62 protein-coding genes and 1 pseudogene (2 of these 63 running past the window's edge) are annotated in these 115343 nt (G+C 71.2%); 23 read left to right on the top strand and 40 right to left on the bottom strand.

Features of this window, described 5'->3' with window-relative positions:
- Window positions 1–148: the 5' portion of a tRNA adenosine(34) deaminase TadA gene (gene tadA / locus AC07ZS_RS01930; RefSeq protein ID WP_494796945.1), read on the bottom strand. The gene continues 1244 nt to the left of window position 1, outside the view; only the first 148 of its 1392 coding nucleotides appear in the window; its start codon is at window positions 146–148; the stop codon falls past the left edge of the window.
- Between the two features lie 116 nt (window positions 149–264).
- Here tadA and nhaA point away from each other — a divergent pair, with 116 nt between their 5' ends.
- The 3 genes from nhaA to opgC (AC07ZS_RS01915) are packed head-to-tail and all read left to right on the top strand — an operon-like array spanning window position 265 to window position 3838.
- Window positions 265–1512, top strand: coding sequence for a Na+/H+ antiporter NhaA (gene nhaA, locus AC07ZS_RS01925; RefSeq protein ID WP_494796944.1), 1248 nt, complete (start codon window positions 265–267; stop codon window positions 1510–1512).
- A 25-nt stretch (window positions 1513–1537) separates the two neighbouring features.
- Window positions 1538–2680: an OpgC domain-containing protein gene (opgC, locus tag AC07ZS_RS01920; RefSeq protein ID WP_494796943.1), complete on the top strand. Its 1143-nt coding sequence runs from the start codon at window positions 1538–1540 to the stop codon at window positions 2678–2680.
- A 51-nt stretch (window positions 2681–2731) separates the two neighbouring features.
- A complete protein-coding gene (opgC, locus tag AC07ZS_RS01915) occupies window positions 2732–3838 on the top strand; it encodes an OpgC domain-containing protein (protein ID WP_494796942.1) in 1107 nt (368 codons plus the stop codon).
- Here opgC (AC07ZS_RS01915) and AC07ZS_RS01910 read toward each other — a convergent pair.
- The 6 genes from AC07ZS_RS01910 to AC07ZS_RS01885 all read right to left on the bottom strand — a co-directional run bounded on the left by AC07ZS_RS01910 (window position 3813) and on the right by AC07ZS_RS01885 (window position 10407).
- Window positions 3813–4556 carry an SGNH/GDSL hydrolase family protein gene (locus AC07ZS_RS01910; protein ID WP_494796941.1) on the bottom strand — a complete coding sequence of 248 codons (744 nt, stop codon included), beginning with the start codon at window positions 4554–4556 and terminating at the stop codon, window positions 3813–3815. The two genes, opgC (AC07ZS_RS01915) and AC07ZS_RS01910, sit on opposite strands and share 26 nt — an antisense overlap.
- Before the next feature lie 157 nt (window positions 4557–4713).
- Entirely contained in the window at window positions 4714–5604 is an 891-nt protein-coding gene (locus AC07ZS_RS01905) for a universal stress protein (protein ID WP_494796940.1), read from the bottom strand.
- Between the two features lie 49 nt (window positions 5605–5653).
- Entirely contained in the window at window positions 5654–6823 is a 1170-nt protein-coding gene (locus AC07ZS_RS01900; RefSeq protein ID WP_494796939.1) for an ABC transporter permease, read from the bottom strand.
- Window positions 6820–8007, bottom strand: coding sequence for an ABC transporter permease (locus tag AC07ZS_RS01895; protein WP_494796938.1), 1188 nt, complete (start codon window positions 8005–8007; stop codon window positions 6820–6822). The genes AC07ZS_RS01900 and AC07ZS_RS01895 overlap by 4 nt, the downstream gene beginning before the upstream one ends.
- A gap of 8 nt (window positions 8008–8015) precedes the next feature.
- Window positions 8016–8993: an HlyD family secretion protein gene (locus AC07ZS_RS01890; protein ID WP_494796937.1), complete on the bottom strand. Its 978-nt coding sequence runs from the start codon at window positions 8991–8993 to the stop codon at window positions 8016–8018.
- Between the two features lie 10 nt (window positions 8994–9003).
- Window positions 9004–10407 (bottom strand): TolC family protein, encoded by a 1404-nt coding sequence (locus AC07ZS_RS01885; RefSeq protein ID WP_494796936.1) that lies wholly within the window; start codon window positions 10405–10407, stop codon window positions 9004–9006.
- 206 nt (window positions 10408–10613) lie between these two features.
- Here AC07ZS_RS01885 and AC07ZS_RS01880 point away from each other — a divergent pair.
- Window positions 10614–11528, top strand: a pseudogene (locus AC07ZS_RS01880) (bifunctional enoyl-CoA hydratase/phosphate acetyltransferase); the annotation flags it as partial.
- Complete coding sequence (locus AC07ZS_RS01875; protein WP_494796935.1) at window positions 11525–12748, top strand: acetate/propionate family kinase; 1224 nt, start codon at window positions 11525–11527, stop codon at window positions 12746–12748. The pseudogene AC07ZS_RS01880 and the gene AC07ZS_RS01875, both read left to right, overlap by 4 nt.
- Here the strand turns inward: AC07ZS_RS01875 and AC07ZS_RS01870 are convergent.
- The gene (locus tag AC07ZS_RS01870) at window positions 12711–13874 is read right to left on the bottom strand and encodes an HPP family protein (RefSeq protein WP_494796934.1); all 1164 of its coding nucleotides are present in this window, start codon (window positions 13872–13874) and stop codon (window positions 12711–12713) included. The two genes, AC07ZS_RS01875 and AC07ZS_RS01870, sit on opposite strands and share 38 nt — an antisense overlap.
- Before the next feature lie 146 nt (window positions 13875–14020).
- Between AC07ZS_RS01870 and AC07ZS_RS01865 the strand changes: the two genes are divergently transcribed.
- Together AC07ZS_RS01865 and AC07ZS_RS01860 are read left to right on the top strand one after the other, a co-directional pair.
- Window positions 14021–14443, top strand: a complete 423-nt coding sequence (locus tag AC07ZS_RS01865) for a group III truncated hemoglobin (protein WP_494796933.1) — start codon at window positions 14021–14023, stop codon at window positions 14441–14443.
- Window positions 14434–14880, top strand: coding sequence for an RrF2 family transcriptional regulator (locus AC07ZS_RS01860; RefSeq protein ID WP_494796932.1), 447 nt, complete (start codon window positions 14434–14436; stop codon window positions 14878–14880). Before AC07ZS_RS01865 ends, AC07ZS_RS01860 begins: the two co-directional genes overlap by 10 nt.
- 4 nt (window positions 14881–14884) lie before the next feature.
- Here the strand turns inward: AC07ZS_RS01860 and AC07ZS_RS01855 are convergent, their stop codons facing one another.
- Genes AC07ZS_RS01855 through AC07ZS_RS01840 form a run of 4 tightly spaced genes read right to left on the bottom strand, consistent with a single transcriptional unit; the run spans window position 14885 to window position 18292 of the window.
- Complete coding sequence (locus AC07ZS_RS01855; protein WP_494796931.1) at window positions 14885–15511, bottom strand: flavin reductase family protein; 627 nt, start codon at window positions 15509–15511, stop codon at window positions 14885–14887.
- A 20-nt stretch (window positions 15512–15531) separates the two neighbouring features.
- Window positions 15532–16524 (bottom strand): NAD(P)-dependent oxidoreductase, encoded by a 993-nt coding sequence (locus AC07ZS_RS01850; protein WP_494796930.1) that lies wholly within the window; start codon window positions 16522–16524, stop codon window positions 15532–15534.
- A gap of 26 nt (window positions 16525–16550) precedes the next feature.
- Window positions 16551–17423: an amidohydrolase family protein gene (locus AC07ZS_RS01845; protein ID WP_494796929.1), complete on the bottom strand. Its 873-nt coding sequence runs from the start codon at window positions 17421–17423 to the stop codon at window positions 16551–16553.
- Window positions 17420–18292 carry a hypothetical protein gene (locus AC07ZS_RS01840; protein ID WP_494796928.1) on the bottom strand — a complete coding sequence of 291 codons (873 nt, stop codon included), beginning with the start codon at window positions 18290–18292 and terminating at the stop codon, window positions 17420–17422. The genes AC07ZS_RS01845 and AC07ZS_RS01840 overlap by 4 nt, the downstream gene beginning before the upstream one ends.
- A 178-nt stretch (window positions 18293–18470) precedes the next feature.
- On the opposite strand from AC07ZS_RS01840, the gene AC07ZS_RS01835 reads away from it, so the two are divergent.
- The 4 genes from AC07ZS_RS01835 (at window position 18471) to AC07ZS_RS01820 (ending at window position 22196) form a co-directional block, all read left to right on the top strand.
- The gene (locus AC07ZS_RS01835) at window positions 18471–19457 is read left to right on the top strand and encodes a Bug family tripartite tricarboxylate transporter substrate binding protein (RefSeq protein WP_494796927.1); all 987 of its coding nucleotides are present in this window, start codon (window positions 18471–18473) and stop codon (window positions 19455–19457) included.
- 6 nt (window positions 19458–19463) lie between these two features.
- Window positions 19464–20432 carry a D-2-hydroxyacid dehydrogenase gene (locus AC07ZS_RS01830; protein ID WP_494796926.1) on the top strand — a complete coding sequence of 323 codons (969 nt, stop codon included), beginning with the start codon at window positions 19464–19466 and terminating at the stop codon, window positions 20430–20432.
- A gap of 80 nt (window positions 20433–20512) precedes the next feature.
- Window positions 20513–21331, top strand: a complete 819-nt coding sequence (locus AC07ZS_RS01825; RefSeq protein ID WP_494796925.1) for an IclR family transcriptional regulator domain-containing protein — start codon at window positions 20513–20515, stop codon at window positions 21329–21331.
- Between the two features lie 100 nt (window positions 21332–21431).
- On the top strand, window positions 21432–22196 hold the full coding sequence (locus AC07ZS_RS01820; RefSeq protein ID WP_494796924.1) for an HpcH/HpaI aldolase family protein: 765 nt from the start codon (window positions 21432–21434) through the stop codon (window positions 22194–22196).
- A gap of 4 nt (window positions 22197–22200) precedes the next feature.
- Here the strand turns inward: AC07ZS_RS01820 and AC07ZS_RS01815 are convergent, their stop codons facing one another.
- Entirely contained in the window at window positions 22201–22818 is a 618-nt protein-coding gene (locus tag AC07ZS_RS01815) for an FMN-binding negative transcriptional regulator (RefSeq protein ID WP_494796923.1), read from the bottom strand.
- A gap of 74 nt (window positions 22819–22892) precedes the next feature.
- On the opposite strand from AC07ZS_RS01815, the gene AC07ZS_RS01810 reads away from it, so the two are divergent.
- Together AC07ZS_RS01810 and AC07ZS_RS01805 are read left to right on the top strand one after the other, a co-directional pair.
- A complete protein-coding gene (locus tag AC07ZS_RS01810) occupies window positions 22893–23480 on the top strand; it encodes a hypothetical protein (RefSeq protein WP_494796922.1) in 588 nt (195 codons plus the stop codon).
- A 43-nt stretch (window positions 23481–23523) separates the two neighbouring features.
- Complete coding sequence (locus AC07ZS_RS01805; RefSeq protein WP_494796921.1) at window positions 23524–24393, top strand: RibD family protein; 870 nt, start codon at window positions 23524–23526, stop codon at window positions 24391–24393.
- Between the two features lie 15 nt (window positions 24394–24408).
- On the opposite strand, the gene AC07ZS_RS01800 is transcribed toward AC07ZS_RS01805, so the two are convergent.
- Window positions 24409–25191: an IclR family transcriptional regulator domain-containing protein gene (locus AC07ZS_RS01800; RefSeq protein ID WP_494796920.1), complete on the bottom strand. Its 783-nt coding sequence runs from the start codon at window positions 25189–25191 to the stop codon at window positions 24409–24411.
- Window positions 25192–25328: 137 nt separating this feature from the next.
- Here AC07ZS_RS01800 and pobA point away from each other — a divergent pair, with 137 nt between their 5' ends.
- Window positions 25329–26519, top strand: a complete 1191-nt coding sequence (gene pobA / locus AC07ZS_RS01795; protein WP_494796919.1) for a 4-hydroxybenzoate 3-monooxygenase — start codon at window positions 25329–25331, stop codon at window positions 26517–26519.
- Window positions 26520–26566: 47 nt separating this feature from the next.
- Window positions 26567–27478, top strand: a complete 912-nt coding sequence (locus AC07ZS_RS01790; protein ID WP_494796918.1) for a CoA transferase — start codon at window positions 26567–26569, stop codon at window positions 27476–27478.
- A gap of 1 nt (window position 27479) precedes the next feature.
- Here AC07ZS_RS01790 and AC07ZS_RS01785 read toward each other — a convergent pair whose 3' ends face one another.
- Genes AC07ZS_RS01785 through AC07ZS_RS01775 form a run of 3 tightly spaced genes read right to left on the bottom strand, consistent with a single transcriptional unit; the run spans window position 27480 to window position 32242 of the window.
- Window positions 27480–28874, bottom strand: coding sequence for a TIGR03013 family XrtA/PEP-CTERM system glycosyltransferase (locus AC07ZS_RS01785; RefSeq protein WP_494796917.1), 1395 nt, complete (start codon window positions 28872–28874; stop codon window positions 27480–27482).
- Window positions 28871–30916 carry an O-antigen ligase family protein gene (locus tag AC07ZS_RS01780; RefSeq protein ID WP_494796916.1) on the bottom strand — a complete coding sequence of 682 codons (2046 nt, stop codon included), beginning with the start codon at window positions 30914–30916 and terminating at the stop codon, window positions 28871–28873. Before AC07ZS_RS01780 ends, AC07ZS_RS01785 begins: the two co-directional genes overlap by 4 nt.
- A gap of 3 nt (window positions 30917–30919) precedes the next feature.
- Window positions 30920–32242, bottom strand: a complete 1323-nt coding sequence (locus AC07ZS_RS01775; protein WP_494796915.1) for a UDP-glucose dehydrogenase family protein — start codon at window positions 32240–32242, stop codon at window positions 30920–30922.
- A gap of 144 nt (window positions 32243–32386) precedes the next feature.
- On the opposite strand from AC07ZS_RS01775, the gene AC07ZS_RS01770 reads away from it, so the two are divergent.
- On the top strand, window positions 32387–33829 hold the full coding sequence (locus tag AC07ZS_RS01770; protein WP_494796914.1) for a right-handed parallel beta-helix repeat-containing protein: 1443 nt from the start codon (window positions 32387–32389) through the stop codon (window positions 33827–33829).
- Window positions 33830–34228: 399 nt separating this feature from the next.
- Window positions 34229–36472, top strand: coding sequence for an RIFT barrel domain-containing protein (locus AC07ZS_RS01765; protein WP_494796913.1), 2244 nt, complete (start codon window positions 34229–34231; stop codon window positions 36470–36472).
- A gap of 661 nt (window positions 36473–37133) precedes the next feature.
- Here the strand turns inward: AC07ZS_RS01765 and AC07ZS_RS01760 are convergent.
- Both AC07ZS_RS01760 and AC07ZS_RS01755 read right to left on the bottom strand, forming a co-directional pair.
- On the bottom strand, window positions 37134–37298 hold the full coding sequence (locus AC07ZS_RS01760) for a hypothetical protein (RefSeq protein WP_494796912.1): 165 nt from the start codon (window positions 37296–37298) through the stop codon (window positions 37134–37136).
- 105 nt (window positions 37299–37403) lie between these two features.
- Window positions 37404–37721 (bottom strand): hypothetical protein, encoded by a 318-nt coding sequence (locus tag AC07ZS_RS01755; protein ID WP_494796911.1) that lies wholly within the window; start codon window positions 37719–37721, stop codon window positions 37404–37406.
- On the opposite strand from AC07ZS_RS01755, the gene AC07ZS_RS01750 reads away from it, so the two are divergent.
- Window positions 37684–39645: an RIFT barrel domain-containing protein gene (locus AC07ZS_RS01750; protein WP_494796910.1), complete on the top strand. Its 1962-nt coding sequence runs from the start codon at window positions 37684–37686 to the stop codon at window positions 39643–39645. The two genes, AC07ZS_RS01755 and AC07ZS_RS01750, sit on opposite strands and share 38 nt — an antisense overlap.
- A gap of 93 nt (window positions 39646–39738) precedes the next feature.
- Here AC07ZS_RS01750 and AC07ZS_RS01745 read toward each other — a convergent pair whose 3' ends face one another.
- The 3 genes from AC07ZS_RS01745 to AC07ZS_RS01735 all read right to left on the bottom strand — a co-directional run bounded on the left by AC07ZS_RS01745 (window position 39739) and on the right by AC07ZS_RS01735 (window position 42678).
- Window positions 39739–40761 (bottom strand): polysaccharide deacetylase family protein, encoded by a 1023-nt coding sequence (locus AC07ZS_RS01745; RefSeq protein ID WP_494796909.1) that lies wholly within the window; start codon window positions 40759–40761, stop codon window positions 39739–39741.
- 73 nt (window positions 40762–40834) lie between these two features.
- A complete protein-coding gene (locus AC07ZS_RS01740) occupies window positions 40835–41983 on the bottom strand; it encodes an acyltransferase family protein (RefSeq protein WP_494796908.1) in 1149 nt (382 codons plus the stop codon).
- The gene (locus AC07ZS_RS01735; protein WP_494796907.1) at window positions 41980–42678 is read right to left on the bottom strand and encodes an SGNH/GDSL hydrolase family protein; all 699 of its coding nucleotides are present in this window, start codon (window positions 42676–42678) and stop codon (window positions 41980–41982) included. Before AC07ZS_RS01735 ends, AC07ZS_RS01740 begins: the two co-directional genes overlap by 4 nt.
- A gap of 253 nt (window positions 42679–42931) precedes the next feature.
- Here AC07ZS_RS01735 and AC07ZS_RS01730 point away from each other — a divergent pair, with 253 nt between their 5' ends.
- Genes AC07ZS_RS01730 through AC07ZS_RS01720 form a run of 3 tightly spaced genes read left to right on the top strand, consistent with a single transcriptional unit; the run spans window position 42932 to window position 57308 of the window.
- Window positions 42932–55609, top strand: coding sequence for an amino acid adenylation domain-containing protein (locus tag AC07ZS_RS01730; protein ID WP_494796906.1), 12678 nt, complete (start codon window positions 42932–42934; stop codon window positions 55607–55609).
- Between the two features lie 25 nt (window positions 55610–55634).
- Window positions 55635–56444, top strand: coding sequence for a serine aminopeptidase domain-containing protein (locus AC07ZS_RS01725; protein ID WP_494796905.1), 810 nt, complete (start codon window positions 55635–55637; stop codon window positions 56442–56444).
- 3 nt (window positions 56445–56447) lie between these two features.
- On the top strand, window positions 56448–57308 hold the full coding sequence (locus AC07ZS_RS01720) for a serine aminopeptidase domain-containing protein (protein ID WP_494796904.1): 861 nt from the start codon (window positions 56448–56450) through the stop codon (window positions 57306–57308).
- A 21-nt stretch (window positions 57309–57329) separates the two neighbouring features.
- Here AC07ZS_RS01720 and AC07ZS_RS01715 read toward each other — a convergent pair whose 3' ends face one another.
- Genes AC07ZS_RS01715 through AC07ZS_RS01650 form a run of 14 tightly spaced genes read right to left on the bottom strand, consistent with a single transcriptional unit; the run spans window position 57330 to window position 108992 of the window.
- On the bottom strand, window positions 57330–58214 hold the full coding sequence (locus AC07ZS_RS01715; RefSeq protein ID WP_494796903.1) for an alpha/beta fold hydrolase: 885 nt from the start codon (window positions 58212–58214) through the stop codon (window positions 57330–57332).
- Complete coding sequence (locus AC07ZS_RS01710; RefSeq protein ID WP_494796902.1) at window positions 58214–58948, bottom strand: alpha/beta fold hydrolase; 735 nt, start codon at window positions 58946–58948, stop codon at window positions 58214–58216. Before AC07ZS_RS01710 ends, AC07ZS_RS01715 begins: the two co-directional genes overlap by 1 nt.
- Window positions 58945–62247, bottom strand: coding sequence for a non-ribosomal peptide synthetase (locus AC07ZS_RS01705; protein ID WP_494796901.1), 3303 nt, complete (start codon window positions 62245–62247; stop codon window positions 58945–58947). Before AC07ZS_RS01705 ends, AC07ZS_RS01710 begins: the two co-directional genes overlap by 4 nt.
- Window positions 62244–66866, bottom strand: a complete 4623-nt coding sequence (locus AC07ZS_RS01700; protein WP_494796900.1) for a type I polyketide synthase — start codon at window positions 66864–66866, stop codon at window positions 62244–62246. Before AC07ZS_RS01700 ends, AC07ZS_RS01705 begins: the two co-directional genes overlap by 4 nt.
- A 4-nt stretch (window positions 66867–66870) precedes the next feature.
- Window positions 66871–70275: a non-ribosomal peptide synthetase gene (locus tag AC07ZS_RS01695; protein ID WP_494796899.1), complete on the bottom strand. Its 3405-nt coding sequence runs from the start codon at window positions 70273–70275 to the stop codon at window positions 66871–66873.
- Window positions 70272–76790: a type I polyketide synthase gene (locus AC07ZS_RS01690; RefSeq protein WP_494796898.1), complete on the bottom strand. Its 6519-nt coding sequence runs from the start codon at window positions 76788–76790 to the stop codon at window positions 70272–70274. Before AC07ZS_RS01690 ends, AC07ZS_RS01695 begins: the two co-directional genes overlap by 4 nt.
- Before the next feature lie 24 nt (window positions 76791–76814).
- Window positions 76815–77708, bottom strand: a complete 894-nt coding sequence (locus tag AC07ZS_RS01685; protein ID WP_494796897.1) for a DMT family transporter — start codon at window positions 77706–77708, stop codon at window positions 76815–76817.
- A 13-nt stretch (window positions 77709–77721) separates the two neighbouring features.
- Window positions 77722–78624 carry a DMT family transporter gene (locus tag AC07ZS_RS01680; protein WP_494796896.1) on the bottom strand — a complete coding sequence of 301 codons (903 nt, stop codon included), beginning with the start codon at window positions 78622–78624 and terminating at the stop codon, window positions 77722–77724.
- The gene (locus tag AC07ZS_RS01675; RefSeq protein WP_494796895.1) at window positions 78621–85238 is read right to left on the bottom strand and encodes an SDR family NAD(P)-dependent oxidoreductase; all 6618 of its coding nucleotides are present in this window, start codon (window positions 85236–85238) and stop codon (window positions 78621–78623) included. Before AC07ZS_RS01675 ends, AC07ZS_RS01680 begins: the two co-directional genes overlap by 4 nt.
- Before the next feature lie 7 nt (window positions 85239–85245).
- Window positions 85246–92958 carry an SDR family NAD(P)-dependent oxidoreductase gene (locus tag AC07ZS_RS01670; protein ID WP_494796894.1) on the bottom strand — a complete coding sequence of 2571 codons (7713 nt, stop codon included), beginning with the start codon at window positions 92956–92958 and terminating at the stop codon, window positions 85246–85248.
- Window positions 92955–97331, bottom strand: coding sequence for a type I polyketide synthase (locus AC07ZS_RS01665; RefSeq protein WP_494796893.1), 4377 nt, complete (start codon window positions 97329–97331; stop codon window positions 92955–92957). Before AC07ZS_RS01665 ends, AC07ZS_RS01670 begins: the two co-directional genes overlap by 4 nt.
- Window positions 97328–103726, bottom strand: a complete 6399-nt coding sequence (locus tag AC07ZS_RS01660; RefSeq protein WP_494796892.1) for a type I polyketide synthase — start codon at window positions 103724–103726, stop codon at window positions 97328–97330. Before AC07ZS_RS01660 ends, AC07ZS_RS01665 begins: the two co-directional genes overlap by 4 nt.
- Window positions 103726–108216: a type I polyketide synthase gene (locus AC07ZS_RS01655; RefSeq protein ID WP_494796891.1), complete on the bottom strand. Its 4491-nt coding sequence runs from the start codon at window positions 108214–108216 to the stop codon at window positions 103726–103728. The genes AC07ZS_RS01660 and AC07ZS_RS01655 overlap by 1 nt, the downstream gene beginning before the upstream one ends.
- A complete protein-coding gene (locus AC07ZS_RS01650) occupies window positions 108213–108992 on the bottom strand; it encodes a thioesterase II family protein (protein WP_494796890.1) in 780 nt (259 codons plus the stop codon). Before AC07ZS_RS01650 ends, AC07ZS_RS01655 begins: the two co-directional genes overlap by 4 nt.
- A gap of 361 nt (window positions 108993–109353) precedes the next feature.
- On the opposite strand from AC07ZS_RS01650, the gene AC07ZS_RS01645 reads away from it, so the two are divergent.
- On the top strand, window positions 109354–110055 hold the full coding sequence (locus AC07ZS_RS01645; RefSeq protein WP_494796889.1) for a 4'-phosphopantetheinyl transferase family protein: 702 nt from the start codon (window positions 109354–109356) through the stop codon (window positions 110053–110055).
- Window positions 110056–110062: 7 nt separating this feature from the next.
- Here AC07ZS_RS01645 and AC07ZS_RS01640 read toward each other — a convergent pair whose 3' ends face one another.
- Window positions 110063–111181, bottom strand: coding sequence for an acyltransferase family protein (locus AC07ZS_RS01640; protein ID WP_494796888.1), 1119 nt, complete (start codon window positions 111179–111181; stop codon window positions 110063–110065).
- Between the two features lie 41 nt (window positions 111182–111222).
- On the bottom strand, window positions 111223–112086 hold the full coding sequence (locus tag AC07ZS_RS01635; RefSeq protein WP_494796887.1) for a cupin-like domain-containing protein: 864 nt from the start codon (window positions 112084–112086) through the stop codon (window positions 111223–111225).
- Window positions 112087–112392: 306 nt separating this feature from the next.
- Here AC07ZS_RS01635 and AC07ZS_RS01630 point away from each other — a divergent pair, with 306 nt between their 5' ends.
- Window positions 112393–113850, top strand: coding sequence for an oligosaccharide flippase family protein (locus tag AC07ZS_RS01630; protein WP_494796886.1), 1458 nt, complete (start codon window positions 112393–112395; stop codon window positions 113848–113850).
- Here AC07ZS_RS01630 and AC07ZS_RS01625 read toward each other — a convergent pair.
- Complete coding sequence (locus AC07ZS_RS01625) at window positions 113828–115174, bottom strand: putative O-glycosylation ligase, exosortase A system-associated (protein ID WP_494796885.1); 1347 nt, start codon at window positions 115172–115174, stop codon at window positions 113828–113830. The two genes, AC07ZS_RS01630 and AC07ZS_RS01625, sit on opposite strands and share 23 nt — an antisense overlap.
- Before the next feature lie 11 nt (window positions 115175–115185).
- On the bottom strand, window positions 115186–115343 hold the 3' portion of the coding sequence (locus AC07ZS_RS01620) for a hypothetical protein (protein ID WP_494796884.1). The gene runs 4 nt beyond the window's last position; 158 of the gene's 162 nt are visible here — the last part of the coding sequence; the start codon falls outside the window, past its right edge — the gene reads right to left on this strand; it ends in the stop codon at window positions 115186–115188.

Raw genomic sequence — 115343 nt, 5'->3', positions numbered from 1 at the left:
TCGGGGCATTGCGGCCGGTAGCGATCACCTGGCCGTCCTTCACGACCACCGCCCCCACCGGCACCTCGCCGGCTTGGCCCGCGGCCTGGGCTTCGGCCAGCGCCAGGCGCATGAAGCGGGCGTCGTCGGGAGCGGGCGTGTCGGGCATGCGGCGAGTGTAGGTCAGCGCCGGTGCCCATCCGGTAAAATACGGGCTGGGTGTTCGCGCTGCGTGTTGCAGCGAAACAGGTTCATGCGCTGGTCGGGCCGCCACGCGGAATCGCCATGACCAAAATCCGACACCCCGCCGGGCAGACCCTGCCGCGCGCGCAAATCCTGACCGACCGCGCTTTCGCCTCCATCGGGCGTTTCCTCCACATCGAAGCCGTCAGCGGCGTCGTGCTGATGCTGGCTGCGGCCATCGCCCTCATCTGGGCCAACTCGCCCGCCTCCGCCAGCTACCACGCGCTCTGGCACGCCCCGCTGACCATCGGCCTGGGCCCCTATGTGTCCAGCGAATCGCTGCACTTCTGGATCAACGACGCCCTGATGGCGGTGTTCTTCCTGGTCGTGGGCATGGAGATCCGGCGCGAGATCCACGACGGCGCGCTGGCCAGCCTCAAGCTCGCGGCCCTGCCCCTGGCGGCGGCCGTGGGCGGTGTGCTGGTGCCGGCGCTGATCTATGTCGCGCTCAGCACCGATCCCGCCACGCTGCGGGGCTGGGCGGTTCCCACCGCCACCGACATCGCCTTTGCCGTCGGCGTGCTGGCCCTGCTCGGCCGTTCGGTGCCGGGTAATGTGCGGATCCTGCTGCTGGCCCTGGCCATCATCGACGACATCGTCGCGGTGCTCATCATCGCGCTCTTCTACTCGGGCGGCCTGGAACTCAGCGGCCTGCTGGTGGCCGGCCTGGGCGTGCTGATGGTGCTGGGCCTGCAGCACATCGGCATCGGCTCGGCCTGGGCCTACGTGGTTCCCGGTGCCGTGCTCTGGCTGGGCCTGCTGCAGACCGGCGCCCACCCCACCCTGGCCGGGGTCGTGCTCGGTCTGATGACGCCCGTGCTGCCGGTGCGCATGCGCGGGCAGGCCCCGGTGATCCGGGTGCAGATGGCGCTGCACCCCTGGGTCGCCTACGGTGTCATGCCGCTGTTCGCGCTGGCCAACGCCGGCGTGACGCTGGACGGCGTGGACCTCGGCGTGGGCCACGCGCAAGCCGTCACCCTGGGCGTGGTGCTGGCCCTGGTGCTGGGCAAGCCGCTGGGCGTGCTGGGGGCGAGCTGGCTGGCCGTGCGCCTGGGCCTGTGCCGCCTGCCCGACGGCGTGCGCTGGTCCGGCGTCGCCCTGGTCGGCCTGCTGGCCGGCATCGGCTTCACCATGTCCATTTTCATCGCCACCCTCGCGTTTGACGACGCCCACCTGCTCGGGGCCGCCAAGCTCGGCGTGCTGCTGGCCTCGCTGCTGGCCGCCGGCCTCGGCCTGTGCTGGGGGTTTCTGCAGGCCTGGCGGGCCCGCCGGTGCGTCCCTCTGGCATGATCGCGGGTTCTACTGGTTTTCCCTGATGCCACACGCCCCGCAACGCCGCTGGGAGCTCGACGCCCTGCGGGGCCTGATGCTCGTCCTGATGACGCTGACCCACATGCCGACGATGTACTCGTTGCCATCGGGCCAGCCGTTCGGCTTTGTCTCGGCGGCGGAGGGATTTGTCTTCCTCTCGGCCTTCATGGCCGGCCGCGTGTACGGCCGCCGCGCCCGGCGCGACGGGCTGCCCGCCATGCAGACCGCCTTCCACGAGCGGGCGCTCAAGCTCTACCTCTGCCAGCTGGGCCTGCTGCTGCTGGCGTTCACCGCCATCGCCTGGCTCGGCGTGTTCAACCGGCAGGGCGGGATCACCGGCCTGCTGGAGTTCTTCTTCATCGACCCGCAGGCCGCCGTCGTCGGTGCCGCCTTGCTGCTGCACAACCCGCCCCTGCTGGACATCCTGCCGCTCTACATCTTCATGATGCTGCTCAGTCCCTGGCTGCTGCGCCGGGGCCTGCAGCAGGGCTGGCGCGGTGTGCTGGCCGTCAGCGGCCTGCTGTGGCTGGGCGAGCAGTGGGGCCTGGGGCGCGGCGTGTACGACCTGGTCGTGGCACTCACCGGCCTGCCCATCCCGTACAAGGACATGGGCGCCTTCCACTGGCTGGCCTGGCAGGCCCTGTGGGTCGCGGGCCTGTGGCTGGGTGCGCGCGAGCAGCCGTGGCCGCGCCCGCCGCTCTGGCTGCTGGCACCGGCGGCCATGTACGCCGTGGCGATGCTGGCGTGGCGGCACATCGCCGGGCAGGACCCGCTGCCCTGGCTGCCCGCCGTGGGCGTGATGCTTGACAAATGGTCGCTCGGCCCCCTGCGGGTGCTGAACTTTGCCAGCGTGCTCCTGCTGCTCATGGCGACCGGCCCCTGGCTGGTGCGCGTGCTGCCGCGCCTGCATGCGCTGGAGTTGCTGGGGCGGCACTCGCTGTCGGTCTTCTGCGCCCACATCGTGATCGCGTTGTTCACCCTCGCCTTCTTCGGTTCGACCCAGGTGGTGCGCCCCTGGACGACGGACGTCGCCTTGCTGCTGGCCGCGTTCGCAGGCCTGTTCGCGGTGGCCATGCTGGTGGAAGCGCGCGAACGCCGTGACCGGCGCTCCGGGCTGGTCTGGCGCACCCGTTCCCAGACGCAGTGACGCCCCTCCCTCTGTGGGGGAACTTTGCGGGGCGGCGCGGGCCCCATCACCATGAGCCAGAACGATCGCCAGTGGGAACTGGACGCCATGCGCGGCCTGATGCTCGTGCTGATGACCCTGACCCACCTGCCCACGAAGCTCGCGGACCCGCTGGGCCAGCCGCTGGGCTATGTGTCGGCGGCCGAAGGCTTCGTGCTCCTGTCGGCCTACATGGCCGGTCGGGTCTATTCCGCCAAGGCCGACCGGCAGGGCACGGAGGCGATGAAAAGCGCCTTCTTCAACCGCGCGCTCAAGCTCTATGCCTGCCAGCTGGCCCTGGTGCTGTTCGCCTTCACCGCCATCGCCGGCCTGGGCCTGGCGCTGCGCGAGGGGGCGGTGACCGACCTGCTGTCCTTTTTCCTCGAGCGGCCCGTGGTGGCCACGCTGAGCGCCGGCCTGCTGCTGTACAGCCCGGCATTGCTCGACATCCTGCCGATCTACATCGTCTTCATGCTGGTCAGCCCGCTGCTGCTGTTGCACGGCAGGGAACACGGCTGGCGCGGCGTGATCGCCCTGAGCCTGGCGCTGTGGTTCGGCGCCCAGTTCGGCCTGGGCCCGGCGCTCTACCAGTTGGCCTTCGGCTGGTTCGACATGCCGGTGCGCTACCGCGACATGGGCGCCTTCGAGATCTTCGCCTGGCAGTTCCTGTGGACCCTGGGCCTGTGGATGGGCACCGAGCACAGCCGCCCGGACCCTGCCCCCACGCACTTTCCGCGTTGGATGGTGCGCACCGCCCTGGCCCTGGCCGCCTGCGCCTTCCTCTGGCGCCACGCCGTGGGACAGACGCCGATGCCCGACGGCTCGGCGGTCAACCTGATGTTCGACAAGTGGCACCTCGGTCCGCTGCGCCTGATCAACCTGCTGGCGCTGCTGGTGCTGGCGATGCACTTCGGCCCGTGGCTGGAGCGGCACCTGCCGCGCTGGCGGCCGCTGGAAACGCTGGGCCAGGCGGCCCTGCCGGTGTTCTGCGCCCACCTGGTGATGGCCCTGCTGGCGCTGGCGATGTTCGGCGCCGCGAACGCCGCCAGGCCCTGGTCGGTGGACCTGCTGATCCTGTTCGTGGGCTTCTACACCCTCTGGGTCGTGGCCCGGCTCAGCTCTTCAGGTGCTGCGCGATGATGCGCTGCCACAGCGCATAGCCTTCCGCGTTGAGGTGCAGGCGGTCGCCCAGGAACAGCTCCGGGCGCGGCTGGCCGTCGGCGCCCAGCATGGCGGAAAACACGTCGATGAAATCCAGCTGCGGCTCGGTCACGCTGTAGGCCTTGATCAGCTCGTTGGTCTCGCGCACCGAAGCCAGGATGCCTGTGCGCGAAGGGCTGGGCTTGATCGAGACGAAGGCGATGCGGCTCTCGGGCAACTCGGCCTTGACCGCATGCACGAAGGCCGTGAAACGCTCCAGCACCTCGCGCGGCGTGGCGCCTTCGGACAGGTCGTTCTCGCCCGCATACACCACGACCATGCGGGGCTTGTAGGGCAGCACCAGCCGGTTCACCAGCTTCACGCAATCGAGCAGCTGGGAACCGCCGAAGCCGCGCTTGATGACCACCGGCTGGTCGGCAAAGCTGGTCTCCAGGTCGTTCCACAGGCGGATCGACGAACTGCCCACGAAGACCACCCCGCCCGGCTGCGGCGCCTGCTTCAGGTCGGCAGCGGCAAAGGCCTCGAAGCTGGACGTCCAGCGCGGGTCGATCGCCGCGAGCTGCTGGGTCGCCGGAGCCAGGGAAGGTGCAGGGGTTTCGGCCTGCGCAAGGGCCAGGGATCCGATGCCCAGCAAACCGGCCAAGGCCAGTTGCTGCGGCAGCGCGAAGCGCAATGAACGGTGGGGCTTTTGGTGCAAGGCGATCAGGGCGTGGTGGAGGCGCAGAATGGACAGCACCGCGCGCGGAAAGTTCAGACACCGCCAGTGTAAATATCGGTATCGACCCGGTCCACCCGGACAAACCGAACTGTTGTCCCGACGCCCCACACCGGCCCGTTCGTCGGGGCCGCTGGACTCAGGCGGCCTCCGGTGGCACCACCAGCACGTCGTTCTCGGCCATTTCCAGCACGCGCTGGGCCACGCTGCCCAGCAACAGCCCGAGCACGCCGCGCCGCTGCTGGGTGCCCAGCACCACCAGGTCCGCCGGGTGGGCCTGCCCGTGGGCGTGCAGCAGCAGCCCGGTGTCGCCATGCTCCAGCCAGGTGCGCAGGCGCCGGCCCACGCCTTCGGGCAATTTGCACGACTGGATGAAGGTTTCGGCCTCGCGCTCGGCCTGGGCCAGGCCGTCGGCGCGCACCCGGGTGGTGTCCACGCCGCCGATCGCGGGGTACGGGTTGTCGAAGGCGTGGAAGAGCGTGAGCTCGGCCTGGGGAAACAGCGCGGCGGCGGTGCGCAGGGTGTGCCGGGAGGCGGCGGAAAAATCGCTGGCGACGACCACGTGGCGGTAGGTCGCGCGCGGCCGGTTGCGCACCACGAGCAGGGGCACCGGCGCGCGGCGGGCCAGGGCATCGACCATGGAGCCCAGCACCACGCGGCTGAGCGCCTCGTTGCGCGCCACGCCGGTCACGATGAGGTCGCTGCCCTCGGCGACGGCCACGGTGAGCACGGTGTCGGCGACCGGGCCCTGCTCCACCCGGGGCACCAGCGGCAGATCGTCCTCGCCTTCGAGGTCGGCGCGCAGGCGCTGCTCCACCATCGCCCGGCGCGCGGCCCCGCCGGCCAGGCCCGAGGCCCGCGAGAGCACCGAGGTGGGCGCTTCGGCTGGCTCGGGCTCGACCACGGTGAGTGCCACCAGGCGCGCGTCCCACTCGCGGGCCAGGCGCACGGCGCGGTCCAGGGCGCGGTCGCTGCGGCTGCTCAGGTCGGTGGCCAGCAGGATGTGGCGCGGGGTGGCGGGTGTGCTCACTCGAAAGCTCCTTTCAAGGTGACCGGCGCCGCCATGCGGGCCGTCGGGTTCAGACCTTGGAAGATACCAAACGGCCCTCGGCGCGCCAGCGCCACAGGCCGACCACGGCCGAGAACACGAACACCGCCCCCAGCGCGGCGGCTTCGGTCGCCACCTGGGCCAGGCTCGCACCGAGCTGGTTCAGCGCGATGAAGCCCTGCACGCCGGCGGTCGAGGGCACGAGCCAGCGCAGCGCCTGCAGCGCCGGCGGCAGGGCCTCCACCGGCCACGACAGGCCGCTGAGGAACATGAAGGGCAAGGCCGTGCACAGCAGCAGCTGCACGCTGCGCTCCCGCGTGCGAAAGAGGCTGCCCAGCAGCATGCCCAGCGCCGCCACACAGAGCGCGAACAGGGCCGCGAACAGCAACAGGCCGCCGAAATTGCCTGCGCGGGGGTAGTCCTGCCACCAGAGCACGAAGCCGAAGAAGTACAGGCTGTTGGCAAAAGCCACGGTGGCGAAGGCCAGCAGCATGCCGAAGTAGGCGGCGCTGCTGCGTCGGACCGGAAAAGCACCGCGCTCGCGCCAGGTGCCGAACAGCAGCGTGATCGCCAGCAGCAGCGTCTGCTGGATGATGAGCACCGCCACCCCCGGCACGATGTAGGCGCCATAGCCTTCGCGCACGTTGAAGAGGGCCACGGCGTTGACGTTGACCGGTTGCCGCTGGGCCATGGCCTGGGCGGGCGAGGGCGTGCCGGCGGCCAGCCGCTTGAGTTCGATGCCGGCCGAGACCGTGCCCACGGCCTCGGCCAGGCCGTTGAGCGCCACCTTGTTCATCATCATGTAGACACCGTTGCCGCTGATGTCGACCTCCGCCCGGCGCCCGCTCAGGACCTTGCTTTCCAACCCCTGCGGGATCATCAGCACGCCGGCGATCTCGTTCTTCCAGAGCAGGTCCTGGGCCTCGCGAAGGTCGGGCGTGACCCGCTGGGTGTCCACGGCGGGGTGCGCCGCGACGTAGCGGGTGATCTGCCGCGAGATCGCGCTGAGGTCCTGATCGACCACCGCGACCGGCACCTGCTGCACGCTCTCCCGCGAATAGGGCAAGGGGTAGAAGAACGAGTAGACGATGCCGCCCACGAACAGCAGCATGATGGCGCCGACATCGCCGAGCATGGCGCGCCAGGTCGCCACGAAACTGCCGATCAGGCCGGCGGGCCCCGGCGATGGCTGGGCGCTCATGTGCGCCCCCAGGCCGAGGCCTGGCCCGCCCGTTGTTTCAGGATCAGCAGGCCCGCGCCGCCGCTCACCACCGCAAAACCGAGCAGGACCAGGGCATCGCCCACGCCGTAGGTCCAGGGCGCGCCGGCGAGCCAGTGTTTGCCCTGCAGCTGCAGGTAGTGGGTCAAGGGCAGCGCTTCGGCCCAGGCGCGCGCGAGCGCGGGCATGGCGCTCAAGGGGTAGCCCTGGCCCGAGAAGGCGAAGGCTGGTGCGGTGACGAAGGCCGCCGCCGACAAGGCGTTGCGCAGCGTGAGGGTGACCGCGATCATGAGCAGGCCCAGGCCGAGGTAGGCGGCGATCAGCAGCCACAGGCCGGCGACGATCATCAGGCCGCTGCCTTCGATCGCCCAGCCGCGCACGAAGCCGAAGAACACCACGAACAACACCGCCTGCACGGCGAAGGCCGCCGCGGGGATCACCAGCTTGCCGGCCACCGCCGTGTGCCAGCGGCCTCCCGCGCTCGCCAGCCACTGCGGCACGCTGCCCGCGCGCAGCTCACGGCCGACCGCGGTGATGGCCGCGAGCGCCACGAAGATCTGCAGCATCGACGGGATCAGCGCGAGCACCAGGAAGGACTCGTAGTTCGCGTTCTCGTTGTACAGCGTGCCCAGCCGCAGGCGGATGGGCTCGAACTGTTCCGCCGCCTGCGCCGCTGAGGCGCCGCGCTTGCCGCGCGCCGTCATCTCGATGCCGGCACTCAGCGTGGAGACCGCGGTGCGCACGTCGCGGGTCAGGCCGCCCGCGTGCACCGAGAACTGCCCGTTGTAGAACCAGGACACGGTGGCCGAACGCCCGGCCCCGATGTCGTGCTGGAACGAGGCCGGCACGACCAGCAGCCCATAGGCGCGGCGCTCGCGCAGCCAGGCCGTGGCCTCGGCTTCGTTGCCGACCGCTGCGGCGACGCGGACCCCCGGCGACTCGTCTACCATGCGCAGCAGCGAACGCGACAGGCTCGACTGGTCCCGGTCGATCACGACGATCGGCAGGTCGCGCGCGATGCCGGCGGCGAACATCCACCAGATGAGCAGGCACACGCCCAGCGGAATCCAGGTGAGCATGCCCAGGTCCCAGGCATCGTGCCGCAAGCGTTGCCACTCGCGCCGGACCACGGGGCCCAGGCCGGTCGCGTTGGTGGCGGTCTCCACGGGCGGGCTCAGGGGGCGGGAAAGACCACGCTCATGCCCGGTCGCAGTTGCGCCACCGGAGCGACCGGGCGCAGCCGGATCTCGAAGGTGCGCAGGTCGGTTCCGCCCGGGCGCGCGGCGCGCCACGTCGCGAAGTCGGGCAGCACGCCCACCGACGACACCACCAGCTCGATGCTGCGCCGAAGCGCCGGCACTTCGGCGGTGTGCTGGCTGCCCACCGCATAGTCCGCCATGGCGTCCTCGCGCACCTGCAGCACCGCCCACACGTCCTGGAGGTTGACCAGGGTGATCACCGGGAAGCCCTGCGGGGCGATCTCGCCGGGCTGGATCTGGATCTTGCTCACGTCACCGGCCGCGGGCGCCGTGATGCGCGTCTCGGCCAGCGCCACCTCGGCCTCCGACAGCACGCCGCCGACCTGCTGGGCCTGGTACTGGGCGGCCGCCTTGTCTTCCGGGCGTGCGCCCTTGCGCGCCATCTCGTACTGCGCCCGCGCCGCATCGGCCTGCTGCTGGGCCGCCCGCCACTGGGCCAGGGCCTCGTCGCGCTTCTGTCCGGCCAGGATGCCCTCGGCGAACATGGTCTGCACCCGGTCGTAGGTGGTCTTGGCCAGCTGCGCACCGGTCTTGGCGCGCTCCCAGTTCAGGCGCGCGGCCTCGACCTCTTCCGGCCGCGCACCGGCGTTGGCCTTGGCGGCCACGGCCGAAGCCGCCGCTTCGGCGGCGCGCGCCTGGGCGATCTTGGCGGCCACCTCAGGGCTGTCGAGCTCGAACAGCAGGTCGCCGGCTTTCACGGTCTGGCCCAGGTGCACGTGCACCGTGCCGACCCGGCCGGGCACCTTGGACGACACATTGATCTCCTGCGCCTCGATCTGGCCCTGCAGCGGCAGCGGCTGCGGCGTGAAGGCCTTCCACAGGCCCCAGGCAAGGAAGGCGACGACGGCCACCCCCAGAAAAGCGAGAAGAACGCGCTGGACGTTGGAAGACATGGGCATGGGCTTACTCGACGGGGGGAGCGATCTGGATGTCGGCGTTCTGCGCGAACTCGGCCAGGCGGTGCGGCTGGCCGCTGGCCTCCAGCAACCGGGCCAGGGCCATCACGTAGTCGTAGGCGGCCTGCACGCGCTCGGTCTCCACCTTGAGCAGGTTCAGGCGCGCATCGGTCAGGTCCAGCGAGGTGCTCTGGCTTTGCTGGAACGAGACGGTCTGCAGGCGCAGGTTCTCGCGGGCCAGGCGGATGGTCGAGTCCATCGACAGGAACTGCGCGCGGGCGTTCTGCAAGGCCCGCCACTGGCTCTCGATCAGGGTCGGCACATCGCGCTGCGCCTGTTCCTCCAGAGCGCTCACGCGCTGCTGGTCGAGGATGGCTGCCTCCTTCATCTTGCCCCGGTCGATGCGGTCGAGCAGCGGCACCGACACCAGAATGCCCACCGCCCAGTTGGGCTGGACCAGCTTGTCGCTGCTGCGGTTGAAGTTGTAGTTGCCGATCGCCAGCACCGTCGGCAGCTGGCCGCCGGTCTGCAGCTTCAAGGCCTGGTCGGCCTGGGTCCGCTTGCTCGCGATCTTGTCCCACGCCGGGTTGTGGGCAAGCCCCGCGTCGATGAAGGACTGCAGCGTGCCCACGGACGCCGAGTTGACGAACAGCGGTGTGCTCAGCGGCGCGGGCAAGGCCGCGCCCAGCAGGCGCGTCAACGCCACCTGCGCGATCTCGGAATCGCTCTGCGCCTTGGCCAGATCGCGCCGCGCGCCGTCGAGCGCCACGTCGGCCTTGAGCCGCTCGGCGGTCGCGATCAGGCCGGTCGCTTCCAGGCGCTGCGCGGCGCGCTGGTGGTCGGCAATGCCCTTGGCCGCCGCGCTGCGCAACTGCACCGCGTGCGTGGCCAGCTGCAGCGAGAAATACCGCTGGGCCACGGTGGTCGACAGCTTGTCTTCCACGTCTCGGGCCTCGGCCCGGGCCTCGTCGGCCTTGCCCGCTTCCAGCCCATGGATGGCTTCGAGCCGCCCTCCGGTGTAGATCGGCCAGTTGGCGCTCAGGCCCAGGGAATGCAGGTTGAAGGTGCGGTTGACCGACACCGCGTTGGGGATGGGCGGGATGGAGAGGCCGCCCGGCACGACCGAACCCAACGAGCCCGCGGCATTGGCCAGCGGCGAGGTGTCGAGGTTGAAGGTGGTGGCGACCCGGCCGGTGAAGCCCGAGAGCGACAGGGCCGGACCGCCCAGGTGGGCCAGCGCCTCGGCCTTGAGGTCTTTGGCCTGCACGTCCATGCGCGCGTTGCGCACCTGGCCGGAGGCCTCTTGCGCCTGTTGCAGGGCTTGGGCGTAGTCCAGGCCCTGCGCCGCGACTGGTGCGCTCAGCGCCAGCAACGCGGCCAGGGCAACAAGGCTTGAAAGAGGTGGGGTCATCGGGACATTTCGCAGCGATGAAGCCGCGAAACGAACATACCACAGCCACCCCGCCGGGGACCTCCATTCCCTCGCGGGACATTAGGGAGGCGCCTCCACGCCATGCGCACATGCCATCATCGCCATGGCCCCGCCTCCCGCACCAGGACCCGCCCGACATGAAGCTCCCCGACAACCCGCCGGCCACCGGCGTGCAACTCTCCCCCGAAGGCCTGCCCCGCCTGCTGGCACAGGCCGGCGAGCTGGGCGCCATCCGCGTCGCGGTGGTGCACCCCTGCGACGAACTCAGCCTGCGGGGCGCGCTCGATGCGCGAGACGCCGGCCTGATCGATCCCGTGCTGGTCGCGCCACGCGCGCGGCTGGCGGAGCTGGCCGCGCAAGCCGGCCTGGACCTCTCGGGCCTGAGCATCGAGGACGTGCCGCACAGCCACGCGGCCGCGGCGCGCGCCGCTGAGCTGGCCGCCAGCGGCGAGGTCGAGGCGCTCATGAAAGGCAGCCTGCACACCGACGAACTGCTCGGCGCCGTGCTGAGCGCGTCGGCCGGCCTGCGCACCAAGCGCCGCCTGAGCCACTGCTACCTGATGCAGACGCCCGCCTACCCCCGGCCCTTCATCATCACCGACGCGGCCATCCACATCGCCCCCACGCTGGAGGAAAAGGCCGACATCGTGCGCAATGCCATCGAGCTCGCCCACACCATCGGCGTGGCGCAGCCGCGCGTGGCCATCCTGGCCGCGGTCGAGACCGTCAACCCGCGCATGCCCGCCACACTGGACGCCGCCGCGCTCTGCAAGATGGCCGACCGCCGCCAGATCACCGGCGCCCTGCTCGACGGCCCGCTGGCCTTCGACAACGCCATCTCGCCCGAGGCCGCGCAGGTCAAGGGCATCGACTCGCCCGTGGCCGGCCGCGCCGACGTGCTGGTCGTGCCCGATCTGGAGAGCGGCAACATGCTGGCCAAGCAGCTTGAATTCATGGGCCACGCGGCCAGCGCCGGCATCGCCATCGGCGCGCGCGTGCCCATCGTGCTCACCAGCCGCGCCGATTCGCGCGCCACGCGCCTGGCCTCGTGCGCCATCGCCGTGCTGCTGGCGCACCGCTACCGGGTCAGCCGTCCATGAGCGGCATGGTGCTTGTGCTCAACGCGGGTTCGTCCAGCATCAAGTTCGCCCTCTTCGACGCCAGCGGCCCCACCCTGCCGCGCGAGCCGGCCTGGAAAGGCCAGGTGCGCGGCATCGCCGGGCCCCAGCCCACCACGGCCGACACCGACACCCCTGAGACCGCGCTGGCCTTGGACCCCGCGCAGCCCTACCACGAGGCGCTGGCCCACATCCTGCGCCGTGTGCGCGCCCACCTGGGCGAAACGCCGCTGCGCGCGGTGGCGCACCGCGTGGTGCACGGCGGCAGCCAGTATTTCGACCCGGTGTGCGTGGACGCGGCGGTGCTGGCCGATCTGCAGCGCTACATCCCGCTGGCGCCGCTGCACCAGCCCTTCGCGCTCGACGCGATCCAGGTGCTGCTGGCCAGCGACCCGCAGCTGCCGCAGGTGGCCTGCTTCGACACCGCCTTCCACCACACCCTGCCCCAGGTCGAGCAGATGCTGCCCCTGCCCTACGCGGCCTGGGAACGTGGGCTGCGGCGCTACGGCTTTCACGGCCTGTCCTACGAGTACCTCTCGGTGGCGCTGCCCGAACGGCACGGTGAGCTGGCCCGCGGCCGGGTCATCGCCGCGCACCTGGGCAGCGGCGCGAGTCTGTGCGGGCTGCAGGGCCTGCGCAGCGTGGCCACCACCATGGGCTTCTCGGCGCTGGACGGCCTGATGATGGGCACGCGCACCGGCTCGCTCGACCCCGGTGCGGTGATCTACCTGATGGAGATCGAGAAGCTCAGCCTGGAAGACGTGGGCCGCGTGCTGTACCACGAGTCGGGCCTGCTCGGGGTGTCGGGCGTGTCGTCCGAACCGCGCCGGCTGTTCGCCGAGGAAGGCCGCGACGACCTCACCGGTGAGCGCGTGCGCGCCGCGCTGGCGCTCTATGTGCGGCGCATCGTGCGCGAGATCGGCGCGCTGGTGGCCGTGCTCGGCGGCCTCGATCTGCTGGTGTTCACCGCCGGCGTGGGCGAGCACAGCGCCGAGATGCGCCGCCGCATCTGCCGCGACCTGGGCTTCCTGGGCCTGGCCCTGGATGACACGGCCAACGAAGCCAATGCCGCGCTCATTTCTGCACCCGGCAGCGCGGTGGCGGTGGCTGTCGAGCCGACCAACGAGGAATGGATCGCCGCGCGGCACGCCGCCGCGCTGGTGCTCAGTCCGCCGGGCGCGCCACCCGGTGCAGCGCCCTGACCAGGTCCGACTCGGTGATGATGCCGGCCAGCCGGCGTTCCGTGTCGATGATGGGAATGTGGTGGTGCCCGCCTTCCGAGAACAGCGGCACCAGCTCGCTCACGTGCCGGTTGATGCTGGCCACGCGCACCTCTCGCGTCATCAGCTGGCCCACCACCTCCGGCTTGTCCGAATGCACCGTGCCGCTGCGCCGCATCAGCGCGCGGAAGCGGTCGCCGATGCCCTCGTGCCGGTCCAGCTCGGCGTGCCGCATGAAGTCCGAGACCGTGACGATGCCGACGATGCGCCGCGCCCGATCCACCACCGGCAGCGCCTTGATGCGGTGCTGGCGCATCAGGCCCCAGGCCTCGCGCAACGGGGTGCCGAAGGACACCGCGATGGGTTCGGGCGTCATGATGTCGCCGCAGCGCAGGCTGCCGAAGTTGCGCTGGTAGGCCGCCGACTCCGCGTGGTGCAGCAGTTCCTCCAGGTCGTCGCGGCTCACGTCCAGCACCTGGTTGTAGTGCGCCAGCGCCGCGTCCAGGTCGGCCGCGCTGAAGCGGGCCGGGGCGGCGGTCGGCTCGTGCGGGGCCCGCACCTGGGCGTGCGGGTAGCGCCGCCCGCTCAGGCTGTTGTAGACCACGCCCGCCACCACCAGCAGCAAAGAGTTCACGAACATCGGGAAGGCCGCGAAATGGAAACCCACGGCGCCCAATGAAGTCAGCAGCGCGGTCGCGCCTCCCGGCGGGTGCAGGCAGCGCAGTGCGAACATGAGCCCGATCGCCGCCGCCACGGCCAGCGCCGCCGCCCACGCCGGGTCGGGCACCAGCATGGCGCAGGCCGCGCCCACCAGCGCCGAGAGCGTGTTGCCACCCACCACCGACCAGGGCTGCGCCATCGGGCTCGCGGGCAACGCGAACACCAGCACGGCGCTGGCGCCCAGCGGCGCCACCAGCCAGGGCCCCATGGCATTCGCCCCCGCCCACCAGCGGCTCAGCAGGGCCGTGAACAGGATGCCCAGGCCCGCCCCGGCCACACTGCGCCAGCGCTCATGGGCGTCGACGCGCACCGGTGCCGGCCAGAACGCGGCAAGGAAACGGGTGGCGCGCTCGACGCGCGCGACGGAAGGCTGGCCATCGGGGTTCAATCGGGTCTCCGGATGTCTTGAGATGGATCAAGGAGTCGCCGTTTGGCGCCCCTGGCGCGCGTGGGGGCGACCGATCTCCCATAAGATTGATTCTAGATGGATCTTTTTGCGCACCGAGGGTGCGGGGTCCGTGCACGGGAAACATCATGAGCGTCATGGCGGTCTGCACCGAGGAAGAAGTTTCGAGCATGGTCCATGCGTTCTACGCGCGGGTGCGGCGCGACGAGGTGCTCGGTCCCATCTTCAACGCCCACATCCACGACTGGGACCGCCACCTGGCGCACCTGGTGGACTTCTGGTCCTCCATCCTGCGCCGCACCGGCCGCTTCACCGGCATGCCCATGCCACGCCACGCGGCCCTGCCCGGCCTCACCCCTGAGCTGTTCCAGCGCTGGCTGGCCTTGTTCCGCGAGACCACCGCCACCTTGCCCAACCGCGCCATGGGCGAGCAGGCCTTCGCCATGGCGCAGCGCATCGCGCAAAGCCTCTGGTACGGCTACCAGGTGAGCAACCGGCCCGACGAGGTGCCCGCCGACCTGGTGCTCGACGGAGGCCCGCCGTGCGCCTGACCACCATGACCGACTACGCCCTTCGGCTGCTCATGTACCTCGCGCAGCAGCCGGACCGCTTGTGCACCATCGCCGAGGCAGCGCAGGCCCATGGCATCTCCGAGACGCACCTTATGAAGGTCACGCACCACCTCGGCCTGCTGGGCTGGATCGAGACGGTGCGCGGCAAAGGCGGCGGCATGCGGCTGGCCCGCGCGCCGCACGAAATCGGCCTGGGCGAGGTGGTGCGCGACATGGAGCCCGATTTCCACCTCGTCGAATGTTTCTCCAGCGGCAACACCTGCGTGCGCACGGGCGATTGCGCCTTGACCGGCGTGTTGCAGAGCGCCCTGCAGGACTTCCTGGCGCGGCTCGACGGCGTCACGCTGGCCGACATCGTGCCCGCGCGGCCCCTGCCGGCCACGCGCGTCGCCGTGCACCGCGTGGCGGTGCGCTGAGGCCTCAGGCCCGGGGCGGGTTGGGCCGGCCGAGCTCGACGATGGGCCCGGTGGAGGCGTACTGGTTGCCGCCCAGGCGCGTGAGCGGTCGGGTGCGCACCACGTCGAAGCGCCCGCTGGGTTCGATGAACTGGTCGTCCAGGTGCAGCGCCACCACGCGACCCAAGACCACGTTGCTGAACGTGTCCCCAGGGCCGACGGGCTCGATGTCGATGATCTGCAGCAGCTGGCACTCCATGCAGGCGGGCGACGCCGCCACGCGCGGCGGCCGCACCTTGCGGCTGGCGGCCTTCTCGAGGCCGGCGATCTCGAACTCGTCGGTGCCGTAGGGCGCGTTGAACGAGGACAGGTTCATCTGCTCGCGCAGGTCCCAGGTCACGAGGTTGGTGACGAACTCACCGGTGGCGCGCACGTTGGCGATGGTGTCCTTCTCATCCCGGTCGTCGGGCGCGTTGCACGAGAACATGACCACCGGCGGCGCGGTGGACACGAGGTTGAAGTGAGAAAACGGCGCGAGGTTGACGCGGCCGTCCGCGCTCACCGTGCTGATCCAGCCGATGGGCCGGGGCGCGACGATGGCGTTGAAGAGGGAGCGCTTGAAGTCGGTTGCGGTGTCGAGGTCGATGTACATGGCAGGAGGTCCGGAAAGCATCAGCGAAGGGGGTTGACGACGGCGGCGCCCGGCTCTGCGCGCACCACCTTGGCGAGGTTCTCGGCGGCCTGCTGGCGGCGGCCGAAGAAGCCCTCCCAGGTCCAGGAGGCCACGTGCGGCGTGCTCAGCACGCGCGGGTGGGCCAGCAGCGGGTCGTCGCGCGCCGGGGGCTCGGGGTCGAACACGTCGAAGGCCGCACCGGCCAGGATGCCGGCGTCCAGCGCGGCGATGAGCGCGGGCGCATCCACCAGCGTGGCGCGCGCCGTGTTGATCAGCACGGCGCCGCGTTTCAGGCGCGCCAGCGCCGCCGCATCGAGCAGCGGCCGGTCGCCCGGCAAGGCCGGGCAATGCAGCGACACGGCGTCGCTCTGCGTCAGCAGTTCGTCCATGTCCACCGCGCGCACGCCATCCGGCAGCTCGCGGGCCAGGGGGTCGTGCACCAGCACGCGCACGTTCCAGCCCGCCACCCGCTGCGCCAGCGAGCGGCCGATGCGGCCGAAGCCCACGATGCCCAGGGTGCTGCCGTCCAGCCCGCCGGAGAACACCCGGGGAGTGCGCCAGCCGCCGCCCTGCAGGTACTCGCGGGTCCACACGTGCAGTTGCTTGCGCAGGGCCAGCAGCAGGGTCAGCGCGTGCTCGGCCACGGCCACGGAGTCGTTGCCGCCGGGCGTGTTGCAGACCGCGATGCCCAGGTCGCTCGCGGCGGCCACGTCCACCGTGTCCACGCCGACGCCGATCTTGCTGATGACCTGCAGGCCGGGCAAGGCGGCCATCACCTCGCGCGTGACGCGGATGCCGCCGGAGATCAGCACGCCCTGGCAGCCTTGAGCATCGGCGATGAAGTCGGCCTCCAGGTGGCGCCGGTAGTCGGGGTCGCGGTTGGGCTTGCCCAGGCGCACGTCGAAGCCCTGCTCGCGCAGCCAGGGAATGCTGGGGTCGTCGGGCATCACGCGTTCCCAGATCAGGACGGGTTCGTTTCGTTGGGCGGTCATCGGGGGCATCTTCTCGGGAATGGGGTTCAGGCGTCGGGGAAACCGAACACGCGGGCGGGGTTGTGGACCAGGATCTGCTCGCGCAGGGCCGCGTCGGGCACGGCGCGCACGAGCAGCTCGACCAGGTCGGCGTCGTCGGGCATGGTGGTGGTGGCCGCGTCGTACAGCGGGTGCGGCCAGTCGGTGGCCCACAGCATGCGCCAGGGGTTGAGGGCGACCACGCGGCGGATCAGCTCGGCCGCGCCGTCGTAGGGCGGCGCGAATCGGTGGTCCACGCGCGAGACCTTCACCCACCAGTTGCCGCGCGTGACGGTCTCACGCAGGAAGCGCAAGCCCTCGCCGTCGAGGTCGCCCGGGTTCAGGTAGGCCAGGTGGTCCACCACCACCTCGGCGCGGATGTCCAGCAGCAGCCGCGCCTGGGCCGCGAGTTCGTCGGCGGTGGCGTGCAGCGAGATGCACCAGCCCAGCGCCTCGGCCCGGCGCACCTGGCGGCGAAAGGCGGCGGCGTCGAAGGCCGCGCCGAAGCGCGAGAGGATGTTGAAGCGCGCGCTGCGCACACCGGCCGCGTGCAGTGCCTCGCAGGCCGCGTCCGACACGCTGTCGTCCAGCAGGGCCACGCCCCGGTAGCGCACCGGGTCCGAGCGCAAGGCGGTCAGCAGCACGGTGTGGTCGCTGCCGTACACCGAAGGCTGCACCAGCACCGCGCGCTGCACGCCCAGGCGTTCGTGCAGGGTGCGCAGCTCGCCGAGCCAGGCCACCGGCGGCTCGTAGCGCCGGCCGGGCAGCAGCAGGTCCGCACGGGCCGGGTCGAAAACGTGGATCGCGCAGTCGCAGGAACGCGGCGGCAGCACCACCGCCGGCCGGCGGGTGTCGCGCCGCCAGTCGTGGTGCGCGTTCACGCGCCGGCCGCGCTGGCGCTGTAGTCGCCGGCGTTGTGCACCCAGCCACGCGCGATGAAGTCCTCGCGCGACGGGCTGAACACGTCGAGCAGCAGGTGGTGGCCGTCGCCCACGCCTTCGGTGGTGTGCACCAGCTCCACCGGCACCACCGCCAGCGAGGGCGACGGCGCGGGCAGGTGCTCGTCGTCGCGCCAGAGGTTGGCGTCCTTGCCCCAGTTCACGCGCAGGTGGTGAATGAAATTCCCTGCCAGTGCGAGCGAGCCCTGTTCCAGGTCGCTGTGGCTGTGCGGGCTCAGTGCCGAGCGGTCGCGCACGCCGTGGTACTCCACCCAGTTGATGCTCAGCGTGTCGGTCTGCAGCATCTTCAGGCGCGGGTTGTCGGCCGGCGCCGGCACCTTCGCCATCTCGAACACCTGCACCAGTGGTGCGCCGGGCTTTCGGCGAAAGGGCCGGCCGGTGGGCTTGATGCGCGCGTCCGGTTCGGCGTAGGCGCTCTGATTGAGGACCGTGGCGGGCTCGATGTCGGGGCGGTCGGAGGCGATCACCGCACAGGTACCGGGGGCGGCCAGCCGGATGCTGGAGCGCCCTGCGGCCAGCACGCACACGCTGCCTGCGTGGTGCACCGGCACGCTGGGCCCCTGCCCCGCCGGCACGATGACCGCGCCCACGTTGGGAAAGACCAGCAGCATCTCGGCGGTGCTCTCGACCTCGAAGGCTTCGGTGCCGGCCTCCACCCATTCGACGATGAAGTTCTGCGCGCGCATGCGGCGGTGGCGGTTGCCCGCGATGGTCAGCGCGGGATGCTCGGCAAAGGCCGCGAAGCTGCGCGGGCGGACGCCGGAAGAAAGGGAAGCGGGTGTGGATGACATGGCGGAAGGAAAGGGATCGGGAATGCGGCGATCATCACCCGCCCCGCCCCCGCGAGGCAATGCGAACGCGGTCGTTTTCTGCCTGCCGGAAAGCGGGCCCGGTTTCGTTGACACCCCAGGAGCCGCTCGGGAATCATCGATCCATTCCCCCTTCATTCCATCGAGACCCGGAGACACCATGAAACACCTTCACCGTTCCCTGCTCGGCGCGCTGGCCGGCGCCGCCCTCGCGCTGGGCACAGCCACCGCGCACGCGCAGGCCGACGACTTCCCCAACAAGCCCATCCGCCTCGTGGTGCCCTTCGCCGCGGGCGGCACCATGGACCTGTTCGGCCGCCTCGTGGGCGGTGAGATGGCCAAGGCCCTGGGCCAGACGGTGGTGGTGGAAAACATGCCCGGCGCCGGCGGCTCCATCGCCACCGGCAACGTGGCGCGCTCCGCGCCGGACGGCCACTCGATCTGCTTCTGCGCCACCGGCAGCACGGTGATCCTGCCGCTGATGGACGCCAAGCTGCCCTACAAGGTCGCGACCGACCTGCCGCCCGTGGGCCATGTGCTTCGCATCGAGCAGACCATCCTCGTCAACGCCGAGAAAGGCGCACCCAACCTGGCCGCGCTGATCAGCAAGGCCAAGGCCAAGCCGGGTGGCATGTTCTACGGCACGCCGGGCAACGGCACTTCCAACCACCTGGCCGGCGAGCTGTTCAAGATCGCGGCCGGCCTGGACATCGGCACCGTGCACTACAAGGGCGAGTCCGCCGCCGTGCTGGACCTGCTCACCGGCCAGATCGATTTCATGGTGGCCTCGGTCTCCTTCGCCGACCCGCAGGTCAAGTCGGGCAAGCTGCGCATCCTCGCGCTCACCGGCCCCAAGCGCGTTTCCGCCTACCCCGACGTGCCCACCATCGCGGAGTCCGGCTACCCCGGCTACGAAGCCACCACGCAGGTCGGCCTGCACGTCGCCAAGGGCACGCCTCAGGCGCGCATCGACAAGCTCAACGCCGCGATGAACACCGCGCTCAAGAGCAAGGAACTGCTGGACCGCATGGCCGCCAGCGGCGTCTCGCCTGTGGGCGGCACGCCCGACGGCTACGCCACCTTCCTGCGCCAGGAGAACGACAAGTGGGGCAAGGTGATCAAGCAGGCCGGCATCAAGCTGGAGTGAGCCGACATGCCGACCACCCTGTTGATGCTCCCGCCGCAGATCCCCGCCACCCGTGACTGGGCGCAGCGGCTGGGTGCGGCCTTGCCCGAGCTGAAGATCGTCGTCGCCGAAACCGACGACGAGGCCCTGGTGGCCATCCCTCAGGCCGACGCGGCCGTGGGCACGCTCACGCCCGCGCTGCTGGCGGCCGCGCCGCGCCTGCGCTGGCTGCACTCGCCGCTGGCCGCGCCGCCGACCGGCTACTTCTTCCCCGAGCTGGTCAGCCACAGCCTGACCGTGACCAATGTGCGCGGCATCTTCAACGACCACATCAGCGCGCACATCCTGTCTTTCGTGCTGGCCTTCTCGCGTGCGCTGCACCGCTTCATCCCGCAGCAGCAGCGCGGCGAGTGGTTGCAGCCGCCGCGCTACGAGGGCACGGTCTACCTGCCCGAAGCCACCGCGCTCATCGTGGGCGTGGGCGGCATCGGCGCAGAGACCGCGCGCCTGCTCGCTGCCTTCGGCGTGCACGTGATCGGCACCGACGCGCAGCGCACCTCGCCGCCCGAGGGCATGGCCGAGCTGCACCCGGCGCAGGCGCTGGACGAACTGCTGCCGCGCGCCGATTTCGTCATCGTCACCGTGCCGCACACGCCCGAGACCGAAGGCCTGTTCGACCGCGCGCGCTTCCAGCGCATGAAGCACGGTGCCTTCTTCATCAACATCGGGCGCGGCATGACCACGCGGCTGGACGACCTGCTCGCCGCCCTGCAGGCCGGCGAAGTCGGCGGTGCCGGGCTGGACGTGTTCGAGCAGGAACCCCTGCCCGCCGGCCACCCGCTGTGGACACAACCCGGCGTGTTCATCACGCCGCACGTGGCCATGTGGGGGCCCTACTACAACGAGCGCCGCTATGCGATCCTGCGCGACAACTGCCAGCGTTTCCTCGCCGGGCAGGACCTCGCCAACCGCGTCGACAAGGCGCTGTGGTACTGAGCCGGGGCCGCGCCATGGAGCTCAAGGGTATGATCCGCTCCCCCTCCCGCCCCTGCGGGAGCGGACCGACGACGATGCCCATGGCCGACGACCCCGACGCCCCCGACGACCACCCCAGCGGATCGATCCGGGCCATCTCGCGCGCGCTGCAGATCCTGCGGATCATGAACACGCAGCCCACCTGGAGCCTGCACAGCCTGCACCTGCAGACCGCGCTGCCCAAGTCCACCATCTTCCGCATCCTGCACACCCTGCAGCTCGAAGGCTATGTGCGGCTGGAGGGCGGCGTGGGCGTCTACCGGCTCACCGAAAAGATCCTGGAGATGAGCGGCGGCTTCACCGAGAAGTCGCTGCTGGTCGAGGTCGGCTCGCCGCTGGCGCTGCGCCTGACCAAGGCCATCAAGTGGCCGGTGGCGCTGGGCGTGCTCGACGGCGACGCCATCGTGGTGCGCTACAGCGGCATGCCCTACAGCCCGATCGCCGCGCACTCCACCACCATCGGCCGGCGCCTGGGCCTGGCCGACACCGCCATGGGCCGCGTCTACCTGGCGTTCTGCCCCGAGGTGGAGCGCGAGATCCTGTTCGACATGCTGCGCGCCGCGCCCGGCGGCAGCCAGCTCGGCCACGAGGAACTGCTGCTGCAGGAGCTCGCGGCCATCCGGCAACAGGGCTACGCCGTGCGCCAGCCCAACCCGCAGCGGCGCACCGCCACCCTGGCCACGCCGGTGATGCACCGCACCGAAGTCGTGGGCCTCATGGGCATGACCACCTTCGGCAACCTCATGACGCCGGCCACGGTGACGCAGTACGCGCCGCAACTGCAGGCCGCCGCCGCCGCCGTGAGCGAGGCCTACGCGGCGCGGCTGCCGCCCAGCCCGGACACCGGCGCGGCTTTCTGACCTGCGGAAAGTCGCGCCGCAGCGCTTGCCGCGCCGGATCGGCGCCGCGACCATGGCGGCTCGGGCAACGACGCCCGCCATCCACAGGAAACACCGTTCGATGAAAACACGGGGCCACATCCGCCAGCGCGGGCTCACGCTGGGCACTTTCGTGAAGACCGACTCCCCCCAGATCACCGAGATCCTGGGCACCACCGACCTCGACTTCGTCGTCGTGGACGCCGAGCACGCGCCCTTCGACCGCCTCACGCTGGACCGCCACATGATGGCCGGGCGCGCCGGCGGCATCCCGGTGCTGGTGCGCGTCCCGGACACTTCCGCCGCCACCATCCAGTCCGCGCTGGACCTGGGCGCCGCCGGCCTGCTGGTGCCGCGCGTGGACAGCGCCGCTCAGGCCCGTGAAGTGGTCTCGCGGGCGCGCTACCGCCAGGGCAGCCGGGGCTTTTCCATCTCGCCGCGCAGCGCCGGCTACGGCACCATGCGCATGGCCGAGGCGATGGACACGGGCGACCAGACCCTGATTCTGTGCCAGATCGAAAGCGCCGACGGCGTCACCGAAGCCTTCGACATCGCGGCCACGCCGGGCGTGGACGGTCTCTTCATCGGCCGCGCCGACCTCGCGCTGTCGATGGGGCTGGACGACATCCGCGCGCCCGCCGTCTCCGAGGCCTGCGACCGCATCATCGAAGCGGCGAAAGCCGCCGGCGTGAGCGCGGCCATGTTCGTGCCCAACGAGGCCGAAGCGCTGGCCTTCCGCGCGCGCGGCATCGACTGCTTCGTGGTCTCGTCCGACCAGTCGCTGCTGCGCCAGTCGACCCAGCAGTTCGCGGCCGCAGCCACCGCGCTGCGCCAGACCGCGCGCTGACGGCTCAGGCCGCCATGCCCAGGCGGCGCATCCAGCCGGCCAGGGCCTGCTCGTCGGCGTTGCCGGCCTGGTAGGCCGCCAGCATGGCCGCGTGCGACTCGGGCCGGTGCTGGTTGAGCTTGACCTTGCACTGCAGGTTCGTCACACGCAGCTCGAAGGCCGTGATGCCCTGCATCAGCTTGTGCTGGAAGTCCTCTTCCAGGCCGCGCCACTGGTCCGCATAGGCCGGGTCGTGGTCGTGGATCAGGTGTTTGAGCAGGCGGTCCTTGGTGTCGAAGCCGTCCAGCACGCGCGCCTGCACCGTGGCGTGCACCGCGAGGTAGTTCCAGGTCGGCACGCGGGCCAGATCGGGGTAGACGCGCGGCGTCATGTAGGCGTGCGGCCCGAGAAAGCTCACCACCGCCTGCGGGCGCGCCGCCAGGTAGCGCCCATGCGCATTGGGCTTGGCGCAATGGCCCAGCAGCGTGAGGCCGCCGTCTTCCTCCAGCAGGTGCAGCGGCAGGTGGGTGACGAAGGGCAGGCCTTCGTCGTCGGTGGAGATCAGGCTGGCAAACGGGTGTGCTCTTATCAGCTCCAGGGCGATGGCGGGGTCCTTGGCGGCGAACTGGGGTGGCAGGTACATGGGGCGGCCTCTGATGGGAACAGATCACTGTAACGCCGCTTCGCTTTCGCCACACTCGCTCCTATCATGAGGCCATGCCCGCCTCGGACATCCTCGCTCACCCGGCGTTCCAGAGCGCCGTGCTGCCCTTGCTGCTCTGTCTCGCAGGGGTGGGGATGCTGCTGCGCGTGGCGGGGCCACAGCGGGCCGCCCTGGGTGGTGCGCTCGGTCTGCTGGTGGCACTGGTGTACTTCCCCGGCTTCGACTGGCCGGCGACCGCCCGCGCGCAGAAGCTGCCCTGGATCGCACTCGCGGGCTGCGCGATCGCCGCGCTGCTCCTGTGGCGGGCGGCTTCCGGGCTGGCGCCTGCGCGCCCCTGGTGGCGCGGCATCGCCCTCGCCGCCGTGCTCACCGTGGCCTGCCTGGGCCTGGCCGCGGCGGCCGGCCTCGGTGGTTCGCTGTTGCTGGCCCAGCTGGCGCTGATGGTGGCCGTCGCCGCGGCGGTGCCGGGCCTGTGGTCGTGGTGGCGGCCCTCGTCCGGGCTGTGGGTGGCACCGGCCGCCTTGCTGCCGCAGTTGCTGGCCGCGCTGTGGATCGCCGCGGCCCTGCCCATGGCACCGTGGAACGCCGGGGCCGCCGACACCGCCACCGACGACCTCTACTACACGCCGCAGTGGAAATGACCCCACGCCCCGGGAGCCCCCGCGCAATGCGATGATGGCCGCCATGCCATCCCCCACGGACCTTCCCACCGACTGGACCGCGCTCTGGCAACAGATCGTGCTGGCGCGCACCTCGGGTCAGGGGGGGCCGCCGTTGCGCTGGTGCCCACAGGACGGCTGGCAACTGGCGCAGGCCGGCGACGCGCGCCGTGCGGAGCTGTTCCAGCTCTACAAGCCGTTGCTGGACGCCCGCCGGGCCGTCGGCGCGGCGCCCTGGGTGGTGGCCCAGCTTGGCCAGAGCCTGGACGGCTTCGTCGCCACCGCCACCGGCGACTCCTACTACGTGAACGGCCCGCACTGCCTGCTGCACCTGCACCGGCTGCGCGCCCTGTGCGACGCGGTGCTGGTGGGGGCCGGCACGGTGGCGATCGACAACCCGCAACTCACCACGCGGCGCGTGCCCGGCCCGCAACCGGTGCGCGTGGTGGTGGACCCCGCCGTGCGGCTGGACGGCTGCTCGCGCGTGTTCCAGGACGGCCAGGCGCCCTCGATCTGGGTCTGCGATGCCAGGCACGCCGCGACGGCCCGCGAGCGCCTGGGCGCCGGGCCTGCCGAGGTGCTGACGGTGGAGGGCCTGCTGGACGACGGCGAGAACTACCACCCGGCCCTGGTCGCGCAGGCACTGGCGGCGCGCGGCCTGCGCGTGCTGTTCGTCGAGGGCGGCGGCATGACCGTCTCGCGCTTCTTCACCGCCGGGGTGCTCAGCCGCCTGCACCTGGTGATCGCCCCGGTGCTGATCGGCCAGGGCCGGCGCGGCCTGCGCGCGCCTGCGCACGACGTCATGGCCGACTGCCCCCGCCCGCCCACGCGCACGCTGCCGCTGGGCGAGGACGTGCTGTGGGACCTGGACCTCAGCGGCGCGCGCCGCGTTTGAGGCCCGGCCCCGGACTCACAGCAAGGGCCGCAGCTCGCGCGCCGCGTCCTGCAGCAGCGGCAACAGGTCTTTCTGGAACACTGGCGCCTCGAAGCGGTCGGGCGCCGCCACGACGTTGAGCGCGGCGACCGTGCGCCCCTGCATGTTGCGCAGGGGCACGGCGAGCGCGAAGACGCCCAGCTCGTGCTCCTCGCGCGCGATGCACAGGTCGTCGCTGCGCACCTGGGCAATGACGGCGCGAAAGGCCTTGTGCTCCACGGTGGTGTGCGGCGTCAGCCGGGGCAGCTCGCGGCCCTTGAGCCAGCCCGAGAACTCAGCGCGCGGCAGGCCCGCGAGCAGCACGCGGCCGGTGGAGGTGGCGTGCGCGGGCAGGCGCGCGCCCAGGTGCAGGCCGTAGGCCATGAGCCGCTGGCCGCCGAGCGACACATTGCGCGCCACGATCACCACCTGGTCGCCGTCGAGCACGGCGGCCGAGAAGGATTCGCGCGCCTGCGCGGCAAGGCGGTTCAGGGTGGGCTGCAGCAGGCGCGGCAGACGGGCCGAGGCCAGGTAGCTGCCGGAAAAGCGCAGCACCTTGGGCGAGAGCCAGTAGTGGCTGCCGTCGGACTCCAGGTAACCGAGGTGCGCCAGGGTGAGCAGGTGTCGGCGCGCCGCCGCGCGCGTGAGGCCCGCGCGTTCGGCGGCCTGGGTGGCGTTGAGCCGCTGGCGCTCGGTGTCGAAGCTCTCCAGCACCGCCATGCCCTTGGCCATGCCCTCGATGAAGTCGGCCTTGGCGATGGGGGGCGGTGCGGCGGTCATGCGCGGATTATGCCCGCGCCAACGAATTTGCGCGGTGATCGCACAACGAGTCCGATCATCGCGCAAATGACCGCCGGCGCCGTTGTGCCCGGGCGGCAGGCTTCCTATGCTGCGGGCATTCGTTTCAGGAGACAACCATGCGTACCCAGGTCGCCATCATCGGCGCCGGCCCCTCGGGCCTGCTGCTCGGACAACTGCTGCACAAGGCCGGCATCGACAACATCATCGTCGAGCGCCAGAGCGGCGAATACGTGCTGGGCCGCATCCGCGCCGGCATTCTGGAACAGATCACCACCGACCTGCTGCGCGAGGTGGGCGTGGGCGCGCGGCTGGATGCCGAAGGCACCGTGCACCACAGCATCGAGCTGGTGTTTGCCGGCACGCGCCACGCCATCGACGTGCACGGCCTCACCGACGGCAAGGTCGTCACCGCCTACGGCCAGACCGAACTCACGCGCGACCTGATGGAAGCGCGCAGCGCCGCCGCGCTGCCCACCGTGTACGAAGCCGCGAACGTGGAGGTGCTGGACTACGACAGCGAGCACCCGAAGGTGCGCTACCAGAAGGACGGCCAGACCCACGAGATCGAGTGCGACTTCATCGCCGGTTGCGACGGCTTCCACGGCGTGTGCCGCGCCAGCGTGCCCAAGGGCGCCATCCAGGAATACGAGAAGGTCTATCCCTTCGGCTGGCTGGGCGTGCTGGCCGATGTGCCGCCGGTCTCGCCCCACGCCATCGTGTACGCCAACAGCGAACGCGGCTTTGCGCTGTGCTCCATGCGCAGCCTCACGCGCAGCCGCTACTACGTGCAGTGCCCGCTGGACGACAAGGTCGAGGACTGGAGCGACCAGCGCTTCTGGGACGAGCTGCGCCTGCGCCTCGACCCCGAGATGGCCTCCCGCGTGATCACCGGCCCCACGATCGAGAAAAGCATCGCGCCGCTGCGCAGCTTCGTGGCCGAACCGATGCGCTTCGGCCGCATGTTCCTGGCGGGTGATGCGGCCCACATCGTGCCGCCCACCGGCGCCAAGGGCCTGAACCTGGCGGCCAGCGACGTGAAGTACCTCTCGGGCGCCTTCATCGAGTACTACCAGGACAAGACCTCGGCCGGCATCGACACCTACTCCGAGCGCTGCCTGCGCCGCGTCTGGAAGGCCGAGCGCTTCTCGTGGTGGCTGACCTCGCTGATGCACCGCTTCCCCGACACCGCCGGCTTCGGGCAGAAGATCCAGGAAGCCGAGCTCGACTATGTCGTGAACTCGGTCTCGATGTCGCGCTCGCTGGCCGAGAACTACGTGGGCCTGCCGCTGAACTTCGGCGAAGCCTGAGCCAGCGGGTACATTGCGGCGACACCCTCTTCCAGAGAACCGCCGCCATGAGCCCCTCTTCCCGCACTGCCCCCGCCCTCCAGCCGCTGCGCGGCGTTCGCGTGCTCAGCCTCGCCCTGAACCTGCCGGGCCCGGCCGCGCTCATGCGCCTCAAGGCCATGGGCGCACGCTGCGTGAAGGCCGAGCCGCCGGCGCCCAAGGCTGCGCCGGCCGGCACCAGCGGCGACCCCATGGGGCAGTACAACCCGCGCGCCTACGCCACCCTGCACGACGGCATCCGGGTGATCTCCGTCGACCTGAAGTCCGAGAAAGGCCAGGCGGCGCTGCACAAGGAGCTGGCGCGCACCGACGTGCTGCTCACCTCGTTCCGCCCCTCCGCACTGGAGAAGCTGCAACTGGGCTGGAAAGGCCTGCACAAGCGCCACCCCGGGCTCTCGGTGGTGGCGATCGTGGGGGCACCCGGTGCGGCAGCCGAGGAGCCCGGGCACGACCTGACCTACCTCGCGCAGGCCGGTCTGGTCACGGGCCTGGACTTGCCGGCCACCCTGTTTGCCGACATGGGCGGCGCGCTGCTGGCGGGTGAAGCGGTCCTGCAGGCGGTGCTGCTGCAGAAGACCCGCAGCAAGTCGACATTTCAGGAAGTGGCGCTGTCAGACGCGGCCGACTGGCTGGCCCTGCCGCGCACCTGGGGCCTGACGCAGCCGGCGGGCGCGGTCGGCGGCGCCCATGCGGGCTACCGCGTCTACCCTTGCAAGGACGGCCGCGTGGCCGTGGCGGCGCTGGAGCCGCATTTCGCCGCCGCGCTGTGCGCCGCGGCAGGCCTGCCGGCGTCCGATCTGCGCTCGCTGTTCAAGCCCGACACGCATGCCGCGATCGCCGCCTTCCTGCTGGGCAAGACGCGCCAGCAGCTGGATCGGCTGGCAGCGGACAAGGACATTCCGCTGCACACGCTGGCCTGACCTACTGCGCGCCCTTGCCGGTGAGCACCACGCCCACGGTCTCGAAGATGACGACGAGATCGAGGAACAGGGAGTGGTTCTTCACGTAGTACAGGTCGTACTGCAGCTTCTCTGCGGTGTCTTCCACCGTGGATCCGTACTGGTAGCGGACCTGCGCCCAGCCGGTCACGCCGGGCTTGACGCTGTGGCGCACCGCGTAGAACGGGATCTCCTGCGTCAGCTTCTCGACGAAGAAGGCGCGCTCGGGGCGCGGGCCGACCAGGCTCATGTCGCCGTTGAGCACGCTGAAGAGCTGCGGCAGCTCGTCGATGCGCAGCTTGCGGATGACCTTGCCCACGCGCGTGACGCGGCTGTCGCCCGCCGTCGCCCAGCGGGGAATGCCGTCCTTCTCCGCGTCGGTGCGCATGCTGCGGAACTTCACCACGTTGAAGGGCTTGTTGTTCAGGCCCACGCGTTCCTGCTTGTACAGGATGGGGCCGCTGCTCTCCAGCTTGATGACGAGCGCCGCCACCAGCATGATCGGCAAGGCCAGCAGGATTAGCACGACCGCGCCCGCGATGTCGAACAGGCGCTTGATGGTGGTGCGCAGGAAGCCCTGGTCGAAGCCCTCGCCGAAGATGAGCCAGCCGGCGGACACCGCGTCGAGGCGGATCTGCCCCATGTGCTGCTCGAAGTAGGTCGCGATGTCGGTCACGCGCACGCCGGCCAGCTTGCAGTCGAGCAGCTCGCGCATGGGCATGCTGCCGCCGCGGCGCTCGGACAGGGCAATCACGATCTCGTGGACACCCTTCTCCGCCACCACCTCGGTGAGCGACTGCCCGGGCTCCAGCGTGCCCCAGTTGGTCACCACGTGCTCGCGTTCGTTGGGACTGGCGAAATAGCCGGACAGCTCGGCGCTCGATGAGGCGCGGCGCAGGTTCTCGCCAACCGCCTGGGCCTTCGCGCCGGTGCCATACACCAGCACCTTGCGGCGCGTGAGCGACTTGGGCAGGAGCTCGCCGGTGAGCACCTGGATGACCAGCAGCAGGCCGGTGGCCATCATCACGATCACCACCGCCCAGGTGTGCCCGTAGAAGGCCTTCATCGGCAGCAGCAGCAGCACACCGACGACGATCAGGCCCATCATCATGAAGGACACCAGCACGCGGGCGCGCAGTTGCGTGTTGTTGAACACGCTGCCCCGGTCGTACAGGCCCAGGGCCGAGTTGACCGCCAGGAAGCCCATGCTCATGAGCAAGGCGCGGAACACGCCCTGCCCGATCTGCACGGCCGTGAGGTCTTCGGCGTCGGAAAGAATCACCAGGGTCGCCATGAACGCCGCGCTGATCAGGAGCAGGTCCATGAACATCTGCAGCAGCGTGCGGCGGTCGAAGTAGTGGTTGAATAGCTTGATCAAACTTCTTTTTCCTGAAATGGGCCCTGCGATCGGGCACGGCTCGGGCGTCCGTCCGAGAATACCGCCGACACCCCCTGCTGACGTTCTGTTACAGAACGTGAATATTGCGGTATTCGCCGGAAGTGTGATGTTGTCAACAGGATTAACAGCAGCATAAAAGCGATGCGCGGCAGTTCGGTGACGCTGATGACCAGGCCCAGCACCCCCATGGCCGCAAGCGAACCGGCCAGCGCCAGCGCCAGCGGGTCGCCTGCCTTGAGGCCTTGCACCACGCAACGCCAGGCCCACGCGGCCAGCAGACCGAACACGAGCCAGCCCAGCAGGCCGCGCTCGATGAGAACCTCAAGGTAGAGGTTGTCCATGTGCCAGGGTTTGAAGCTGCTTTGCGCGGCGGGCAGCCAGTGGCTCAGACCCGCTGAAAAATCGCCGTTCTCCAGCACCTGCGCGCCCTGCGGATCGATCAGCTCGACGGCATGGATGCGGGCGGGCTGCCCGGTGCTAAGCACCGTCAGCGCGAACATGCCTTCGCGCCAGGCCACGGCGCGGCTCGCGTCCGAGAAGACCTGGCCGGACAAGGGAATGTCGTGCCATGCCGCCGCATCGGTGATGGGCGCTTCGGGCCTCACATGCTTCCACTGGCAGCGGAAGTCGTACAGCAGATGCCGCTCGCAGACGCTGAGCAACAGCACCACGGGGGCGTCGGTGTCGTAGCGGATGCGGGCGCGGTAGTGGCCTTTGGGCGCCAATGCGATGCGCTGGGTCAGCCCGAAGTCGTAGGCGGCCTCCTGGCGCGTCAGCGGGCCCCTGAGCGTGACCTGTCCGGCGCCCGCAGCGTCCCGCGACCAGCGCGCCTGCCCCGGGAATTCGCCGTCGGGCACCTGCGCGCTGTAGTGCGCGGGAAGCCGCCCGGCACCCAGGCCCAGCACCCAGTCGGTGGGCGTGCGCAGCAGCCCGAGCCCGCTCTGCCAGTGGGCCACGCGGTCCACCAGATCGGTTTCGGAGCGCGCCAGCCGGCCCGACATGAACGAGTGGCCGCCCAGCACCCACACGGCCTCGGCCACCAGGGCGAACACCAGCACGCGCAAGGCCCAGCCTCGCCGCTGGCCGCCCGACGCCGGCTGGATCCCGCACCGCCGGGCCATCACCACCATCACGATCAGCGACACGGTGACGGCCAGGTACAGGCCGCGGGAGTACGTGGTCAGCACGGCGTAGGTGCTCAGCACGGCCAGAACGGCCGCGCCGCTCCAGCGCCAGCCACCGGGCGCCAGCCACACGGCCCAGAAGGCCACCGGCACGGTCATGGCCAGGTAGGCGTCGATCGCGCCGCCGCCCACGTGCATTTCCCAGAAGCTGGCCACCGTGCGGTAGGAGTCGGAGAAGTTCAGCACGCCGACGTAGCGCCAGCGCTCCCACAGCACCAGGGCGCAGACCCAGGCAAGCCCGCAGGCCAGGCCCGCCAGGGTGAAGCGTGCCATGCCCCGCTGCTGCTCGACCGGCACCTGCCGCAGCAGGGGGTACAGCAACAAGGCCCAGAGCAGGCTTTTGGACACGCGCAAGGGGTTGAAGGCACTGGCGTAGTCGGCGTGCAGGGCCTGCCACCAGGCATCGCCCGTGGCCGCAGCGCGTGGATCGACCCCGGCGTCCTGCAGCCCGATGCCGAGGCTGAACAAGGCGGATGCGCCCAGCGCAACGAGCAGGCAGGCCCAGACGCGGTCATCCTGATTCGTGGCCGAAGGCGACACCGCGGCTCTCGCCGCCACACCGAATCTCAGGGTCAGGCCGGCCAGCACGGCCAGCACCAGCAGATCGAATTCATCGATCAACCACCATCCCGTGAGCGGCGCGAAGCTGGCGACCGGCAGCAGCGCGGCGAGCAAGCCTCCGACGGTCCAGGGCCGCCAGGCAGCCCAGGCCATGCACAGGCACAACGCGCCCATGAGGAACACGGGCGCCAGGGGATGGCGGGCGGCCAGGCCCAGACAGGCCAATGCCGCAACGGTGCCCAGGATCAGCAGCGCGCCGGTTCGCGGGCGCGCCATGGCTCAGCGCCCGATGGGCAGGTAGTCGAAGCCCTGGCTGCGCACCCAGGCCGGGTCGTACAGGTTGCGACCGTCGACGATCAGGGGCTGCTTGAGCTTGGCCTTGATCAGGTCGAAATCGGGGCTGCGGAACTCTTTCCACTCGGTCACGATGATCAGCGCGTCCGCGCCTTCCAAGGCCTCGTTGGGGCTCTGGGCGTAGCGCACGCGGGGTTCGTCGCCCAGCACGCGCTGGGCCTCGTGCATCGCGACCGGGTCGTAGGCCGTGGCCGTGGCGCCGGCGGCCAACAGGTCGGCCAGCAGCTCCAGGCTGGGCGCCTCGCGCATGTCGTCGGTGTTGGGCTTGAAGGCCAGGCCCCAGACCGCGAAGTGGCGGCCTTTCAGGTCGGCGCCGAGCTGGCGCTTGACCTTGTCGCCCAGCACGTGTTTCTGCGCATCGTTGGCGGCCTCCACCGCGGTCAGCACCTTCAGGTCCAGGCCGGCGTCATCGGCGGCCGTCTTGATCAGGGCCTTGACGTCTTTCGGGAAGCAGGAGCCGCCGTAACCGGCACCGGGGTACAGGAAGTGGTAGCCGATGCGGGGATCGGAACCGATGCCCTGGCGGACCATCTCGATGTCGGCACCGAGCTTCTCCGCCAGGTTGGCCAGCTCGTTCATGAAGCTGATGCGGGTGGCCAGCATGGCGTTGGCGGCGTATTTGGTGAGTTCGGCGCTGCGCACGTCGGTCACGATCAGGCGATCGCGGTTGCGCTGGAAGGGGGCGTACAGCGCGCGCATCAGATGCACCGCCTGCTCGTCGTTGGCGCCCACGATGATGCGGTCCGGCCGCATGAAATCCTCGACCGCCGCGCCTTCCTTGAGGAACTCGGGGTTGGACACCACCGAGTAAGGCGTCTGGACGCCGCGCTTCTGCAGTTCTTCGGCGATCGCGTCCTTCACGCGATCGGCCGTGCCCACCGGCACCGTGCTCTTGTCGACGACCACCTTGTAGTCGGTCATGCGCTGGCCGATGTTGCGCGCGGCGGCCAGCACGTAGCGCATGTCGGCCGAGCCATCTTCGTCCGGCGGCGTGCCCACCGCGATGAACTGGATGGTGCCGTGGTTCACCGCGCGGTCGATGTCGGTGGTGAAGTGCAAGCGGCCTGCCGCGACGTTGCGGCTGACCATCTCCTGCAGACCGGGTTCGTAGATCGGGATGCCGCCTTCTTCCAGGATGCGGATCTTCTCCGGATTCACATCCAGGCACAGCACGTCGTTGCCCACCTCCGCCAGGCAGGCGCCGCTGACCAGACCCACATACCCCGTCCCTACCACAGTGATTTTCATGATGATTCTTTTCAGGCCAATAGATTCACAAAGCGCTCATCATAGCGGCCGAACAAGTCGCTTTTGGCACCGAAATGCAGTCATTACGTTGCATCCGACACGCTCGCGGCTATCATGATCCAGACATAGAAATGGGGAATTCCATTGAAACCGAGGCGCGGGTGGTTCTTTGTCGCGACGGCCGGCCCGCTGGTGCTGCTGCTCGCGACCACCGCCTTTCTGGTGAGCGAGCGGGGCCAGGGCCTGCTGGCCCAGGCGAGCGCCCGCAGCCCTCAGGAGCTCATCCGATACACCCAGCACCGGCTGCAAGGCCACCCGACCCTGGAGTGGGCCTTGCTTCCCGGTCTGCGCGCGCTGCAACGCCGCTGGGAGCGGACACCGCCGCCGGGACCGCTGCCCACGCTGGGCAAGGGTCAACAGCGTGTGCCCCTCGCGCCCGCCGGCCCCGAAGCCGGCACGGTGATCCGTGTGGACACGGCCGCCGGCCTGGCCCAGGCGCTCGAAGAGGCCCGCCCCGGCACCCACATCGTGATCGCACCCGGGCGATACCGCTTCGACAAGACCTTGCGGCTCGGGCATGACGGCGGCGCTCAGGCGCCCATCCGGGTCAGCGCCCTTCTGCCTGGCAGCGTGAAACTGGAATTCACCCAGGTCTCGGGCATCCAGATCGACCGGCCCCACTGGACCTTCGAGAACCTGGACATTCTGGGCTCCTGCGCGCGCGACCACGACTGCGAACACGCCTTCCACGTGGTGGGCCGTGGAGCCTTCTTCACCCTGCGCAACAACCACGTGCAGGACTTCAATGCGCACATCAAGGTCAACGGGCTGAACGGCGAATGGCCCGACCACGGCCTGGTGGCGTTCAACACCCTGACCAACCGCGACACCCGGCAAACCGACAGGCCGGTCGTCATGCTCGACCTGGTGGGCGCCAGCCACTGGAAGGTGCAGGACAACCTGGTCAGCAACTTCGCCAAGGGCCAGGGCAACCGGGTCGCCTACGGCCTGTTCATGAAAGGCGCCGGTGAGGGTGGCCGCATCGAACGCAATCTGGTGATCTGCTCGCCCACCGACGTGTCCCGCCCGGGCGAGCGGGTGGGTATCTCGTTCGGCGGGGGCGGCACCCAACCCGCAGCGGTCTGCCGCTCGGACGGCTGCGCGGCCTTCGAGCACCGCCACGGGCTCGCGGCCAACAACATCGTGGCGCACTGCAACGACGCCGGGCTCGACATCAACCGGGCCAGCGACATCGTGCTGGCCCACAACACCCTGATCAACACGGCCGGCGTCACCGCGCGGCGCGAGCCCACCCAGGCCCGGTTGCTCAGCAACCTGCTGGACGGAAACATTTATGCCCGCGACGGCGCCGCTCTGGACCTCGAATGGAACCTGAATGCACCGATGGACCCGATTTTCGTGAGCCCGGATGCCTTACTTCTGCAATGGTTCAAACCGCCGGAATCAATACCTTTGCGGACCTTTGTAACCAATGATTTCCGAGGCCTGGTGAGGCGCAACGCCACGCTGCCCGGGGCGCTGGAACAGGATTCGCTGGGGAAATCCCCCTCTTCCCCGGCCAACTGACGCCTTTCGGCCCGAACCGGCCTCGCGGGCGGCACGGCACGCAACTCGTAACACGTGGCAACAGGGCTGTAGTCCGACTCCTACGACAATAGAGGCTGCGGGGCATCTGGCGTGCCTGCCATCCCTGGCTTCCCCGACCACGACTCGAAAGCGCGAGGCGCCAGTCAGGTCGGTTTTTTTGTGCCATCGGCATTTCACGGGCTTGGTTCATGCTTTCCGCATGTCGTTCTGGAAGGTCTGCCTGTCGGGCCATGCTCCAGCCGCTGAAATGCCACCCGTAAAGTCAACTGAATCGCCCGTTTTCGTGACCGTGGTCACAAGCCACCAGAAATTTCGACCGTTCGCTCTCGCCAGCTCACCCCTCATCGGCATCGCAGCACGTCCAACATGAATACCTCCATGACCCCCGCCATCCGCGACGCCAAGTGGCTCTCCGTGCTCTTCATGATGGTGACGATTGCGGGTTGTGGCGGTGGTGGCGGCGGCGGTGGCACCGCCGCAGCCCAGACGCCGAGCGAGACCGTGACCTCGACCCCCGCGCCTGCGCCCGCACCGACCACGTCACCGCGCCCTCCGGCGCCAGCTCCGGCTCCGGCTCCTTCCCCCGCACCCGCACCCGCCCCAGCTCCTTCTCCGGCGCCTGCGCCCGCACCGGCTCCTGCCCCGGCGCCGGCACCCGCCGTGGGTGCCAGCGGCCTGGCCTGCGCGGCCACCGCCATCACCTGCGTGGAAGTCTCTTCCGCCACCGCGTCCAGCGCCCTGCCCATCACCTTCGGTCAGCCCTTCAAGGCCGGTTCCTTGCTGGCCAGCCAAGGCCTGGTGGCCACCGACAGCAGCGGCGCGAGCGTGCCCCTGCAGATGGATGAAGTCAGCTCCCACCGCGACGGCTCCGTGCGCTTTGCCGTGCTCAGCGCCAAGGTCAGCAACCTGGCGGCCAACCAGCCCAAGCTGATCAACCTGTTCGCGGGCGCCAAGTCCTCGGCCACCCAGACCATTCCAGCCAGCCCCGACTGGAACCTCGAGATCGAGGCCAAGGTCTACAACGGCAGCACCCTGGTCTCCACCCTGGTGGCCAAGCCGCAGGACCTGCTCAAGCAGCAGATCGCCCAGGGCTCGGGTCGCCGCCTCAATGGCAGCGTGGCCACCGAGTACACCGTGGTCGCGCCGTTCAAGGACAGCGCCAGCAACGCCGAGCACCCTCACCTCTCGGCGCGGCTGCACACCCGCCTGTACGACGGCGGTGCCAGCATCCGCACCGACATGGTCCTGGAGAACAACTGGACCTTCAAGGCCAACCCGGGCAACCTCACCTATGAGCTGACCGTGCGCCGCAACGGCCAGGTTGTGCACACCCAGCCGCGCCTGACGCACTACTACCAGGCCCGCTGGCACAAGGTGCTGTGGACCGGTACCACGCTGCCCCAGTACCGCGTGCGTCACCACATGCCGTACTTCCTGGCCAGCAAGGCCACCTGGAACTACGACCTGAGCCTGCGCATCTCCGACTCGGTCCTGGCCGATGAGGCCCGCGTGCTGGCCGCCTCGAACACCGCGCCCATGGGCCCGGCCATGCTGGTGCCGTACTTCCCGACCACGGGTGGTCGCTCGGAGATCGGTCCGCAGCCGCGCTGGACCGCGCTGTACCTGATCACCCAGGACGACCGCGCCCGCGCCAGCATGCTGGCCAACGCCGATGCCGCCGCCAGCGTGCCGGTGCACTACCGCGACGAAGGCTCCGGCCAGCCGCTGGACGTGGAGCGCAACCCCAAGGTGTCGGTGCGCTTCGGTGAGTCCACGCCCAAGCTGCCCACGCCGACGGGCACCACCCCCTACACGCCGGACACAGCGCACCAGGCTTCGTTCGGCTACATGCCTTACCTGATCACGGGCGACGCCTTCTACCTGGACGAAGCCATGTTCTGGGCCAGCTGGAACATCGCCGGCGTGGACCCCTACTACCGCGAAGATGCCAAGGGCCTGATCTACGGCAACGAGGAACGCGCCCAGTCCTGGGCCCTGCGCTCCATCGACGAAGCCGCGCGCATCGTGCCCGACAGCCACCCCATGAAGTCCTACTTCCAGACACGGTTGGCCAACAACCTGAACTGGTACGTGCAGAACTACCCGCAGAACGCCAACGCCGCAGCCCGCTCGCCCTTCGGTGCCATCAAGAGCCCGTGGGACACCAAGGTTGCCGGCCCCTGGCAGAACGACTTCATGACGCTGGTGCTCACGCAGATCGCAGAAGACGGCGACACCCAGGGCCGTGCCATGCTGAACTGGATCACCAAATTCACGGTGGGCCGCTTCCTCAATGAAGCCAACGGCTTCTGCGTGGCCAAGGCCCCGGGCTACTGGTGGACCGTCACCGATTCGAGCAACCAGTTCTTCAGCAGCTGGAAGACCCTGTTCGACACCAACTACGCCAGCCTCAAGAGCACCCCGTGCGCCGGCATGGCGATCACCGAAGGTTCGCCGGACCGGGTCGACGACTACGCCGCCTACGCCCGCGCCATGCTGGCCGCCACCACCAGTGCCGGTGTCACCGGCGCCAGCGGTGCCTACGCCACCTGGAAGTCCATGACCCCCCGGATGGACGCCGGCTTCACCAGCGACCCCACCTGGGCCATCGTGCCGCGCTGAGCGGACGACCGCCTGCCCCTCGCCGCCGTCCAGCCATTGGACGGCGGTTTTCCTGATTTCCTGAGTTCACGCCCGATGGCGGGAAATGCCGTGCGCATTTTCCGCCAATCCGCATTCTGAAACGCAGGCGGCGGAATTCTTTCTTTCATATTCTTTCAACTCACCCCCTTTTTCGTTACGACGAAGAATGGTCCAATCCGTTGAGCAGAAAAAAACCACCGTCCGGCGGTTTGCTCTCAACTTTGAATTAACCCATCCGATAACTCTGCCTCGCTGAATTTGATTTCCATTTGAATTAACTTCCGACCCGCTTCGCCCCCTCGGCGCAGTGTTGTCACTGTGGGGAAATCACGGTTCCGGCCACCAGCTTTCCCGCTAGGCAATCGGCCCGGCACCCCGTGTTTTTCGCCATTCAATTCCGGCGCCTCAAAAAAGAGGCCGCACCGTGAAATGGCTGCGGGAAGTTAATAAAACACCTCAATCATTTCAACATGTTTCGCGACATGCATCACGCATGCCGCGCATCGTTTCCCGGCGCCTGCCCATCGGCTTGCAATCCCAAAATGCCGGTCGTCGAATTACATTGAATTCCAAGACCTGTTGACCTATCAGGCCCAGTTTTGAACCACCTTGCCCAGGCGGTTGTTTTCTTCCTCGATTTTCAGGTGATTTTTATGTCTTCAAACCCTTCTGTCCCACGCCCGGCGTCGCATGCCAGCGTGCTGGCCGCCTGCGCGGTGATGTTCTCGATGGTGGCCGCCTCGGCGCAAGCCCAGACGACGACGACCGCCGCCGCCTCCTCTTCCACCTGGACCCAGCTCTCCAAGGAAGGCAAGCTGTTCGTGGTCTCCGGTACCAAGAACGTGCGCTTTGGCACCGGCAGCCGCTGGGTCTACAAGTCGGTTCGCACGGTCGGGCTCTGCTCCACCGGCTATTTCGGCACCGATCCTGCCAAGGGCTCGACCAAGACTTGCGAAGTGATCGCGGCGGCGACCCCGGCACCTGCTCCGGCCCCGGCACCTGCCCCGGCACCTGCTCCGGCACCTGCTCCGGCACCTGCTCCGGCACCTGCTCCGGCACCTGCTCCGGCACCTGCCCCGGCACCTGCCCCGGCACCTGCCCCGGCACCTGCTCCGGCACCTGCCCCGGCACCTGCCCCGGCACCTGCTCCGGCACCTGCTCCGGCACCTGCCCCGGCACCTGCCCCGGCCGTGGGTACCGGCGGTCTGGCTTGCGCTGCCAACGCCATCACCTGCGTGGAAGTCTCTTCCGCCACGGCGTCCAGCGCCCTGCCCGTCACCTTCGGCCAGCCCTTCAAGGCGGGCTCCGTGCAGTCCAACCAGGGCCTGGTGGCCACCGACAGCAGCGGCGCGAGCGTGCCCCTGCAGATGGACGAGGTCAGCTCCCACCGCGACGGCTCCGTGCGCTTTGCCGTGCTCAGCGCCAAGGTCAGCAACCTCGCGGCCAACCAGCCCAAGCTGATCAACCTGTTCGCGGGTGCCAAGTCCTCGGCCACCCAGACCATTCCCGCCAGCCCCGACTGGAACCTCGAGATCGAGGCCAAGGTCTACAACGGCAGCACCCTGGTCTCCACCCTGGTGGCCAAACCGCAGGAGCTGCTCAAGCAGCAGATCGCCCAGGGCTCGGGCCGCCGCCTCAACGGCAGCGTGGCCACCGAGTACACCGTGGTCGCGCCGTTCAAGGACAGCGCCAGCAACGCCGAGCACCCGCACCTCTCGGCGCGGCTGCACACCCGCCTGTACGACGGTGGCGCCAGCATCCGCACCGACATGGTCCTGGAGAACAACTGGACCTTCAAGGCCAACCCGGGCAACCTCACCTATGAGCTGACCGTGCGCCGCAACGGCCAGGTCGTGCACACCCAACCGCGCCTCACGCACAACTACCAGGCGCGCTGGCACAAGGTGCTGTGGACCGGCACCACACTGCCCCAGTACCGCGTGCGCCACCACATGCCTTACTTCCTGGCCAGCAAGGCCACCTGGAACTACGACCTGAGCGTCAAGATTCCTGAGTCGGTCCTGGCCGACGAGGCCCGCGTGCTGGCCGCCTCGAACACCGCGCCCATGGGCCCGGCCATGCTGGTGCCGTACTTCCCGACCACGGGTGGTCGCTCGGAGATCGGCCCGCAGCCGCGCTGGACCGCGCTGTACCTGATCTCGCAGGACGACCGCGCCCGCGCCAGCATGCTGGCCAACGCCGATGCCGCCGCCAGCGTGCCGGTGCACTACCGCGACGAAGGCTCCGGCCAGCCGCTGGACGTGGAGCGCAACCCCAACGTGGCCGTGCGCTTCGGCACCTCGACGCCCAAGCTGCCCACGCCGACGGGCACGACCATCTACACGCCCGACACGGCACACCAGGCTTCGTTCGGCTACATGCCTTACATGATCACGGGCGATGCCTTCTACCTGGACGAAGCCATGTTCTGGGCCAGCTGGAACATCGCGGCGGTGGACCCCTACTACCGCGACGGTGCCAAGGGCCTGATCTACGGCAACGAGGAACGCGCCCAGTCCTGGGCCCTGCGCTCCATCGACGAAGCCTCGCGCATCGTGCCCGACAGCCACCCCATGAAGTCGTACTTCAAGACCCGGCTGGCCAACAACCTGAACTGGTACGTGCAGAACTACCCGCAGAACGCCAACCCGGCCGCCCGCTCGCCGTTCGGCGCCATCAAGAGCCCGTGGGACACCAAGAAGGCCGGCCCCTGGCAGAACGACTTCATGACGCTGGTGCTCACGCAGATCGCCGAAGACGGCGATCCGCAGGGCCGCACCATGCTGAACTGGATCACCGGTTTCACCGTCGGCCGCTTCCTGAACGAAGCCAACGGCTTCTGCATGGCCAAGGCCCCGGGCTACTGGTGGGACGTCACCGACGCGAGCAACCAGTTCTTCAGCAGCTGGAAGACCCTGTTCGACACCAACTACGCTGGCTCGAAGGGCGCCTCGTGCACCGGCATGGCGATCACCGAAGGTTCGCCGGACCGGGTCGACGACTACGCCGCCTACGCCCGCGCCATGCTGGCCGCCACCAGCAGCGTCGGTATCACCGGTGCCAGCGGTGCCTACAGCAAGTGGAAGTCCATGACCCCGAAGATGGATGCCGGTTACGTGAACGACCCCACCTGGGCGATCGTGCCGCGCTGATCCCGGTTCACGCGCTCTGACCTTCAACAACCCTCTCTTCGCAGAGGGTTGTTGCTTTTGGGGAGGCGGTTTTCCGAAGGGCCGACAGGCGCTTCAGTGAGCGACGGCGGCCCTGTCCTTGCCCAGGGCCACCCGCGAGCGGGCGAGCCGCTCGATGCCGGTCAGGGTGGAGAAGGTGCCACCCATGGTGTCCCGGAAGAAGCGCAGCACCGATTCGATGTTGGCGAGGAAGGCTGCGAGGTCTTCCTCGGTCCTGACATACGGGGTGTTGCCCGGTTGCAGCGTCGGCGAGTGGTAGGTCATGGTGAAGACCCGCACCCCCGCGTCGAACAAGGTGGTGAGCAGGCGCTCCTGCGTTTCCACGTCAAAGCCTTCCGGGCTCAACCGGCCGCGCTCCAGCCATTTCATGCGGCTCATCACGCCGGGCAGGCGCAGCCGTTGCGAGAGGTTGCTCCCGACGATCCACGGGCAGAACGGCCCGATCTCGCGCATGCTGCCCGAATAGCCCACCGTCATCGGCACTTCCAGCAGGCTGCGGGAAGCGTCGAGGAAGAAGGGCCGGTCGGACATGCCCTGGTAGTTCGGGCCGCCGTCATAGGAGAAATTGGTGTGTGGCACCACGCTGCAGTCCACGGTGTAGCCCAGGTCCCGCAGGATGCCGAAGGTGTTCGGGCCCACGCCGTAGCGCCCCGCCTTGAACACGCGGGGCGCGCGCCCGAAAGCCTGGGCGACCGCGTCGGTGCTGCTGCGGATCTTGGCTTCTTCCAGCTCTCGGGGCAGGTTCCCATGGTAGGAGTTGAAGCTCGACACCTTCTCGCGGTGCGGTGGCGTGACCCAGGGGTGGCAATGGGTACCGAACTCCGCCCGTCCCGCATCCACCAGGCCGCGCAGATACCGCGTGGCAGGCGCTGAGGTCGCTACCGGGTAGTCGATGACGTAGGTCGGCACGACCCCCAAGCGGTCGTAAAGCGCGTGAATCCGGTCCTGGGCCGAAATGGAGCGCGTGGCGGTGGCCTGCCGGTTGAAGGGCTGACTCCAGTTGAACTCCTCCTCCGTGTCCACGACCACGAGCATCACGGGCGAGACAAGTCCCAGCTCGACGGGTTGCGGGTTCAACCCCGGCAACCTCGTCGCCCGCCCTCTCCACACCCGTGTTGCGTTGTGCATTTCTTGTACGTTCCCCATGAGGCTAAGCGCTGTCAGCGAACGGCTCAGCATACCGCGCCGATTTTTGCCGGGGTGCGGAGTTATTCACACTTCTGCCTCCGGCTATCCAGCCGCGCAGAATGGGTGCCAGCCGCTGCTCGACCCCGACGTTGACCCCCCAGGCCACCAGCAAGGCCAGCGCGATCATGCCCAGGGTCACCAGCGTCATCCCCCACGAGGCGATTAGACCGGATGCCGCGGCGACGCTGAACAGGGCATACCCGGCGTGCTGGTGGATCAGGTACAGTGGGTAGGTCAGGCGACCGGAGAGATCGCTCCATCGGGATGCACGGATCGGCACGGGTCGACGGATCATCCAGAGGAAGAAGGCGAAATACGACAGCAGGATCGCCTCGATCACCAGGTTGTTCGGGCTGACATTCAGGGCGAGCAGCTGCTGCAGGCTCTCTCCCTGGCCGTTTTCACGCCACAGGTACATGCAGGCGAGCGCGGCGCTGCCCAGCAGCACCCAGCGCCGAAGGGGGGTCCAGCCCGATTGCCGCACCAGGAAAAAGAAGGCACCCGCCGTGAACAGGGGCGCCCACTGGGCGCTGGTGAGCACCTCCACGGTGTACATGGGGCGAATGAAGTTGACCAGCGACAGGCACAGCCACAGCGCCAGGAGCATCTCGATGCGCTTGAGTTGCCCGGTGGCAATGGCCACGCCGACCCAGAAATAGAAGTTGATCTCCACCGCCAGCGACCAGTAGGCCCCGTCGATGAGGTTCTGCCCGAACACGCGGGGCACCATGGTCAGGTGGGCGGCGTACTGGGCCCACGACTCGGGCTTGAACGGCGCCGCCGGCGCAGCCAGCTCGATCAGCACCGTCAGGCTCACGCAGACCCAGAAGGCGGGCATCAGGCGGGAGACCCGGGAGGCGACGAACTGGCGCACGCCGGCATGCTGGGCCGACATCATGATCACGTAGCCGCTGATCATGAAGAACAGGTGCACGCCCACATAGCCGTAGGAGAAAACGCTGTACAGAACGGGGTTTTGCTCGCCCTGGATCGATCCGTCGCGCACGCCCGCGTGGAAGTAGTGGAAACCGACCACGATCAGGGCCGCGAAGCCGCGGAGCCAGTCGAGCGCGGGTTGGCGATGGGACGCCGTCGAAGGTGATTCGGTCATGATGGGCTTGGGTTCTGGAGGGCGGCCTCGATGGCCTGGAGCAAGGCAAGCGAGCCGGTCGCGTCGAGGTGCAGGCCGTCGGGCGCCATGGACGCCCGGGCGAGCGCCCCCTGCCCCGGGACCGCGGCCACCACGGCGTGGCCCCGCTCCCGGCACAGGCCGGCCACCCCTTCATTGACGGCCTCGGCCGTGCCGACCGGCAAGCCGGGAATGCCGACACACACGATCCGCGCCGAGGCGGGCATGCGGTCGAGGATTGCACGCCAGGCCAGGCGCACGTCTTCGGCACCGCGGCCCTCGAGCAGGTCGTTGGTGCCCGCGCCGAGCACCACCGCGCGGGCCGACGCCAGCGAGGCATAACGGTCGATGCGCTGGCTCAGGCGCTGGGCCGTTTCGCCGCCGATGGCGAAGTTGTAGGCCTGCGCCAGGCCGCCCGTGGGCAGGGTCTGGATGTGGCTGTCGCCGAAGAACAGCACCGCGCCGCGCGGCACCAGGCGGTCCACGTTCAGTTGGTGGGCGATCGTGCGCCGCTCGAAGAGGCGCTGGGACACCGTGGGCGCCGACTGCCAGCGCTCCAGGCGCCACAGCAGCGCGTCCGAAAGCCGGGCAGAGCCGGCGATCGCCAGCGCCGCGCAGGCCATCAGCACGGCGACGCCCCAACCGGTCCACAGCGATAACCTGGGTAAATGGGTCACAAGATCAAAGCGTCTCTAGGCGGCAACAATGCGAAGTGGTCTGTTGCAACATGCTTAGCATCTTGTCAGTGACAGACGGCCGGGAACGCCGGAATTGCATTTCTGCGTGAGTTATGTCGTACAAACGGTGGGAAAGCGCCCGGGAAAGTCAGAAAAAATACAACACGGGAGGGTTATCATTTGTTACACAAGTTTCTCATGGTACTCATTTGTGCTGTGTTGAAGGAGCTTTCTGTCCGTAGGGGGTTTTGCAATGCACCAGAAGAGTCAGCCATCGCAAGACACGGGTGAACACCACCTGGGTCGCTGGCTGCGCAGCACCGCGCAAAGCCATGCGGACGCGGTGGCCCTGGAGTCGCCGGACGGCGAGCCGCTGACCTACCGCGAGCTGGCCTCGGCGGTTTTCGAGCGCGCACAGGCCTTTGCGCAGGCCGGCTTGCAGGCCGGTGAACGGATCGCGGTGGCCGCCACGCGCTCCACCGACACGGTGATCTCGATCCTGGCCGCGGCCGAAGCCGGTATCGCCTATGTGCCGCTGGACCTGGCCTACCCGGCCGAGCGCTTGCGCGCCATGCTCGACGACGCACAACCCCGTGCGGTGGTGGGCGAAGACGAAGCCCTGTCCACCTTGCGCGCGCTGGTCGGCGAGCTGCCCACGCTGGCGCAGCCCTCGCCCGTGCAGGCGCCCCTGCATGCCAGCGCCTCCGACCTCACCTACGTGTTGTTCACCTCCGGCTCGACCGGGCGCCCCAAGGGCGTGGCCATGGGGGCCGTGCCCCTGGACCACCTGATCCAGTGGCACGCCGACCATCCGCGCCTGGGCCAGCCCGCGCGCACCCTGCAGTTCGCGCCGCTGTCCTTCGACGTGCACTTCCAGGAGATCTTCTCCACGCTGGCCTGCGGCGGCACGCTGGTGCTCGTGCCGGAGGACCAGCGGCGCGACCCCGCGCTGCTGCTCAACGCCCTGATCCAGCGCCGCATCGAACGCATCTTCGTGCCTTACGTGGCGCTGCAGATGATCGCCGAGGCCTCGCGCGACGAACTGCCGGTCGCCCTGCGCGACGTGGTGAGCGCGGGTGAGCAACTGCAGGTCACGCCGGCGATCCGGTCCCTGTTCCAGCGCCTGCCGGGCTCGGAACTGCACAACCACTACGGCCCGACCGAAAGCCACGTGGTCACCGCCCACGAGCTGCGCGGCGACCCGGCCCACTGGCCCGAGATTCCCCCGATCGGCCGCGCGCTGCCGCATGTGCAGCTCGCCCTGGTCGCATCCGAGAACGCGACCGACGAACACACCGGCGAACTGTTGCTGGGCGGCGAAACGCTGGCCTGGGGTTACCTCGGCCGGCCCGAACTCACCGGCGAGCGCTTCCGCACCGACTTCCCCGGCCTGCCCGGGCGCTGGTACGTCACTGGCGACCTCGCGCGACGCGACGCGGATGGCGTGCACACCTACCTGGGCCGCGCCGACCAGCAGCTCAAGGTGGACGGCTTTCGCATCGAGCCGGGCGAGATCGAGTTGGCCATCATGGCCCAGGCCGGCATCAAGGACGCGGTGGTCACCGCGCCCGAGCTGCCCGGCATCGGCAAACAACTGGTCGCGCACCTCACGCTGCGCGAAGGCACGCCGGGCGACACCAGTGAGCTGATCACCCGCATCCGCGCCGAACTGCGTGCCACGATGCCCGAGTACATGGTGCCGGTGCGCTACGTGGTGCTGGAGCGTCTGCCCACCACCCCCAGCGGCAAGATCGACCGCAAGGGCCTGCCCCTGCCGGCCATGGAGACAACCGCTCCCGCGTCCAGCGACCCGGTCGCCATCGTGCGCGGCCTGTGGCAGGAGCTGCTGGGCCTGCCCTCGATCGGCGACGACCAGAACCTGTTCGACCTCGGCGCTCGCTCCCTGCTCGTGATGCGCTTCGTCACGCGCCTCAAGGACCAGGGCGTCAAGGGCCTGAACGTGGCCGACGTGTACGACAAGCCCACCGTCGCGGGCATCGCCGCCGCCCTGGCCGGCCCGGTCAACGCAGGCCAGCGCAAGCGCCTGGCGCCCGCTCAGCCGACCGCCGGCATCGCCATCGTCGGCATGGCCACCCGCACGCCGGGGGCTCGCCGCCTCGACGACTTCTGGCAGAACCTGATCGACGGCCGCGAAGGCATCCGCCAGTTCTCGCTCGACGAGCTCGACCCCAGCGTGCCCGATGCGGTGCGCTCGCGCCCCAACTTCGTGGCCGCGCACGGCGTGCTCGACGGCGTGGAACACTTTGACGCCGGCTTCTTCGGCATCTCGGCGCGCGAAGCGACGATGCTCGACCCGCAACAGCGGCTGATGCTCGAACTCAGCGTGGCGGCCCTGGAACACGCCGCCATCGACGCCTCGCGCACCGATGCACGCATCGGCGTCTACGCCGGCACCGGCAACAACGCCTACGCACCCGCACTGCGCAGCGAACAGCCCGAGCTGGTGCAGCAATACGGCGAATTCGCCACCATGCTCGCCAGCGAGAAGGACTACGTGGCCACCCGCGTGGCCAACCGCCTCAACCTCAACGGCCCGGCCCTGAGCATCCACACCGCCTGCTCCACCAGCCTGGTGGCCGTGGCCCAGGCCTGGCACGCGCTGGCCAGCGGTCAGTGCGACGTGGCGCTGGCCGGCGGCATCAACGTGGCCGTGCCGCAGATCAGCGGCTACCTGCACGTCGAAGGCGGCATGGAGTCCGCCGACGGCCATTGCCGGCCGTTCGACGCCGACGCCAGCGGCACCGTGTTCGCCAGCGGCGGCGGCGTGGTCGTGCTGCGCCGGCTGGAAGACGCCCTGGCCCAGGGCGACACGGTGTACGCCGTGATCCGTGGCGTGGGCCTGAACAACGACGGCGGCGACAAGGCCAGCTTCACCGCGCCCAGCGTCACCGGCCAGATGGGCGCCATCCGCATGGCGCTCGACCAGGCCGGCGTGAGCGCGCGCCAGATCGGCTATGTGGAAGCACACGGCACCGGCACCTCGCTGGGCGACCCGATCGAGGTCGCCGCGCTCACCCGCGCCTGGCGCGAAGACACCGCCGACAGCCAGTACTGCGGCATCGGCTCGGTCAAGAGCAACCTTGGCCACATGGCCGCCGGTGCCGGCGTGGTCGGTCTGATCAAGACCGCGCTCTCGCTGCACCACGGCGTGATCCCGGGCACCCTGCACTACCGCCAGCCCAACCCGCAGATCGACTTCGAGCACACGCCCTTTCGCGTGGTGGCGCAGAACACCCCCTGGCCGCGCGGCGGCGAATCGCGCCTCGCGGCGGTGAGCTCATTCGGCGTGGGCGGCACGAATGCCCACGTGGTGATCGAAGAGGCCCCGGCCCGTGCGCCCGCATCAAGCGGCGACGGCCGCTGGCTGCTGCCCCTCTCGGGCCGCACCGCCGACGCCGCACTGCAGCGCGCGCGCGACCTGGCCGACCACCTCGAACACCAGCCCGAGTTGGCCCTGAGCGAGGTCGCCGCCACGCTCATGCGCGGGCGCAAACCCATGGCGCAGCGCCTCTCGGTGGTCGCCGGCAGCGTGCAGGAGGCCATTGCGCGCCTGCGCGCCGCCAGAAGCAGCGTGAGCGCGCTGCAGAAACCGCGCCTGGTCTTCCTGTTCCCCGGCCAGGGCTCGCAGCACCCCGGCATGGCGCGCCAGCTGGTGGACGAAGTGCCCGCCTTCCGCGAAGCGCTCGACCGCGCCCTGCCGCTGGCCGAGGCCGCACTGGGTGTGGACCTGCGCGCCTGGCTGGTGAGCGCCGACCCGGCCGATGCCGAGGTGGCCCAGCTGCTGGCGCAGACCCGCTACGCCCAGCCGGCCCTGTTCAGCGTGTCCTACGCGCTGGCGGCCTGGCTCGACAGCCTGGGCATCCGGCCCGACGCCATGATCGGTCACAGCATCGGCGAGTACGCCGCCGCCTGCCACGCCGGTGTGTTCTCGCTCGAAGACGCCATGGCCGCCGTGATCGCGCGCGGCCAGGCCATGTTCGACCAGCCCGCCGGTGCCATGCTGGCCGTGCGCACGGGCGTGGACGCGGTGCGGGCCCTGCTGCCCGAAGGCATCGAGGTGGCCGGCTGCAACGCCCCCGCGCTCACGGTGGTGGCCGGTGCCCATGAGGCCATCGACCGGTTCGCCCAGGCGCTGGAGAAAAGCGAGATCGATGCGACGCGCCTGCGCGTCTCGCACGCCTTTCACAGCGCCTCCATGGAAGGCGCGCTGCCGCGCGTCACCCAGGCCCTGGCCCAGGCCCGCCTGCAGGCGCCCCGCCTCACCGTGTACTCGTGCGTGAGCGGCGCGCCGCTGCAGGCGCACGAAGCCACCGACCCCGGCTACTGGGCGCGCCAGGTGCGCGCGCCGGTGCTGTTCAGCAAGGCCGTGATGGCCGAGCTGGCCCAGGGCGACACCGTGTTTGTCGAGGTCGGCCCCGGCCAGGCGCTCACCGCGCTGCTGCGCCAGCACCGCACGCCCAAGGCCGAGGTGCCGCGCATCGTGTCCATGCTGGGCGCCGCACAGGACCCCGGCCAGCCCGCCGAACAAGGTCTTTCGGCGCTGGGTGCCCTGTGGTGCGCCGGCATCGAACCCGCCTGGCCCGTGGCCGCGACCGCGCGCCGCGCGCCCCTGCCCACCTACCCGTTCCAGAACGACCGTCACTGGTTTGCCCGCCGCACCGCGCCCGCAGGCGCCCTGCCGTCCGATGTCCCCTTCTCCGTTGCGAGTGCCGTCACCATGAGCCGAATACCCACCGTTGAAAACGAACTCAAGCGCGTCCTGAGCGACGTCTCGGGCATCCCCGCCGACGACATGACCACGGACGCCAGCTTTGTCGACCTGGGCCTGGACTCCCTCTCGCTCACCCAGGCCACGCTGGAGCTGGAACGCGTCTTCGGCGTCAAGCTGCGCTTCCGCCGCCTGATGGAAGACCTGGACAACATCGGCAAGCTCGCGCGCTTCCTCGACACCGAGATGCCAGCCGACAAGTTCGCACCCGCACCGACCGTGGCGGCACCGGCGGCCGTTGCCGCCGCCGTCCCCGCCCAGGTGGCCAGCTTCGCGGCCCCAGCCGCGCCGCTGCAGGCGTTCGCGGCCCTGCCCGGTGGCGCCAGCGCCGTGCACCAGCTGCTGCAGCAGCAGATGCAGCTCATGGCGCAGCAGCTCGCCGTGCTGGCGGGCCAGCCCATGGCAGCGGCGCTGCCGGTCGCCTCGGTCCCGGCGGCACCCGCACCGACCGTGGCGGCACCGGCCCCGAGCGCCGCGCCCACCGAGGCCGAGCCTGCCCAGCCCTCCATCAAGTCGCTGGTTGAAAAACCCTTCGGCGCCTCGCCGCGCCTCACGCTGGAAGCGCGCCAGGACTTCACGCCCGCGCAGCGCCGCTGGCTCGACGAGTTCATCACCCGCTACAACGCGCGCTCGGGCAAGTCCAAGGCCTTCAGCCAGCAGCACCGCAAGGTCATGGCCGACCCGCGCGTGGTGACCGGCTTCAACCCGCTGTACAAGGACCTGGTCTATCCCATCGTGGTCGACCGTTCGAGCGGTGCGAACCTGTGGGATCTGGACGGCAACGAGTACATCGACCTGCTGTCCTGCTTCGGCGGCAACCTGCTCGGCTACCAGCCGCCCAAGGTGATCGAGGCCATGCAGCAGCAGCTGCAGCTCGGCCTGGAAGTGGGCCCGCAACACCCCTACGCGGCCGACGTGGCGCAACTCATCTCCGAGTTCACCGGCATGGAGCGCGTGGGCTTCTGCAACACCGGCTCCGAGGCCGTGATGGGCGCCATGCGCATCGCGCGCACCGTCACCGGCCGCAAGACCATCGCCATCTTCACCAACTCCTACCACGGCATCTTCGACGAGGTGATCGTGCGCGGTACCAAGCAGCTGCGTTCGCTCTCCGCCGCGCCCGGCATCCTGGCCAACGCGGTGGAAAACATCCTGGTGCTGGACTGGAACAGCGAGGACTCCCTGCGCGTGCTGCGCGAGCGCGGCCCCGAGCTGGCGGCGATCATGACCGAGCCGATCCAGAACAAGTACCCCACGCTGCAGCCGCGCGAGTTCGTGCAGTCGCTGCGCCAGATCGCCGACAAGGCCGGCTGTGCGCTGATCTTCGACGAGGTCGTGACGGGTTTCCGCGTCGCCCCGGGCGGCGCGCAGGAGTTCTACGGCGTGCGCGCCGACATCGCCACCTACGGCAAGGTCATCGGCGGCGGCCTGCCGTTCGCGGCCATCGCCGGCAACGCCAACTGGCTCGACGCGCTCGACGGCGGCCACTGGCAGTACGGTGACGACTCCTACCCCGAAGCGGGCGTGACCTATTTCGCCGGCACCTTCGTGCGCCACCCGCTGGCGCTGGCCGCCGCGCGCGCCACGCTGCAACACATCAAGGCCGGCGGGCGCGAGTTCTACCGCAACCTCAACGACCGCACGCAACGGCTCATCGACCGCCTCAACACCGCGTTCTCGGTGCGCGGCGCGCCGGTCAAGGCGGTGCACTGCGCCTCGCTCTGGCGCCTGCAGTGGGACGACAACCAGAAGCACATCAGCCTCTTCTACTACCTGGTGCGCTACCACGGCCTGCACCTGTACGAGCAGTTCGGCCACTTCGTCACCGAGGGCATGACCGACGCCCACACCGACCGCATCTTCCAGGTGTTCACCGACGCCATGGACGAGCTCATGGGCCTGGGTTTCATCACACCCAAGGACGGCAGCCCGCCGCCCCCCTCGGGCCCGCAAGGTGGCACGCGCGCCGGCACCGACGCCCAGCTCTCGCCCGGTCAGACCGAGCGCTGGCTGGCCGGCGGCTTCGATCCCTCGGCCCGACTGGCCTTGAACGAATCGTTCTGCGTCAGCCTGCAGGGCGGCGTGGACCGCACCGCGCTGAAGGCCGCGCTCGACGACGTGCTGACGCGCCACGAGGCCTTCCGCATCCAGTTCGACCTGGAAGAACCGCGGCAACGCGTCGCACCGCAACTGAACCTGCCCGTGGCCGAGATCGACCTGAGCGCGCAGCCCGACGCCGACCGGGCGCTGGACGACTTCTGCACCCAGGCCAGCCTGCGCGATTTCCCGCTTGACCAGGCGCCGCTGGCCGCCGTGAGCCTGCTCACCCTGGCCGACGGCCGCACCGTGGTGCACGTGGTGGCCAGCCACCTGGTGTTCGACGGCTGGGCCTCCAGCGTGTTCAACGCCGAGCTCGCCACCGCCTGCAAGGCCCGCAGCATGGGCATGGCGCCGGCCTTCAAGCCGGCCGAGTCGCCGCTGGACTTCGCCGAAGAGGAACAGGCCCGCTTCGACGGGCCGGACGGCCAGGAGGCCCTGCGCTTCTGGCAGCAACAGCTGCAGAACCCGCCCGCGCCGCTGAACCTGGGCGACCGCGCGCCGCAGGGCCACCGCACCTACGCGGCCGACACGCTTCGCATACGACTGGACGGCGAGCTGTTCAGCCGCCTGCGTGCGCAGGCCAAGCAGTCGGGCGCCACGCTGTTCCAGGTGCTGCTCATGGCGCTCACCCGCATGCTGCACAAGCGCAGCGGCCAGAGCGACTTCGTGGTCAGCATCCCCTACGCCAGCCAGAGCCTGCAGCGCCGCGGCCCGATCATGGCCGACGGCGTGCTCGACCTGCCACTGCGCCTGGGCTGCCAGCCCGGCGAGGGCACCGAGGCCGTGCTGCGGCGGGTGCGCTCCCGTCTGATGGACGCGCTGGAGTACCCGCTCATGACCCAGGGCACGGTGGCCCGCGCGCTGGGCATCCGCAGCGCGGGCGACCGCCCGCCGCTCACCGGCATCTTCTTCAACCTCAACCCCAAGGTCGACCTCTCGGCCTACGCGCCCCTGCAGGCCGCCATGCACGAAGGCCGCAAGCGCGGCACGCTCAGCGAGCTGTTCTTCAACTTCTACGAACAGAACGACGCGCTCACGCTGGACCTGCACCACAGCAGCGAGTTCTTCAGCCCGCAGCGCGCGCAGGAACTGATCGATGCCCTGCGCGCCGAGATCGCCCACTTCGCGCAGCACCCCGGCGTCGAACTGCCGGTGCTCACCGCCGTGGTGGCGCCCGCGCCCGTGCGCCCTGCAACGGCACCGGACGCGCGCCTGATCGCCTGGAACCAGGCCACCGCGATGCCGCTGGAGCCGCATGCCCGCGTGGAGCAATGGATCAGCCGCCAGGCCGCTGCCACGCCCGACGCGGTCGCCCTCGTGGCGCACGGCGTGAGCCTGAGCTACGCCGCACTGGAATCGCGCGCCAACCGCTTCGGCCAGCTGCTGCGCTCGCGCGGCATCGGCGCGGGCATGCTCGTGGGCGTGTGCCTCACGCGTGGCCCCAACCTCGTGCCTGCCCTGCTGGGCATCCTGAAGACCGGCGCGGCCTACGTGCCGCTCGACCCGGGCTTCCCCAAGGACCGCCTGCACTACATGGCCGAGGACGCGGGCGTGCGCCTGGTGATCACCGACGTCGCCAACGCCAGTCTCTCGGGCGTGCCGCGCGAGCAGCAGATCCGCATCGACGACGACGCCGCCGCCATCGCCTCGGCGTCCGACAGCGCCCTGCCGCGCCCCGCCGACTGGGCCGACGACGCGCCCATGTACGTCATCTACACCTCGGGCTCCACCGGCAAGCCCAAGGGCGTGGTGCTGCCGCAGAACGCGGTGTGCAACTTCCTCGCCAGCATGCGCCGCGAGCCCGGCCTGCAGGCCGGCGACCGGCTGCTGGCCGTGACCACGCTGTCGTTCGACATCGCGGTGCTCGAACTCTTCCTGCCCTTGACCGTGGGCGCCAGCGTGGTGCTGGCCCAGCGCGAAGACGCCATGGACGGCGAGGTGCTCGCGCGCCTGGCCGCCGATCAGCGCATCAACGTGATGCAGGCCACGCCCACCACCTGGCACATACTGCTCGACGCCGGCTGGCGCGCACCGGCGGGCTTCCGCGCCCTGTGCGGCGGCGAGCCGCTGCCACCCTCGCTGGCGCAGCGCCTGCTCGACGCCGGCGTGGAGCTCTGGAACATGTACGGCCCGACCGAGACCACCGTCTGGTCCACCCTGTGCCGCATCACCGACGCGCAGCAGAAGATCACCATCGGCCACCCCATCGCCAACACCCAGGTCTGGGTGCTGGACGAACAGTTGAAGCCCGTGGCCATCGGCCAGGAGGGCGAGCTCTGCATCGGCGGCGCGGGCGTGGCCATCGGTTACTTCAAGCGCCCTGAGCTCACCGCCGAGAAGTTCGTGGCCGACCCGTTCGACACCGCCACGCCCGGCGCGCGCATCTACCGCACCGGCGACCTCGCGCGCTGGCGCGAAGACGGCACGCTGGAACACCTGGGCCGGCTGGACTTCCAGGTCAAGATCCGCGGCTACCGCATCGAGCTGGGCGAGATCGAGGCCCGCCTGGCCGCCCTGCCCGGCATCGCCCGCACCGTGGTGATGGCGCGCGAGGACAGCCCGGGCGACGTGCGCCTGATCGGCTACGCCGTGCCGCACGCCGGCCAGCAGCCCGACGCCGCCGCCCTGCGCGAAGCGCTGCGCGCCGGCCTGCCCGACTACATGCTGCCGCAGCAGATCGTGCTGCTGGAGACCATGCCTCTCTTGCCCAACGGCAAGATCGACCGCAAGGCCCTGCCCGCCCCCACCGGCCCGGCGCCCTCGGCCAACGCGGGCGAGGTGAAGGCCGCGCGCAACGACACCGAAAAGGCCGTGGTCGAGGCCATGCAGGCCGTGCTCAAGCTGCCCGCCGTCGGCGTGGACGAAGACTTCTTCTTCCTCGGCGGCCACTCCCTGCTGGCCGCCAAGCTCATGGGCCAGATCAACAAGGCCTTCGGCCTGCAGCTCAACCTGCGGGTGCTGTTCGAGTCAACCACGGCCGAAAAACTGGCCCGCCTGATCGACCAGCAACGCGGCGACACCGCCCCGGCGCGCGAGCCGCTGCTGCACCGCGCCGACCAGCGCCAGGCCCCGCTCACGCTGATGCAGGAACGCATCCGCTTCATCGAGGCCATGCAGCCCGGCCGCACCGTCTACAACGCGCCCTCGGCCCACCGCCTGCACGGCCCGATGGACCTGCAGGCCTTCGACCGCGCCTTCCAGGAAGTCGTCAAGCGCCAGCCCGCGCTGCACAGCGCCATCGTGTCCACCGCACAGGGTCCGGTGCAGGTGAATGTCGATCTGCCGTCGTTCAGCCTGCTGCCGCTGGAAGACCTGGGCAGCTACGCCCCCGGCGAACAGGAAGCCGTGCTGCAGGAGCGGCTGGCGGTCCTGGCCGATCAGGCGTTCGAGCTGGAGCACGCGCCGCTGTACAAGGCCCGCCTGTTCCGCCTCGCCGACGACCACCACGTGCTGTTCTTCATGACGCACCACGTGATCTGGGACGGCTGGTCCTTCGACCTGCTGTACGACGAGATGAACGCGCTCTACCAGGCGTTCTCCGAAGGCCGGCCCTCGCCGCTGCCGCCGCTGGCCCTGACCTACGGCGACTTCGCCGACTGGCACGCGCGCTGGCTGGACAGCGACGAACTTCAGGGCCAGCTGGCCTACTGGAAAAACCAGTTCCTCGGCAAACCGGTGCAGGAGCCGCTGACCGATCTGGCCCGCCTGCCCGGCATGCTGCGCGAAGGCGCCACCGAGTCCATGCACATCGAGGCCGAGCAGGCCGACCGCGTGCGCGACATCGCCAAGCGCACCGGCTCGACGCTGAGCATCGTCGCCCTGTCGGTCTACGCCGTCATGGTCTCGCAGCTGCTGCGCGAACCGGCGCCGACCATCGGCCTGCCGGTGCGCGGGCGGCCGACGCCCGAGCTCGACCCCATCATGGGCTTCTTCAACAACATGCTGCCGGTGCGCCTGCCGGTGAACACCTCGCTGAGCTGGCTCGACTGGATCGGGCAGGTGCGGGCCGCCGTCGTCGAAGCCTTCGCGCACCAGGACGTGCCTTTCGAGCGCATCGCCCATGCGCTCGAAGCCGAGCAACCCGGCGTGCACGCGCGCCTGTACCAATGCATGTTCTCGTTCCAGGACGCGCGCAATCGCCCGACCCACTGGGGCCCGCTCGCGCACGAGCGCGTGCGCATCAAGCACAAGGGCGCCACGGAAGACCTCAACCTCTGGTTGGTGGAGATTCCCTCCGGCATCGAAGGCGGCATCCAGTACGACACGCACCTCTACCTGCCCGAGACCGCGAAGGCCCTGCATGAGCGCTTCGCGGCCCTGCTGGACGCCGCCGCGCGCGCGCCGCACCAGACCGTGGCGCAGCTGATGGCCCCTTCACCGGCCGAACAGACCCGCGTGCTGGCGCTCGACGCACCCGCCGCGGCACCCGCGCAGAGCCTGTTCGACCTGCTGGAACAGCGCGCCACCGCGGCCAGCCTGCCCGGGCTGCTGCGCGTCGGCGGCACCGAGCTCGACGCACGGGAACTGGTCAGGCGCGTGAACGAGCACGCCGACCAGCTCAAGACCCGCCTGCCCACCGCCGGCCACCCGCTCACCGTGGCCATCGCGATGCAGGAGCCGGTGGCGCAACTGGCGACCGCCCTGGCCGTGCTGCGCCTGGGCCACCGCTGCCTGCCCCTCGCCCCCGGCGACACGCCGCCCGCCGACGCCGTGGCCCTGGGCGACGCCCCCTGGCTGCAGAACCAGGACGACCACATGGCGCGCAAGCCGGCGGCCCGGCCGCAGGCCTTCGACGCGGCGCTGGTCGCCCAGATCAGCGCTGGCCTCGCCCGCCAGGCCCACCTGCTGGTGGGCGACAGCCTGCGCGCCAGCGCCCATGCACCCGGCACCGCCTTGGCCCTGCTGGGCCTGGCGCTGCACACCGGCGGCCGGCTGGTGCTGTGGGACCAGGCGCCCGATGGCGCCACCCTGGTGGCCGACATTCAGCGCGAGCGCACTGGTCTCGTGTTCGCCGACGCCAACACCTGGGCCGATGCACTGCAGGCCCGCCGCGGCGCATCGCTCTCGGTCATCGCCGCCGTGGACGCGCGGGACAACTCGCCCGAACTCGTGGCGCAACTGCTGGACGCCGGCCTCTCGGTGCTGAACGTGCTGCAGACCGATGCGCTGCCCCTGCCGCTGGCCGTCCACTGGGTGGCCGACGCTGCCGAGGCGGCGGTGGTCGGTAGGCCCCTGGTCGCCCAGACGGTGCGCGTGGCGGAACAGCCCGACCGCGCCAGCCCGATCGGCGTGGCCGCGCCGGTCTGGGTGAAGGCCGATCCGGCCGGTGCCTGGACCGACTGCCATGCCACCGCGCGCTGGCGCAGCGACGGTGCGTTGCAGCACGTCGACGGAACGAGCGACGCCACGGCGCTGCTCGGCGGCCACCTGATGGACCTCGAAGCGCTGGAACAGGCGGCGCTGGCGCTGCCGGGCGTCGAGGCGGCCGCCACGCAGGCCGTGGTGGAAACAGGCGGGCGCCGCCGGCTGGTGATCGGTCTCCAGGCCGGTGCGCTGACCGCGTCCCAACGCGAACCCCATGCCCGCGCGCTGATCGATGCCGTGCCCGCCGAGGCCCGTGCCGCGGTGGACGTGCGCTGGTTCGAGCAGATCGTGCGCCACCCCTCGGGCCGGCTGCAGCTGGCGCAGTCCCGCGCGCTCAAGGCGCAGACGAGCCTGGCCAGCGAGACCTTTGCCGGCACGCCCACCGAACAGGCCATCCACGCCGTCTGGAGCGAGCTGCTGGGCATGAGCCACATCGGCCGCAACGACAACTTCTTCGACCTGGGAGGCACCTCGCTGACCGCCATGCAGGCCGTGCTCAAGCTGGAGCAGCAGATCGGCAAACAGATCAGCCCGCGCCGCTACGTGAGTGAAACGCTGGCCCAGCTCGCCGCGGCCTACGACGCAACCGGTGCCGAAGCGCCCGCCCCCGCCACTCCGGCCGCCGAGCCCGCTCCGGGCCTCATGAAACGGCTTGCCCGCCTTGTGCAACGGGCCTGACAGCGACACACGACCCCACGATTCCATGGACCTTGCGATCAGACGTTTCGGCCGCCCCGCGCGGGAGATGGTGGGCGTGTACCAGACCGCCGCCAGCGACGGCGCGCCGCGCGCGCGCTTCCTGCTGTGCCGCCCGCTCGGCCAGGAGGCCGTGCGCACCGCGGCCATCTACCGCGTCGTGGGTGAGCGGCTGGCGCGCGAGCGCTGCGAGTCGCTGCGCTTCGACTACCACGGCACCGGCGACTCCCCCGGCCAGGAAGAAGACCAGTCGCTCAGCGGCTGGCTCGACGACACCCTGGCCGCCCACGAGCAGCTGCAGGACCGCGGCGACGACGCGCCCGTGATCTGGTTCGGCATGGGTCTGGGCGCGACCCTGGCACTGCGCGCGGCCCTGCGCGCGCGCAAGCCGCCGGCGCAGCTCGTGCTGTGGGAGCCCGTGCTCGACGGCCCCACCTACGTGCGCCAGCTGATGGAGGGCCACCAGCGCGAGCTGGTGCGCATGTTCCGCGTGCCGTGGGACCGGCTGCTCGACAGCGGCAAGGCGATCGAACCCGACCTGCCGGGCGACATCCTGGGTTTCCAGGTCGGCCCGTCCCTGGCCGACGAGCTGCACGCCCTGCGCGATGTGCAGGTGGCCCCCGCCTTGCGCCGGGGCGTGCGCGTGCTGTGTGCCGTGCCGACCGAGCAGCGCGGGCATTTCGCGGACCTGGAAAACCACCCCGAGTTCCGCATGCACAATATCGGGCAGATCACCGACTGGATGTCCAGTCAGGCGATGGGCACGGCGATCGTCCCTCCGGACCTGCTGCGCGCCGTCCTCTCCACCCTCGACTGACCGATGGCTGAACACACCCTCACGCTGGGTATCGAAAACCACCTCGTCGCGACCTTCACGCCAGCCGACACCGGCTTCGACGGCGCGCCCCCCGTGGTGGCCCTGTTGACCAACTCCGGCGTGATCCCGCGCAGCGGACCGCACCGCATGAACGTGCACCTCGCGCGCCGCCTCGCGGCCCAGGGCATCCCTTCGGTGCGCTTCGACATGAGCGGCCTGGGCGACAGCCGCCGCACCGCGAGCACCCTGCCGGTGGTCGAGCAATGGGTGGCCGACACGCGCTCGGTGATGGACGCGGCCCAGGCCCGCTTCGGCTGCGCGCGCTTCCTGATGGTCGGCTTCTGCTCGGGCGCCGAGGTGGCCCACCTCGTGGCCCTGGAAGACCCCCGCCTGCGGGCGATCCTGATCTGGGACCTGTACGCCTACCCCACGGCCGCCTCGCGCGTCCGGACCTTTCTCTACAAGCTGCGGCGGGCGGGCCTGACAGGTGCCGTGCGCAAGGCCGGCGAAAAACTGCTCGGCGCGGCCCGCTCGAAAACCGGCAACGGCGATGCCAGCCTGGCGAACGGGCGCGCGGTCCAGGTCTCGGTCGTGCCACCGCGCGAGGTCTTCGGCCAGCGCATCCAGACCCTGAGCGACGGCGGCGTGGAACTGCTGTTCGTCTACTGCGGCGGTGAACCCGAGTGGTTCAACCACGCGGGCCAGTTCAAAGGCATGTTCGGCCAGTTCCCGTTCCACGAGAAGGTGGCCTTCGAGTACCTGGAGGTGTCGGATCACCTGATCACGACGCGCACCGCGCAGCACGCCTTCCTGGCCATGACCGACGACTGGGTGCAAGGCCGCGTGCTGCCGGCCAACCGCTGAGCCCGGCGCGCCGGGCCTGTCTCAGGCTTTCGGCGGTGACCGGAAATCGGTCGCCTTCATCCAGGCTTCAACCAGACCAATCAGGCGCGCGCGGTTCGCCGCCGAGGCGAAGGTGTGGTCGCATTCCTTGAAGTACTCCAGCCACAGCTGCTTGCCGAAGGGCAGCTGCGGGAACGCATCCAGCAGCTGGCGGCGGTAGTTGTGCTGGCGCTGCCGGTCGGACGTGAGCACGGCCAGCAGCTGCACCCCGTTGCCCAGCGCGCGGCCATAGGCGTTCTGCAGGAAGGCCTTGACCTTCGGGTCTTCCAGCGAGGGCCCCTTGGCCTCCACCTCTGCGGTTGACGCGGCCGGCACCGGGCTCAGGCGGCGCCTGAGCGCGCGCCAGATCGGGTGGCGGCCCAGCACCAGGTTCAGCCAGGCGCGCAGGCCCAGGATGCGGTGGCCGTAGTGGTGCACGTAGTAACCCAGCGTGCGGGGAATGGACGGGTCCATCAGCGCCACGCCGACCACGCGCTCGTCGGTGCCGGCGTAGATGATGGAGTGGTCGGCACCCGAACACAGGCCCACCAGCACCACGCGCTGCACCTGGCGCGTGGCCTGCAGCATGTCCAGGATCTCGCGGATGTCGGCCATGGTCGCGTCCAGCGGCGGCAGCGCGTCGTTGCGCGCCTCGCTGTCGCCCAGGCCGGAGAGATCGACCCGCAACACGCCGAACCCGGCCGCCGCCAGCGCACGGGCCAGCAGCACGTGCATGCGGTTGGGCCCGACCCGGTGGATGATGCCGGCGTTGAGGATGACCACGAACGGTGCGTTGGGCACCGCCGCCTGGGCGGACGCCGGCGTGATCACGCCGACCATCGATTTGCGGGGGCCCAGCAGCAAGGCCTGTTCGACGATGCGTTCCATCAGGCCAGCCACTCCACGATGCGCTGCAGCAAGCGGACGGGCACCGCACCCGCGCCGGAATGCTGGTCCTCCAGCCACGCGGGCTGGCTGGGAATGTGCTCGGCGGCCGGCAACCCGGCCCGTGTCGAGGCCTCCGAGACCACCATGAGCGTGCGCGCGGGCAGACCGGGCACGTGTTCCGGCAGGTCGATCGACTGCAACTCGGCGGCCATGCCGGCGGACATCGGGAAACCCAGCAGCTCGCCCGGGTTCACCTTGAGGTTGCGCTCGTGGGCCACCGCCGCGTCCTGTCGCTGCAGCTCGGCCAGGTGCTCGGCGCCCTGCACCACCGGGTCCCACAACACCACCGCATCGATATCGCGGCGCCGCGCGGGCGCCACCCGCGCCGCCAGCACGCCGCCCAGGCGCAGGCCCACCAGACCCACCCGCTGCAGGCCGGCGGTGTCCTTGAGTTCCTCGATGGCGGTTTCCACGTCGGCCTGCCAGCCTTTCAGATCGCCGTCGCCCGTGTCGCCGGCGGAATCGCCGGTACCGAAATAGTCGAAGCGCAGCACGTGCACGCCCGACTCGGCCAGCAGGCGGCCCAGTTGGCAGACGCTGCGGTGCGCGCGCAGGTATTCCGTGCCCCACGGCGGGCAGATCACGACGCCGCGCGCCTTCCCACCCCGGGCATGCGCCGGCGTGTAGACACCGAACAGGCGGCGCGAGCTCTCACCGAAAAAAAGTGGCGTCATTCCTGGAGGGTTCCCTTTTCGGCGGCCGCGATGGCCACCACCTGACGCAGGTTCTGGAAGAACAATGTACGCGCATCCATGCGCCATCCCAACCGCTTCTCCACCGCCTGCGCCACGCGCAGCGACAGCAGGGAGTGGCCACCGAGCTCGAAGAAATTGTCTTCGGCACCGACGCGCTCGACCTGCAGGATCTCGCGCCAGATCTCGGCCATGACCTGCTCGTGCCCCGGTTCGGGCGCCACGTGGTCGCGCGCGGTCTGCACGGCGTGGCGGAACGGGTCGGGCAGCGCGGCGCGGTCGACCTTGCCGTTGGGCGTGAGCGGGATCGCATCCACCGCCGCCACCACGGACGGGATCATGTAGTCGGGCAGCTGCTTGCGCAGGAAGCGGCGCACATCGCTGGCGGTCAGGTCCTCGCCGGGCTGGAAGGCCAGGTAGGCCACCAGCCGCACGTCGGCCGGGCCGGCCTCGCGGCCCATCACCACGGCCTGGCGCACCGCCGGGTGGGCGGACAGCGCGGTCTCGATCTCACCGAGTTCGATGCGGTAGCCGCGCACCTTCACCTGGTGATCGAGCCGGCCCAGGTGGTGCAGGCGGCCCTGCGCGTCCCAGCGCGCGAGGTCCCCGGTGCGGTAGAGGCGCGCGCCCGGCTGGGCGGCAAAGCGGTCGGCGACGAAGCGCTCGGCCGTCAGTTCCGCGCGCTCGTGGTAGCCGGTGGCCACGCCGGCACCGCCGATGCACAGCTCGCCCGGCACACCGATGGGCACCGGCTCACCGTGCGCGTTGAGCACATGGATCTGCGTGTTGGCAATCGGCCGGCCGATGCTGATCGGCGCCGGCGCGGGCTCCACGCGGTGCACGGTGGACCAGATGGTGGTCTCGGTCGGGCCGTAGAGGTTCCAGAGCTGGGCCACGCGCTCCAGCAGGCGGTCGGCCAGGTCGCGCGGCAGCGGCTCGCCGCCGCAGAAGGCGCGCAGCGGACGCGCCGGCGTCCAGTCGGTTTCCAGCAGCAGGCGCCAGGTGGCAGGCGTGGCCTGCAGCACCGTGGCCTGGCATTCGGCGAGCCACTCCGCCAGCGCCACGCCGTCGGTGACGGTGTCGCGCGAGGCCAGCTCGACCCGCGCGCCCACCGTCAGCGGCAGGTACAGCTCCAGGCCTGCGATGTCGAACGACACCGTGGTGACGGCCGCGAGCACGTCGTCGGCGCCCAGGCCGGGCTGCAGCGCCATCGAGGCCAGGAAGTTGGCCAGCGCGCCCTGCGGCACCACCACGCCCTTGGGCCGGCCGGTGGAGCCGGAGGTGTAGATCACGTAGGCCGCGTCGCCCGCCTGGGCGGCGGGCGCCGGGTTGTCGCCACTGTGGGCCGCGATGGCGGCCGCGTCGGCCAGCGGGTCCACGCAGCGCACGCCCTCGGGTTCGGAAACCGCATCGGCCGCCTCGCCGCCCGTGAGCAGCACCCGCGCGCCGCTGTCCTCCAGCATGTAGGCCAGGCGCTCGGCCGGAAAGTCGGGGTCCAGCGGCACATAGGCACCGCCGGACTTGTGCACCGCCAGCAGCGCGACCAGCAGGTCGAGCGAGCGGTCCATGCAGATGCCCACGCGCACGCCGGGTTGCACGCCCAGGCCTTGCAGGTGGTGCGCGAGCTGGTTGGCGCGCCGGTTCAGCGCAGCGTAGTCCAGGGTCTGGCCCTCGAAGCCCGCCGCGATGCGCGCGGGCGACTCGGCGGCCTGCCGCTCCAGCCGCTGGGCGAAGAGCGTGCCATCCAGCGCCTGGGTGGTCTCGTTGAAACCGTGCACCAGCTGCTCGCGCGCGGCCGGCGTGAGCAGGGGCAATTGGCTCACCGGCGTGTCGTGGTTCGCCACCGCGCCGCGCAGCAGCGCCTGCAGTTGCGAAGCCAGGCGCTCCATCATGCCGCTTGAATACAGGTCGCTGCGGTACTCCAGGCTGCAGATCAGCCGGCCTTCGTGCTCGCGCGCGAACCAGGTCAGCTCGTGCAGGGCGCCGCCGCCGGTGATGGCCAGGCCGCTCTGATCGCCCTGGTGAGCGGCGTTCACGTTGTGCTGCACCACCGCCACCTGGAACAGCGGTGAATGCTGGAACGAGCGCGCCGGGCGCAACCGCTCCAGCACGCTCTCGAACGACACCTGGCGGTGCTCGTGGGCGTCGAACAGCGCGTTGCGCGCACGGCGCAGCAGCTCGCCGAAACCGGGGTCGTCGCCGACCTGCAGGCGCACCACCTGCAGGTTCACGAAGGGGCCGATCAGGTTCTCGAACTCGGCGCGCTCGCGCACGCCCATGGGGCTGCCCAGCAGCAGGTCGCCCTGCCCGGTGTGCGCTCGCAGCAGCGCGGCGGTGGCCGCCAGCATCGCCATGTAGACGGTCGCGTTCTCGCGCCGCACCAGCTGGTGCAGACCCGACACCAGCTCGGCATCGAGCTCGAAGTCCACGCTGGCCCCGCGGGCCGGCGCGTCGGACAGCGGCAGGTCGGCCGCAAAGGCCGAGAGCTGGGGCGCGCCCTGCAGCGTGCGTTCCCACCAGTCCAGGCCGGCGGCGGTGTCCACCGCACTGCGCTGCCAGGCCGCATAGTCGGCGTACTGCAGCGCGGGCACAGCGCCCTCGCCTCTCGGTGCCACCAGCTCGGCCGCGATCTCGCGGCGCAGCACGTGCAGCGACCAGGCATCGACGGCGATGTGGTGCGCCGCGACCATCACCACCCAGGTGTCGCCCGCGGTGGCGTAGACCTCGAAGCGCGCGGGGGTCTCGTGCGCCAGGTCGATCGGCGTGTGCACCACGCGCTCGACGTCGGCGTCGATCTGCCACTTCTGTTCGGTCGGGGTCAGGTGGCGCAGGTCGTGCATGCGCACCTGGGGCACGGCCACGCGGCGCCCCCAGGGCTTGCCCTGCTCCTCGACGAACACCGTGCGCAGGCCGAGCTGGCGCGCATGCACGCGCCCGATCGCGGCCACCAGGGCCTCACCGCCCACGCCGGCCGGCGCCAGCCAGGTGGTGGCCATCAGGTAGGTGGTGCTGTCGGGTTCGAGCTGCTGCAGGATCCACAGCCGCTCCTGGAAGGGCGACAGCGGCAGCGGCCCGTCGTGGGCCACGCCGGGCACCGGCCCGGCCGTCGCGGGCCGGCGCTGGGCCAGCAGCGCCAGCAATTCGGGTTTGTGTTCGCCGATGGCGTGTTTGAGGTCGTCGTCCAGGCGGCCCCGGGCCGCGCTCACGCGCAGGCGACCCTCGTCCGCCGTCAGTTCGACGCCCAGGCCTTCCAGCTGTGCCAGCAACTCGCGCGCGTTCAAAACTCGATCTCCTCCCGATCCTCGTCGTCGGCGCCGCTCTCGGGGCGACCGGCGTCCTGGCCTTTGACCGCTGCCGCCTGTGCAACCACTTTCTGTGCCAGCTGGCGGATGCTCGGGCCCTCGAACAGGTCGCGCAGCGACAGGCGCGCGCCGAACTGTTCTTCAATGCGCGCAATGATGCGGGTCGCCATCAGCGAATGCCCGCCCAGCGCGAAGAAATCATCGTCCAGCCCGATGTCGTCCACCCCGAGCAGCTCGCTCCAGATGGCGCCGATGCGCGCCTCGATCTCGTTGGGCGCGAGCGCCTGCACGTCCACCGGCGCCGCAACGCCCGGTTCGGCCGCGGCGGGCTTGCTCTGCGCGGCAGCACCCGACTGGCGCAGCCAGGCCTTCAAGGCCTCCACGTCGCGCAGCATGTCGGGCATCACCTGCCGGGTCACGTACACATGGGGCAGCCCGCTGGCCAGGGCGCGCCCGAAGGCGTCGGCGCCCTCCTCGGGCCGGATCGCATAACGCAGCGCCGCGTGCGACGGGTCGGCGCCCTGCGCGGCGGAGAAGCCGACATCGCGCCACGAGTCCCAGCCCACCGCCAGCACGCGCGCGCTCGAGCGCGCCAGGCCGGACTTGGCGAAGGCATCCTGGAAGGCGTTGGCGGCCGAGTAGTCGGCCATGCCGGCCGACCCGAAGGCCGTGCTGATGGACGAGCACATCATGAAAAAGTCGAGCCCGTTGCCGGCGAGCACGCGGTCCAGCACCAGCGTGCCTTCGAGCTTGGGCCGCAGCACCGCCTCGATGCCCTGCGCGGTCTTCTCGAACACCGTGCCGGTGCCCAGCGCACCGGCGGCGTGCACCACGCCGTGCACGGCGCCGAAACGCGCGCGCGCCATGGCGACCACGGCCTGCATCTGCGCTTCATCGGCCACGTCGCCGGAACACAGCAGCACCTCGGCGCCGGCGGCCTCCATCTCCCGGAGGGCGGTGATGCGCGCCTTCTGCGGCGCGGGCGTGTCCTTGGCGGCCAGCAACGCATCCCACTGGGCCCGGTCGGGCCAGGCCGAGCGCGACACCAGCACCAGCCGGGCCGCCCGCACGTGGCGCGCCAGCCATTGGCCCAGGGTCAGGCCGATACCGCCGGCACCGCCGGTCACCAGGTAGGTGCCGCCCTCGCGCAGCGGCAAAGGGCCCGCGTCGGCGCCCAGGCGCCGGGGCATCAGCGTGGGCGTCCAGCGGTGGCGGCCCCGGTAGGCCACCACGCCGTCGGGCTCGGGCCGCGCCACCTCGGCGCGCAGCGAGGCGGCCAGGCGGGGGGCGGCATCGGGCCGCCACTCGCTGCCCGCCAGGTCGATCGCGCGGCAGTGCACGCCGGGCACGTCCAGCGGCAACAGCAAGGCCGGGCCGAGCAGCAGCGCGCGCTCGGGCCGCACGGCTTCGGTGCCGAGCACCGGCTCGCGGTCGCTGCTGAGCACCAGCACCGGCAGCGGCTGGGCTCGCTTCACACCGCCCAGCGCGCGCGCCAGGCAGATCAGCGCGTCGAAGGCCTGGCGGCGGCCTGGCGGCAGCGCGGCATCCAGGGTCTGCGGCGCGTCGTCGCCCGTGTTCCAGGCATGCAGCACACAGGCCAGCGGCGCCGCGCCCAGGGCGCTGAACAGCTGATCGTGGTCGGCTTGCGAGTCGGGCGCCACCTCGTAGTGCGTGGCCGAAACCGGCCGGAATCCGCTGCCGGCGGTCACCGAGACCACCTCGATACCCTGCGCCGCCAGCGCGGCCACCAGGGCCTGCGACGCGGCATCGTCGCGCCGGAACACCAGCCAGCGGCCCGGGGCCTCGGTCACCGGTGCAAGCCCGGTGGGCAAGGCGCCCGCGCGTTGCCAGGAAGGCTCCCAGAACCAGTCATCGACGGGCCGTTGCACGGCGGCTTCCGCCACCGGAACCACCGCCTTGGGCGGCGCGGCTTTGGGCGCCACCGGGTCGACCGCGTGGCGCTTGCGCTCGAACGGATAGGTGGGCAGCGGCACGCGCCGCGGCCGCACCGGGCCGTGCAGGCCGGCCCAGTCGAGCGACACGCCCGCGAGCCAGAGGCGGCTGGCGGCTTCGAGCATCGCCTGTGAAGCGCTGCGCGCGTCGCGCGCATGGCCCATGGACAGGCTGGTGCGGCGCACGCCTTCCACGCCCAGCGCCATGCCCGCCAGCGTGGCCAGCGAACGGCCCGGGCCGACTTCGAGCAAGTGCAGCGAGGGGTCGGCCGCCAGCGTGCGCACGCCGGCCTCGAACAGCACGGCGCGGCGCAGGTGCTCGGCGTAGTACGCGGGCGACGTGGCCTGGGCCGGCGTGATCCACAGGCCGGTGACGTTGGACACGTAGGGCACGCCCGGCGCGGCCAGGGCCACCTTCTCGACCAGCGCGGTGAAGGGGGCGAGCACGCCCTCCATCATCGACGAGTGGAAGGCGTGCGAGGTGTGCAGCGGCTGGGCGTCGATGCCCTGCTCTTTCAACTGCTGGAGGCAGGCGGCCAGCGCCTCGTGCGGGCCGGAGATGGCGCACAGGTTGGGCGCGTTGACCGCCGCGATCTCCAGCGTGCCGGCCGGCGTGGCCAGCCATTTCTGCAATTCGGAAGCGCTCAGCTGCACCGCCGCCATGCCGCCCGGCGCCATGCTTTGCATCAGCTGGCCGCGCGCGGCCACCAGGGCGAGCGCATCGGCCAGCGACATCACGCCGGCCAGGTGGGCCGCCACGTACTCGCCGATGCTGTGGCCCAGCATCGCGGCCGGGCGCACGCCCCACGACTGCCAGAGCATCGCCAGCGCGTACTCGGTGACGAACAGCGCCGGCTGGGCATAGCGGGTTTCGTTGATGGTGAGGTCACCCGCCGGCGCGAACAGCAGCTCGCGCAGGTCGCGCCCCATGGGTTCGCGCAGCAGCTCGGCACAGCGGTCGATGGCGTCGCGGTAGACGGCATGTTGTTCGTACAGGTCGGCGCCCATGCCGGCGAACTGGCTGCCCTGCCCGCTGAACAGGAAGGCCACCGGGCGCTCGCCGCCTTCGTGGCGCGCGGTGTGCACCGGCGCGCGCTTGGGCGCACCCAGCGCCGCCACGGCGTCGGCGGTGCTGGCGGCCACGAGGGTGCGGCGGTGCGGAAAGGCGCGGCGGCCTTCCTGCAGCGTCCAGGCGACGTCGCGCAGGTCCAGATCGGCGTGGCCGGTCAGGTGGTCGCGCAGGCGCTGCGTGGCCGCTTCCAGCGCGGCTTCGCTGCGCGCGGACAGCACCAGCAGCTGAGGCTGGCCGGCGTTCTCCACGCGCTCGATAGCGGGGGCCTCTTCCAGCACCACGTGGGCGTTGGTGCCGCCGATGCCGAAGGAGCTCACGCCGGCGCGTCGCGGACCCGCCTGCGCCGGCCAGGGCGCGGCCTGGGCGCTGGCGGTGAAGGGCGAGCGGTCCAGGTTCAGCTGCGGGTTGGCCTGGCGGAAGTTCACCAGCGGCGGCAGCTCGCGGTGCTGCAGCGCCAGCACGGTCTTGATCAGGCCGGCCACGCCGGCAGCGGCGTCGAGGTGGCCCAGGTTGGCCTTGAGCGAGCCCAGGCGGCAGAAGCCCTGGTCGGCGGTGCCGGCCTCGAACACCTGGCGCAGCGCCGCGATCTCGATCGGGTCGCCCAGCGGCGTGGCGGTGCCGTGCGCCTCCAGGTAGCCGATGCTGCGCGGGTCCACGTCGGCCAGCATCTGCGCTGTGGCGATGGCCTCCACCTGTCCGTCCACGCTGGGCGCGGTGTAGCCGGCCTTGCCGGCGCCGTCGTTGTTGATGGCCGCGCCGCGGATCACGGCGTGGATGGTGTCACCGTCGGCCAGCGCGTCGGCCAGGCGCTTGAGCACCACGATGCCGGCACCGGCACCGGGCCGCGTGCCTTTGGCGTCGGCGTCGAACGGCCGGCAGTGGCCGTCGGGCGAGAGGATCATGCCCTCCTGGAACAGGTAACCCCCGCGCTGCGGGAAGTTGACCGACACGCCGCCGGCCAGCGCGATGTCGCACTCGTGCCGCTCCAGCGCGCGGCAGGCCACCTGCACCGCCACCAGCGAGGTCGAGCAGGCGGTCTGCAGCGTCATGCTGGGCCCATGCAGGTCCAGCTTGTAGGACACGCGCGTGCAGAGAAAGTCCTTGTCGTTGCCCAGCATGAGCTGGTAACCGCCGACCGAAGCGGCCAGCGCCGGGTCGCGCAGGATCTGCGACAGCAGGTAGGTGTTCATGCTGGCGCCGGCATACACGCCGACGGCCTGCGCGATCGCGCCGGGCGCATAGCCCGCGTGCTCCAGGGCTTCCCAGGCGCACTCCAGGAAGATGCGCTGCTGAGGATCGATCACCTGCGCCTCGCGCGGCGACATGCCGAAGAAGCCGGCGTCGAAATGGTCGGCGTTTTCCAGCACCGTGCCCTTGCGCACGTACTGAGGCTGGCCGCTCAGGGCCGGGTCCACACCGGCTTCCTGCAGATCGGCCTCGCTGAACGGTTCGAGCGCTTCCACGCCCTCGCGGATGTTCCGCCAGAACGCGTCCAGATCGCTCGCGCCCGGAAAGCGCCCCGCCATGCCCACGATGGCCATGGCGTGCGCGGGAAATTGCTCGCTGGGACTCATCCCCTTACCCCTGAATCTGTTTGGCGGCGCGCGCGCGGGCGCGCTCCAGCGCTCCACTGGCGCCCACCGGTGTGGACATGCGTTCGGCCTGGGCGGCCACGGTGGTGCGCTGGAACAGCTCCACCAGCGGGAACTCCTTGCCGAACTCGCGTTGCATGGCCGACTGCAGCCGCACCAGCAGCAGCGAGTGGCCGCCCAGGTCAAAGAAGTTGGCGTGCAGGCCGATGCGCTGGGTGCTCAGCACCTCGCGCCAGAGCGCGGCGACCTGCCGCTGCACCGGCGTCATGAGCGCCTCGTCGGCGCTGTCGTCGGCGTCCTCCACCACCAGCGCGGGCGCCGGCAGGGCCTTGCGGTCCACCTTGCCGTTGGGCGTGAGCGGCAGCGCCTCCAGCACCACGAAGAGGTTGGGCACCATGTACTCGGGCAGTTGCACGCGCAGCGTGGCGCGCGCGGCCTCGGCCTCGAAGGGGGTGCCCGGCTCGCTGACGACGTAGGCCACCAGGCGCTGGTCACCCGGCGTGTCCTCGCGCACGTGCACCACGCATTCCTTGATGCCGCCGTGTTTCGCGAGCACGGTCTCGATCTCGCCCAGCTCGATGCGAAAGCCCCGCACTTTCACCTGGTGGTCGCGCCGGCCGACGAACTCCATGCGACCGTCGGCCAGGAAGCGCACCACGTCGCCAGTGCGGTAGACCCGCGTCGGCCCCACGCCGGGCAGGTCCAGCGTGACGAATTTTTCCGCGGTCAGGTCGTCGCGCCCGCGGTAGCCGCGCGCCAGGCCGTCACCGCCGATGCACAGCTCGCCGCCCACACCCACCGGCGCCGGCAGGCCCGAGGGCTCCAGCACGTAGACCTGGGTGTTGGCGATGGGGCGCCCGATGGAGATCGCGCGCGTGGTGTCGGTGACGCGCCAGACCGTGGACCAGATCGTGGTCTCGGTCGGGCCGTACATGTTCCACAGCTCGCCGCCGGTGGCCAGCAGCTTGTCGGCCAGGTCGCGCGGCAGGCCTTCGCCGCCGCACAGCATCTTGAGCCCGGGCCGGCCCTGCCAGCCGCTTTCCAGCAGCAGGCGCCAGGTCGCCGGCGTGGCCTGCAGCAGCGTGGCTTCGCATTGATCGAGCAGCGCGGCGAGGCGCACGCCGTCGAGCGCGGTCGCGCGCGAGGCCAGCACCACGGTGCCGCCGACGGTGAGCGGGCCATGGATTTCCAGGCCGGCGATGTCGAACGAGAGCGTGGTCACCGAGACGAAGCGGTCCTGCGCCGTGATGCCCGGCTCGCGGTGCATCGACAGCAGGAAGTTCACCACCGAGCGGTGCTCCAGCATCACGCCCTTGGGGCGGCCGGTGGAGCCCGAGGTGTAGATCACATAGGCCAGGTCGCCCGAGCCCGCCAGGGGCGCCGGGTCAGCGGCCGGTTCCGCCGCGAGCGCGGCGGCATCGCGGTCCATGCAGACCGCGCGGATGCCGGCGGGCAGGCCTTCGGCCAGGGCCGACTGGGTCACGACGACGGACAGCGCCGCGTCTTCCATCATGTAGTCGATGCGGTCCTTGGGGAACGCCGGGTCGAGCGGCACATAGGCCGCGCCGGCCTTGAGCACGCCCAGCACCGCGACCACCATGTCTTCGCTGCGCTCCATCCAGACCCCGACCAGCGACTCGCGCCCCGCGCCCAGGGCGCGCAGGTGGTGGGCCAGCCGGTTGGCGCGGGCGTTGAGTTCGGCGTAGCTCAGCACCACGTCATCGAAGCGCAGCGCCGGCGCGTCGGGCGTGCGCTGTGCCTGCGCCTCGAACAGGCCGTGCACGGTCTGCTCGACCGGGTACGGCATGGCGGTGGCGTTCCAGTCCAGCAGCAGCTGGCGCTGTTCGTCGTCCGTCAGCAAGGCCAGTTCGCTCACACGCGCGTCGGGCCGATCGATGAAACCTTCGAGCAGCTTGCGGTAGTGGTTGAGCATGCGCTCGATGGTCGAGACATCGAACAGGTCGGTGTTGTACTCAAAGTAGCAGCGCAGGCCGTGCACGATGTCGAACACGTCCACGGACAGGTCGAAGCGCGAGGCGGTCACGTCCAGGTCCATGCTGTCGCAGCGCAGGCCGGGCAGCTCCAGGCTGGTCATGGACAGGTTCTGCAGCACGAACAGCACCTGGAACAGCGGCGAGTGATCGAGCTCGCGGCGCGTGCCCAGCTCGTCGACCAGCATGTCGAACGGCATCTCCTGGTGCGCGTAGGCGCGCAGCGCGCGTTCGCGCACGCGGGTCATGAGCTCGCGCACCGTCGGGTCGCCGCTCACGTCGGCGCGCAGCACCAGGTTGTTGGCGAAGAAGCCGATCGTGTGCTCGACCTCGGAGCGGTTGCGGTTGGCGATGGCCGAGCCGATGGCGATGTCGGTCTCGCCGCTGTAGCGGTGCATGAGCACCTGGAAGGCCGAGAGCATCACCATGAACAGCGTCGTGCCCTCGGCGCGGCCGAAGGCCTTGAGGCGGTCGGAGAACGCGGGCGTGAGCTGCAGCGCGCAGCGCGAGCCGCTGGCGGTCTGCACCGGCGGCCGGGGCCGGTCGGTGGGCAGCTGCAGCATCGACGGCAGGCCGGCGAGCTCGCGCTTCCAGAAGGCCAGGTGCTCGTCGATCGCGCCCTGGGCGAAGGCGCGGCGCTCCCATTCGGCGTAGTCGTAGTACTGGATGGGCGGCTCGACCACCGTCACCTCGTGGCCGGTCGCCAGGCGCGAGTACAGGTCCCGGAACTCCAGCATGAAGATGCCGAGCGACAGGCCGTCGGAGACGATGTGATCGAGCGCGAAGGCGAACACCTGCTGCTGGTCGGCCTCGCGGATCAGGCCGGCGTGCAGCAAGGGGGCCTGCGCCAGATCGAACGGGCGCCGCGCGATGCTCTCGATGGCCTGCTTGCACGCGGCGTCGCGCGCCGCGCCCTGCAGGTGCGAGATGTCGATGCGATCCAGGTGCACGCGGGCGTGCGGATCGATCACGAACCGCGGCTCGCCCTGCGCCGAGATGAAGCGCGTGCGCAGGCTCTCGTGGCGGGCCACCAGCACCGCCAGCACGCGCTCGAGCAAGGCTTCGTCGAGCGGCCCGCTGAAGCGCAGGGCCGCCGCGATGTTGTAGGCGTGGCTGCCGGGGTCCATCTGGCGCAGGAACCACAGCCGCTGCTGGGTGTGCGAGATCGGCATGTCGGCCTGGCGCGGCACGCGCTCCAGCGCGGGCAGCACGGCGCGGGCCGGCGCGGTGCCGTGCGCCGCCAGGTAGGCCTTGACCTCGTCCTTGCGCCGCCCGAGTTCCTCGCGGAGTTCCGGCGTCACGGCGCCTTTGGGCGCGTTGACGCTGAGCCGGTCCCCGTCCAGTTTCAGGTGGATGTCCAGCCCTTGAAGCCGTTTGATCAACTCGACGGTATCGCTCACAACGTGAGTTCCTCCCGGCTGTCGGAATCGGCGGCATCGGAGGCGTCTTCATCGCCATAGAGGCTGTTCAGGTGGGTCGCCATCTCGCCCACCGAGGGCCACTCGAAGGCGGCGGTGGCGGCCACGCTGCGGCCCAGCGCCTGCTGCAGGCGGTTGCGCAGTTCCACCGAGGTGAGCGAGTCCAGGCCCAGCGCGGTGAAGGTCTGATCGACCGGGATCGATTGCGGCGAACCGGCCAGGCCCAGCACGGTGGCCAGCTCGCGGCGCACCAGCGTCACGAGCTGCTCGCGCCGCTCCTTGGCCGGCAGGCTGGCGTAGTCCACGCGCGCGGCGCTGCCCTGGGCCTGGCTGCCGCCGCGGTTCTGTGCCGCCGCGAGCAGGTCGGCCAACAGCCTGGGGGCCTGCCCGGCCGGCATCTGCTGGCCCAGCAGCGCCCAGTCGATCGGTGCGACCGAGCTGCGGGTGGCGTTGTCGCGCAGCAGCACGCTCAGCGCCTGCATGCCTTCGGCCGGCGACAGCGAGGCCAGGCCTTGCGCCCCGGCGCGCGACACCGTGCCGGCGCGCACCGCCATGCCGACCTCGCTCCAGGCGCCCCAGTTGACGCTCAGGGCCGAGCGGTCCGCGTCGCGGCGCTGGCGCGCGAGCGCATCCAGGAAGGCGTTGGCCGCCACGTAGTTGCCCTGCCCCGCCGAGCCGAACACGGCCGACAGGGAGGAATAGAAGACCACGAAGTCCGGCCGGTGGCCGGCGCGCTCCAGGGCCACGCTCAGGCGCCACGCGCCGTCGGCCTTCGGCCCCATCACGGTGGCGAAGCGCTCGGGTGTCTGCTTGAGCAGCACGCCGTCGTCCAGCACCGCCGCACCGTGGACGACACCACCCAGCGCGGGCATGTCCTTCAGGGCGGCCATGAGGCGCGCGATGCCGTCGGCCGTGGCCACGTCGGCCGAAACGGTCTTCACGCTCACGCCCTCGGCTTCCATGGCCGCGATGGCCTCGCGCGCTGTCGCGTCGGGTTCGCTGCGGCCCGCCAGCAGCAGGTGGCGCGCGCCCTCGCCGGCCAGCCATTGGCCGGCCAGCAGGCCCAGGCCCTTGAGGCCGCCGGTGACCAGGTAGGTCGCATCGTCCTGCACCGCCTGCGGCAGCTTGCGCGGGTCCACGCGGTGGCGGAACACCACGCGGCCGATGTGCTTGGCCTGCGCCATGTAGCGGAAGGCGTCGGGCGCGTTCTCGAACGGGAAAGTGGTGCAAGGCAGCCACGGCAGCACGCCGGACTCGATCTCCTGCAGCACGCGCGTGAAGATCTGGCCCACGATCTCGGGGGTGTCGCGCGCGTTGTCGTTGCAGTCCACGATGTGGTATTCGATGCCCCGGTTGAGCTCGGCCACGCGCTCGTGTGTCCACAGGCCGCGCTTGCCGATCTCGAGGAAGACACCGCCGTCGGACAGGCACTCGAAGCTGCGGTCCAGCAGCTGGCCAGCGAGCGAGTTGAGCACCAGGCGCACGCCCTTGCCTTCGGTGATGCGGGCGATCTCGTCGGCGAAGGAGTCGCTGCGCGAATCCAGCGGGTGGTGCACACCGAGGCGGCGCAGTTCCTCACGCTTCTCGGGGCTGCCGGCGGTGGCGAAGATTTCCGCGCCCGCGCGGCGGGCCAGCGCGATGGCGGCCATGCCCACGCCACCCGCGCCCGAGTGGATCAGCACGCGGTCGCCCTGGCTCATCTTGCCCAGCAGGTTGAGCGTGATGTCGGCGGTGAGGTAGGCGGTCGGGATCGCCGCGCCCTGCTCGAAGCTCACGCCGGCGGGCAGCGGTGCGACGAACTCCCAGCGCGCGACCGCGTGGCTGGAGAAGGCGCCTTCGAGCATCGCGACCACGCGGTCGCCGACCTTGAATTGCGTGACGCCCTCGCCCACCGCCACGACCTCACCCGCGGCATCGCTGCCCAGGTGGCGAATCTCGCCGGGGTACATGCCCAGCGCGCTGAGCACGTCGCGGAAGTTCAGGCCGCTGGCGCGCACCCGGATCTCCACCTCGCCCCGACCCGGTGCGCGGCGTTCCATCGCGCCCAGGTTCAGGTTTTCGAGCGTGCCGCGCTCGGTGATGTTCAGGCGGATCGGTGCGTCGTCGATGTGCGGCGCGCTGGAGCGCGGCTGGCGCGCCAGGCGGGCGGCATGGCGCACGCCCTTGCGCAGCGCGACCTGGGTCTCTTCGCTGCCGGCGAGCATCTCGTCGAGCAGCAGGCGGGCATCGCTGGGCGTGGCTTGCGGGTCGAGGTCGACCAGGGTCACGCGCAGTTCGGGGTGTTCGCTCGCGGCCACCCGCGCCAGGCCGGCCACCGGGGCCTGCGTGATGCGCAGTTCCTCGGTGCCGTCCACCGACTGGCTGCCGGCGGTGGCGATCCACAGGCGCGGTGCCGACGGCAGATCGGCCTGCGCCAGGGCCTGCAGCGTGAGCAGCGCGGCATCGACGCCGAAACGCTGCACCGCGCTGGGCAGGTCGTCGTCGCGCAGCGCCGGCACGCGCAGGGGCCACAGCGACACCACGCCGCGCAGCGCGCCGCTTTCAGCGGCCTTCGCCACCAGGCGGGCGTACTCGCCGGCCTGGGTTTCGTCGATCACCGTGGCGCCCGGGCCGGCCGCACTGCCCGAGGGCAGCACGCGGAAGGCCTGGCCGCCGCGCTGGGCGATCTCGTCGGCCAGCCGCTGGCCCCGGCCCTGGCCTTCGTCGAAGACCAGCCAGGTGCCTTCGGCGGTGGCGGGCTCGGCCACCAGGGCCTCAGGTTTCCATTGCAGTTCGTAGAGCCAGTCGGCCACCTGCGCGTCCACGCGCTGGCGGAACAGCTCGCGGCTGGCGCGGCGGCAGCGCAGGCCTTCGAGCAGGGCCACGGGCTGGCCGTCGGGCGTTTCGATGTGCACGTCGAGCACCAGCATGTCGCTGTGCGGCGGCGCCGGGCGCACGCGGGCATGGCTGCGCAGCGTGCCGGTGGGCGAGGCGTTCCAGAGGTAGCGGTCCACGCCGATGGGCAGGTAGAAGCGGCCGTCGTTGGCGCTGGGCAGCGTGTCCATGGCCACCGCCGAGGTGTGGAAGCAGGCATCGAGCAGCGCGGGGTGCATCAGGTACTTGCCGGCGTCGGCCTGGACCGCGTCGGTCAGCACGATCTCGCCGATGGCTTCGCCCTCGCCGCACCAGACGCGGCGCATGCCCCGGAAGCCGGCGCCGAAATCGACACCGAGCTTGCGCACCTTCTCATAGAACGGCGTGACCTCGACCTCGTTGGTCAATCGCTTCGCCGCTTCGGCCACGGGCGACACGGGCACACCCTGCGCCGGACCGCGCAGCGGCTCGGCTGTGGCGTGCTGGGTCCATTCGGCCTCGGGCCGCTTCGCGTCGCGGCTGAACACCCGCACGCGCGAGGGCACACCGCCCAGGGCCTTGTCCACCGAGACCTGCATGAGCCGCTGTTCGCCGTCGAGCAGGGGCATGGGCTCACCGATTTCCACCGCCGTGAGGCCGGTGACCGTCGGGTCGGCCTGCCGCGCCCCGGCCAGGGCGGCTTCGAGGTAGGCGGTCAGCGGCATCACGGCCTCGGACGCGATCACATGGTCCACCACCCAGGCCGGGCTGGTGGCGTCCACCGTGCGCTCGAACTGCGCGGCCACGCCGGCCACGTTCAGGCGCTCGCCGAGCAGGTCGTGCACCGAATCGCCGGCCACGCGGCGGGTGCGCGACGCAAAAGGAATGAGGTAGGCCTGGCGCTGGAAGGGGTACAGCGGCAGCTCGAGGCTGTGGCGAACGCCCGGGCCCTGCACCGCCGTCCAGTTCAGCTTCGCGCCGCGCACGTACAGGCGCGCCACGCTGTCGAGCATCTGTTCCCAGCCGCCCTTGCTGCGCTTGAGCGAGGGCAGCCAGTCGGTCGCCGCCGTGCCTTCGGGCACGCACTGCATGCCCAGGCCGATCAGCGTGGGGTTGGGTCCCACTTCGAGGTGCACATCGCATTGCGTGGCGGCCAGCGCGCGCGCGCCGCTCTCGAACGCCACCGGTGCCCGCACATGGCTGGCCCAGTAGTCGGCCATGCGGGTGCCCCACTTCGCCCAGTCCATGGGGGCGCCGTCGAGGTTGGAGATCCAGGTGAGCGTGGGCGCCGAGTGGGTCACGCCGGCCGCCAGCTGGCGGAACTCCGCGACCATCGGGTCCATCAGCGGCGAGTGGAAGGCGTGCGACACCGACAGCGCCTGCGTGCGCAGGCCCTGCTCCGCCAGGCGTGCGGCGATGGCGGTCACCTCGGCGCCGGCGCCGGCGATCACCAGGTTGCCTGGCGCGTTGAAGGCGGCGATCGACACCTTGTCGGCGTGCGGCGCGATCTCGCGCTGCACCAGCGCCGCGTCGCCCTGCACCGACACCATGGCGCCGCCGGCCGGCAGCGCCTGCATCAGCCGGCCCCGGGCCGCGATCAGGCGGGCACCGTCTTCCAGGCTGAACACGCCCGCGACCACGGCGGCGGCGAATTCGCCCACGCTGTGGCCGATCACCACCGTGGGCTCGATGCCCCAGCTGCGCCAGGTGGCGGCCAGTGCGACCTCGATGGCGAACAGCGCGGGCTGCGTGAAACCGGTCTGGTCCAGGCTGCCGCCGGTCTCCTCGAACATCACCTCGCGCAACGGCTTGCCCAGCAAGGGGTCGAGCACGGCCGCGCAGCGGTCGATGGTGGCCCGGAACACGGGTTCGGCGTCGTACAGCTCGCGGCCCATGCCGACGTACTGCGCGCCCTGCCCGGTGAAGAGGAAGGCCACGCGGTTGCGCCCGCTGGCCGAGACGGAACCCTGCACGGCCGACTGGCCGGTGCTGGCGAGTTCGCGCAGCTGGGCCTGCATGCCGGCGCGATCGGCCGCGACCAATACCGTGCGCAGCAGGTGGTGCGAGCGGCCGATGGCCGCGGTGGCGCACACATCGGCCAGCGCGTCGGCGGGGCGTTGTTCCAGGTGGTTGGCGTAGCGCTGCGCCAGCGCCTGCAGCGCCGCGTCGTTCTTCGCCGACAGCGGCATGGCATACAGCGGCCGCGCGGGCGCGGCGGCCAGCGCAGGTGCGGCGGGCGGTTCGGCCACCAGCACGTGCGCGTTCATGCCGCTGAAGCCGAAGGCGCTGGCGCCCGCGACGCGGCGCACGTCGCCCACCGGCTTCCAGTCGTGCAGCGCGGTGCTCACGCGCACCGGCAGCGTCTCCCACGGAATGGAGGGCGTGAGCTGCTTCACGTGCAGGCTGGCGGGCAGCTGCTGGTGCCGCAGCGCCATCACGAGTTTGATCACGCTGGCCACGCCGGACGCGGCTTCCAGGTGGCCGATGTTGGACTTGACCGAACCGATCTCGAAAGGCTGCTGCATCGCGCGGCCTTCGCCGTACACGGCGGCCAGCGCCTCGACCTCGATCGGGTCGCCCAGCGAGGTGCCGGTGCCGTGGGCCTCGACATAACTCACGTCGGTGGGCTGGAGCCGGGCCGAGGCCAGCGCCTGGCGAACCACCTCCTGCTGGGCCAGGCCGTTGGGCACGGTCAGGCCGCTGGAGCGGCCGTCCTGGTTGATCGCCGAGCCCGGGATCACGCCCAGGATGCGGCGGCCGTTGGCCACGGCGTCGGACAGGCGCTCGAGCACGATCAGGCCGCAGCCTTCGCCGCGCACGAAGCCGTTGGCCGAGGCGTCGAAGGTCTTGCAGCGGCCGTCGGGCGACAACATGCCCCACTTGGAGATCAGCACGAACGGGTCGGGCGAGAGGATGGCGTTGACGCCGCCGGCCAGCACCAGGTTGCTTTCGCCGTTGCGCAGGCTCTGGCAGGCGGTGTGAATGGCCACCAGCGAGGACGAGCAGGCGGTGTCGATCGCCATGCAGGGGCCACGGAAGCCGAAGGTGAAGGACACGCGGCCCGCCGCCGCGTTGAGCGCGGTGCCGGTGGCCAGGTAGATGTCGCTGCGGGCCGGGTCGGCCACGTCGATGCGGTTGGAATAATCCATCGACGTGATGCCGACGAACACGCCGGTCAGGCTGCCATCGAGCTGGTCGGTGGGGATGGCCGCGTGCTCCATCGCCTCCCAGGCCACTTCCAGCAGCAGCCGCTGCTGCGGATCCACGCCGGCCGCCTCGCGCGGCGACATGCCGAAGAAGCTGGGCTCGAACTGGTCGATGTCTTTCAGGAAGCCGCCGGCCTTGGTGCGTGCCTTGCCCTGCTTGCTCGGGTCGGGGTCGTAGTACGCGTCCACCTCCCAGCGGTCGGCGGGCACTTCGCCCACCACGTCCTTGCCTTCGGTCAGCAGCTTCCAGAAGCTGTCGGCGTCTTCCGCGCCGCCAGGCACGCGGCAGGCCATGCCCACGATGGCGATCGGCTCGTGCTTCGCGCTCTCGACCGCGTCCAGGCGGGACTGCAGGCGCTCGATGGCACCGAGCGCGTTCTGCAGCATGTTGCGCCGATCGGCGGCAGCCGCCGGCTGGGCGGGCGTCGACTCTGGGGGGGTGGTCCGATCTGACTGCATATCACTTCCTCACTGAAAACTTCATCACGGCGTCGACCGCGCCATCACCGCGTCGCGGGCATTGAGGCGCGGCTCGCGCAGCCACAGGCAGAGCGCAGCACCAACGATCAACAACAGTCCCAGCGCCATGCGCGGGAGCGACATATCATGCCCCAGGCCTGCCGCCCAGAAGAGCGGCACCGTGAAGGCAATTTGTAAATACGCGAAGGGTGCCGAAATACTCACGGGTGCGGCGGCGGCGGAGCGGTCCAGCGCGAGCAAGGTGACGTAGCCCAGCAGGCCGATGACCACCATGACGAGCAGGTCCGGCAGCGACGGCATGACCCACAGGCCCGGCATGGCGGGCGTGAGCACCACGAACACGCCGGCGGCGGTGTAGAACAGGTTGGTGCGCGTGGTTTCGGTGCGCAGCGAGCGTGTCATCACCACGTAGGCGCTGAAGCAAAGCGCCATGCCCAGGGGGTAGATCAGCAGCGACGCACCCGGCAGCCCATGCAGGCCGTTGACCAGCAGGCCGCCCACGCAGGCCACACCGGTCGCCACCCAGACCAGCAGCGGCACACGGTCCTGCAGGAACACCCAGGCCAGGCCGAGGATGAGCAGCGGGCTGATCCAGAAGATGGTCATCACCGCGTGCCCCGACACCCCCATCTGCATGCCGATCACCCAGGACGCGGGCATGCCCAGCATCAGCAGCGAGCGCGCCACATGGAACACCGGGCGGCGGGTCTGCCAGAGCGAGGCCGGCTCGCGCCATCCCCAGAGCGCAGCCATCAGCGCCAGGTGCACGGCGTAGCGCGTCCAGACCACCTGGTAAGGGGAGTAGTGGCGCAGCACGTTGGCCGCCATGGCCTCGATCCCCGCCCACAGGAAGACGAAGACCAGCATCAGCAGGATGGCGCGGCGGTTGGCAGTCATCCTGTCACCTCGTTCAGTCCAGCCCGGCGTGGCCGGTGTCGGCCAGCAGCGAGGTCATGTGCCAGGAAGAGCCGCGCCGGCGCCGGCGCAGCGCCAGCCACAGGCCTGCCGCCAGCACCACGGCGGCCACGGCGATCAAGCCCGGCAGCGGGTGCGCCGCCACCCAGGCGAAGGCCAGCGTGAAACCGATCTGCAGGTACAGCAGCGGCGCGGTGCGCGAGACCGGCGCCACCGCCGTCAGGCGCTCCAGCGCCAGCAGCGCCCCCAGGCCCAGCACCGCCACGCCCGCCAGCAGCAGCAGGTCGGGCGCGCTCGGCGTCACCCAGCCCGAGGGCATCAGGGGCAACAGCAGCAGGCAGGCGCCCAGGCCGGTGTAGAACAGGTTCACCCGGGTCGGCTCGGCGTGCAGCAGGCGCGTCATCACCACGTACACGCTGAAGCAGGCGGCCATGGCCACCGGGAACACCAGCAACTCGGGCCGCGGCAGCGCGTGCGGGCCCAGCAGCAGGAACACGCCCACGCTGGCCGCCGCCGCGAAACCGAAGAGCCTGAGCGGCACGCGCTCGCGCAACACCAGGCGGGACAGGCCCAGGATCATCAGGGGCGCGATCCAGAACACGGCCAGGAAAGTGACCGGCGCCAGGCCGCGCTGCACACCCAGCGACCAGCAGGCAGGCATGCCCACCATCATCGCGGCGCGGAACAGCTGCGACGCCGGGCGGCGCGTGCGCCACAGCGAGGGGCCGTTGCCGCGCCCGAACAGCATCCACAGCAGCGCCAGGTGCAGCGCGAACCGCAGGCACACCACCTGCGCCAGGCCGTAGCGCTGCAGGAGCACGCCGGTGAGCGCCTCCTCGGCCGCCCACAGGGCCACGAAGATGATCGTCAGGCGTGCGCCCAGGGATCGGTATTTCATTTGGTCTGCTCCAGTCGGGCCAGCAAGCGGGCCTCCAGCTCGTCGTCGCTGAGCGAATCGAGGTCCGCATCGGCATCGGGCACCTCGACCTCGGCCACCGCAGCGGGTGCGGCGGCCGGTGCCGGCGGTGTGGCCGGTTTGACGGTGAGCTGGGTTTCCAGAAAGCGCGCGAGCGCGCCCACGTTCGGGTAGTTGAAGGTCAGCGTGGACGGCAGCGCACGCGCCGCGCCGCGCTCCAGCCGCCGCTTGAGCTCGACCGCCATCAGCGAGTCCATGCCCAGGTCGAACAGCCCGGTGGCGATCGGCACCACGGCGGGCCCGGCCAGGCCGAGCACCGAGGCGACTTCCTGCCGCACGAACTCCACCAGCAGGTCGTGGCGCATGGCCGGCGGTGCGGCCTCCAGCCGCGCCTGCAGGGACGGCCCGCTGTCCGCGCGCGGCGCTTCCACCACAGCGGCCCGGGGCGCGATGCCCAGGTGCGACAGCAGCGGCCGCGAGCGGCGCACCTCGTGCAGGGTCTTGAGCGCGGCCCAGTCCACCTGGGCCACGACGGCCTGCCGCGCCGTGCCGCCCAGCAGGCGGCCCAGCGCATCCAGGGCGTCGGCGGCGGCCATGGGCTGCAGGCCGCCTTCGCGGTAGCTGCGCTGGTCGTCGTTGGAGGCCAGGCGCATCACCTCCCAGGTGCCCCAGTTCACCGAGATCACGCGGCGCGAGGCGTCGCCGGCTTCGGCCAGCGTGTCCAGGAAGGTGTTGGCGGCCGCGTAGTGGGCCAGGCCCGAGGCGCCGAGCAAGGCGGTGGTCGAGGAGAACAGCACCAGGAAATCGAGCGCCAGGCCGCGCGTGAGGCGTTCGAGCACCAGGGTGCCGGCGAGCTTGGGCGCCAGCATCTGGCGCACCATGGCGTCGTCGAGCTGGAGCAGCGGCGCGGCGCTCAGCGCGGCGGCGGCGTGCATCACACCGCGCAGCGGCGGCGCGTCGCGCTTGAGCTGCTCAAAGGCGCGCGCCATCGCGGCCTCGTCGGCCACGTCGGCCTGCACCGCGTGCACCCGCGCGCCCAGGGCCTCGATCGCGGCCACACCGGGCGCGCCGAGGTCGGGTTGGCGGCCCAGCAAGGCGATGTGGCGCGCGCCATGGTCGGCCAGCCAGCGCGCCACCACCAGGCCCAGGCCACCGAACCCGCCGGTGACGAGGTAGCAGGCATCGGCGCTGAAGCTCAGCGGTGCCGCGGGCGGTGTGTCGGCCTGAACCAGGCGCGCCACACGGCGCTGGCCATCGCGCCAGGCCACCTGGTCTTCGCCGTCCACCGCGTCGAGCGCTTCCAGCAGCGTGTCCACGGTCGCGGCCGACGGCAGGTCGATCAGGCCGCCCCAGGCGCCGGGCTGCTCCAGCGAGAAACCGCGCCCCCAACCCCACAGCGGTGCCTGCCAGGCAGCGCCCGGGCTCATCGCCCCGCCGGCACCGCCCTGCACGCCCCGCGTCACGAAGCGGATGCGGCCCTGCCCTTGTGCCGCCGCCGCGAGCCAGCGGCGCGGCCACTCGCCCGCGAGCGTGTGGGCCGACGCGGCGGCTTCGCGGTCGTCGAGACCGCGCTCTGCGAGTTCGAGGCCGGCCAGGTAAACGATCTCGCCCAGCTCACCGGCGGGCGGCACGGCCTCCGCCGCCAGGGTCTGCACCTGGTCGCCGCGCGCGCGCAGGCGCTCGGCCAGCGCACGGCCCAGGCCCTGCGGGTCACCCACCAGGGTCCAGGCCTGGCCGCCGAGCGGGCGTTGCGCCAGCATCAGCGCCTGCTGCGCCGCGCCGCGCGCGGTCCAGCCGTCGTCGGGCACCGCGCAGGCGCCCTGGAAGCCCAGGCCTTGCAGCGTGGCCAGCCAGGCCGAGCGAGGCACCAGGGGGTAGTCCGGGCGCAGGGCCGCGTCGCTGAAACGCCACCAGCCTTCGGTGAGGCCGAAAGTGAGGTCCACCCAGCGTTCCGGGGCCACGCCTTCCAGCAGGAACAGCAGGGCGCCCGGCGCCATCAGGCCCTTGGCGTGGCGCAGGGTCTGGGCCAGGTCGGCGGTGGCGTGCAGCACGTTGGCCGCGATCACGATGTCGTAGGCACCGGCTGCGAAGCCCTGCGCCTGCGGGTCGCGCTCGATGTCGAGCAGCGCATGGCGCACGAAGGGATAGGCGGCGAAGTTCTCGGCCGCGCGCTCCAGGAACAGCGGCGAGAGGTCGGTGAAGGTGTACTCGGTGCGCTCGGCCGGCAGCAGCGGCAGCACGTAGGTGGTGGTGCCGCCGGTGCCGGCGCCGATCTCCAGCACGCGCAGGCGCGCGCCGGCCGGCAGCCGGGCGATGGCGGCCTGCAGGGCTTCGCCGAGCGCGCGGTTGTAGGTCTGCGCGTAGGGCGAGTCCACATAGAGCTTGCGCGCTTCGTCGAACGAGCCGCCCGGGAACAGCAGTTGCAAAGGGTCCTGCTCGCCGCGCAGCACGGCGGCCAGCGCGGGCCCGCAGCGGCGCAGCGTGCGCAGCTCGCCATCGACTTCGCCGAAGGTGTGCATGAGCGCGTCGTAGCGCGTGGCCGCGTCGGCCGTGCCCAGGCGGGCCTGCAGCGAGTGGCGGTCCCCTTCGCTGCGCAGCAGGCCGTCTTCGGCCAGCATCTGCAGCAGGCGCGCGAACAGGCGCTGGTGGCGCGGCACGATGCCCAGGCGCTGTGATTCACCGGCCGTGTCGAACCCGCGCCCCGGCGTGTCGTCGAAACCGAGCTGGCGCAAGGCGGTGGCCACGTGGTCGGCGCTGAGCCGGTCGAGCTCGGGCAGCAGCCGCTCGTACACGGCCAGGCCGTGCTCGGCGGCGAGGGCACCAAAACGCTCGCGCAGGGCCGGCGCGAGGCCGGCGGGATCGGGCATGGCGGCGGCGGCCGGCGCGCAAACCGGTGCGTCTTCCCACACCACTTCGTGGAACAGGCCGTGGCCCGAGGCATGGCCCAGGGAGCGTGCCAGGGCGTCGCGCGAGGCGCGGCGCAGGTGCACGCCCCGGATCTGACCGAGCACGCCGCCGTCGAGCGAGCGCAGGGTGACCTCGGCCTGCCATTCGGGCGGCTGCGGTTCCTGCCCCGCCGCATGGAGCAGGCGGGCGTGGCACCACAGGCCGGCGGGCAGCGGGCCGGCCAGGTCGATGCGGTCCAGGCCGGTGAAGAGGTAGGTGTGTTCCGTGTCCTCGGTCTGCGGCAGGGTCAGGCCGATGGATTGCAAGGCGCCGTCGAGCAGCGCCGGGTGTGCCCAGGTCACGGGCTCGTCGGCGCAGGCGGCGGGCAGCGCGATGCGCGCCAGGGCTTCGCCGTCGCGGCGGTGCACTTCCTGCAGGCTGCGGAAGGCCGGGCCGAGGTGGATGCCCAGGGCTTCGAGGCGCTGGTGGTAGCCCTCCCCGTCCGTGGCCGCGCCCAGCGCGTCGCGCGTGGCGGTGAAGCTGGTGGTGTCGGCGCCGGCCTGGGCCTGCTGGGCGCTGCTGGCGAGCAGCCGGCCGCTGGCGTGCAGGTGCCATTCGCCCGAGCCATCGGCCGCCTGGCTGTAGATGGAAAACGGCTGCGCGCCGCCGGACTCGGGGCCCAGGTGGGTCTGCACCGTGCGGCCCGCCTCGGGCAGCACCAGGGGTTCGACGATCTCGAAAGCCTCGACCGCGCGCCGCCCGCGGCCGTTCACCGCCTGGGCCGCGCCCTGCGCGAGTTCCAGCAGCAGCGGCCCGGGCACCAGCACCACGCCTTGCACCACGTGGTCGGCCAGGTAAGGTGTGCTCGACGGCGAGAGCAGGGTCTCGAAGATCGGCACGGCGGTCGGCAGGCGCCGGCCCGGCAGGCCGCTGGGCACCGGCGCGCGCACGGTTTTTTCGGCGGTCGGCGTGATCCAGAAATCGCGCCGCTCAAAGGGATAGGTCGGCAGGTCCACGCGCTGGCGCGCGTAGGGCCGGTCCACGCCGGCCCAGTCCACCGCCGCGCCCTGCACGTACAGCGCGGCCAGGCTGGTGTTGAGTTCGTGCCAGTCGCTCCTGTCGCGCCGCAGCGAGGTCAGCAGCAGATGGTCCTGCTCGGGCAGGCTGCGCTGGGCCAGGGCCATCAGCACCGGGTGCGGACCGACTTCCAGGAACACGCGGTAGCCCTGCGCCGCCAGCGAGGCAATGCCTTCGGCGAAGCGCACCGGTTCGCGCAGGTGGCTGCGCCAGTAGCGCGCATCGGGCGCGCCGGGTGCGGGCAGCGCGGCGCCGCCGGTGACGTTCCAGGCCACGGGAATCTGCGGCGCGCGCATCGTCACGGCGCGCGCGCAGGCTTCCATCGCGTCCAGCGCGGGGGCCACCAGGGGCGAGTGCGCGGCGAGCGAGACGAACAGCTTCTGGCCTTGCACGTCGCGCGTGGCGAAGTCGGCCAGCAAGGCATCGACGGCCTTCGCGTCCCCCGAGACCACCACGCTGTCGGGTGCGTTGATGGCGGCGATCGCGAGCCGGTCGGCCATGGGCGCAATGGCCCGGCCCACCTCGTCGGCCGACGTGAAGACGGCGGCCATGGCGCCGCCGGGCGGCAGCGCCTGCATCAGGCGGCCGCGCTCGGCGATGAGCCGGAGGCCTTCTTCGAGCGTGAACACGCCGGCCACACAGGCCGCCACGTACTCGCCCACGGAATGGCCGATCACGGCCGCCGGCGCGATGCCCCAGGAACGCCAGAGCTGCGTGAGTGCGTATTCGACGGCGAACAGTGCCGGCTGCGTCCAGGCAGTTTCGTGGATGGCGGCGCCTTCGCTCGGCCCCGCGCGCAGCACGGACTTGAGCGTGCGGCCCTGGGCGTCGGCGCCCAGCAGGCTGTCGCAGCGGTCGATGATGTCGCGGTAGACGGGCGAAGCGGCACACAGGGCCTCGCTCATGCCGGGGTACTGCGAGCCCTGGCCGGTGTAGAGGAAGACCACCTCGGGCGCCACGCCGGGCGTGGCGCTGCCGCGGTGCAGCGCGGGGTGCTCGCGCCCCTGGGCGAAAGCCTGCAGGGCGGCGCGCGCCTCCTGCGCATCGCTGGCCACCACGGCCAGGCGTTCGGCGAAATGCGAGCGGCCCACGCCGGCGGTGTGGGCCACATCGGCCAGCGGTGCGCCGGCCGCGAGCGCGTCGGCAAAACGGGCGGCGAGCGCGCGCAGCGCGGGCTCGGAGCGGGCCGAGAGCGGCAGGCAGTGCACCGGGCGCTGGTCGCCGGAGGCGGCGGCCACGGGCGCGGGGGCCTCTTCGATCACGATGTGCGCGTTGGTGCCGCTGAAGCCGAAGGAGCTCACGCCGGCCAGGCGCGGGCGTTCGCCGCGCGGCCAGTGATGGCCGTCGCGCGTCACGCTCACGGGGTATTGCGACCAGGCGATGTGCGGGCTGGGTTCGCTGAAATGCAGGTGCCGGGGAATGCGGCCGTGTTGCAGCGCGAGGATGACCTTGATGACGCCGGCCACGCCGGCCGCCGATTCCAGGTGGCCGATGTTGGTCTTGACCGAGCCGATCAGCAGCGGGCTGGCCGCGTCGCGGCCGGGGCCGAGCGCGCCGGCCAGGGCACGCACCTCGATCGGGTCGCCCAGCGAGGTGCCGGTGCCGTGGGCTTCCACGTAGCCGATGTCGGCCGGGGCCACGCCGGCGTCGGCCAGCGCGGCGCGGATCACCGCTTCCTGCGCCGGCCCGTTGGGCACGGTGAGGCCACCGCTGCGGCCGTCCTGGTTGGCGGCGCTGCCGCGGATCACCGCGAGCACGCGGTCGCCGTCGGCCTGGGCGTGGCTCAGGCGCTTGAGCACCAGCACGCCGCAGCCCTCGCCGCGCGCGAAACCGTCGGCCGCCGCGTCGAAGGTCTTGCAGCGGCCGTCGGGCGCGAGCATGTGCGCCTTGGTCAGGGCGATGGTGGTCTCGGGCGAGCACATCAGGTTCACGCCGCCGGCCAGCGCGGTGCGCGATTCGCCGCTGCGCAGGCTCTGGCAAGCCACGTGCAGCGCCACCAGCGAGGACGAGCAGGCGGTGTCGATGGACATCGCCGGGCCCTGCAGGCCGAGGAAATACGAGACGCGGCCCGAGGCCACGCTGTGCGCGTTGCCCGAGGCGATGTAGGCGTCGATGCTGTCGCTGCCGCGCTGCAGCACGCGGTGGAAGTGGTCGCTGTTGCACAGGCCGAAGAAGACGCCGGTGGGCGAACCGGCCAGGCCCTCGGGCGAGAGGCCGGCCTGCTCCAGCGCTTCCCACGAGACCTCCATCAGCAGGCGCTGCTGCGGGTCCATGGTGAGCGCCTCGCGCGGCGAGATGCCGAAGAAGGCGGGGTCGAAACCGGCCACGTCGTCCAGGAAGCCGCCGTTGCGCACCGACATGCGGGCCGGGGCGTCGGGATCGGCGTCGAAGAAGGCGTCCTTGTCCCAGCGGTCGGCGGGCACGTCGCGGATCGCGTCGCGCCCGGCTTCGAGCAGGTCCCAGAACGCCTCGGGGCTGGTGGCACCGCCGGGGAAGCGGCAGCCCATGCCGATCACCGCGATCGGCTCGTTGGAATGCGTGCCCGCGGCTTCCGCCTTTTCGTGCAGCTCCAGCGCCAGCAGCGCCAGGCGCTTGGGCGAGAGTTTGCTGATGCGGTCGAGAAAGTCGCTCATGTCGTCTTCATCCCTTGCGTTGCGCGCGTTGCGCGAGCAAGCGGTCCACTTCTTCGTCGGAAAGGTCTTCGATCGCGTCCACCATGCTGGCCGGCTCCTCGACCGCCGCCACCGCCTCGGGCGCGGCGGGCGGCTGGATGACGTCGTTGAGCAGGTAGTCGGTGAGCGTGTCGATGGTCGGGTAGTCGAACAGCAGGGTGGCCGAGAGCGTCTGCCCCAGCGCCGATCCCAGCGTGTTCCTCAGTTCCACCGCGAGCAGCGAGTCCAGGCCGAGCTCGCCCAGCGGCGTGCGCGGATCGACCGCGCGCGCCGGGTCCACCCCCAGCGCCTTGAGCGCGCGCTCGCGCACGAAGGCCGCCACCAGCGGGCGCCGGCGACCGGGCGGTGCGTCCTGCAGCTGCTGGCGCAGGCCGGCGGCCGGTGCCGTGGCGCCGGCCTTGGCGGAGGCCACCGCCACCGCGCCCTGCCCGGCCACACCGGCCAGGAAGGCCGGCGGCGTCGCCAGGCCCAGGGCCTGCAGGTAGCGCGGCCATTCGATCGGCAGCACGGCGGACTGGGCCTCGCCCTGCGCCATCAGGCGGTCAAAAGCCAGCAGGCCCTGCGGCGGTGTGAGCGCGCCGATGCCTTGTGCGGCGAGGCGCTGCGCGAGCTGGCGGTCGGCCGCCGCACCCACTTCCGTCCAGGCACCCCAGTTGATGCTCAGGCCCGGCAGGCCCCGGCCCCGGCGCTCGTGGGCCAACAGGTCGAGGAAGGCGTTGGCGGCCGAATGGTTGGCCTGACCGCGCGAGCCGAGCACGGCGGCGACGGAGGAGAACAGCACGAAGAAGTCCAGCGCATCGCTGCGGGTGAGCCGGTCCAGCAGCCAGCCGCCGCGCACCTTGGGCGCGAAGACGTGCTCGAAGCGCGCCGCGTCCTGCTGCAGCAGGCCCGCATCGTCGAGCACCCCGGCGCTGTGCACCACGCCGCGCAGCGGCGGGCCGTCGGCGCGCAGGCGCGCGAGCAGCGCCGCCAGGGCGTCCGCGTCGCTCACGTCCACCGCTTCGGCCACCACGGCCGTGCCCAGCGCGCGGATCTCATCCAGCACGGGCGCCACCTCGGGCGTGACGCCCCGGCGGCTGATCAGCACCACGCGGCCCGCGCCCTGTTCGGCGAAGCGGCGCGCGACCACCGGGCCCAGCCCGGCCAGGCCGCCGGTGATGAGGTAGGTGCCGCCGCGGTGCACCGTGGCTGGCGCGGCCGCGCCGTGGCGCACCACGACCTTGCCGGTGTGTTGGGCCTGGGCCATGAAACGGAAGGCGCGCTCGGCCTCGTCCAGCGCGAACACATGGCGCGGCAGCGGGGCCAGGCGGCCCTCGCGCAGCTCGGCCACCAGGCGCGCCAGCATGCCGCCGATGAGCGCCGGGTCGCGCTCGCCGGTCTCGCCCCAGTCCACGATGTGGTAGCGCAGGCCCCGGTCGAGCGCCTGCACCCACTCGGGCGTCTTGATGCCGCGCTTGCCGATCTCGACGAAGCAGCCACCGTCGGCCAGCGCCCGGAAGCCCGCCTCGATCAGCTCGCCCGACAGCGCGTTGAGCACAATGTCCACGCCGCGCCCTTGCGTGAGCGCGAGCACCTGGTCGGCAAAGTCGGCGCTGCGCGAATCCATCACGTGCGGCACGCCCATGGCGCGCAGCAACTCGCGCTTGGCTTCGGAGCCGGCGGTGGCGAACACCTCGGCACCGGCGCGCTGCGCCAGCCGCACCGCCGCCATGCCGACACCGCCGGCCGCCGCGTGGATCAGCACGCGGTCGCCGGCCTTCATGCCGGCCAGGTGGCCCAGGCAGAACTCGGCGGTGACGAACGGAATCGGGAAGGACGCGCCCTCTTCCGCGCTCAGGCCGGCCGGTCGCGGCTGCACGAAGGCGGCGCGCGCGACCACGTGCGAGGCGAAGCTGCCGCCGGCCACGGCCAGCACGGCATCGCCCACGCGCAGGTGCGTCACGCCAGGGCCCACCGCGCTCACGCGGCCGGCGCACTCGCCGCCCAGCGGGCCGGGGTCGCCGGGGTACATGCCCAGCACGTTGAGCACGTCCTTGAAATTCAGGCCGGTGGCCTCCACCGCGATCTCGACCTCGCCAGCACCGGGCGCACGGCGCTCCAGCGGCTGCAGGCCAAGTTCGTCGAGCGCGCCCCGGGTGGCGGGCGCCAGGCGATAGGCCGCCGGGCGGCCGGTGGTGGTGGCGCTGGCACGGCGCAGGTGCGCCAGCTGCGCGGCACGGCGTTCGCCCGCGCGCCAGGCGATCTGCCTCGGTGCCGACGGGCCGGCGGCCGGTGCGTCGAGCTCGGCCAGCAGGGCGTCGACCTCCGCGCCTTCTTCCAGGTCCACGCAGGCGCAGCGCAATTCGGGGTGTTCCAGCGCCACGGCCTTGGCCAGGCCCCAGACCGGCGCCTGCGCCGGGTTCAGCGCGCGGTCGCCGTCGTCGGTGCGCTGGGCGCCGCGCGTGGCGAACCACAGGGGCGGCGGCGCGCCCAGGCCGATGAGGGCCTGCGCCAGCAGGGTGCCGCTCACGGCGCCCACGGTCTGCGCGGCGTTCAACTGGCTGGACGAGAGTTCATCCCAACGCTCGGCATCGAGCGACCAGGCGTGCACCACGCCGTCCACCGGGCGGCCGGCGGCCTGCAGCTCGGTGAGCACGCGGCGGTGGTCGGCGGCGGAGGCCGGGTTGATGGTGATGGTGCCCTCCGGGTCCGACATGAAGCGCTCGCCGGCGCGCACCCGCACGCAGTGATCGCCGCGCGCGCTCAGGCGGGCGGCCAGTGCATCGGCCAAGCCGCCTTCGTCGGCCCACAGCAGCCAGCGGCGCGCTGCCGGGCCGGCGGCGCGCGCCAGCAGCAGTGACTGCAGGGCCATGGTGCCCTGGTGGCCGCCGCCTTCGGGCAGGGCCGTGCACTCGCCGAAGCCGCGATCGGCCAGCAGCGAGAGCCAGGCCTCGCGCGGCAAGGTGGCGTAGTCGGGCCGCAGGTCGGTGTCGTCGAACGCCCACCAGCCTTCGGTCAGGCCCACGGTGAGGTCGAACCAGCGCTGCGGTGCCGTCACCTCCAGCATGGCCAGCAGACCGCCCGGTACGAGCAGGCCGCGCACGCGGTCGAGCGTGCGGCGCAGGTCGGCGGTGGCGTGGATCACGTTGGCGGCGATGACGACATCAAAGCCCTGCAGATCGAAGCCCTGCGCCTGCGGGTCCTGTTCGAGGTCGAGCACCGCGAAGCGCATGAAGCCGTGCGCGGCGAAGCGTTCCTTGGCGCGCGCGACGAACAGCGGGCCGATGTCGGTGAAGGTGTATTCCACACCTTGCGCCGGCAGGCGCGGCGCCACGCGCGCGGTGGTGCCGCCGGTGCCGCCGCCGATTTCCAGGATGCGCAGCGGCCGGCCGCTGCCCGACGCCTGGTGGGCCATCACGGCCAGCATGACCTCGGTCATGAGGCCGTTGAAGACCTGGGCGGTGGGCGCGTCGCGGTACATGCGCTCGGCGGTGTCCAGCGAGCCGCCGGGGAACAGCAGTTGCATGGGCTCGCGCTCGCCGCGCAGGGCCTCGGCCATTTCGGCGGCCACGCGGCCGGTCATCTCCAGTTCGGCCGTGGCGTCCGGGTAGGCCGCCTTCAGGCGAGCCAGTTCGGTTTCGGGCTGCGCCTCGTGCAAGGCACGGCGCACCACCCAGCCGGGCGCCTCGCGGGCCAGCAGGCCCACCTCGCCCAGGATCGCCAGCAGCCGGCCGAACAGGCGGTGGTGGCGCGCCTGCACGCCCAGGCGCGTGGCCAGGGCCGATTCGTTGACTTGTTCACCCACGGCGGGCGCCCAGCCCAGGCGCGCGAGCGTGCGCACCACGTACTCGGCGCACAGGGCTTCGAGCTGGGGAAGGAAGGTGTCGTAGGCGTCCAGGCGCGCCGATCGGCGCAGCGCGGGCAAGGCCTGCATGGCCTGGGCGCTCAGCACGGCCAGCGGGGCCTGCGGCGCGGTGTCCTGCAACGGCGCGGGCGCGGCGCGCCACACGGTCTCGTACAGGCAGTCGTCGAGCCAGCGCTCGCCCAGGCGCGCCAGGGCGTCGCGCGAGACGCGCTTGAGCTGCACGTCGGCCAGTTCGGCCACCAGCGTGCCGTCGGCCTGCCAGACGGTGACGGTGGCGCGGCTGGATTCGGGGCTGCTGGCGAGCACGTTCACGTGGCTCCAGCAGCGCGTGCCGGGCGTGCCGTGCAGCGCGAAACGGCCGATGCCGATGGGCAGGTACAGGCCTTCTTCGCCGTCGGTGGGCAGCGCGGCGGCCAGCACCTGCAGGCAGCCGTCGAGCAGCACGGGGTGCATGCCGTAGGCGCCGGCTTCCCGGGCCAGCGCTTCGGTCAGGGCGATCTCGCCCACGGCCTGCGAGGGCCCGCGCCACAGGGCCTGAATGGAGCGGAAGCCGGGGCCGAAGTCCAGGCCACGGCGCTCGAAACCTTCGTAGAAACCGGCGGTGTCCACCGCTTCCGCGCAGGCGGCTTTCAGGGCGGCCAGGGCGCCGGACGAAGCCGGCGCGGCGCCCGCGCGCAGCGTGCCCGACACATGGACCACCCAGGGTTCGGCGTCACCGGCGTCTTCGCCCAGGCTGGCGAGCGTGACCGCCACGGCACCGCCTTGCCGCGGCGCAGCGCAGACCAGTTGCAGCGTGCGCGCGGCGCCGTCGTCGGCCAGCAGCATCGCTTCCTGCACGGTGATGTCTTCGACCGCCACCGGCCCGGGGCCGAGCAGCTGGCGCGCGGCGGCCAGCAGGGTGTCGAGGTAGGCGGTGGCCGGCACGACCACATGGCCTTGCACCCGGTGTTCGCGCAGGTAAGCAGGTTCGTCCGCGCTCAGGCGGGATTCAAAAACCGTTTCGCTGCCCGCGCCACGCAACCGCGTGCCGAGCAGGGGGTGGCCCGTGCCCCGGCCGCGCACCGCGGGCACCGGCGCGGGTGGCTTGGCCTGGAACCAGCAGCGCTCGCGCTGGAACGGGTAGGACGGCAGGTCCGCCGTGCGGCCCGGGCCGCCGGCGCGCCAGTTCAATTCGGCACCCGCGAGGTACAGCGCGCCGACCGCGTCGAGCATTTGCTCGCCGTCGTCGCGGCCCTTGCGCAGGGAGGCGATCAGCGTGGGTCCGGTGTCGCCCCAGGCGCGGCCGGCCATGGTGAGCAAGGTGGGGTGCGGGCCGATCTCGATGCACACATCCGGCCGCAGCGCGGCCAGGGCCTGCAGGCCGTCGCCGAAGCGCACCGCCTCGCGCACGTGCTGGCGCCAGTAGCCGGCGCGGGTGAATTCCTCGCTGGCCAGCGCGCCGCTGAGGTTGGACACCAGGCGCAATTGCGGGCGCGAGAAGCGCAGTTGCGCCGCTTCGCGCTCGAAGGCGTCGAGCATGGGCTCGACCAGGGGCGAGTGGAAGGCGTGCGAGACGGTCAGCGCCTGCGTGCGCACGCCCTGCCCCGCCAGCTCGCGGCAGACCGCGTCCACATCGGCCTGCACGCCGGAGATCACGACCTGGTCCACGCCGTTGACCGCGCCCAGCGACACGCGGCCGCGGTAGGGCTCGATGGCCTTCTTCGCCTGTTCTTCGGTGATGAACACCGCCGCCATGCCGCCGCCAGAGGGCAGCGCCTGCATCAGGCGGCCGCGCACCGCGATCAGCCGCAGCGCGTCTTCCAGGCTGAACACGCCGGCCACGCAGGCCGCCACGAGTTCGCCGACGGAATGGCCGATCACGGCCTGCGGCGCGACACCCCAGGCGCGCCACCATTCGGTGAGCGCGTATTCGACCGCGAACAGCGCGGGCTGCGTGTAGGCGGTCTCGTTGAGCAGCGGGCTGTCGCCGCCGGCCGGGAACAGCACGGACAGCAGGGGTTGTTCGAGGTGCGGCGCCAGCAGCGCGGCGCAGCGGTCCAGCGCGGCGCGGAACACCGGTTCGCGGTCGTACAGGCCTCGGGCCATGCCGGCGTACTGCGCGCCCTGGCCGGTGAACAGGAAGGCCAGGCGCGGCGGGTCGCGGCGCGTCACGCGGGCGGTTTTCACGCCCTCGGTCTCGACGCCGCGCGCCAGCGCGTCGAGCCGCTCGCCGAGTTCGGCCACGCTGTGGGCCAGCACGGTGGCGCGTTGCGCGAAGTGCGAACGGCCCACGTTGGCGGTGAAGCAGATGTCGGCCAGTTCGGCGTCGTCGCGGCCGTTCACGGCCTGGGCATAACTCGCGGCCAGGGCGGCGAGTGCGGTCTCGTCGCGCGCCGAGAGCGCCATCAGGTGCGCGGTGCGCGCCGGGCGGGCCGGCAGCGCCGGGGCCTCGGGTGCTTCTTCGAGCACCACGTGGGCGTTGGTGCCGCTGAAGCCGAACGAGCTCACGCCGGCGATGCGGCGCCCGCCGATGGGTTGCCAGGGCGTGTGCTCGGTGGGCACGCGCAGCGCGTGGTCGGCCCAGGGAATGTGCGGGCTGGGCGTCTTGAAATGCAGGTGGGCCGGGATCTCGCGGTGCTGCAGCGAGAGCACCAGCTTGATGAGGCCGGTGATGCCGGCGGCGGCCTCCAGGTGGCCGATGTTGGTCTTGACCGAGGCCAGCCACAGGGGTTGCTCGCGGTCCTTGCCGAACACCGCGCCCAGGGCCTGCACCTCCAGCGGGTCGCCGAGCTGGGTGCCGGTGCCGTGCGCCTCGACCAGGCCCACTTCGTGCGGCGCCACGCCCGCGCGGGCCAGCGCCTCGCGGATCACGGCTTCCTGGGCCGGGCCGTTGGGCGCGGTCAGGCCGCTGCTGGGGCCGTCCTGGTTGACCGCGCTGCCGCGGATCACGGCCAGCACGCGGTCGCCGTCGGCCTGGGCGTCGCTCAGGCGCTTGAGCACCACCATGCCGCAGCCTTCGCCGCGCGCGAAGCCGTCGGCCGAGGCATCGAAGGTCTTGCAGCGGCCGTCGGGCGCGAGCATGCGCGAGTGCGACAGGGCGATGAAGAGGTCGGGCGAGAGGATGAGGTTGACGCCGCCGGCCAGCGCCATGCGGCACTCGCCGCTGCGCAGGGCCTGGCAGGCCAGGTGCACCGCCACGAGCGAGGAGGAGCAGGCGGTGTCCAGCGTCAGGCTGGGGCCTTGCAGGCCCAGCAGGTAGGACAGTCGGCCCGAGAAGATGCTGTGCGCGATGCCCGAGGTGAAGTGTGCGTCGAGCAGCGAGCGGTCGCCGCTCATGAGCTGCATGTAGGCGTAGTCGCTCGCGGTCACGCCCACGTAGACGCCGGTGCGCGAGCCTTCGAGCCGGTCGGGTGCCTGGCCGGCGTTCTCCAGCGCTTCCCAGCTCACTTCGAGCAGCAGGCGCTGCTGCGGGTCCATGCCCTGCGCTTCGCGCGGGGCGATGCCGAAGAAGCCGGCGTCGAACTGGTCCACCGGGCCGAGAAAGCCGCCCTGGCGCGTGGCGATGCGACCCGGGACTTCCGGGTCGGCGTCGTAGAGCGCGTCCATGTCCCAGCGGTCGGCGGGCGTGGGGCCGATGGCGTCCACGCCGTCGCGCATGATCCGCCAGAAGCTCTCGGCGTCGTTCCCCCCGCCGGGCACGCGGCAGCCCAGGCCGATCACCGCGATGGGTTCGCGCGCGGCGCGCTCCATGGCGGCCAGGCGCGACTGTGCGTCCTCCAGGGCGAGGAAGGCCCGCTTGAGGGGCGACAGGGCCGCCGGCTCCTGAGGCGCAGCAGGGGTTGGACGCTCGTCGTTCATGCTTTTCCCAGACGGTCGAGGAGCAAGGCCTCGATCTCCGCATCGCTCATGGCCGCGACCGCGGCCTCTCCCAGCACCGCCGGTGCCGGTGCAACTTCCATGCCCGTGGCCACGGGTGCCGGGGCCTCGGGCGGCGCCAGGCGGCTCAGCAGGTGGCTGGCCAGGGCGTCGATCGTGGGGTGGTCGAACATCAGGGTGGCGGGCAAGGGCTTGTCCAGACCCAGGCCGGTGCCCAGCTGGTTGCGCAGTTGCACCGCCATCAGAGAGTCAAAACCCAGGTCCATCAGCCGATCATGCCGCCCCGGTGTGTCATTTCGGTCCAGGCGCAGCACACGCACGACCCGATCGCGCACGAATTCACGCAAAAGCTCCAGGCGTTCGCCCGGCAGGGCCGCTTCCAGCTGCTCTCGCAGGGCCCCGGCCTGGGTCTGGGCCGGCGTCTGCGTCGCCGCGGCCGTCTCGGCGACCTCGACGGCCTGCGCCGCCGCCCCCGCCGACGCATCGCCCGGCGCGCGCGCCACGATGACGTGCTGGCCCAGCACCTCGGCGCTGGAGCCGGCCTGGGGCCAGGCACCGGCAGCGTCGAAACCCGCGTCGCGCAGCGCCTGCAGCCAGGTCGCCGGCGGCAGCAGCGGGTTGTCGGTGCGCAGGTCGTCGGCGAAATGCTGCCAGCCTTCGATCAGGCCGGTGGTCATGTCGAACCAGGCCATGTGCACGGTGGACTCGACCAGCAGCAGCACGCCACCCGGGGCCAGCAGATCGTGCAGGCGCGAGAGGGTCAGCCGCAGGTCCTTGCTGGCGTGCACCGCATTGGCCGAGACGATGACATCAAAACTGTGCGGCGCGACGCCCTGCTCCGCCGGATCGCGGTCCATGTCGAGCACGCCGTAGCTCACGAAGGGATGCGCCGCGAAGCGCTCGCGCGCCCGGTCCATGAAGAAGTCGGACACGTCGGTGAAGCGGTACGCCGTGCGGTCGGCCGGCAAGGCGGGCAGCAGTGAGGCGGTGGTGCCGCCGGTGCCGGCGCCGATTTCGAGCACGCGCAGCTGGCGCCCCGGCGCCACCGAGGCGCCCAGGGCCTCGAAGCCCGAAGCCGCCAGCGCGTTGATGTAGCGCATGGTGGCCGAGCGCTCGTACAGGCCTTCGGCGAGCTCGAAGCCGCCGCCCGGGAACAGGGTTTCCAGCGGGCTTTCGCCGCCGCGCAGCACCGGGCTCACGAGGTCGCCGCAGTGGCGCACGTAGGCCAGCAGGGGCTGGTTGTCGGCGAACAGGGTGTCCGCCTCGCGCCAGAGCGCGGCAAGGTCGGGCGCGGCCAGTGGCGCGCGCGCCACGAAGCTCTCGCCCTCCTGCGCCAGGTCGCCCTGGGCGACCAGCCGGTCCAGCCAGCGCTGCACCAGGTGGCCGTAGGTGTCGGCGATGCCCGCGCGCTGCAGCACCTGGGCCAGGCTGTGGCGCTCGCCCGCGGTCTTGAACAGCCCGCCGTCGCGCAGGGTGCGCACGGCGTGCGCCGAGGTCAGGCGCTCCAGGCAGGCCCATTTGGCGGGGTAGGAAGCGGCGTTCAGGTCGAGCGGGCCGCGTTCGGCCTGGTGCTGGAGCGCGCGCGTGAGCGTGTCCCAGCGGCGGGCAGCGCCGTCGGCCGCGGCGGGCGGCTGGCCCACCACGTCCATCCAGTGGCGGCGCTCGCGGAACGGGTAGGTCGGCAAGGCCACGCGCTGGCGCGGCTGCCCGGCGTCGAGCGCGGCCCAGTTCACGTCGGCGCCCGCGAGGTACAGGCGCTGCAGGCCTTCGAGCAGGTCGGTCCCGTCGGCGCGCTCGCGGTGCAGCGAGGGCAGCCACTCGGCCGTCGAGGCGGCGGCGCATTCGGCGCCCATGCCCAGCAGCACGGGGTGCGGGCCGATCTCGATGAAGTGCGTGATGCCCTGGGCCGTCAGCGCCTGCATGGACTGCTCGAAACGCACCGGCTGGCGCATGTGGTCCTGCCAGTAGCCCGGGCGGCCGATCTCCTCCACGCCCGCGAAGCGGCCGGTGAGGTTGGACACCAGCGCGATCTGCGGCGCCGAGAAGCGCACGCCTTCGAGCGCGCGGCCGAACTCGGGCAGCACCGGCTCGATCCAGCGCGAGTGCGCCGCGTGCGGCACGCGCAGCGCCTTGGCGCGCACACCGGCGCGCTCCAGGTGCGCCAGCAGCGCGTCCACCTCGGTGCGCAGGCCGCTGACGACGAAATGCTCGGGGCCGTTGTAGGCCGCGATGGTCAGCGCGCCGCCGGCGCTCGCCAACGCGGCCGTCACCACCGCCTCGGGGGCGAAGACCGCGGCCATGCCACCGTTGGCGGGCAGCGCGTGCGTGAGGCGACCGCGCTCGGTGACCAGGCGCAGCGCGTCGTCGAGCGAGAGCATGCCGGCCACGCAGGCGGCGGCGTACTCGCCCAGGCTGTGGCCCATCACGGCCACCGGCTCGACGCCCCAGGAACGCCAGAGCGCGGCCAGGGCATATTCGATGGCGAAGGTGGTGGGCTGGGCGTACAGGGTTTCGTTGATCGGCGAGGCCTCGCCGGGCGCGGCAAAGATCACGTCGAGCAGGCCACGCGGCAACAGGGGCGCGAGGCGCGCCGCGCAGTCGTCCAGCGCCTGGCGGAACACCGGGGCGCTGTCGTACAGGGCCCGGCCCATGCCGGCGTACTGGGCGCCCTGCCCCGTGAACAGGAACGCGACCTGCGGGCGCTGCGCGCCTTGCACGTGGCTGGCCTCGGCCTGGGCCAGCCCCTGTCGGAGCTCGTCGGCACTGGCGCCGACCACCGCCACACGGTGGCTGAAGTGGGCCCGGCCCGCGTTGGCGGTGAAGCAGATGTCGGCCAGGGGGGCGGTGGCCGTGGCCAGCGCGGCCTCGTGGCGGCGCACCAGTTCCTGCAGCGTGGCGCCGTCGCGCGCGGAGAGCGTCAGCAGGTGCAGCGGTCGCCCCGTGCCGGCCGGGGCGGCAGCGCGCTCGGGCGCCTCTTCCAGGATGACGTGGGCGTTGGTGCCGCTGAAGCCGAACGAGCTCACGCCGGCGAGGCGCCGGCCTTCGATCGGCGCCCAGGGCGTGACCTGCGTGGGCACGCTCAGCGGCAGGCGGTCCCAGGCGATGTGCGGGCTGCCGGTGTGGAAATTCAGGTGCGGCGGGATCTCGCGCCGCTGCATCGCCAGCACCACCTTGATCACCCCGGCCATGCCGGCGGCGGCTTCCAGGTGGCCGATGTTGGTCTTGACCGAGCCGATGGGCAGCGGCTGCGCTGCGCTGCGGCCCTCGCCCAGCACCGCGCCGAGCGCGCCGACCTCGATCGGGTCGCCCAGCGGCGTGCCGGTGCCGTGCGCTTCCACATAGCCGATCGCGCTCGCCGACACCCGGGCCGATGCCAGCGCCGCGCGCAGCACGGCTTCCTGCGCCGGGCCGTTGGGCGCGGTCAGGCCGCCGCTGCGGCCGTCCTGGTTGAGCGCGCTGCCGCGCACCACGGCCAGCACACGGTCGCCCTGCGCCAGCGCGTCGGAGAGGCGGCGCAGCACGAGCACGGCGCAGCCTTCGCCGCGCACGTAGCCGTCGGCCGCGGCGTCGAAGGTCTTGCAGCGGCCGTCGGGCGCCATCATGCGGGCGCGCGAGAAGTTGATGTTCATCTCGGGCGTGAGGATCAGGTTCACCGCCCCGGCCAGCGCCCGGTCGCATTCGCCCGCGCGCAGGGCCTGGCAGGCCTGGTGCAGGGCCACCAGCGACGAGGAACAGGCGGTGTCCACCACCACCGCCGGCCCCTGCAGGCCGAGGAAGTAGGACAGCCGGCCGGCCACCACGCTGTAGGCGTTGCCGGTGCTGAAGTAGGCGTCGATCAGTTCGCGGTGGGCGAACAGCGCGCGCCCGTAGTCGTTGTTGCTCACGCCCAGGTAGACGCCGGTGCGCGAGCCGGCGAGCTCGGGGCCGGCATGGCCGGCGTCTTCCAGCGCTTCCCAGCTCACCTGCAGCATCAGGCGCTGCTGCGGGTCCATGCTGGCGGCCTCGCGCGGCGAGATGCCGAAGAACTCGGCGTCGAAGCGGTCGACCTGGTCGATGAAGCCGCCGAAGCGCGTGGTCATCTTGCCGGGGGCGTCCGGGTCTTCGGCGTAGAGCGCGTCCAGCGACCAGCGGTCCGCCGGAATGCCCTGGATCGCGTCCGTGCCCGACCACAGCAGCTCGGCGAAGCCTGCGGCGTCGTGCACGCCCCCGGGCAGGCGCATGCCCATGCCGACGATGGCGATGGGTTCGTGCAGCGCCGCCTGTGCGCGCGCGAGCTGGGCCTTGAGATCGCGGATCTCGAGCAGCGCGCGCTTGACGGGGGTGAGCGCTTCGGCGCCCGGCGGGGTGTCTGTCATGTGTGCTCCGAGGACCCGCTTTCGAGTTCCTTCAACAAGAGGGCTTCGGCTTCTTCATCGCTGAGGTCGGCCAGTTCATCGTGCGCTGGCGGCGCCACGGCCACCGGCGTCGCGGGCGCCGCCTCGGCCTCCAGGCCCAGCGTGCGCAGCAGGCTGGCGGCCAGGGCGTCCAGCGTGGGGTAGTCGAACAGCAGCGTGGCCGGCAGCGGGTGCGCGAAGGCTTTCGCCAGGGCGTTGCGCAGTTCCACCGCCATCAGGGAGTCGAGGCCGATCTCCTTGAGCGCGAGGCGCGGGTCCAGCGGCTGCGTGGATTCCAGGCCCAGCACCTGCAGGGTGCGCTCGCTCAGGTAGGCGATGAGGGCCGCGCGGCGCTGGCCGCCGGGCAAGGCCTGCAGGCGCTCGCGCACCGCCGGACCGGCGGGCGCAGCCGCCGGCGTCGCGGTGGGCACGGCCAGGGCCTGGAAGAAGCCCGCATCGGCCCCGGCCGGCAGTTGCGCCAGGAAGCGCGACCAGTCGATCGGCAACACCAGCGCATGGGCGACGCCGTCCCGCATCAGCTGCGCCAGCGCGGCGAAGCCGGTGGCGGGCGTGAGCTGACCCAGGCCGCGCGCGGCCCACACATCGTGGCCGCCGCTGGCTGAGCGCGCGGCCATGCCGACCTCGGCCCAGGCGCCCCAGGCCACGCTCAAGGCCGCCAGGCCCTGGCGGCGGCGCGCATGGGCCAGGGCATCGAGCTCGGCGTTCGCGGCCGGGTAGGCGCCCTGCCCCGCGGCGCCCAGCCACAGGCCGGCGGCGGAATACAGCACGAACAGGTCGAGCGGCAGGTGTCGCGTGAGTTCGTGCAGCACCCAGGCCCCGTGGGCCTTGGCGCGCAGCACGGCCTGGCAGCGCGGCCAGGTCTGGCGCAGCAGCACCGCGTCGTCCAGCGCGCCGGCGGCGTGCACCACACCGCGCAGCGGCGGCAGGGTGCGTGAGAGCTCGTCGAGCACCTGTGCCATGCGCTCGCGGTCGGCGGCGTCGGCCTCGAAGGTATTCACGGTCGCGCCTTGCGCGCGCAGTTCGGCGATCACCGCCCGCGCCTGCTCGCCGGGGGCGGAACGGCCGCTGAGCGCCAGGTGGCGAGCACCCGAAGCGACCAGCCAGCGCGCGGTTTCCAGGCCCAGGCCGCCCAGGCCGCCGGTGATCCAGTAGGTGGCGTCGGCCGCGATGGCCGCCGGCTGCGCCACGCGCAGCACGAGCTTGCCCACATGCCGGGCCTGCGCCATGAAGCGGAAGGCCTCGGGCGCGCTCTCCAGCGGGTAGGCCCGCACCGGCAAGGGTGAGAGGCTGCCGTCGGCGAAGGCCGCGAGCAGGTCGTTGAACATGGGCCGCAAGAGCCCGTGATCGGCCTGGGCTTCGGAGCCCAGGTCGTAGGCGTGGTAGCGCACGTCGGGCCGCAGCGCGGCGGCGGACGCCACGGTGAGGATGTCGCGCTTGCCCAGTTCCAGGAAGGTCCCGCCCTGGCCCAGCGCGCCCAGCGTGGCGGGGATGAAATCGCCCGCCAGCGAGTTGAGCACCACGTGCACGCCCTGCCCGTTCGTGGCGGCGCGCAGCTCGTCGGCGAAGGCGAGCGAGCGCGAGTCCATCGCCAGGGCCACACCCATCTGGCGCAACCGCTCGCGCTTGTCGGGCGAGCCCGCCGTGGCGAACACCTGGGCGCCCGCGCGCAGCGCGAGCTGCACCGCGGCCAGGCCCACACCGCCGGCGGCGGCATGGATCAGCACGCGCTGGCCCGCTTGCAGGTTCGCGAGCCGGTGCAGGCCGTGGTGGGCGGTGAGGAAGGCCACCGGCAGGGCCGCGGCATCTTCCACCGACACGCCGGCCGGCAGCTTGGCGACAAAGGCCGCCGGCACGGTGACATCGGTGCCCAGGCTGCCGGGCGCGAAACCGAACACGGTGTCGCCCAGCGCCAGCCCTTGCACGCCCGCGCCGAGTTCGGTGACCACCCCGGCGCACTCGGCACCCAGCGGCACGCCGGGCGCGCTGTACATGCCCAGGGTGAGCAGCACGTCGCGGAAGTTGATGCCGGCCGCGCGCACGCTCAGGCGCACCTCGCCGGCCTGCAAGGCCGCAGGCGGGGCGGCCTGGAGCTGCGCGCCGTCGAGCGTGCCGGCCTGGGCCACGACCCAGCGCCGCGGTTCGTCGCGGCGCGCCTCGGCCTGGCGGTGGCGCACCAGCCGGGCCGACCAGCGCTGCGCACCGCGCAGGGCGATGCGCTGCGGCGACGTCGGCGGCTGCCGCAGTTCGGTCAACAGGTTCAGGGCCGCGTTCGCGGCGTCGGTGGGGTCGAGGTCGATGGCGTGGACCTGCAGCTCCGGGTGCTCGACCGCCACCACACTCGCCAGGCCCCAGAGGCCGGCCGCGCGCGGGCGCAGGGTGTCGGCGGGTTCGTGCCCGCTGACCGCCTGCGCGCCCCGGCTCACCAGCCACAGCGGCGCGGGCGTGGCCACCAGGCCTTGCACCAGCGCGAGCGCGCTGCCCACGGTCAACCCGTCGTCGTGTTCGTCGGCGCCATCGAGCGGTGCCGCGTCCAGGCTCGCCAAGTGCACCACACCGCGCCAGGGGCCGGTGGCGTCCACGGCATCGCCAGGCCGCACGCGCACGCAGTGTGCGCCGGCCTGCGCCAGGCGGTCCGCGAGTTGGTCGGCCACACCGCCGCGGTCGGCGAGCAGCAGCCACCGGCCTTGCAGGTCCGCGGTGGCGGCGGCCAAGGGCTGGGGCTGCCAGCTCAGGTCGTACAACAGACCGTCGCCGGCCTCGGCGGCCGCGAAGGCGCTGGCGTCGGCCGGGGCGAAGCGCATGCCGTCCAGGCGGGCGACCACGGTGCCGTCAGGCTCGCAGAGGGTGACGCTCGCGGTGAGTGAGCTGCCGGTGTCGGTCACACGGGCCGACGCGCGCAGGCGCCGGGACGCCGTCGGGCGCAGCATCAGGTCGTCGACCCCCAGCGGCAGGTAGAGACTGGGCGGGAGGCCGCCGGCGGCGTGGCCCGCGGCCACGGAACAGAGTTGCAGCGCACCGTCGATCAGCACCGGGTGCAAGGCATGGCCGGGTCCCACATCGGTCAACTCGACCCACCCGGCCGCCACGCCGGGGCCGGCCGTCACGTCCTGCAGCACGCGGAACCCCGGGCCGAAGGCCACGCCGAGTTCGGCGAAGCGCTGGTAGACCGACGAGGCGTCCACAGGCTGCCCGGTGGCCACGGCATCGGCCGCATCGGCGCCGTTCGCGGCCACCGCGCGGGCGCTTGCCACGGGCTGCCAGGCATCGCCTTCCAGTGCCTGGTGGAGTTCGAGATCGACGGCACCGCCCTCGTCCAGCGCGGCCGACACCTGCCAGCGCGTCGCCGGCTCGCCGGCTTCGGCGATCACCAGCGGGCGCGAGAGCGTGAAGCCGGTGAGGCGCACCGCGTCGGCGCGCAGCGCATCGCGCGCGGCGGCGCCGAGCAGGTCCATCATGGCGGCGGCGGGCATCAGCAGGCGGTCGAAGATGCGGTGGTCGGCGAGCCAGCCGTGGGCGGCGGTGGCATCGCCTTCGTACACGCGCACCCGCTGGCTGGCCATGGGCACGCGCCGGCCCAGCAAGGGATGTGCGCCGGGTGCCGACGGCACGGAAGCGTTCGCCACCGGGCGCGGGCGAATCCAGTGGCGCTTGCGCTGCCAGGGGTAGGCCGGCAGCGGCACCACCTGCCCGCCTTCGGGCTGCAGCGCATCCCAGGCCGGCATGAAGCCGGCGGCGTACAGGCCGGCACCCGCCTGCAGCAGGGTTTCGCGCTCGGGCTTGCCGCGCCGCAGCGAGGCCAGCAAACGGGGCTCGTGGTCGGCACCGGCCAGGCATTCGGCGATCGAGGCGCCCAGCACCGGGTGCGGGCCGATTTCGAGGAACACGTCGAAGCCATCGTCGGCCATGGCCTGGATGGCCGGGGCGAAGCGCACGGTCTGGCGCACGTTGCGGCCGAAATAGGCCACGTCGAGCGGTGTCGATTCGAGCAAGGCCCCGGTGACGGTGGAGTAGACCGGCAGGTTCGGGGCCACGCAGCGCAGGCCCGCGAGTTCGTCGGTGAGCCGCTGCTGGAACGGCGCCATCTGCGCGCTGTGGAAGGCGTACTGCACCGGCAGCATGCGGTGGGCCACACCGCGCGCGCTGAGCTGGTCGAGCGCCTCGTCCAGCGCCTTCGCATCGCCCGAGAGCACCACGCTGCGCGGCCCGTTGAGCGCGGCCACGGACAGTTGCCCGTTCCACGGCTTCACGAATTCGTCGGCCGCTTCGGCGCCCAGGCCCACCGAGGCCATGCGGCCCAGGCCGGTGGCCTGCTGCATGGTGCGGCCCCGGTGCCAGACCACGCGGATCGCGTCGGGCAGCGTGAGCACGCCCGCGGCGTGCAGCGCGGCCATCTCGCCGATGCTGTGGCCGACCAGGCCGTCGGGCGCGATGCCCCAGGACTTCCAGAGCGCCACCAGGGCGACCTGCAGCGCGAACAGCGCCGGCTGTGCGACCTCGGTTTCGTTGAGCCGCGAGTGGGCTTCGTCGGCGTTCAGCGCGTCGAGCAGCGACCAGCCCGAGAGCGGTCGCAGCAGCGCGTCGCACTCGGCCACCACGTCGCGGAACACGGGTTCGCTGCCCAGCAGCTCGCGCCCCATGGCGTACCACTGCGGCCCCTGGCCGCAGAACACGAAGGCCACGCGCGGCAGCGCGATGGACGAGCGCTGGCCGCTGGCCACACCGGGCGCGTCTTCGCCCAGCGCGAACCGGCCCAGGCGCGCGGCGAGTTCCTGCGCGGACTGGCCGACCACGGCCAGTCGCTGGTCGTGGTGCGTGCGGCGCTCGGCGGCGGTGAACACGGCGTCGGGCAGCGCGGTGCCGCTCTGGGTGAGGAAGCCGGCCCAGCGCTGCGCCACGGCGCGCAGCGCCTCGGGGCTGCGGGCCGACAGGGGCAGCAGGTGCCAGGCATCGGCGGCCAGGGTGGACGGCTCGGCCGGCAGCGCCGGGGCCTCTTCCACGATCACGTGGGCGTTGGTGCCGCCCACGCCGAAGGAACTCACGGCGGCGCAGCGCGCCTGGGCACCGCGCGGCCAGGGCGTGAGCGCCGTGGGCACGGCCAGCCGCGTGCCGGCCAGCGAGATGTGGTGGCTCAGGCGCGTGAAATTGGGTTGCGGCGGGATCGCCTCGTGCTGCAGCGCGAGCACGGTTTTGATCAGGCCGACCACACCGGCGCCGGCTTCGAGGTGGCCGATGTTGGCCTTGGCCGCGCCGATGTAGCAGGTGCCCGCGCCCGGCGCGGGCTGGCCCACGGTGGCGGCCAGGGCCTCCACCTCGATCGGGTCGCCCAGCGCCGTGCCGGTGCCGTGGGCCTCGACGAAGCCGATGCGCTGCGGTTCGAGCTGCGCGTTGTCCAGCGCCTCGCGCACCATGGCCTGCTGGGCTAGGCCGTTGGGCGCGGCCAGCAGCGTGGAGTGGCCGTCGGAGTTCACGGCCGAGCCGCGCAGCACGCCGAGCACGCGGTCGCCGTCGGCCACCGCGTCGGCCAGGCGCTTGAGCACCACCACGCCGCAGCCTTCGCCGCGGCCGAAGCCGTCGGCCGATTCGTCGAAGGTCTTGCAGCGGCCGTCGGGCGCCATGAAGCCGACCTTGGACAGCGAGACCATCAGCTCGGGCGAGATCATGAGCGACACGCCGCCAGCCACCGCCAGGTCACTCTCGCCGCTGCGCAGGCTCTGGCAGGCCAGGTGGATCGCCACCAGCGAGGACGAGCAGGCGGTGTCGATCGAGAGACTCGGGCCGCGCAGGTCCAGCAGGTAGGACAGCCGGTTGGCGACCACGCTGTGCAGCGTGCCGGTGAGCGTGCGCGCGTCGATGGCCGCAAGGTCGTTGTGCTGCAGTTGCGCGTAGTCGTTGTGGTAGCTCGCGATGTACACGCCGGTGCGGCTGCCCTTGAGGTGCGCTTCGGACAGGCCGGCGTCGTCCAGCGCCTCGATGGCGACTTCGAGCAGCAGGCGCTGTTGCGGATCCATGCGCTCGGCCTCGCGCGGCAGCACGCCGAAGTACGCGGCGTCGAAGCCGTCGATGCGGTCAAGAAAGCCGCCCCATTTGGTGAGCGATTTCGCGGGCGCGGCGGCGTCGGGGCTGTACCAGGCGTCACCGTCCCAGCGGTCGGCGGGCACTTCGCGGATGACCTCGCGGCCCTCGCTCAGCAGGGCCCACAGGTCGGCCGGCGAATCCACGCCGCCGGGCGCGCGGCAGCCCATGCCGACGACGGCGATGGGGTCGGCGCGCAGCACCGGTTCGGCCGATTCGCGCACCTGCCGCGCCATCAGGGCGAGCTTGAGCGCGGACAGGCCTTTGAGTGCGTCGGATGCCATCAACCCCCTCCCCGGCGGCGGTTGCCGCGCAATGCCAGCAAGGCGTCTTCATCGGACAGGGCGGCCACGACGGGCACGGCCTGCGCCGGGGCGGCAGCCGGCGTGGACGCGGGCGCGGCGGCATCGCCGCCGGCCAGGTGCGCCGCCAGCGCTTCCACCGTGGGGTAGTTCCAGGCCAGCGTCGCGGAGAGCGAGCGGCCGGTGGCGGCTTCAAGGCGGTTGCGCAATTCCATGGCCATCAGCGAATTCAGTCCCATCGATCCCAAAGCCTTGCGCGGATCCAGGCGCGCGGGTGCGATGCGCAGCACGGCCCCCACGGCTTCCTTCACCACGCCCTCCAGCAGGCGCCGCCGCTCGGCGGGCGGCGCCGTGGCGAGCTGCTCGCCCAGGCCGGTGGTGGCAACCGGGGCGGCCGGCACGGCGGCCAGCATGTCGCGGTACACCGCTTCAGGCCGGCCGGCCCGCGCTTGCGCGAACACCGCCCAGTCCATGGGCAGCACCATCAGGTGCGCCTCGCTGCGCTGGCACAGCCACGGGAACAGCGCGGCGCCCTGGGCGGGCTCGAAGGCCCGGATGCCCTGGCGTTCCATCTGCGCGACGTTCTGGGCGCCGGCCTCGTCCTGCACCAGGCCGGTCCCGGCCCAGACGCCCCAGGCGATGCTGAGCGCGGGCAGGCCGCGCGCGCGGCGGTCCTGCGCCAGCGCGTCCAGCCCGGCATTGGCGGCCGCGTAGTTGGCCTGCCCCGCCTGCGCCACCAGGGCGCCGGTGGAGGAAAACATGACGAACAGATCCAGCTCGGGCAGCAACTGGTCCAGCCATTGCGCCCCCTGCAGCTTGGGCTGCAGCACCGCGTCGAAGGCCGCGCGGTCCATCTGGCTGGCCAGCCGGTTGTCGAAACTGCCCGCGGCGTGCACCACGCCGCGGATTGCCGGCCAGGCTTGCGCCTGGTAGCGCGCGAGAAAGGCTTGCAACTGGTCCCGGTCGACCACGTCCACCGCGGCCACATGCACCGAGGCGCCCAGCGCTTCGAGCGCGCGCACGGACGCCACGCGCCGGCCTTCGGCGCTGGCCGGGTCGAGGGCGGCCCAGCATGCGCGCTCGGGCAAGGGGGTGCGGCCCAGCAGCACCAGGCGCCGCGCGCCGCCTTCGACCATGGCGCGCGCCACGTGGCCAGCCACGCCGCCCAGGCCACCGGTGATGAGGTAGGCCGCATCGGCGCGCCAGGCAAACGGCTGCACCGGGCGTTCGGATTCGGCGCGCGCCAGGCGCAGCACGTGGCGGTAGCGCCCGCGCCAGGCGACCTGGTCTTCGCCGTCGCCGCACAGAAGGTGGTCCGCCAGCGAAGCGGCATCGACATCCGCGCCGAGGTCGATCAGGCCGCCCCAGTGTTCGGGGTGCTCTTGCGCGAGCACGCGGGCGCTGCCCCAGAGCGCGGCCTGCCGCACCTGCAAGCGCTCGCCCGGCTCGACCGCCTGGGCCCCCCGCGTGATGAACCACAGGCGGGCGGTGGCACCCGCGTCGCGCAGGGCACGCAGTGCGCGCAGGGGCAGGAACGGCGTCGCGTCTTCTTCGGTCGTCCACAGCACCACATGGTCGCAAGGCTCGGCGAGCGCGGCGTCCAGGCCGGACCACTCCGCCCGGCGAACCTGCATGCCCGCCGCGCGCAGCGCGGCCGCCAGGACATCACCGGCATCGCCGACCACCAGCCAGTGCGAGGGGCGCGCGGTGCGCTCGTGGCTCGGGTCGCTCGCGCGCCAGGCCAGCCGGTGCAGCCAGTCCAGCGACGCCGGGTCGGGTTTGGCGGTGCGGCCCGCCGCGCCGGTGCTCGGCAGGTCGGCGGCGTCGACCCAGTGCCGCTCACGCTGCCAGGGGTAGGACGGCAGGTCCACCCAGGCGCCCGAGCCCGGCTGGCCGGTGCGCCAGTTCACCGGAACGCCCTGCGCCCAGAGGGCGCCCAGCGCCGCCCGGGCCCCAAGGCTGGCCGGCTCGTCGCGGTGGCCGCAGGCCACGGTGGCGATGTCGCGCGCGGCGATCTGCGCGGTCTGCTGCACCGAAGGCAGCAGCACGGGGTGCGGACCGAGTTCGACGAACACGGTGATGCCGTCGGTCAGCATCTGCGCCACGGTGTGCGAGAACAGCACCGGGCGGCGCAGGTTGTCCGCCCAGTAGGCGGCGGGCATCTCGCTGCCCTCGACGCGGCGCGCGCGCACGGTGGAGTACAGCGGGCTGTTCGCGGCCGAGGGCGACAGGTCGGCCAGCTGTTGCGCGAGTTCCTGCGCGAGCGGCTCCATCTGCGGGCTGTGCGAGGCCACGTCCACCTTCACCAGGCGGCAGAAGATCTGTTCGCGTTCGAGTTCGGCCATCACGGCCTTGACGGCCTCGGGCTCGCCCGAGATGACGCTGGAGCGCGGGCTGTTGCTCACCGCCACGGACAGGCGGTCTTCCAGGCCTTGGAGGCGCTGGTGCGCATCGTCCATCGACAGGTCCACCAGGGCCATGGCGCCCGCGCCGCTGACGCGGCGCATGAGCCGGCTGCGCGCGCACACCACCTGCATGGCCTGCCCGATGTCGAGCACGCCGGCGATGCAGGCCGCGCCCACCTCGCCCATGCTGTGGCCAACCACCGCGTCGGGCTCGATGCCCCAGGAGCGCAGCAGCGCCGCGTAGGCGATGGCCAGGGACACCAGCACCGGCTGCACCACGTCGATGCGGTCGAGCGGCGCGTCGGCGGTGCCGGGTTCGGCCTGCAGCGCGGCCAGGAGGGACACGTCCAGGTGGGGCCGCGCCGCGGCGTCGCACTGCATCAGGGTGTCGCGGAACACGGGCTCGTCGGCGATCAGCTGCCGCGCCATGCCGCTCCATTGCGCGCCCTGGCCGGGCACGACGAAGGCCAGCCTGGGCCGCTCGCCCGGGCGTGCGTGGACCGCCTCGCCTTCGCCCGAAGCAAACCGTTGCAAGGCCTCGCGCAGCGAGCCCGCATCCGCCGCCGCGAAGGCCGCGCGGACCTCCAGCGCCGCCCGCCGCAAACCGGCCGCCTGGCAGAGGTCTTGCAGCGCCGGGGCATCCGGCCGCGCCAGCCGCTCGGCGTGGCGCGAGGCCAGCGCACGCAAGGCCTCCGGGCTTCTGGCCGACAGCGGAAGCAGCACCGCCGCGCCGGGGTGCGCGGCCGGCGCCTTCACCGGCGCTGCCGGCGCTTCCCGAAGCACGACGTGGGCGTTGGTGCCCGCGATGCCGAACGAATTCACGCCAGCCACACGCGGGGTGTGCGAAGCCGGCCAGGCGGCCAGCGCCGTCGGCACGCTCAGGGGCAGTTCGCTCCAGGGCACGGTCGGATTGGGATCGACGAAATGCAGGCTGGGCGGGATCGCACCGTGGTGCAGGGACAAGGCCGCCTTGATCAGGCCGGCCACCCCCGCCGCGCCTTCGGTGTGGCCGAAGTTGGTCTTGACGGAGCCGACGCTGGCGCGCAGGCCGGGCGCCCGGCCTTCGGCCAGCACCGCGCCGAGCGCGCCCAGTTCCACCGGGTCGCCGGCGCGCGTGCCCGTGCCATGGGCCTCGATATAGCCCACCTCACCGGGCGAACGGCCCGCATCGCGGTACGCGGTGCGCAGCAATTCCTCCTGGCCCACCCGGCTGGGCGTGCCCATCGAACCGCTGGCGCGGCCGTCGTTGTTCACCGCGCTGCCCTCGATCAGGGCGTAGATGCGGTCGCCGTCGGCCAGCGCGCGCGCCAGCGACTTCAGCACCACGAGGCCGGCGCCTTCGCTTCGCACATAGCCGTCGCCCTTCGCGTCACCGAACTTGCAATGGCCGTCGGGCGCCATCATGCGGCTCTGCGAGTAGGCGATGCTGATGTGCGGCTGCAGGATGACGTTGGTGCCGCCCGCCAGGGCGAGGTCGCTCTCGCCGCTGCGGATGCTGCGCACCGCCAGGTGCACCGCCGCCAGCGACGACGAGCAGGCGGAGTCCAGCGTCAGGCTCGGGCCGCGCAGGCCCAGCAGGTACGACAGGCGCCCCGACGAGGCATAGCGCCCGCTGCCGGTCGTCATGAAGAAATCGACCCCTTCCGGGTCGGCGAACAGGCGGCTCTCGAAATCGCTCAGCCACTGGCCGACGAAGACGCCGGTGGCCGAGCCGTTCAGGGCCTCGGTGTCGATGCCGGCATCTTCCAGCGCTTCCCAGGCCGTCTCCAGCAGCAGGCGCTGCTGCGGATCCAGGCGCTCGGCCTCGCGGGGCGAGATGCCGAAGAACCCGGCATCGAAATCCTCGATGCCCTTCAGGAAGCCGCCCCAGCGCGTCATGATGCGCCCGGGCGTGGCCGCACGGGCATCGAAGTAATGCGCGAGGTCGATGCGGCTCTGCGGGATTTCGCCGATCGCGTCCTGCCCCTCGCTCAGCAGGGCCCAGAAGCTCGCGGGATCGACCACCGCCCCGGGAAAGCGGCAGCCGATGCCGACGATGGCCACCGGGTCGCGCGAGGGATCGCTCATGCCGGGGTCTCGCGCGGCCGCACCTCGGCCAGCAGCGGCGCCAGCGTGGCCGACACGTCGGCCAGCAGCGGATCTTTCTGAGCCTGGAGGTAGAAGTGGTCACCCGGGAACACCCGCACGCGAAACGCGCCCTGGGTTTCCGCGCGCCAGCCGTCCAGGTGGGCGCGCGGCGTCAGGGGATCGTCCGAGCCGCCGAACGCCGTCACCGGGCACACCAGCGGCGTGCGGGCGGCCGGCGGCAGGTGGGTCTCCAGGGCGTGGATGTCGGCCCGCAGCGCGGGCAGCAGCAGCGCGAGCAGTTCCTCGTGCTCGGCCACCTCGGGCGGGATGCCGCCGTAGCGGCGGTTGATCTCGGTCACGAAATCGGCGTCGGACAGCACGTGCAGCAGCGGATCGGGGTTCGGCCAGTGCGGCGGCCGCCGGCCGGACACGAACAGGTGGCGCGGCATCGGCGCCCCCGTGGACTGCAGGGCGCGCGCCACCTCGCTCGAGAGCACGGCACCCATGCTGTGGCCGAAGAAGGCGAACGGCAGATCGAGATGGGGTTGCAGCGCGGACACCACGGCGCTGACGAGCTCGGGCAGGTGCGTGATCGCCGGCTCGTTCAGGCGGTTGGCGCGCCCGGGCAGCTGGATGGCGCACATTTCCAGATCGGCCGGCAGCGCGGCCACCCAGGGCCGGTACACCGCCGCGCCCACACCGGCGTGGGTGAAACAGAACAGGCGGGCCCGGGCCTGCGGCCTGGGCGCGAAGCGTTGCAGCCACAGGCTGTTCATCGCACGCTCCGGCGGACGGCGGAAGAAGATGTCCCGATGGTCACGGGGGTCCCGCCATCAGGTTGTTGAGCGGTCCAGCGTTGCATCGTGTCGTCCCTCGCGGCGCCCGCCTCCATGCGAAGCGGGCACGTCTTACTCATGAAAAAATGATGCTACCAAACGTAGCATCCCGACAACGCCCAAGCACCTGTCATTAAGTGCATTTCTGCACACTCGCGGACAGGAGCAGTGAGGGAGTATTAGATTGTCGCCTGCGCGGGAAGGCGCTCGTGCCACTATAGACCACCCTCCGGGCCTCTCAGGCCGGAAATATGACCATTCAGGCGCCGGTTTTCCGACCAGCGAAAACACGGCACGCTTCATGACTGCCACGCCCCTGCCCTCACCCGAAACGCCCGGCATCGATCTCTGGCTGGTCCAACTGGACGGCGGCTCGCCGGACCCGGCCGACCCCGACCAGACGGCGCTGCTGAGCGAGGCCGAAAAGGCCAAGGCCAACCGCTTCCATTTCGAGCGCGACGCGCGCCGCTACCGGGCCAGCCACACAGCCCTGCGCACGCTGCTGGCACAGGCCACCGGCGCGTCCCCGCAAGCACTGACGTGGGTCGAAGGCCCGCACGGCAAGCCGCGCCTGGCCGGCACCGGCCAACCCCACTTCAACATGAGCCACAGCGCCGACTGGGCCCTGATCGGGATCTGCCGCGACGCACCGATCGGGGTCGACATCGAAGTGCCCCGCGACATGAGCGAGCTCGAGGCGCTGGCCGAGCGCAACTTCACGCGGGCCGAGGTCCTGGCCTTGCGCACGGTCGATCCGGCGCACCGCCTGCAGGCCTTTCTGCGCTGCTGGACCCGCAAGGAGGCCTGCCTGAAGGCCCTGGGCAGCGGCTTGTCCATCGAGCCGGGGGTGTTCGAGGCGGGCATCGAGGCCGCCCCGCGGTTCACCGCGATCGGCGTGGGCACTCAGGCCTGCGGCATGGCGGTGCACAGCCTCGCGCTGCCGTTCAACGCCCTGGCCGCCTGCGCGCGCCTGGCGGACGCCAGCCACCACCTGGCCCTGTAGCCGACCTTCACGCGCCCGCGCGGGGCCGGTCGCGGCGCCACCACGCGCCAGCCTGCCAGAGGCCGAGCAGCCGCGCGCGGTACCAGTCCCGGCGCAGCTCGCCGACCTGCGCCAGGGCCCAGGTGACGGCCAGCACCGCCAGCAGGACGGCGCCGGACACGCCCCACCCCGGCTGGACGATGCCCAGCGCGCCGGCGAACACCAGCAGGGTGAAGTGGATCAGGTAGAAGCTGAAGGTGAAGCCGGCCAGGCGCTTGATCCAGCGCGCCCCGGCCGCGCCGAAATCCCATTCGCAACGCGCACAGCCGATGACGAAGACCGCGAAGATCAGGGCGACCACATAGTCCGACAGCACGTGGACGGTGGAGCCCGGGTCGAAGGGCCGCGGCAGGATGTCGCTGAAGCCGGCGCAGAGGCGGCGCGAGGCCTCGTCGGTCAGGTTGCGCAAGCCCGAGAGGAAGAACACCGGGTAGGCCACTGCGGCCAGACCCATGAGCAAGCGCGCCGCCCAGCGCCCCAGGCGAACACCCGGCAGGCGCCGCAGCAACCACACGCCCAGCAGCCAGACCGGGAGCAGCAGCACGATGCGCGGCCCCATCACGGCCAGCACCGCGATCACCGCGACCCAGCGCAGCGGCCCGCGCAGAAACAGGGCCACGCCGAACAGCACGTAGTACCAGACCTCGTAACCGAGCGACCAGTACGGCGCCATGCTGAAGGGCTGGATGGCGCCGAACCAGGTCTCGCCGAGGAACAGCCAGTGGAACGGCAGGTAGAACCAGAGCTTGGGGTACTGCCAGTCCGGCGCGTACAGGGCGGGGTTGAGCCGCATCCCGACCAGGTCGACGGCCAGGGCCAGCAGCACGGCCGGCAGCGCCACCGAGTAGACCCGGGAGAGGCGCGCCAGCGCATAGCGCCCGCCGGCGCCGGGCTGCTCGCGGGTGGTGTGCGCGATCACCAGGCCGGAGATCACGAAAAAGGCGATCACCGCATCGTCGGCGGAGCGGTGCCAGGTGAGCGAGAGCGACAACGGCGCCACCTTGAGGTACACCGCATGGCCGATGTAGACCGCCAGGGCCGCGATCACCCGGCACAGATCGAGCCACACGGACAGCGCCGGCGTCATGGCACCGGCGGCACCCTCTGGCAACCTGCTCGGACCCGGCATCAGTGGTACCGCAGCCGCGCCCAGGCCGTCCAGAAACGCGCCTTCGCGCTGTCGCTCAGGGGGCGGTGGCCCACGGGCGCGGGTGCCAGGCCCACGCGCCGCAGCACCTTGCGCGCCCGCTGATTGAAGTTCAACGCGCTGCGCCAGGCCATGGTCTGGCGGGTGTTGAAGATGATGGACATGGAAATGGAGACGTCCTCCGACCCGTTGCGGACATGGTGGCCCGAAACGAACGGGATGTGCAGTGCCTCGCCCGGACTGAAGTCGTAGGCCGTGGCGTAGGCGTCCTTCTCCGGGGTCCACGGCAGGCGGGTGTTCACGTAGGAGACGTAGTTCTCGCAGTCCTTGACCGACACCACGCGGTCGTCCCAGGGCTGCGACACCGTCACCTGCTTGCTGCCGCGAAACTGCATCAGGAAGGTGGAATAGCGATCGATGTGGAACGGCGTCACGCTGTTGGGCGAAGCGATGAAGAGGTACAGCTTGGGTGTGATGGCCTCGCCCCCCACGCCCCGTTCGCGCATCAGGGCCTCCACGTCGCCGATCAGTTCCTTGTAGAGGCTGGCAAAGGAGGCCTCCACCTGCGGCGAGCTGACCATGATGTAGGAGTCCGAGACCCGGAGGTTCTCGATCGTGGCTTCGATCGACTGTTCCTCGGGGCGGTGCCGGAAGGTGGTTTCGAAGTCGTCGCCGTTCTGGAGCTGCCGGATGGAGTACATCACCTGGTCCTTGGGCAGGGCCGGAATGACCCGCGCCAGATTGCCCATGTCCAGCGCCGGGTGCCCCACCAGGTTGTGCCGGAACTTGAATGGTTCCCGATCCAGTTTCGCCGCGCTCACGCCTTCACCAAAACAGGTCAACATGACGGAACTCCATTGAATTGGAGACCTCAATGTAACAAATGTTGACTACTCTGACACGCAAAAAAGGCAGACTGAATCCACATTGCTTCACATCCGGCGTGGACTTGAGCGCCCCAAATGTGACGAAACGCGTACACACTGCCGTACCACTGGAAAACCTTCGATGCCGGATGCCGTCGGGTCATATCGGCTCACTACAATGCGACGCACACCTGAGCCCCCCGTGAACCGCCCAGAGGCACTTGCCACCGCCGCGCCGCCGCACCCACGTGCCGCCCGGCCCCAACAAAAATCCGGGAACCTCCGTTGAACATAAGAAAAAAGATCGGCCTCCAGTTTCTGGTGAGCAATGGCGCCACCGTGGCCAACTTTGCCCTGTCGGTCATCCTGGCCCGCCTGCTGACCCCGACGGACATCGGCATCTTCTCGATGAGCGCGATCCTCATCACGTTCGCGCACGTGTTCCGCGACTTCGGGGTGTTCTCGTACATCGTCAAGGAGAAAGAGGTCACGCAGCAGACCATCCGCACCGCGCTGGGCGTGTTGCTGGTGACCTCCTGGACGGTCGCCGCGATCCTGTTCTTCACGTCCGACGTGTGGTCGGTGTTCTTCAAGACGCCCGAGGTCGGCGACGTGGTCAAGGTGCTGGCCGTCGGCTTCGTCTTCATTCCGTTCGGCTCCATCCCCTACGCCCTGCTCACGCGCAACCTGGAGGTCAAGCGGACCTCCAAGGTCATGGCGATTTCCGTCGTGACCTACTTCGTCACCACCATCGCCCTGGCCTACACGGGCCACGGCCACATGACCATGGCCTGGGCCAACCTGGTCAACATCATCGTCACCGGCGCGGCCTACCACCTGTACTCCACCACGCCCATGCCCTGGCTGCCCAGTCTCAAGGGCTGGAAGAAGATCACCCATTTCGGCACCGGCACCATCGTTACCTCCACCGTCGCCGCGCTGGATGCGGCGCTGCCCGATGTGATGCTCGGCAAGATGAGCACGCCCGCCGCCGTGGGTTATTTCAGCAAGGCCGCCTCGGCGGTGTCCCTGCCCTACACGGTGCTCAAGTCGACCATCGACTACTTCGCGCTGCCCTACCTCTCGAAGCTGCACCACGCCCAGGAAGACATGGCGGCGGCGATCCAGCAGGCCTCGTCCTACATCTCGGTGGTGATCATCCCGGCCATGGTCTGGATGACCGTGATGGACCGAGAGATCATCCTCTTCCTGTTCGGCCCGCAATGGGTCGCCAGCATCGACGTCATTCCCTGGCTGTGCCTCACGGGCGCCGCCGGCATTCTCTTTCGCCTGGTCACGCCGGCCCTCACCAGCATCGGCAAGCCCTACGCGGCCGCCGTGCCCTCGCTGCTGGTGCTCCTGATCAAGGTGGCGCTGGCCATCGTGCTGTTCGACGGTACCCTGGTGAGCTTCGGCATCGCCATGGCCATCGGCCAGATCGTGGGCATCCCGCTCTACGTCATGGTCAACAAGGTGTATTTCGGGCTGGGCGTGCGCCAGTGGCTCAAGGGCAATGTGCACATCGCGCTGATCGCGCTGATCACCGGGGCCTTCAGCTACGTGCTCAAGACCTACGTGCACCCCAACTTCCCGATCTTCTTCAGCCTGCTGTTCAACGGCATCATGTTCGTCGCCGCCTGGTATGTCTGCGTCATGCTGATGAAGCCGCCGATCGAGGCCGAACTTCGGCGCTTCCAGGACAGCGCCGCAGCGCTGCTGTTCAAGAAGGACGCGGCGGGCTGAGCGGCTCGGGCCGCAAGACCTTCGTGGCGGCCTTGCTGTCGGCCGCCACGGTCTTCAGAACGTGCTGCTTGAGCACCTCCATCAGGATCAGGAAGATGTAGGGCAGCTCGAAGTAGGCAGCGCTGAGCAGCGAGCCGGTGACCACGAAGGCCAGCAGGGCCGCGCCCAGCATGTCGGCCAGGTCGGACGCCCATCGCAGCGAGGGCCCTCGCCCCTTGGTCAGCTTCAGGATCTCGCGGCGCGTGAGGAAGGCGTTGGCCACCAGCGCCACGAACAGGAAGAAGCCGATGAACCCCATGTCGCCCATGACCTCGAACCAGATGCTGTGCGCCGCCAGGCCCGACGGGCTGCTGGGCGCCACCTCGATGAAGGGCAGCAGGGTCGGGCCGTCCTTGAAGCCGTCCCAGAGCACGGACGACTGCACCGCCCGGAAGCCGCCGCCGAACACCGGGTTGGACAGCGCGATGGACGAACTCACCCGCCAGGCGCCGAAGCGGCCCAGCAGGGAGTCGTCTTCCTTGGCGGTCTTGATGGTTTCCATGCGCTCGGACCAGGAATCGGGCGCCAGCTGCACCACCACCGCCACGCTGATGGCCACGATCACGATGCCGATCACGCGGTTGCGGCTTTTCATGAGAATGAAGAGCACGATCACGCACAGGCCGATCAGGGCGCCGCGCGAGGCGGTGGCCACCACGGCGAAGGCCGTCAGCGGCAGCATCACGGCAAAGCCGGCCTTGGCCAGCTTGCGCGAGGAGATCTGGTAGAGGTAGTACAGCAGCGGCAGCACCATCAGCAACACCATGGCGAAGTGGTTGTTGTCGCCGAACTTGGCGATGCCGCGCGCGTTGTGCCCGCCACCGCTGGCGATGAACTTGAGGCCGTCGAGCGCGCCGTGGAAGCTGGTCGCCAGCACGACCATCACCACCATCGCGTGGATGCGGTAGCGCGAGGTGACGAACACCGGCATCAGCAGGCAGAACAGCACGGTCTTGGTCAGGTTGCCGAAGAGCTCCCAGTTGCGGTCCAGGCCCGGGTAGGCGAACAGTGCGACAAAGAAGCCGTGCACGACGAACAGCATCATCAGCACGGTGGTGCGGTTGATCTCGATGCGCTCGAACCGGTCGCCGTTGCGCATCAGCAGCGAACCCATGGTCACCAGGGCGAACAGCTGCACGAAGGGCACGACACCCATGAAACCGTGCACGTAGCTGTTCATGGCGATCAGGCCGGCCCACCCCCACAGCAGGTAGCCGACGAAGGCATTCGACAGGCCCAGGGGCACGAAGAGCAACATGGCCCCGAAGACCAGCAGGTCACGCATGGCGATGGCTCCTAGTGCTTTTTCTTCGGCGGCGGCGGTGCGTCATCGCTGAGCACCTCGTAGGAGAAGAAACCCAGGTCGGGCGTCTTCGGGTCGCGGGCCTTGCGCCGCACCGCGAGCAGCAGCAGCGCCAGCAGCACCAGTTGGGCCAGCAGCAGCAAGCCTTCGG

Source organism: Hydrogenophaga sp. GW456-12-10-14-TSB4 (assembly GCF_059424305.1).
The sequence above is the reverse complement of the archived record's forward strand: the minus strand, read 5'-3'. Positions and strand labels throughout refer to the sequence as shown.

Excerpts from the sequence above, each read along its gene's own strand:
- AC07ZS_RS01725 (WP_494796905.1), top strand. The coding sequence starts at position 55,635 with ATGGACCTTGCGATCAGACGTTTCGGCCGCCCCGCGCGGGAGATGGTG.
- AC07ZS_RS01675 (WP_494796895.1), bottom strand. The coding sequence starts at position 85,238 with ATGAGCGACTTTCTCGACCGCATCAGCAAACTCTCGCCCAAGCGCCTG.
- AC07ZS_RS01840 (WP_494796928.1), bottom strand. The coding sequence starts at position 18,292 with ATGTCATCCACACCCGCTTCCCTTTCTTCCGGCGTCCGCCCGCGCAGC.
- AC07ZS_RS01670 (WP_494796894.1), bottom strand. The coding sequence starts at position 92,958 with ATGAACGACGAGCGTCCAACCCCTGCTGCGCCTCAGGAGCCGGCGGCC.
- AC07ZS_RS01740 (WP_494796908.1), bottom strand. The coding sequence starts at position 41,983 with ATGACCGAATCACCTTCGACGGCGTCCCATCGCCAACCCGCGCTCGAC.
- AC07ZS_RS01780 (WP_494796916.1), bottom strand. The coding sequence starts at position 30,916 with ATGGCGCGCCCGCGAACCGGCGCGCTGCTGATCCTGGGCACCGTTGCG.
- AC07ZS_RS01835 (WP_494796927.1), top strand. The coding sequence starts at position 18,471 with ATGAAACACCTTCACCGTTCCCTGCTCGGCGCGCTGGCCGGCGCCGCC.
- AC07ZS_RS01890 (WP_494796937.1), bottom strand. The coding sequence starts at position 8,993 with ATGTCTTCCAACGTCCAGCGCGTTCTTCTCGCTTTTCTGGGGGTGGCC.
- AC07ZS_RS01800 (WP_494796920.1), bottom strand. The coding sequence starts at position 25,191 with ATGACCGCCGCACCGCCCCCCATCGCCAAGGCCGACTTCATCGAGGGC.
- AC07ZS_RS01685 (WP_494796897.1), bottom strand. The coding sequence starts at position 77,708 with ATGACTGCCAACCGCCGCGCCATCCTGCTGATGCTGGTCTTCGTCTTC.
- AC07ZS_RS01830 (WP_494796926.1), top strand. The coding sequence starts at position 19,464 with ATGCCGACCACCCTGTTGATGCTCCCGCCGCAGATCCCCGCCACCCGT.
- AC07ZS_RS01790 (WP_494796918.1), top strand. The coding sequence starts at position 26,567 with ATGAGCCCCTCTTCCCGCACTGCCCCCGCCCTCCAGCCGCTGCGCGGC.
- AC07ZS_RS01815 (WP_494796923.1), bottom strand. The coding sequence starts at position 22,818 with ATGTACCTGCCACCCCAGTTCGCCGCCAAGGACCCCGCCATCGCCCTG.
- opgC (WP_494796942.1), top strand. The coding sequence starts at position 2,732 with ATGAGCCAGAACGATCGCCAGTGGGAACTGGACGCCATGCGCGGCCTG.
- AC07ZS_RS01765 (WP_494796913.1), top strand. The coding sequence starts at position 34,229 with ATGACCCCCGCCATCCGCGACGCCAAGTGGCTCTCCGTGCTCTTCATG.
- AC07ZS_RS01710 (WP_494796902.1), bottom strand. The coding sequence starts at position 58,948 with ATGACGCCACTTTTTTTCGGTGAGAGCTCGCGCCGCCTGTTCGGTGTC.
- AC07ZS_RS01650 (WP_494796890.1), bottom strand. The coding sequence starts at position 108,992 with ATGAACAGCCTGTGGCTGCAACGCTTCGCGCCCAGGCCGCAGGCCCGG.
- AC07ZS_RS01825 (WP_494796925.1), top strand. The coding sequence starts at position 20,513 with ATGGCCGACGACCCCGACGCCCCCGACGACCACCCCAGCGGATCGATC.
- nhaA (WP_494796944.1), top strand. The coding sequence starts at position 265 with ATGACCAAAATCCGACACCCCGCCGGGCAGACCCTGCCGCGCGCGCAA.
- AC07ZS_RS01805 (WP_494796921.1), top strand. The coding sequence starts at position 23,524 with ATGCCATCCCCCACGGACCTTCCCACCGACTGGACCGCGCTCTGGCAA.
- AC07ZS_RS01850 (WP_494796930.1), bottom strand. The coding sequence starts at position 16,524 with ATGACCGCCCAACGAAACGAACCCGTCCTGATCTGGGAACGCGTGATG.
- AC07ZS_RS01875 (WP_494796935.1), top strand. The coding sequence starts at position 11,525 with ATGAGCGGCATGGTGCTTGTGCTCAACGCGGGTTCGTCCAGCATCAAG.
- opgC (WP_494796943.1), top strand. The coding sequence starts at position 1,538 with ATGCCACACGCCCCGCAACGCCGCTGGGAGCTCGACGCCCTGCGGGGC.
- AC07ZS_RS01660 (WP_494796892.1), bottom strand. The coding sequence starts at position 103,726 with ATGGCATCCGACGCACTCAAAGGCCTGTCCGCGCTCAAGCTCGCCCTG.
- AC07ZS_RS01645 (WP_494796889.1), top strand. The coding sequence starts at position 109,354 with ATGACTGCCACGCCCCTGCCCTCACCCGAAACGCCCGGCATCGATCTC.
- AC07ZS_RS01865 (WP_494796933.1), top strand. The coding sequence starts at position 14,021 with ATGAGCGTCATGGCGGTCTGCACCGAGGAAGAAGTTTCGAGCATGGTC.
- AC07ZS_RS01775 (WP_494796915.1), bottom strand. The coding sequence starts at position 32,242 with ATGAAAATCACTGTGGTAGGGACGGGGTATGTGGGTCTGGTCAGCGGC.
- AC07ZS_RS01690 (WP_494796898.1), bottom strand. The coding sequence starts at position 76,790 with ATGCAGTCAGATCGGACCACCCCCCCAGAGTCGACGCCCGCCCAGCCG.
- AC07ZS_RS01820 (WP_494796924.1), top strand. The coding sequence starts at position 21,432 with ATGAAAACACGGGGCCACATCCGCCAGCGCGGGCTCACGCTGGGCACT.
- AC07ZS_RS01810 (WP_494796922.1), top strand. The coding sequence starts at position 22,893 with ATGCCCGCCTCGGACATCCTCGCTCACCCGGCGTTCCAGAGCGCCGTG.
- AC07ZS_RS01900 (WP_494796939.1), bottom strand. The coding sequence starts at position 6,823 with ATGAGCGCCCAGCCATCGCCGGGGCCCGCCGGCCTGATCGGCAGTTTC.
- AC07ZS_RS01715 (WP_494796903.1), bottom strand. The coding sequence starts at position 58,214 with ATGGAACGCATCGTCGAACAGGCCTTGCTGCTGGGCCCCCGCAAATCG.
- AC07ZS_RS01885 (WP_494796936.1), bottom strand. The coding sequence starts at position 10,407 with ATGACCCCACCTCTTTCAAGCCTTGTTGCCCTGGCCGCGTTGCTGGCG.
- AC07ZS_RS01625 (WP_494796885.1), bottom strand. The coding sequence starts at position 115,174 with ATGCGTGACCTGCTGGTCTTCGGGGCCATGTTGCTCTTCGTGCCCCTG.
- AC07ZS_RS01665 (WP_494796893.1), bottom strand. The coding sequence starts at position 97,331 with ATGACAGACACCCCGCCGGGCGCCGAAGCGCTCACCCCCGTCAAGCGC.
- AC07ZS_RS01755 (WP_494796911.1), bottom strand. The coding sequence starts at position 37,721 with ATGGCGTTGGCAGCGCAAGCCAGACCGCCGGTACCCACGGCCGGGGCA.
- AC07ZS_RS01855 (WP_494796931.1), bottom strand. The coding sequence starts at position 15,511 with ATGTACATCGACCTCGACACCGCAACCGACTTCAAGCGCTCCCTCTTC.
- AC07ZS_RS01640 (WP_494796888.1), bottom strand. The coding sequence starts at position 111,181 with ATGACGCCGGCGCTGTCCGTGTGGCTCGATCTGTGCCGGGTGATCGCG.
- pobA (WP_494796919.1), top strand. The coding sequence starts at position 25,329 with ATGCGTACCCAGGTCGCCATCATCGGCGCCGGCCCCTCGGGCCTGCTG.
- AC07ZS_RS01700 (WP_494796900.1), bottom strand. The coding sequence starts at position 66,866 with ATGAGTCCCAGCGAGCAATTTCCCGCGCACGCCATGGCCATCGTGGGC.
- AC07ZS_RS01720 (WP_494796904.1), top strand. The coding sequence starts at position 56,448 with ATGGCTGAACACACCCTCACGCTGGGTATCGAAAACCACCTCGTCGCG.
- AC07ZS_RS01680 (WP_494796896.1), bottom strand. The coding sequence starts at position 78,624 with ATGAAATACCGATCCCTGGGCGCACGCCTGACGATCATCTTCGTGGCC.
- AC07ZS_RS01635 (WP_494796887.1), bottom strand. The coding sequence starts at position 112,086 with ATGTTGACCTGTTTTGGTGAAGGCGTGAGCGCGGCGAAACTGGATCGG.
- AC07ZS_RS01730 (WP_494796906.1), top strand. The coding sequence starts at position 42,932 with ATGCACCAGAAGAGTCAGCCATCGCAAGACACGGGTGAACACCACCTG.
- AC07ZS_RS01655 (WP_494796891.1), bottom strand. The coding sequence starts at position 108,216 with ATGAGCGATCCCTCGCGCGACCCGGTGGCCATCGTCGGCATCGGCTGC.